At 39.9% G+C, this 115,343-nt stretch carries 94 protein-coding genes and 1 tRNA gene (2 of these 95 running past the window's edge); 48 read left to right on the top strand and 47 right to left on the bottom strand.

The genetic code is table 11. The features are described from left to right. The 17 genes from B155_RS0103760 to rpsT form a co-directional block, all read right to left on the bottom strand. Positions 1–146, bottom strand: partial view of a hypothetical protein gene (locus tag B155_RS0103760; protein WP_018126913.1) — the 5' portion only. The gene continues 76 nt to the left of window position 1, outside the view; only the first 146 of its 222 coding nucleotides appear in the window; its start codon is at positions 144–146; the stop codon falls past the left edge of the window. Positions 147–407: 261 nt separating this feature from the next. After that, positions 408–1,139, bottom strand: a complete 732-nt coding sequence (locus B155_RS12915) for a DUF6090 family protein (RefSeq protein WP_018126912.1) — start codon at positions 1,137–1,139, stop codon at positions 408–410. A gap of 90 nt (positions 1,140–1,229) precedes the next feature. Continuing rightward, a complete protein-coding gene (locus tag B155_RS13530) occupies positions 1,230–1,982 on the bottom strand; it encodes a DUF6090 family protein (RefSeq protein WP_018126911.1) in 753 nt (250 codons plus the stop codon). An 80-nt stretch (positions 1,983–2,062) separates the two neighbouring features. Next, a complete protein-coding gene (locus tag B155_RS0103745; RefSeq protein WP_026167182.1) occupies positions 2,063–5,314 on the bottom strand; it encodes a S41 family peptidase in 3,252 nt (1,083 codons plus the stop codon). A 194-nt stretch (positions 5,315–5,508) separates the two neighbouring features. After that, positions 5,509–6,036, bottom strand: a complete 528-nt coding sequence (locus B155_RS0103740; RefSeq protein WP_018126909.1) for an ester cyclase — start codon at positions 6,034–6,036, stop codon at positions 5,509–5,511. A 1,133-nt stretch (positions 6,037–7,169) separates the two neighbouring features. After that, entirely contained in the window at positions 7,170–7,634 is a 465-nt protein-coding gene (locus tag B155_RS0103730) for a hypothetical protein (RefSeq protein WP_018126907.1), read from the bottom strand. 287 nt (positions 7,635–7,921) lie between these two features. Beyond that, positions 7,922–9,286, bottom strand: coding sequence for a S41 family peptidase (locus tag B155_RS12905; protein WP_018126906.1), 1,365 nt, complete (start codon positions 9,284–9,286; stop codon positions 7,922–7,924). A 128-nt stretch (positions 9,287–9,414) separates the two neighbouring features. Continuing rightward, positions 9,415–10,137 (bottom strand): LytR/AlgR family response regulator transcription factor, encoded by a 723-nt coding sequence (locus B155_RS0103720; RefSeq protein WP_026167181.1) that lies wholly within the window; start codon positions 10,135–10,137, stop codon positions 9,415–9,417. After that, positions 10,137–10,991 carry a sensor histidine kinase gene (locus tag B155_RS0103715; RefSeq protein ID WP_169331270.1) on the bottom strand — a complete coding sequence of 285 codons (855 nt, stop codon included), beginning with the start codon at positions 10,989–10,991 and terminating at the stop codon, positions 10,137–10,139. The genes B155_RS0103720 and B155_RS0103715 overlap by 1 nt, the downstream gene beginning before the upstream one ends. Positions 10,992–11,388: 397 nt before the next feature. Further along, positions 11,389–11,727 (bottom strand): GIY-YIG nuclease family protein, encoded by a 339-nt coding sequence (locus tag B155_RS0103710; RefSeq protein ID WP_018126903.1) that lies wholly within the window; start codon positions 11,725–11,727, stop codon positions 11,389–11,391. 1 nt (position 11,728) lies between these two features. Then, the gene (locus B155_RS0103705; RefSeq protein ID WP_169331269.1) at positions 11,729–12,112 is read right to left on the bottom strand and encodes an ester cyclase; all 384 of its coding nucleotides are present in this window, start codon (positions 12,110–12,112) and stop codon (positions 11,729–11,731) included. Positions 12,113–12,333: 221 nt separating this feature from the next. Next, positions 12,334–13,074 carry a uracil-DNA glycosylase family protein gene (locus B155_RS0103700; RefSeq protein ID WP_018126901.1) on the bottom strand — a complete coding sequence of 247 codons (741 nt, stop codon included), beginning with the start codon at positions 13,072–13,074 and terminating at the stop codon, positions 12,334–12,336. Between the two features lie 15 nt (positions 13,075–13,089). After that, on the bottom strand, positions 13,090–14,022 hold the full coding sequence (gene cap12, locus B155_RS0103695; RefSeq protein ID WP_018126900.1) for a CBASS system CD-NTase-associated NAD(+) hydrolase Cap12: 933 nt from the start codon (positions 14,020–14,022) through the stop codon (positions 13,090–13,092). Between the two features lie 2 nt (positions 14,023–14,024). After that, a complete protein-coding gene (locus B155_RS0103690) occupies positions 14,025–15,053 on the bottom strand; it encodes a nucleotidyltransferase-like protein (RefSeq protein WP_018126899.1) in 1,029 nt (342 codons plus the stop codon). Between the two features lie 243 nt (positions 15,054–15,296). Continuing rightward, positions 15,297–17,873 carry an ATP-dependent Clp protease ATP-binding subunit gene (locus tag B155_RS0103685; protein WP_018126898.1) on the bottom strand — a complete coding sequence of 859 codons (2,577 nt, stop codon included), beginning with the start codon at positions 17,871–17,873 and terminating at the stop codon, positions 15,297–15,299. Between the two features lie 145 nt (positions 17,874–18,018). Next, on the bottom strand, positions 18,019–19,539 hold the full coding sequence (gpmI, locus tag B155_RS0103680; protein ID WP_018126897.1) for a 2,3-bisphosphoglycerate-independent phosphoglycerate mutase: 1,521 nt from the start codon (positions 19,537–19,539) through the stop codon (positions 18,019–18,021). Positions 19,540–19,550: 11 nt separating this feature from the next. Further along, positions 19,551–19,802 (bottom strand): 30S ribosomal protein S20, encoded by a 252-nt coding sequence (gene rpsT, locus B155_RS0103675; RefSeq protein ID WP_018126896.1) that lies wholly within the window; start codon positions 19,800–19,802, stop codon positions 19,551–19,553. Positions 19,803–19,919: 117 nt separating this feature from the next. Between rpsT and cmk the strand changes: the two genes are divergently transcribed. Both cmk and rpsA read left to right on the top strand, forming a co-directional pair. Further along, complete coding sequence (cmk, locus tag B155_RS0103670) at positions 19,920–20,582, top strand: (d)CMP kinase (RefSeq protein ID WP_018126895.1); 663 nt, start codon at positions 19,920–19,922, stop codon at positions 20,580–20,582. A gap of 62 nt (positions 20,583–20,644) precedes the next feature. Next, positions 20,645–22,522 carry a 30S ribosomal protein S1 gene (gene rpsA, locus B155_RS0103665; protein WP_018126894.1) on the top strand — a complete coding sequence of 626 codons (1,878 nt, stop codon included), beginning with the start codon at positions 20,645–20,647 and terminating at the stop codon, positions 22,520–22,522. Positions 22,523–23,929: 1,407 nt separating this feature from the next. On the opposite strand, the gene B155_RS0103650 is transcribed toward rpsA, so the two are convergent. Further along, positions 23,930–24,931, bottom strand: coding sequence for an AAA family ATPase (locus B155_RS0103650; protein ID WP_018126891.1), 1,002 nt, complete (start codon positions 24,929–24,931; stop codon positions 23,930–23,932). 76 nt (positions 24,932–25,007) lie between these two features. On the opposite strand from B155_RS0103650, the gene B155_RS0103645 reads away from it, so the two are divergent. The 4 genes from B155_RS0103645 to B155_RS0103630 all read left to right on the top strand — a co-directional run bounded on the left by B155_RS0103645 (position 25,008) and on the right by B155_RS0103630 (position 27,738). After that, positions 25,008–25,814: an undecaprenyl-diphosphate phosphatase gene (locus B155_RS0103645; protein WP_018126890.1), complete on the top strand. Its 807-nt coding sequence runs from the start codon at positions 25,008–25,010 to the stop codon at positions 25,812–25,814. Positions 25,815–25,888: 74 nt separating this feature from the next. After that, complete coding sequence (locus tag B155_RS0103640; protein WP_026167178.1) at positions 25,889–26,398, top strand: NADH-quinone oxidoreductase subunit J family protein; 510 nt, start codon at positions 25,889–25,891, stop codon at positions 26,396–26,398. 2 nt (positions 26,399–26,400) lie between these two features. Continuing rightward, entirely contained in the window at positions 26,401–26,703 is a 303-nt protein-coding gene (gene nuoK, locus B155_RS0103635) for an NADH-quinone oxidoreductase subunit NuoK (protein WP_018126888.1), read from the top strand. 69 nt (positions 26,704–26,772) lie between these two features. Then, complete coding sequence (locus tag B155_RS0103630; protein ID WP_018126887.1) at positions 26,773–27,738, top strand: fatty acid desaturase; 966 nt, start codon at positions 26,773–26,775, stop codon at positions 27,736–27,738. On the opposite strand, the gene B155_RS0103625 is transcribed toward B155_RS0103630, so the two are convergent. The 4 genes from B155_RS0103625 to B155_RS0103610 form a co-directional block, all read right to left on the bottom strand. After that, positions 27,735–28,808, bottom strand: coding sequence for a glycosyltransferase (locus B155_RS0103625; protein WP_018126886.1), 1,074 nt, complete (start codon positions 28,806–28,808; stop codon positions 27,735–27,737). The two genes, B155_RS0103630 and B155_RS0103625, sit on opposite strands and share 4 nt — an antisense overlap. Before the next feature lie 175 nt (positions 28,809–28,983). Then, positions 28,984–30,132: a BamA/TamA family outer membrane protein gene (locus tag B155_RS0103620; protein ID WP_018126885.1), complete on the bottom strand. Its 1,149-nt coding sequence runs from the start codon at positions 30,130–30,132 to the stop codon at positions 28,984–28,986. A gap of 101 nt (positions 30,133–30,233) precedes the next feature. Then, the gene (locus B155_RS0103615; RefSeq protein ID WP_018126884.1) at positions 30,234–31,325 is read right to left on the bottom strand and encodes an NHL repeat-containing protein; all 1,092 of its coding nucleotides are present in this window, start codon (positions 31,323–31,325) and stop codon (positions 30,234–30,236) included. Between the two features lie 208 nt (positions 31,326–31,533). Next, complete coding sequence (locus tag B155_RS0103610; protein ID WP_018126883.1) at positions 31,534–32,973, bottom strand: sodium:proton antiporter; 1,440 nt, start codon at positions 32,971–32,973, stop codon at positions 31,534–31,536. A 235-nt stretch (positions 32,974–33,208) separates the two neighbouring features. Here B155_RS0103610 and nuoL point away from each other — a divergent pair, with 235 nt between their 5' ends. The 19 genes from nuoL (at position 33,209) to folE2 (ending at position 56,624) form a co-directional block, all read left to right on the top strand. After that, a complete protein-coding gene (gene nuoL / locus B155_RS0103605) occupies positions 33,209–35,230 on the top strand; it encodes an NADH-quinone oxidoreductase subunit L (protein ID WP_018126882.1) in 2,022 nt (673 codons plus the stop codon). Positions 35,231–35,245: 15 nt separating this feature from the next. After that, positions 35,246–36,856 carry a complex I subunit 4 family protein gene (locus tag B155_RS0103600; protein ID WP_018126881.1) on the top strand — a complete coding sequence of 537 codons (1,611 nt, stop codon included), beginning with the start codon at positions 35,246–35,248 and terminating at the stop codon, positions 36,854–36,856. Beyond that, the gene (locus B155_RS0103595) at positions 36,856–37,137 is read left to right on the top strand and encodes a 4a-hydroxytetrahydrobiopterin dehydratase (RefSeq protein WP_018126880.1); all 282 of its coding nucleotides are present in this window, start codon (positions 36,856–36,858) and stop codon (positions 37,135–37,137) included. The genes B155_RS0103600 and B155_RS0103595 overlap by 1 nt, the downstream gene beginning before the upstream one ends. A 10-nt stretch (positions 37,138–37,147) precedes the next feature. After that, positions 37,148–38,578: an NADH-quinone oxidoreductase subunit N gene (locus B155_RS12900; RefSeq protein ID WP_018126879.1), complete on the top strand. Its 1,431-nt coding sequence runs from the start codon at positions 37,148–37,150 to the stop codon at positions 38,576–38,578. A 181-nt stretch (positions 38,579–38,759) separates the two neighbouring features. After that, a complete protein-coding gene (gene rpsF, locus B155_RS0103585; protein ID WP_018126878.1) occupies positions 38,760–39,146 on the top strand; it encodes a 30S ribosomal protein S6 in 387 nt (128 codons plus the stop codon). A gap of 27 nt (positions 39,147–39,173) precedes the next feature. Next, positions 39,174–39,425 carry a 30S ribosomal protein S18 gene (gene rpsR / locus B155_RS0103580; protein ID WP_018126877.1) on the top strand — a complete coding sequence of 84 codons (252 nt, stop codon included), beginning with the start codon at positions 39,174–39,176 and terminating at the stop codon, positions 39,423–39,425. Positions 39,426–39,440: 15 nt separating this feature from the next. Further along, the gene (gene rplI, locus B155_RS0103575; RefSeq protein WP_018126876.1) at positions 39,441–39,887 is read left to right on the top strand and encodes a 50S ribosomal protein L9; all 447 of its coding nucleotides are present in this window, start codon (positions 39,441–39,443) and stop codon (positions 39,885–39,887) included. Between the two features lie 24 nt (positions 39,888–39,911). Then, on the top strand, positions 39,912–41,810 hold the full coding sequence (locus tag B155_RS0103570; protein WP_018126875.1) for a protein-disulfide reductase DsbD family protein: 1,899 nt from the start codon (positions 39,912–39,914) through the stop codon (positions 41,808–41,810). A 178-nt stretch (positions 41,811–41,988) separates the two neighbouring features. Then, positions 41,989–45,375, top strand: coding sequence for a hypothetical protein (locus B155_RS0103565; protein ID WP_018126874.1), 3,387 nt, complete (start codon positions 41,989–41,991; stop codon positions 45,373–45,375). Between the two features lie 169 nt (positions 45,376–45,544). Further along, positions 45,545–46,261 (top strand): MotA/TolQ/ExbB proton channel family protein, encoded by a 717-nt coding sequence (locus tag B155_RS12895; protein WP_018126873.1) that lies wholly within the window; start codon positions 45,545–45,547, stop codon positions 46,259–46,261. 36 nt (positions 46,262–46,297) lie between these two features. Next, entirely contained in the window at positions 46,298–46,573 is a 276-nt protein-coding gene (locus B155_RS0103555; RefSeq protein WP_018126872.1) for a hypothetical protein, read from the top strand. Between the two features lie 10 nt (positions 46,574–46,583). Further along, on the top strand, positions 46,584–47,123 hold the full coding sequence (locus tag B155_RS0103550) for an ExbD/TolR family protein (RefSeq protein WP_018126871.1): 540 nt from the start codon (positions 46,584–46,586) through the stop codon (positions 47,121–47,123). A gap of 2 nt (positions 47,124–47,125) precedes the next feature. Further along, the gene (locus B155_RS0103545; protein ID WP_018126870.1) at positions 47,126–47,572 is read left to right on the top strand and encodes an ExbD/TolR family protein; all 447 of its coding nucleotides are present in this window, start codon (positions 47,126–47,128) and stop codon (positions 47,570–47,572) included. Between the two features lie 75 nt (positions 47,573–47,647). Next, positions 47,648–48,676 carry a thiamine-phosphate kinase gene (gene thiL / locus B155_RS0103540; RefSeq protein ID WP_018126869.1) on the top strand — a complete coding sequence of 343 codons (1,029 nt, stop codon included), beginning with the start codon at positions 47,648–47,650 and terminating at the stop codon, positions 48,674–48,676. Between the two features lie 117 nt (positions 48,677–48,793). Further along, positions 48,794–50,872, top strand: a complete 2,079-nt coding sequence (ftsH, locus tag B155_RS0103535) for an ATP-dependent zinc metalloprotease FtsH (RefSeq protein ID WP_018126868.1) — start codon at positions 48,794–48,796, stop codon at positions 50,870–50,872. Positions 50,873–51,006: 134 nt separating this feature from the next. After that, a complete protein-coding gene (locus B155_RS0103530) occupies positions 51,007–53,703 on the top strand; it encodes a TonB-dependent receptor (protein ID WP_169331268.1) in 2,697 nt (898 codons plus the stop codon). 36 nt (positions 53,704–53,739) lie between these two features. Beyond that, positions 53,740–55,041, top strand: a complete 1,302-nt coding sequence (locus tag B155_RS12890; protein WP_018126866.1) for a hypothetical protein — start codon at positions 53,740–53,742, stop codon at positions 55,039–55,041. A 230-nt stretch (positions 55,042–55,271) separates the two neighbouring features. Continuing rightward, a complete protein-coding gene (locus B155_RS0103520; protein ID WP_018126865.1) occupies positions 55,272–55,703 on the top strand; it encodes a 6-pyruvoyl trahydropterin synthase family protein in 432 nt (143 codons plus the stop codon). A 21-nt stretch (positions 55,704–55,724) separates the two neighbouring features. Continuing rightward, positions 55,725–56,624, top strand: coding sequence for a GTP cyclohydrolase FolE2 (folE2, locus tag B155_RS0103515; protein ID WP_018126864.1), 900 nt, complete (start codon positions 55,725–55,727; stop codon positions 56,622–56,624). A 65-nt stretch (positions 56,625–56,689) separates the two neighbouring features. On the opposite strand, the gene B155_RS0103510 is transcribed toward folE2, so the two are convergent. The 12 genes from B155_RS0103510 to B155_RS0103455 form a co-directional block, all read right to left on the bottom strand. Then, the gene (locus B155_RS0103510) at positions 56,690–58,420 is read right to left on the bottom strand and encodes a M28 family peptidase (protein WP_018126863.1); all 1,731 of its coding nucleotides are present in this window, start codon (positions 58,418–58,420) and stop codon (positions 56,690–56,692) included. Between the two features lie 137 nt (positions 58,421–58,557). Beyond that, positions 58,558–59,877 (bottom strand): amidohydrolase family protein, encoded by a 1,320-nt coding sequence (locus B155_RS0103505; RefSeq protein ID WP_018126862.1) that lies wholly within the window; start codon positions 59,875–59,877, stop codon positions 58,558–58,560. Between the two features lie 8 nt (positions 59,878–59,885). Then, positions 59,886–61,250 carry an amidohydrolase gene (locus tag B155_RS0103500; protein WP_026167177.1) on the bottom strand — a complete coding sequence of 455 codons (1,365 nt, stop codon included), beginning with the start codon at positions 61,248–61,250 and terminating at the stop codon, positions 59,886–59,888. 16 nt (positions 61,251–61,266) lie between these two features. Further along, positions 61,267–62,949, bottom strand: coding sequence for an amidohydrolase family protein (locus B155_RS0103495; RefSeq protein WP_018126860.1), 1,683 nt, complete (start codon positions 62,947–62,949; stop codon positions 61,267–61,269). A gap of 190 nt (positions 62,950–63,139) precedes the next feature. After that, positions 63,140–64,018 (bottom strand): TolB family protein, encoded by an 879-nt coding sequence (locus tag B155_RS12885; protein WP_018126859.1) that lies wholly within the window; start codon positions 64,016–64,018, stop codon positions 63,140–63,142. After that, positions 64,015–64,395, bottom strand: coding sequence for a hypothetical protein (locus tag B155_RS0103485; protein WP_169331267.1), 381 nt, complete (start codon positions 64,393–64,395; stop codon positions 64,015–64,017). Before B155_RS0103485 ends, B155_RS12885 begins: the two co-directional genes overlap by 4 nt. A 164-nt stretch (positions 64,396–64,559) precedes the next feature. Next, complete coding sequence (locus tag B155_RS0103480) at positions 64,560–65,087, bottom strand: GNAT family N-acetyltransferase (protein ID WP_018126857.1); 528 nt, start codon at positions 65,085–65,087, stop codon at positions 64,560–64,562. A 43-nt stretch (positions 65,088–65,130) separates the two neighbouring features. Beyond that, positions 65,131–65,409 carry a Trm112 family protein gene (locus B155_RS0103475; protein ID WP_018126856.1) on the bottom strand — a complete coding sequence of 93 codons (279 nt, stop codon included), beginning with the start codon at positions 65,407–65,409 and terminating at the stop codon, positions 65,131–65,133. 5 nt (positions 65,410–65,414) lie between these two features. Continuing rightward, on the bottom strand, positions 65,415–66,050 hold the full coding sequence (locus tag B155_RS0103470) for a thiamine phosphate synthase (RefSeq protein ID WP_018126855.1): 636 nt from the start codon (positions 66,048–66,050) through the stop codon (positions 65,415–65,417). A 1-nt stretch (position 66,051) separates the two neighbouring features. Beyond that, positions 66,052–67,116, bottom strand: a complete 1,065-nt coding sequence (locus B155_RS0103465) for an AIR synthase-related protein (RefSeq protein WP_018126854.1) — start codon at positions 67,114–67,116, stop codon at positions 66,052–66,054. After that, positions 67,116–67,841, bottom strand: a complete 726-nt coding sequence (locus B155_RS0103460) for a class I SAM-dependent methyltransferase (protein WP_018126853.1) — start codon at positions 67,839–67,841, stop codon at positions 67,116–67,118. Before B155_RS0103460 ends, B155_RS0103465 begins: the two co-directional genes overlap by 1 nt. Before the next feature lie 240 nt (positions 67,842–68,081). Beyond that, entirely contained in the window at positions 68,082–71,219 is a 3,138-nt protein-coding gene (locus tag B155_RS0103455; RefSeq protein WP_026167176.1) for a WD40/YVTN/BNR-like repeat-containing protein, read from the bottom strand. A gap of 339 nt (positions 71,220–71,558) precedes the next feature. Here B155_RS0103455 and B155_RS0103450 point away from each other — a divergent pair, with 339 nt between their 5' ends. The 3 genes from B155_RS0103450 (at position 71,559) to B155_RS0103440 (ending at position 76,889) form a co-directional block, all read left to right on the top strand. Then, the gene (locus tag B155_RS0103450) at positions 71,559–74,396 is read left to right on the top strand and encodes a M16 family metallopeptidase (RefSeq protein WP_018126851.1); all 2,838 of its coding nucleotides are present in this window, start codon (positions 71,559–71,561) and stop codon (positions 74,394–74,396) included. 127 nt (positions 74,397–74,523) lie between these two features. Beyond that, positions 74,524–76,260, top strand: coding sequence for a phospho-sugar mutase (locus tag B155_RS0103445; protein WP_018126850.1), 1,737 nt, complete (start codon positions 74,524–74,526; stop codon positions 76,258–76,260). Between the two features lie 68 nt (positions 76,261–76,328). Further along, entirely contained in the window at positions 76,329–76,889 is a 561-nt protein-coding gene (locus B155_RS0103440; RefSeq protein WP_026167174.1) for an iron transporter, read from the top strand. Positions 76,890–76,977: 88 nt separating this feature from the next. Here B155_RS0103440 and B155_RS0103435 read toward each other — a convergent pair whose 3' ends face one another. Continuing rightward, complete coding sequence (locus B155_RS0103435) at positions 76,978–79,335, bottom strand: S9 family peptidase (RefSeq protein WP_018126848.1); 2,358 nt, start codon at positions 79,333–79,335, stop codon at positions 76,978–76,980. Between the two features lie 69 nt (positions 79,336–79,404). Next, positions 79,405–79,923, bottom strand: a complete 519-nt coding sequence (locus B155_RS12880; RefSeq protein WP_018126847.1) for a hypothetical protein — start codon at positions 79,921–79,923, stop codon at positions 79,405–79,407. Between the two features lie 96 nt (positions 79,924–80,019). On the opposite strand from B155_RS12880, the gene B155_RS0103425 reads away from it, so the two are divergent. Genes B155_RS0103425 through B155_RS0103405 form a run of 5 tightly spaced genes read left to right on the top strand, consistent with a single transcriptional unit; the run spans position 80,020 to position 84,523 of the window. Next, positions 80,020–80,676: a cytochrome c biogenesis protein gene (locus B155_RS0103425; RefSeq protein WP_240386240.1), complete on the top strand. Its 657-nt coding sequence runs from the start codon at positions 80,020–80,022 to the stop codon at positions 80,674–80,676. A gap of 9 nt (positions 80,677–80,685) precedes the next feature. Then, positions 80,686–80,946, top strand: coding sequence for a CcmD family protein (locus B155_RS0103420; RefSeq protein WP_018126845.1), 261 nt, complete (start codon positions 80,686–80,688; stop codon positions 80,944–80,946). Next, on the top strand, positions 80,936–81,331 hold the full coding sequence (locus B155_RS0103415) for a cytochrome c maturation protein CcmE domain-containing protein (protein WP_018126844.1): 396 nt from the start codon (positions 80,936–80,938) through the stop codon (positions 81,329–81,331). The genes B155_RS0103420 and B155_RS0103415 overlap by 11 nt, the downstream gene beginning before the upstream one ends. 3 nt (positions 81,332–81,334) lie before the next feature. Further along, on the top strand, positions 81,335–83,821 hold the full coding sequence (ccsA, locus tag B155_RS0103410; protein WP_018126843.1) for a cytochrome c biogenesis protein CcsA: 2,487 nt from the start codon (positions 81,335–81,337) through the stop codon (positions 83,819–83,821). Positions 83,822–83,830: 9 nt separating this feature from the next. Then, positions 83,831–84,523, top strand: a complete 693-nt coding sequence (locus B155_RS0103405; protein ID WP_157464715.1) for a hypothetical protein — start codon at positions 83,831–83,833, stop codon at positions 84,521–84,523. Positions 84,524–84,534: 11 nt separating this feature from the next. On the opposite strand, the gene B155_RS12875 is transcribed toward B155_RS0103405, so the two are convergent. Beyond that, a complete protein-coding gene (locus B155_RS12875) occupies positions 84,535–84,966 on the bottom strand; it encodes a DUF1761 domain-containing protein (protein WP_169331266.1) in 432 nt (143 codons plus the stop codon). Positions 84,967–85,080: 114 nt separating this feature from the next. On the opposite strand from B155_RS12875, the gene B155_RS0103395 reads away from it, so the two are divergent. Next, a complete protein-coding gene (locus tag B155_RS0103395; protein WP_205617751.1) occupies positions 85,081–85,632 on the top strand; it encodes a DsrE family protein in 552 nt (183 codons plus the stop codon). A gap of 17 nt (positions 85,633–85,649) precedes the next feature. Here B155_RS0103395 and B155_RS0103390 read toward each other — a convergent pair whose 3' ends face one another. The 3 genes from B155_RS0103390 to sucD all read right to left on the bottom strand — a co-directional run bounded on the left by B155_RS0103390 (position 85,650) and on the right by sucD (position 88,847). Next, on the bottom strand, positions 85,650–86,141 hold the full coding sequence (locus B155_RS0103390) for a VOC family protein (RefSeq protein WP_018126839.1): 492 nt from the start codon (positions 86,139–86,141) through the stop codon (positions 85,650–85,652). A gap of 115 nt (positions 86,142–86,256) precedes the next feature. Continuing rightward, complete coding sequence (locus B155_RS0103385; protein WP_018126838.1) at positions 86,257–87,774, bottom strand: M20/M25/M40 family metallo-hydrolase; 1,518 nt, start codon at positions 87,772–87,774, stop codon at positions 86,257–86,259. 197 nt (positions 87,775–87,971) lie between these two features. Then, complete coding sequence (gene sucD, locus B155_RS0103380) at positions 87,972–88,847, bottom strand: succinate--CoA ligase subunit alpha (RefSeq protein ID WP_018126837.1); 876 nt, start codon at positions 88,845–88,847, stop codon at positions 87,972–87,974. Positions 88,848–89,031: 184 nt separating this feature from the next. Between sucD and dnaG the strand changes: the two genes are divergently transcribed. Continuing rightward, complete coding sequence (gene dnaG, locus B155_RS0103375; RefSeq protein WP_018126836.1) at positions 89,032–91,050, top strand: DNA primase; 2,019 nt, start codon at positions 89,032–89,034, stop codon at positions 91,048–91,050. Between the two features lie 64 nt (positions 91,051–91,114). Here dnaG and B155_RS0103370 read toward each other — a convergent pair whose 3' ends face one another. Further along, positions 91,115–92,425, bottom strand: coding sequence for an ABC transporter permease (locus B155_RS0103370; protein WP_018126835.1), 1,311 nt, complete (start codon positions 92,423–92,425; stop codon positions 91,115–91,117). A 1-nt stretch (position 92,426) separates the two neighbouring features. Further along, a complete protein-coding gene (locus B155_RS0103365) occupies positions 92,427–93,347 on the bottom strand; it encodes an ABC transporter ATP-binding protein (protein WP_018126834.1) in 921 nt (306 codons plus the stop codon). Between the two features lie 163 nt (positions 93,348–93,510). Here B155_RS0103365 and truA point away from each other — a divergent pair, with 163 nt between their 5' ends. The 3 genes from truA to B155_RS0103350 all read left to right on the top strand — a co-directional run bounded on the left by truA (position 93,511) and on the right by B155_RS0103350 (position 94,765). After that, entirely contained in the window at positions 93,511–94,248 is a 738-nt protein-coding gene (truA, locus tag B155_RS0103360; RefSeq protein WP_018126833.1) for a tRNA pseudouridine(38-40) synthase TruA, read from the top strand. Between the two features lie 124 nt (positions 94,249–94,372). Then, positions 94,373–94,444: transfer RNA gene (locus tag B155_RS0103355), tRNA-Asn, on the top strand. Between the two features lie 51 nt (positions 94,445–94,495). Further along, positions 94,496–94,765 (top strand): GIY-YIG nuclease family protein, encoded by a 270-nt coding sequence (locus B155_RS0103350; RefSeq protein WP_018126832.1) that lies wholly within the window; start codon positions 94,496–94,498, stop codon positions 94,763–94,765. Between the two features lie 218 nt (positions 94,766–94,983). Here B155_RS0103350 and B155_RS0103345 read toward each other — a convergent pair whose 3' ends face one another. Together B155_RS0103345 and B155_RS12870 are read right to left on the bottom strand one after the other, a co-directional pair. Beyond that, positions 94,984–95,370: a GxxExxY protein gene (locus B155_RS0103345; RefSeq protein WP_018126831.1), complete on the bottom strand. Its 387-nt coding sequence runs from the start codon at positions 95,368–95,370 to the stop codon at positions 94,984–94,986. A gap of 173 nt (positions 95,371–95,543) precedes the next feature. Next, a complete protein-coding gene (locus B155_RS12870) occupies positions 95,544–95,732 on the bottom strand; it encodes a hypothetical protein (RefSeq protein ID WP_018126830.1) in 189 nt (62 codons plus the stop codon). 148 nt (positions 95,733–95,880) lie between these two features. Between B155_RS12870 and B155_RS0103335 the strand changes: the two genes are divergently transcribed. Beyond that, on the top strand, positions 95,881–96,438 hold the full coding sequence (locus B155_RS0103335; protein ID WP_026167171.1) for a helix-turn-helix domain-containing protein: 558 nt from the start codon (positions 95,881–95,883) through the stop codon (positions 96,436–96,438). 57 nt (positions 96,439–96,495) lie between these two features. On the opposite strand, the gene B155_RS0103330 is transcribed toward B155_RS0103335, so the two are convergent. Then, positions 96,496–100,113, bottom strand: coding sequence for a multifunctional oxoglutarate decarboxylase/oxoglutarate dehydrogenase thiamine pyrophosphate-binding subunit/dihydrolipoyllysine-residue succinyltransferase subunit (locus B155_RS0103330; protein ID WP_018126828.1), 3,618 nt, complete (start codon positions 100,111–100,113; stop codon positions 96,496–96,498). Positions 100,114–100,546: 433 nt separating this feature from the next. On the opposite strand from B155_RS0103330, the gene B155_RS0103320 reads away from it, so the two are divergent. From B155_RS0103320 to B155_RS0103310, 3 genes are all read left to right on the top strand, one after another. Next, entirely contained in the window at positions 100,547–102,346 is a 1,800-nt protein-coding gene (locus B155_RS0103320; protein ID WP_018126827.1) for a M3 family oligoendopeptidase, read from the top strand. 80 nt (positions 102,347–102,426) lie between these two features. Beyond that, complete coding sequence (locus B155_RS0103315) at positions 102,427–103,890, top strand: GAF domain-containing protein (protein ID WP_018126826.1); 1,464 nt, start codon at positions 102,427–102,429, stop codon at positions 103,888–103,890. Beyond that, positions 103,887–105,056 carry a phosphopentomutase gene (locus B155_RS0103310; RefSeq protein ID WP_420834716.1) on the top strand — a complete coding sequence of 390 codons (1,170 nt, stop codon included), beginning with the start codon at positions 103,887–103,889 and terminating at the stop codon, positions 105,054–105,056. Before B155_RS0103315 ends, B155_RS0103310 begins: the two co-directional genes overlap by 4 nt. 7 nt (positions 105,057–105,063) lie before the next feature. Here B155_RS0103310 and B155_RS0103305 read toward each other — a convergent pair whose 3' ends face one another. Further along, the gene (locus tag B155_RS0103305; protein ID WP_018126824.1) at positions 105,064–106,119 is read right to left on the bottom strand and encodes a BF3164 family lipoprotein; all 1,056 of its coding nucleotides are present in this window, start codon (positions 106,117–106,119) and stop codon (positions 105,064–105,066) included. Positions 106,120–106,344: 225 nt separating this feature from the next. On the opposite strand from B155_RS0103305, the gene B155_RS13715 reads away from it, so the two are divergent. Together B155_RS13715 and B155_RS0103300 are read left to right on the top strand one after the other, a co-directional pair. Then, a complete protein-coding gene (locus B155_RS13715) occupies positions 106,345–106,551 on the top strand; it encodes a hypothetical protein (RefSeq protein WP_083902117.1) in 207 nt (68 codons plus the stop codon). Between the two features lie 179 nt (positions 106,552–106,730). Then, positions 106,731–107,585 carry a sigma-70 family RNA polymerase sigma factor gene (locus tag B155_RS0103300; RefSeq protein ID WP_018126823.1) on the top strand — a complete coding sequence of 285 codons (855 nt, stop codon included), beginning with the start codon at positions 106,731–106,733 and terminating at the stop codon, positions 107,583–107,585. A gap of 51 nt (positions 107,586–107,636) precedes the next feature. On the opposite strand, the gene B155_RS0103295 is transcribed toward B155_RS0103300, so the two are convergent. Further along, the gene (locus B155_RS0103295) at positions 107,637–108,716 is read right to left on the bottom strand and encodes a hypothetical protein (protein ID WP_018126822.1); all 1,080 of its coding nucleotides are present in this window, start codon (positions 108,714–108,716) and stop codon (positions 107,637–107,639) included. Between the two features lie 63 nt (positions 108,717–108,779). On the opposite strand from B155_RS0103295, the gene B155_RS0103290 reads away from it, so the two are divergent. From B155_RS0103290 to B155_RS0103275, 4 genes are all read left to right on the top strand, one after another. Further along, positions 108,780–111,656 carry a sensor histidine kinase gene (locus B155_RS0103290; protein ID WP_157464714.1) on the top strand — a complete coding sequence of 959 codons (2,877 nt, stop codon included), beginning with the start codon at positions 108,780–108,782 and terminating at the stop codon, positions 111,654–111,656. A gap of 15 nt (positions 111,657–111,671) precedes the next feature. After that, positions 111,672–112,304, top strand: a complete 633-nt coding sequence (locus tag B155_RS0103285) for a response regulator transcription factor (RefSeq protein WP_018126820.1) — start codon at positions 111,672–111,674, stop codon at positions 112,302–112,304. A gap of 82 nt (positions 112,305–112,386) precedes the next feature. Further along, positions 112,387–113,781, top strand: coding sequence for a hypothetical protein (locus tag B155_RS0103280; protein WP_026167170.1), 1,395 nt, complete (start codon positions 112,387–112,389; stop codon positions 113,779–113,781). Between the two features lie 36 nt (positions 113,782–113,817). Further along, a protein-coding gene (locus B155_RS0103275) for a hypothetical protein (RefSeq protein WP_026167169.1) crosses the window boundary here: on the top strand, positions 113,818–115,343 show its 5' portion. Its footprint extends 10 nt past the window's final position; only the first 1,526 of its 1,536 coding nucleotides appear in the window; it begins with the start codon at positions 113,818–113,820; its stop codon lies beyond the right edge, outside the window.

Raw genomic sequence — 115,343 nt, 5'->3', positions numbered from 1 at the left:
GCTTCCGTAGAAATAAAGCCAGCCGCAAATGGTATAGGTTCTGAAACCGCTGTTGTTGAGTAGTCAATTTCTGGGATGGTGGGTTCTGTATTACAACTAACCAAGCCAAAAATTATAATTCCGAAAATGATGTCTGATTTATTCACTGCATGCTTTTTTATATGTGGCCTAACGGTTAACTAATAGGAACGCATCTAGTTCAAATAAACTATTGATTGAATAAGAACCAGTTTTGATATAGTACCATTTCCGAAATCTATTATCAGCAGCAGATGTGTTAGACTCGCCTTTTATTTTACCCGCTTCATTGGAAAAGACTGAGTGCGTTCTTGTCCGTTTCTAGTCCCCGAAATTTCAGCCAATAATATTCCTGACAATATCACCTGCGTAGGAATACAGCACTTAACTTACTTATTTAATGACTTTAAATGCCGGTCGATTTGCTTTTCCAATGAAAGAACTAGTCTATGGTTGAGTTCATACTGATTTTGCATATAGTAACGCCACGTAAGGTTCAGTTTAATAACTTCATAAAATTCCTCATCCTGTATCCAGTTCTCATAATTGCGTGGCACACCTGAAACCCAAAATTCTTCTATATTAATATGCTTCAGAATTTGTGGATAAAAGTATTCCCACTGATATCTATCGTCCAATCCTTTTTCTAAGTTTTCTAAATACTCGTATTTATTTGAGTAAAGATTTGAAATACTATATCGAAGTGAATCATTAGAGATTAAATCTAGACCCACAGATTTTAAATTTTCCCACGTAGAGGTGTTTTCTGAAAGTTGGAAATTCCCGAAAATATTTCCGAAATAGGGCTTTAATGTGTCACTATAAGGTATCTTTTCTTCTATAACCGTTTTTATAACCTCATTATATTCTATGCGTAGCTGATTGTTATGAATGTTGTATTCTAAGTCTTTTCGATCTTCATTTAAGTTACTTTTCATTTCGGTCAGTAATAAAGCTTCTTTCTCTCTGTTCTTATTTGCTTCATTCCAGTTATTAATCTGAAGTGCAATCAAAATCCCAATCACAACCAGAACAATTTCCCCAATGGCATAAACCAGATATTTACTGAACTTGTTATCAGAAAGTAGTTTTTGTCGAATTTTTCTAAAGAATTTTATCATCTATTAACGGTGTCTGATCATGAAGCCCAACGATGTCGTAAAGCATTCAGTTACGGGTTAAAATGCGGTTAAACATTCTTGCACATTTATTCAATACAAATATTCATCAATCATTTCTATGAGTCGGTTTGCCTTTAGGATTGCTTCTCTTGATAACGAAATTTCACCACCAGCTCGAAATCTTCTTCCTATAAGTGCATTTTCAAAAACAGAACTCTCTCTTAGTATGTTGGTATTATTTAGTGATGGATTCCTTGTTTTTGCATAGGGATTTGAGTTTGGTAAAAATGAACCGAATTCCATTCTATTATAAGTAAAGGCCTCCATATGATTTTTTACGAATTGGTTATTCTCATATGTAAGACTCGAAATTTTGTCGACTAAAGCATAATAATTGTAGATGGCTTGTATTAATTCCTGATTATTAATCCATTGGAAATGGGAACCTGTTTCCATCGAATTAAACGTTGTGGTTGTTGGAAAGAAAGTTCTTTCTGTGGCTACATCAAATATGCTATCCGCAAAGCTCGATAAAGGCAAGTCCTCATATTCAGGTAATGAGATAATTCGAAATGAAAAATCAACAGCCTCTAAAACGGACTGGTTATAATCTACTTGGTTATTTAGGTTTTCTACATCTTCTTGAAGGTTCAATTTCACAGAGTTTAGTGATGCATGTAAAATATATTGTTCCTTCTTGGATTCATTCCAGTTATTAATCTGAAGTGCAATCAATATCCCAATTACAACCAGTACTATCTCCCCAATGGCATAAACCAGATATTTACTGAACTTGTTATCAGAAAGTAGTTTTTGTCGAATTTTTCGAAAGAATTTTATCATCTGTTAGCGGTGTTTGAGAATGAAGCCCAAGGCTTTGATAAAGTGCGTTTCTACGCACTTTATCTTTTATTCGTAGCCTGTTAATTGTTTTTTGCTGGAGTAGGAAAAGGAGGTTGTTTAATGTTGAGCATGTTTTCATTTATTTGCTTCATTAGTTCCTCTACAGCTCTTTCCAATTGTGGATCTCTTCCATTTGCAATCGACTTTGCATCCATTCGTACTTCAATGTCGGGAGCAACTCCTTTGTTTTCAGCAATCCATTCATTTTTTGCGGGATCAAAAATGGCATTGTCAGGAGAAGTCAGAAATCCTCCATCAATCATACGATAGTGAGTTGAACTTTTGACTAGTCCTCCCCAAGTGGTGGTACCGATTAAAAGTCCGGCTTTTTGTTGCCTAAATACCCAAGGGAAGAAGTCGCCACCTGAGCCTGCCATTTCGTTGATGAGGAGTACCTTAGGACCAAGAATTCCTGCTGGCATCACCTTAGGAGCCGCTCCGGGAACTTCGTTTGTATAGGCCGCACGCACCTCTCGAGTCATCAAATCCACCATATAGTCATCTAGTAAACCACCGCCATTGTATCGTTCATCGATTACAGCGCCTAATTTATCCTGCTGTGCAAAAAAGTATCTGTTAAAGGATATCAATCCTTGACTAGACGTATTAGGCACCCAAACGTAGGCAAGTTTACCACCCGACAAACTATCAACTAGCTTGCGGTTATCTTCTACCCAGGCTCTTTGGCGTAGATTGTTTTCACTGCGGATGGGTTTTACAGTGATCTTCCATGATCCTGTGAAGGTTGCCTTATCATTGATGTGTAGAATGGTTTGTTTGTTAAGCGTACCATCAAGGGCTTCAAATAGATTGTCGGTAGCTGACAGCTCTTCTCCATTGATACCCACCAGAAAATTTCCTTCTTCTACTTTTAAACCGGGTTGGTCTAATGGACTGGTGAGTTCAGGGTTCCAGTTTTCCGTGGTATAGATTCTTCCGATTTTCCAACGTCCATTAACCGGGATAAAATCGGCACCTAATAGACCTACTTTGTTTGATGCTACTTCTGGGAAATCCCCACCACCCACAAAACTGTGGCCTACAGAAAGTTCGCCATTCATCTGATCTAAGATATAATTCAAATCACTTCTGTGCTTCACATATTCAACTAAAGGAGCATATCGATGATATACCTCATCCCAGTCTCTGCCGTGAAGGTCTGGATCATAAAAATAGTCTTTTTCATATCGCCAGGCTTCTTCAAAAATTTGCTTCCATTCTGCTGTACGGTCGAGTTTTAATTCAAGACTAACCCGCACGGGTTTAGAGGAGGCTTTATCTCCTTGAGTACCCGAGATGCCCCAGCTACCATTAGATTGAATCAATACTTTCTCTTTGTCAGAAGCCATGATAAATCGACTAACATTTGTGGAGAATTCTTGTAACTCTCTATCCGAAAGCTTGAATTTATCAATGCTTAATCCTCGCTGATTAGGTACACGTTCTGCAATGAAAACGGACCCTTTCGGCCCAGCAGTTAGATAAGCATAGCTTCTGGTGGGAACAGGAAGAGGTATGATTCTTCTGTCGATGTTGTCAAAATCGATGGAAACTTCCATGCTATTGGTATCGCTAGGCTTTTCTTTTTTCTTAGAAGTGGATGCTTCTTCAGATTTTTCTTTTTCTACTTCTTCCTCATCGCTTTCTAGCTCAAAAGGAGATGGGTCCGAAGCTCTCAGGTTGATGACGTAAGCTGCATATTCTGGACGAGAGGTCATGGCACTCGTATTGGCCCAGCCTGACCCCAAAGCTATATTTGTACTGGCAAGAAAGTATAGATGCCTTCCATCTTGATCCCAAGCAGGCGAAGAGGCATTCGCAAATTCATTGGTAATGGCTTTGGTTGAATTGGTAGCCATCGACCAGACCATCACTTGGGTAAAATTGTTGCTACCAGCACGTGTATAAGCCAGCCATTTTGAGTCGGGTGCCCAACTCAATCCCATATTCCCTCTTTCAATGTTGATACCGCCCATTCCTATGGTTTTGATAGTTTCGTTTGAAAAGTCAATCAATCGAACTCTTAAGTCATCGTCAACGAATGCTAGGTATTTTCCATCTGGCGACCATACTGGCTCCCATGCGTATTTAGATTCTCCAATAGAGATATCCGGATAGGTCGTCATGCCGTCCTGCGAAATACGTTTCAGCTTATAATTGCTATGGCCTTCATCAGAAAACCATGCGATAATGTCCCCATTGGGCGACCATATAGGCTTTCTATCGGCAACTAGTGCCGAATTGGTAAGATTTCTTGTATCACCTTTCTCTGCTGGAACGGTGAACACTTCACCCCTAGATTCAAAAATCACCCGCTTACCTTTGGCAGAAAGCGATACATGTTGAACATCATTTGTAATGTTTTCCCATTGAGTCTCGGCCCACTGAAAATCACCAATAATCGTAATCCCTAAGGTGGAAATATTCCCAGATGTAAGGTCATATAGATGCAGCAACCCTTCACGCTCAAAAACCAATTGTTTTTCATTTCCAGAGAACCACTTCACATCGGCTCCATCAAAGGTGGTGATTTGCGACAGTTCTTTAGTATCTAGATCATAAGCCCAAATATTGGCGACCCCTTTGTTGCGATCAGATAAAAAATAAATGGTATCACCTATCCACCTGGGTAGGATGTCTATGGTTTTCTCATTCGGAATAAGTACTTCGGAATTATCCGATAAATCAAGAATAACCAATGGGGTGTTTTGACCACCTCTATAACCTCTAAATTCTGATTCCCATCGGGAAACAACATCCAAAACGATTCTCGATCCATCGGGTGCGTAAGAACCTGCTGCTCCGCGTTGTGGGCTAACTAATTCACTCACGCCTCCATTCTTTGGGATCGTCCACAGCCGATTAGAAGGGCTAGGAGCATAATCTCGAGTGGATGCATACAAAACTTTATCTCCGTCAGGTGTCCAGCCAGCAACTACAGCACCACTAGGATGCCAGGTCAGTCTTTTAGGGGTGCCACCGGCAATAGATACGGTATATACCGAGTTCACACCAGATCTGTTTGATGTAAAGGCTATGGTAGTTCCATCAGGGGAAATCATTGGATTTCGTTCTACAGCATTGGTACTGGTTATCCGTCTTACATTTTCACCGTTGAGATCACTCACCCATACATCACTTCCATAAGTAAAGGCGATATTGGATTCGCTAATAGACGGTTGACGTAACAGTTTTGTAGGCTGAGCACTAACTAGAGTAGCGGCTAACATTCCACATACTAAAATCGGGATCACTCTATATTTTAATTTCATTTCGTTTTGATCTGTTGACTTTGAAGAGCAGGATAAAGTGAATAAAACTGTTTTAATTTCAAAATTGAGCTCCTGAATCTTAGAGTTTTATCCAAAAAAAAAGCCCGACTCTTAAAGCCGGGCTTGTGTATTTTCTGCAATGGCATCAGGTAAAAACCATATAAGTAATAGCCTCAATGGAGACTATCATTTACCTAATTAGTACTAGGAGGCTCGATCATACCCATTTGTATGCTGCGATTGTACATGTCGTGCATATCAAAGCCTTTAACGATTTTGCCATTATCTACGGTGTACTTAAACACGGTTTTGTAGGCAATCTCTTTGTTTGTGGGAGCGGCCATGCCTAGTCGAGTAAATGTGGGATTGGTATGCGTAAACTTGCCAGTGGCGAATAGTACCACATCATTTCCCTCCGCTATCACTTCATCGATTTCAAACCTTAAGTCAGGCATCATTTGTGCAAACATTTTGCGACCCTCACGCATGCTTTCGGGCGTATAGGCTTTGCCTTTAAAGTTAGTAGATGGTGCGTAGTCAATGTAGGTGGGATCAAGTAATTGATCCAATGCATCTAAGTCTTCCATGTTCCACATGGCATTTAAGAAGGTCAAAACAATTTCCTTGTTTTCATCTTCTTGGGTACGAGTGGGTTCGTTGGTGTTGCTGCATGCCGACAAAACCAGCATTACAAGAACCATAGTTAGTGAGTTTTTTATCATAAGTGGATTAATTATTTAAAGCGTTAATCTAATTCTTTTTTCATCCTAAAATTTGTCAGTTCTACTTTATGTCGAACAACGGACTGTTTTTTTACTATTTGAAATCCCTGCATTTCAAAAAAAGGCATGGCTAAAATGAATAATTCACATTTAACATCAAAGCCTTACGCTAGTGCACTTAAAGGACTAATCACATAACCATTTTCACGGTCATCCTGAACTTGATTCAGGATCTGTAAAGAAATTAACGATGAACTGGATGGGCGTTTATCAAAGCCTCGTGTTCATCTTGAACTAAAGGAACGCCTTAGATGGCATGCGTTCCCAACGTGGACGTTGGGAACGAGGGAGGGCATGATCTTACAAAAAAAGCTGTCACCCTGAGCCGATGAGTACTTCTAAGGCCACTTTATCGATTGCGAAGGGTCTCAAACCCTGAACTAGCTATGAGTAGTGCGTTCACTTAAGATCCTTCGATGTAACAGAGCTTATTTCAAGACTCGACTTAAAATTATTTGGTCATCCTGAACTTGATTCAGGATCTGTAAGGGAATTCTCTTTGCAATGCAAGAATCTTAAGCAAAGCTTCATTCAACAACCCTATCGCACATTCATAGCCAACTTAAGATCCTGAATCACGCATCACTTCGTTCTGCTGTTCAGGATGACGTCGTTTTGGTTGTTTGGATGTTAGTTAAGTGAGTAGTAACACTAGCAGGGTAAACCAAAAAACTTCCAAACATCTCCGGCGTTGGAATTGCATGTTGTGCCTGGCGTGGCTAAGGAAGGCCCGGACCCCGACAGCTGTCGGGGCGGTGCTGCTCCCCTTTTGTCCACACAAAAGGGGAAGGGAAAAAGTGATTGTGGCTCACTAAAAGTGACAATAATTAAATCATAATTCAGCTTTAAATTATAAGTCATCCTGAACTTGCCAGCCGGTAGGCGGGCAAAATTGATTCAGGATCTGTAGAGAAACTAACGATGAACTGGATGGGCGTTTATCAAAGCCCTGGGTTCATCTTGAACTAAAGGCAAGCCTTATACAACACGCGTTCCTAACATGGACATTGGGAAGGAGGGAGGGCATAATCTTTAATCATTGAAGTACCCAGTTTATTAATTCCTGCGATTCTTTATAGAACTCTTCCTAGTCTTTTGGCTTCAGCATCTTTTCTTGCTCCATACACCATTCCGAGCACAATTCCAACACCTGTTCCAATAGATAACCCAATACTTAATCCAAAAGTTGGATTAAAAGCAGATCCTATAGATACTCCAATTCCCGTTCCTAAAACCATTCCATAGATTATTCCTAATTCTGTATAATGTTTTTCAGAGGTGAAAGAAAACTCATTTTTCAGGAATGCCTTAAATTCAGAAAGTTTTTGTTGGTAGTATTTTTTTCTGTTTTCCTTTACCGAATTTAGATTTAATGAAGAGAGTTTTTCTTGTATTAGTATCGATTGATTTTCAGTCAAATCCCTCTTTTTTAAAGAAGAAATTGTTCGGATAAAACAGTTGTAAATTTTTATTTCTGATTTTTTATCCGTCTGAGATATTAAATTGTATAATAATTCGGAAGTGTCGTTTACATTCATTTTTTCTCTCGTATATTTTATAAGTGGCTTAATAATATGAGTTACCCATTTTGTTCAATCCTCTTTTTCTAATTGGCTACAACACAGGATGAACACTCACGGAGTTCCTGATATCCCTAATATTTACAGGGCTAAAATGAATAATTCACATTTAACATCAAAGCCTTATACAACATGTGTTCCCAACGTGGACATTGGGAACGAGGGTATAAGGGAGTGACGGTATGTATAGCTGCAGATGGAGTTATCAATTAGCAAACATTAGTTATATTTTTTGTTGGCAACATTTATTTTTTTGGAGACTTTAAATCTCTATCAGTTCTCCCATCATCATAGTACCCTTCCAGAGCTATAACTGTGTTATTTTCTAATATAAACCGAATTCTGAAATCAGGTAATCCTTTTAATTTAAACTCATCTTCGCTTAAGGGTGTAAGTTCATATTTTCCCCTATCACCTCTTTGATAGTATAACTTTCCATTTTCAAAAGTAACAACTCGTTCGTTATACCTTCCAGTGTAAGATTTAAGAATGTCTGGCTCAATTTTTATAGGATTGAGTAATGCTTTTTGTGTTTTTAAATGCCATTCATAATAATGTTTCATTTGAAGGTCTTGAGTTTTTTTCGATAAAGAATCAAGTGCAGTAATTTGAGCAATCTCTAAAGCTTGTTCTGCTTTAACTTTAATATGCGGTACAACCCCAGTACCTTCCCAATTGGTATTCGATATTGGGTTAATTGCATTACCTGCTGGTATCCACATGGCGAATCTATCTGTCAGAAACTCCATTCCACCTGCATGTGCGCCACCACCAGTTGTTTCTCCAATTAAAGTGGCACGTTTTAGTTGCTTTAAATTATAACTAAACTCTTCGGCAGCCGAAAATGTGCGGCTACTTGTTAGTATATATATATCAGCAAAAGGATTTCGTTTTCCACTAACATGTGGTAGGGTATAAGTATGTGTGTAAGTATCCGTCGGCTTCCAATAGATAGTATTTAGATGCACCATATTTTCTGCTCCATAAAGATAACTAGTAATCAATTGAATTATGCCCGGCGTTCCCCCTCCATTTTGGCGAAGATCTATAATTAGTGCATCTGTGTTACTTAAAAAATTCATTGCTGCCACAGCAGTTTCCCCTGCATATTGAGCTTTAAAAAATCCTTTAAGATTCAAGTAGCCTATATTACCATCTAATATTTTTACCTCTTTGAAACCAAAATTTTCCCGTTTCATTCTATCTATTTGCTTATTAATAAATTTGAGGCTGTCTGCAGCGGTTACAACTTTTTGTTCTTCTGCAATCATTTCGGGGGCATAAATAACACGAAGGTGAATGTCGTTACTTACAGACTGTAAATCTTGCGTGAGTTTATTTGCAAATTCCATTGGATCATCAATCGACTTATAAAACCCTTTACTTAAGTTGTTTTCTAACTTTGATAGCATTTTTTCTGCAATTTCAGGAAATATATAGTTCGTTCTTAATTTGTTTCCAATTGAATCGATTATAATCTCGGTTTGTATAGCTGTTAAACCAGAATCATGTAGTGTGGGGGGTAAATCAGTATTACGGTTCTGCGCATTTATATTGTCTGTTGGTGTTAAGATGAAAAAAAGTAAAGCAATTATTAAAGTCTTGATCATTTTCTTAAAGCTTGAGTTATTAAAGTTTTGACTTAGTTTTTGATATGTCAAAACTGCTGAAAACGAATTGCTTTATAAAAAGAAATAGATAAACGGAAGGCTTTTATATACGTTTGATGGGATTGTGTCTATTTTGAAAAATTAGAATCAATAAACATCTGAAAGTTCTCTTTATATTTTTCCGAAACAGGGATGTTTTTTTTGCCAAAGATGATATGATTACGCTCAATGGTTGTAACTTTTTTTAAGTTCACTATAAAAGACCGATGCACACGCATAAAGTATTTATTAGGCAACTCTTCTTCTAAAGACTTCATACTTTTTAAGGAGAGTATTGGTTTTTCAGAATTGACCGTATAGAATTTTAAATAGTCTTTTAACCCTTCTACATACATTAAATCTTTTAATTCTATTTTAATCAATTTGTAATCAGATTTTACGAATATATAATCATCATTATAATTTGCAGTATGTCCTTGTATTGGAGTATTCCGAATTTGTTTTTTTGCTTTATTTAATGCTGAAAAAAACTCTGAATAACTAATAGGTTTTACTAAGTAATCTATGGCATTTACCTTATAACTTTCTAAAGCAAACTCTTCAAAGGCAGTAGTAAAAATAATTTTTGCTTTATCATTTACGATCGTTTTTGAAAACTCCATACCTGATAAATTTGGCATTTGTATATCACAAAAAATCAAATCGATATCATTTTCTTCAAGTATTTCTAAAGCTGTAATAGCGTTATTACATTTTGCAACTAATTCTAAATAAGGTGTAGATTTCACATAACCTTCTAAAAGATTAAGTGCTAGCGGTTCATCATCAATCAATATACATTTAATCATTATTATTGAACGGTTAGTATCAATTTAGCTGTGTATATATTATTACTATCTTCTTGGGTCAATTCAAATCTGTTTGGATATGTCAATTCTAGCCTCTTTTTAAGATTTTTAAGACCAATTCCAGAATCTGTTATATACTCTGTTTTAGGAAATGAAGAATTTATAATGCTATAGTGTATGGTATCCTTTCGTATACCCAAGTTGATCTTTATAAAACTAGGTTGCACAGTATCTACACCATGTTTAAATGCGTTTTCGACAAAGGAGATTAATAAGAGTGGAGCAACTTGGATGGGTTGATTAATCATAGGAAAATTTTTTGTTAAGGTTAAATTAGAGGAAGTTCGTAATTGCATTAAGTCTATGTAGCGATCCAAAAAATCAATTTCTTTTGCCAAAGGAACATGGTTTTTTGCAGATTCATGTAGCAAATAACGCATCATTTTACTCAAACTATGAATAGAGGTTTTGGCTGTATTAGGAGAACTATCAATTAATGAATAAATATTATTTAAAGTATTGAATAGGAAGTGAGGTTGAATTTGGTATTTCAAGTATTTGATTTCCGCATCTAATTGGGTCTGTTTTATTTGTTGTAAAATCAATTCATTTTTAGTCCAATTATTGTTCATTTTTAAACCAATACACATCCCAATACCTAAAATCATTGGTAATAAAAGTTGAATAGATGTATAGGCTCCACTTTTAACCTCTCTAAGTCTGACACCATCTATTGAAGGGTTAAAAACAATTAATTTTAAGAAGTACTGAATTAGGAAATATATTCCAATAATGAGTAAGAGGTTTACGATATAAAAACGGGCTTTTCTATTTTTAAAAAAGTACTGATCTACCAATACAAAATAATTGAAGTAGAAAACTACAAAAAGGCTACTGGTTGATAACCAATTTCTATTGATTATATATTGTGTTTGTGAAATATCCTCCAATGATAAAAGAGGCCATAAAAACACGATGAACCAAAAACTAATATGCATGAAAAATGCAAGGATGTTCTTAGTATCTATCTGAATTTTTGTCGTCGTTTTTTTGGTCAAATGAGTTTAGTTAGTACCAAATAATTATTGGAATTATTGCCTTTTTGTAATTGTAAACGACATAAGAATAACACTCACAGGGTTTATTATTCCCTATTATTTACAGGGCTAAAATGAATAATTCACATTTAACATCAAAGCCTTATACAACATACATGCCCAACGTGGACATTGGGAACGAGGGTAAATCCTAATTTTATTTGTAGATACTATCAATATTCAACTCTTCGATAACTATATCCTGTAGAGTTTCCAATTCCTTATTGTAGTTTATATTTTCTTCATCTCTACTTTTTAATTCCGATAAAACATTAAACACAAAACTTTCTTCTCCATACTCATTCCAATCTTTTTGGAAGCTCCGATTCCTATGGTTTCCGAACTTAAGTTCCATTTTATGTCTATTCCATTTTGAATCCATATCAATACTATGGTCAATCAAGACTTTATTGTTTTTAATGTTTCGTATTTGAAAAACTCCCATAGGGAATTTCACTTGTTTGTAAGCTTCTTTAAGCTCTTTTCTTGTTCTCATATTACATAAACCCTAATTGTTTCATAACAGTTACTCTGTCAAAAATTTGAGTGTGTCCATTAATCAAATGGTCCTTAAAATGATAAATAGTTATCCCTTTGGTATTAATAGACTTTTTAGTTGCCGGGTATTCTCCGATCATTCCAAGATTTGTACCTGTTAAAATCCAAGTTATAGCAACGTGATTTTCTTCTGGTATTGCGGATGTAATTTCAAAATTCATATCAGGAAATGAGTTGAATGAAAAATTCAACCGTTCTATGAATTCAGAATGAGATAAGGTTTTACCTTCCCAAGGATCATTTGTGTCGAGATGAATGGTATACTCAGGATGAACATATTGCTCAATTTTGTCAAAATCCTTCTTATTCCAAATTTCAGTCATGAATTCCCTAAGGAAAGATTCTTTATTCATTTCGCCTTCGTCTATTTAAGTTGAGTTCCTGATATCCCTAATATTTACAGGGCTAAAATGAATAATTCACATATAACATCAAAGCCTTACATAGGTGTTGTCAGCTGATAGGAAAAGTTTGAAGCAGGAGCTTCTAGCATGCGTTCCCAACGTGGACGTTGGGAACGAGGGAAAATGGACTATAACCTTTATTAGCTTTTGTACTCATTTGTTTTTTGGATTAGATCTATAATAACATTTCGATGAGTCAGTTCTTTTTTTCCTTGTGGATGATGTGTAACGATAAAATAAGTTCCATTAATATCAATCATCTTGGTTTGGTATTTCCCCCATTGCGTTTTTCCAACTTCCATCATTTTATCAAATCCATTTAATTTTTTGATAAAGGGATCTTCCCAGCCGGACGTTAGAAACACAACGTATTTCGGATTAAATATTTCGATCTCTTTATTCAGAATTTCAATGCAGTATTCCCTTTGAAAAGTTTGAAGTTTCACATTCGGATTCCCTCCATTATAAGGAGCGATCTTATACAAATTTGACCATGCAACATTCGAATACCAATCGTCTGGATAATACCTTTCAGAAATCATTTTTATTAATCTCCAAAACGCTGATTTACGGGTGTTGTAACCGTGTTTGTTTCCATATAAATTGTGTACCCATTCCATCTGATCTTTTCTTGCAAAAATTCTATTAGGGTTTGAATCATTAAAGAGCTCGAAAACATCCGTGTCTGATGTCACCCATCCATTTACTGCCTTACCTACGAATAAAAAACCTGATTTTTCTTCAAAAGGGTAGTTTTTGCCCCATTGACAACAGAATGTACAGATGTTTTTAAAAGAATTCTTTTCCAAGAGTCGTTGGTAAAGTGTCATTAATAGCGACTTTTGTTCATCTGTTATTGTTAACGTGGTTTGTATACCCATTGTTGGTGGCAGTGTTTATTCTTTTATTATTTCAATAAGTTCTTTTGTGTATGCGTCACTTTCAATTAAATGCGATAATGTTGATTCGAAATTTCTTAGTTCCCTTTCTTCCAAAAGTTTCTGCTGGCTAGTTTTCCCAATGTGTCCTTTCCGTAAAAGGATTTCAATCGCCTTATCTATGCCGTCAAGAGTGGTTGGTATGTCATAAATATTTACGCATCCATTAGTTGGTTCACTTTTCACAACAAAGACAGGATAATTTCTACTTCTTGTTTGAATGCTTGTCTGACTGAGCGAATTCTTCTTGAAGTATACTTGGGCGTATTTCTTTATGTCAGAATCAAGGTTTTTAGGAAGAACAATTTTTACCTTAAAATCAGAACAATTAGAACCATTTATATCTATTTCTTCGTTTGTATAAAGCTCTTCGCATAAAGGCTTGAGAAAATTGTTATAATATCCAATTGCCAAAGCGGTTGAGGGTAGAAGGCTTAATGTGCCTAATTCTGAATTTTCATTTATGGTTTCTGTAATTCTTGAAACGAAAGAATCTAACTCTTCACTCGTATTTAAATCGGCTACCCGTTCAAAGGAGGGAATTGTTATTCCCAATAAATCTGAAGGTAATTTACTGCCCTTCTCTTGAATCAAAAAGGCTCTATTTGTTCCCATAGCACCTAGGAAAAGACCAAATTCGAAAACCACATTATCGCGAGGTGTTTCAAATGAGTTATCGCGTGATTTTGTAAAGTCGTCTTTTGTTGCGATTAAAATTCCGTAGTCAAACAGACTTGCTTCTCTGATCAATGTTTCGAAGAAACTGTCATTGTATTTAAAAACATCGTCTGTCCAAATTGAACATTCGAATTCGGTATTCAATTCAGATTTTATAAACTCTGCAACTTCAAGACCTTCTTTTGAGCTACCAATAAAAATTCTTTGTTTCATGTTTAGTAGTTAATTGATTCATTAATTGACAAATACTTGGTTTCGAGGTCGCTTTTTATGTCAGTCATTAGGTCATCAACTTCTCTCTTTAATTTTTTTAGTTCAATGACTTTAGTGTCACTTGGAAAAGCACTTTCTTTTCCATTGGGAGACTTTAGAGAATGTCTGTATGCATCATTTATTATGAGCTTATTCAGTTGCTCACTTGCAACTGGCAGAAGCAGAAGTTGATTAACTTCAGGCAAATTTAGCTTTTCGTTACGTATGTCATAAAGTGCACAAGTGATTTCAAAACTGTTTAGCTTAATTTTAACATCCGCATCAACTTTTAGCGTCTTTAATAATCTGACGAGTTTTTTAAATCCCCCATTGGTCATTGGTTCCTTATTGTTTACTCTTTCAATATGAAGAAATGGAAAGTCTCTACTTCTTGAGTGTTCATCCTTGTTGTAAATATTGATTCCCCTATATAGCTCGTTTCTCCCATTTGTGGCATATTCATTTGAGTTGAACCAATTAGCAGAAACTACGTCAACCATTCTTTTTGGATTGGTCGGAAATACTTTTATTGCTTTAGCATTAGAATTGTCAACTGTATCGTACACTGAGTCAAGTACTCGGTAAGTTTCACTCCGCAACTGTTTCAGGTCTTGAAGTGGGTCTCCTTGATAAGGACTCGAAGGTTCTTGTGGTCTTTCTAATGTTTCGAAAGTCTTTAGTATTACAAGTAGGTCAATATCACTGTGCAATTTTATGTGAGTATTAGTTTCTACTGAACCCTGGTTTCTGAACTCTATATCGATTGGAACTTTTTCAAGTCCTTTTCTAATGTTTTCAGATACCTTCTCACTAGCTACATATGTGTTCTTTGTGTAATCAGGGTCAATTTCCTTCATAGATTCCAAAGCATACTTGATACTTTCCCCTAATTCAGATTTCCTGAAGGATTCGCTAAGAATTGATTTTTCAATCCTCTCATCAGTTCTTCTTCTTCGAAGCTGTTCTAGTCTTTTTGAGTAATCATTTATCATCTGAGTGTTGTTTTACATTGCCATCAACATGGGAATATGCTGAACTGAGTTCATGTTATCCCAGATTCATATTTAAGTTTTGCATTCTCTATAAATCATAGAGAAAGGGCTAAAGTGAATAAAATTGAATCAATATCAAAGTAAAAAACAGCAAAGGGTGTGAAGGTTTTTCATTTTCACACACAAAAAAAGCCCGACTCTATGAGCCGGGCTTTTGTAGTTTCTACCTAAGTAAAGGGGGGATTAAGCTTCTTTAGCTTCTTCAGAAGTGTCTTCTTCTTTAGAGGCCTCGCTACTTACTTCTTTGGGATCAGGTTTGGTCCAATCAAACTTCAACCCATCTCTGGATTTATTCATTTTGATCTTAACCGTAGAACCTTCCTCTTTTTTACTCTCCAGCAATTCTTCCGCAAGGGGGTCTTCCACATACTTCTGAATGGCTCTTTTTAGAGGTCGAGCTCCGTATTTAGGATCATAGCCTTTATCGGTTATGAACTCCTTAGCTCCTTTAGTGATCTCAATGTTAAAGCCAATGTTCTTGATACGTGTAAAGAGCTCATCACAAATGATATCGATAATCTGATAGATGTCTTTTTTGTCAAGAGGCTTGAAGGTGATTACATCGTCAATTCTATTTAAGAATTCTGGATTGAATACTTTCTTCAACGCATCCTGAATGGTCGATTTCATTTTTGCGTAATCGAAGCTACCATCTTCAGGTCCTGCAAAGCCAATGCCTTTACCAAGATTTCGGATATCACGGGCCCCAATATTCGAGGTCATAATAATGATGGTATTACGGAAATCCACCTTACGGCCAAGGCTGTCGGTGAGGATACCGTCGTCTAATACTTGTAATAGAATGTTGAATACATCTGGGTGTGCTTTCTCGATTTCATCCAGAAGTACAACACTGTAAGGCTTGCGACGAACTTTTTCAGTTAAGATGCCACCTTCTTCATATCCAACATACCCCGGAGGCGCTCCCACTAAACGAGATACAGAGAATTTCTCCATGTACTCACTCATATCAACACGGATGAGGGCGTCATCTTTGTCGAATAGATATTTAGCTAGCACTTTCGCCATTTCCGTTTTACCCACTCCTGTAGGTCCTAGGAAAATGAACGAACCAATTGGGCGTGATGGATCTTTTAATCCAGCACGAGTACGTTGTATGGCTTTGGTTAACTTCACTATGGCTTCGTCTTGGCCAATTACTTTACCGGCTAGGCTTTCCTTCATTTTCAGAAGTTTCTGCCCTTCATTCTGGCTGATTTTGTTCACCGGAACACCGCTCATCATAGCGATTACAGAGGCTACATCGTCTTCTTCAACATCGAATAAGATATTAGCAGCTTCTTTTTCCCACTCTTTTTGAGCGATTTCTAAATCTTCTATTAAACGCTTTTCAGTGTCACGCAGGCGAGCGGCTTCTTCAAAGCGTTGTTTCTTCACCATGGTGTTCTTTTCAACACTGGTCTTTTCAATATTCTCTTCCAATTCAATGATATGCTTTGGAACGGTGATATTAGAAAGGTGAACGCGAGCACCGGCTTCATCTAAAGCATCAATGGCTTTATCTGGTAGAAAGTGATCGGTTACATAGCGGTCGGTAAGAGATACACAGGCGTCAAGCGCTTCATCGGTATAGCGTACTCCGTGATGCTTCTCATACTTTGGTTTAATTTGTTTTAGGATCTCCACCGTTTCTTCAGGCGAGGTAGGATCTACCATGATCTTCTGGAAACGACGCTCTAAAGCACCGTCTTTTTCGATGAACTGCCTGTACTCGTTCAGTGTAGTAGCACCGATGGCTTGGATATCGCCACGTGCAAGAGCCGGCTTCAACATATTTGATGCATCTAGGGAACCACTGGCTCCACCTGCACCCACAATGGTGTGAAGCTCATCAATAAACAGAATCACATTGTCTGTTTTCTCCAGCTCAGTCATCACGGCTTTCATACGTTCTTCGAACTGTCCCCGGTACTTAGTACCCGCAACCAGTGCGGCTAGATCGAGCGCGATCACACGCTTATCATAGAGTACTCGCGATACCTTGCGCTGAACAATACGATCGGCAAGGCCTTCGGCGATAGCCGTTTTACCCACTCCTGGCTCTCCAATAAGAACTGGATTGTTCTTCTTTCGGCGACTCAATACCTGAGCCACTCGTTCAATTTCTTTATCTCTTCCGATAATAGGATCTAGTTTCCCTTCCTCGGCCATGGAGGTTAAATCACGACCGAAGTTATCTAAAACAGGTGTTTTTGATTTTTCCATTTTCTTCTCCCTCGCGCTTCCTGATCCTGAACCAGAGGCGCCTTTTGGTGATGCACTTGCAGATAGAGAGGAGGAATCATCGGATTCCTCGCGGGTACGACCTGAAATAATCAAGTCTAGTTCTTCACGCACAGAGTCGTACGATACATTAAACTGTTGAAGAATCTGGGCGGCAATATTCTCGTCGTCTCGAAGTAAAGAGAGTAGGAGATGTTCGGTGCCAATGGTATCACTTTTATAAAGCTTGGCTTCTAAATAGGTGATGCGTAAAACTTTTTCAGCTTGTTTTGTGAGAGGGATATTACCTACGGTAACCGAGCCGCCCGTGCCACGCACTGTGTCTTCAATCGTCTTTTTGAGCTTAAAGAGGTCGCAGTCTAAATTTTTTAAAATTCGGATAGCCACACCATCGCCTAAGCGAACAATGCCTAGTATTAAATGTTCAGTTCCGATGTAATCGTGTCCTAATCGCAGCGCTTCTTCTCTACTGAATTGGATTACATCTCTTACTTTACTTGAAAAATTACCCTCCATGATGGTAAGTCCTTTCTATGATAATTAGCTTTCATTTCGTCGTTCAGTGCATTGCAAAAAACGAGCCTGACATGACTTTAGTTCATTCTTTTTCGAATGTAGTAGCCGGCACTCCTAATTGCAAACAAAATGCCCTTGGAAAAAATTAATATAGAGAGTTACCGGTCATTTCGGCAGGTTTCTGAAGTCCCATTATTTTTAAAAGGGTAGGGGCTACATCGGCTAAGATGCCTGTTTGTAGTGGTACGTCTTCAGAATGGTTCACTAAAATGGATGGAACCAGAGCGGTGGTGTGCGCGGTATGGGGGCTGCCGTCTTTCTTAATCATTTGATCGGCATTGCCGTGATCTGCGATTATTAAGCTGGTGTACCCGTGTTCATTGGCCGTGGTAATCACACGCTTTAGTTGGGCGTCAACGGCTTCTACCGCTTTGATGGCGGCTTGCATATCGCCCGTGTGGCCCACCATATCGGGATTGGCAAAGTTTAAAATGGCTAAATCGTAAGCTTCGGATGCCAGTCGCTTACATAATTCGGTGGCTACTTCCTCCGCGCTCATTTCAGGTTGCATATCGTAAGTAGCAACTTTGGGGCTTGGTATCACCAATCGATCTTCGCCTTCATTCGGCACTTCAATGCCGCCGTTAAAGAAATAGGTAACGTGTGGATACTTTTCGGTTTCAGCTATGCGAAACTGCTTTTTCCCTTGTTTACTTACCCATTCACCCAAAGTATTTTCCAACTCAAGGGGAGGGAAGGCTACCGGAATGTGCGTGAAAGTCTCATCGTAAGAGGTGAATGAAACATAATTCAAATCCAGAGCTTTGGTCTCAAATTCCGAGAATTCTGAATCGGTGAGCGCACGTGATATCTCTCGAGCTCGGTCCCCACGTATGTTGTAGAAGATTACGGTATCACCGGCTTCAATGCGAGACGCTGGAGAATCGTCTAAAAGAATAGGTTCTATAAACTCGTCTGTTTTCCCATCCTTGTAACTGGCTTGGAATGCTTCTTCAGCGCTATCGAATGCAGCGCCTTTGCCATGCACCAACAGGTTGTATGCTTTTTCGATGCGCTCCCAACGGTTGTCACGATCCATAGCGAAGTAGCGACCGATCACAGAAGCGAGCGTTCCACACCCAATGTTTTGTGCTTCTTGTTCGAAGTCGCGCGCATAATGAATGCCACCTTTTGGGGAAGTATCGCGCCCATCTGTGAAGGCATGTACATATACCTGTGGAAGCTTATGCTGTTTGCATAGCTTGAGTAATGCGAAGAGGTGCTCGTTGTGGCTATGAACGCCACCATCCGAGAAAAGACCCATGATATGGATCTTACCTTTGGCCTTCGCACTCTGAATTGCTTGAACGAGGGTTTCGTTTTGGTTGAAGTCGCCTTCCTCAATAGAATGGTTAATGCGAGAGAGTGCTTGGCGCACAATTCTCCCAGCACCAATATTAAGGTGACCTACTTCTGAGTTTCCAAACTGACCGTCGGGTAATCCAACATGATCTCCACTAGCCGAAAGGTGTGCGTTCGGATAGCTTGCAAAGAGGTGGTCGATGAAAGGGGTGTTAGCGTGATGAATCGCGCTAACGGATGGATCTTCGGCCAACCCAAACCCATCTAAAATTACAAGAAGTGCTTTAGATTGAGAGTTGGCCATTCAAAAAGATCTTATAAGTTGTTTACGTGCTTTGTAAGACGAGCTTTTTTACGAGCAGCGTTGTTTGGGTGAACAATACCCTTTACACTCATTCTATCAATGTAAGAAATAGCATCTTTTAAGAGTTTTTCAGCCTGAGTTTTATCCGTAGACTCAAAAACGCTTTTGATTAAAGTTCTCATTTTTGACTTACGAGTACGGTTGTGAAGCTTTCTCTTCTCTGCTTGTCGAACACGTTTGATCGCTTGTTTAGTTTGTGGCATGACTTATAGTCGTGTTTAATGGAAAAATTTTTAGTTGCCAAAATTAAGGGTTCGCCAAACATTATTCAACAATAGATTGAATATTTAAGCAAATAACTTTAATTTAGCCCTTCTGTTATGATAGTAGTTATAGATGGACCCGCAGGGTCAGGAAAAAGTTCAACAGCCCGGGCGGTAGCCGAGCGTCTTAAGATCCAATTTTTGGACTCTGGAGCGCTGTATAGGGTGGCAACACTCATCTATCTTAACTCTCAGAATAACGGAGACTCGTTCTTTGATGCGCTGAAAGAAAGTGATATCTCGTTTTACTTCAAAGAGAAAAAATTTCATGTGTTGTTAAATCACTCAGATGTATCTGATGAAATAAGAGCCATGCATGTTGCAAATGCTGTTAGTACAGTAGCTGCAATGCCAGAAGTGAGAGCTTTTGTGAATGCCTTAATGCGCCAAGCGGTGCAAAGTGGAATTTACATTGCCGATGGTCGCGACCTAGGCACGGCTGTTTTCCCTGATGCGGAGTTAAAGTTCTTCATGATCGCAGATCTTGATGAGCGTGCTCGCCGTCGGTTATCTGAATTAGAAGCCAAAGGTGAACAAACTACGTTTGATGAAGTAAGAAAAAATATTGAAGACAGAGATTTGAAAGATTCCTCTAGAGCATCTGATCCGCTGAAACAAGCCGATGATGCAATATTAGTGAATACTTCTGGACTCACTTTCGAAGATCAAGTTCAAATGATCTCAGAACATGTTCAACAGCTTATTGCTAAGAACGCTTAAACCATAACTCTATCCCACAATTGAAAGCCAGTTGTGAGGTATAACATTAACAATTACTTATAATGACCGACGAAAACAAAAATCAAGAAACCGAACAAGAAGAAACTACTGCTACAGTGGTAGAAGACACTACACAGGTATCTGAAGAGACAAAAAAAGAAGCTTTAACGCACGTATTCACAGGCGATGTTGAAGGCGAAGTTTATACTTACGACCAACTAGCAAGCCCTTCTGACGAATATACTACAGAAGAATACAACGATATGATGGGGATGTATGAAAACACCCTAAATCAAATCGAAGAAAAAGAAATTATTACCGGCCGTGTAGTATCTATCGATGAGAAATATGTTGTTATCGATATCGGTTTCAAGTCGGAAGGTATCATCGCTGTAAACGAATTCCCTTCTGCTATCCTTGAGAATATGGGAGCGGGCGATGAAGTAGACGTATTCCTTGATCGTGTTGAAGATAAAGAAGGTCAGTTAATCCTTTCTCGTCGTAAAGCCGACATCCTACAAGCTTGGGAAAAAATTGAAGCATCACACGGTTCTGGTGAGATCATTGAAGGTCTTATCAAGCGTCGTATTAAAGGTGGTATGGTTGTGGATGTATTTGGCATCGACGCTTTCTTACCTGGTTCTCAAATCGATGTTCGCCCAGTTCGCGACTTCGACGCATACGTTGGAAGAACAATGGAATTCCAAGTTGTGAAATTAAACATGGCTGCTGAAAACGTTGTTGTTTCTCACAGAGCGCTTATCGAGTCTGATCTTGAAGAGCAAAGAGAGCAAATTCTTGATACGATTGAAGCAGGTCAAGTACTTGAAGGTGCTGTTAAAAATATCACAGACTTCGGTGTATTCATCGATCTTGGTGGTGTTGACGGTCTTCTTCACATTACTGACCTATCTTGGGGACGTGTTGACGATCCAAACGAAATCGTTCAATTGGATCAGCGCTTAAACGTTGCTGTTATCGACTTTGATGAGAAGAGCAAGAGAGTGTCTCTTGGCTTGAAGCAACTACAGCCGCATCCATGGGAAGAAATCCACGCTAAGTACCCAGAAGAAAATAAAGTACAAGGTCGTGTTGTTTCTATCGCTGATTACGGTGCATTTATTGAGCTTGAAAAAGGTGTTGAAGGTCTTATCCACATCTCTGAGATGTCTTGGACGCAGCACATCAAGCACCCATCGCAATTGGTACAGAAAGATGACATCGTTGAGTGTATCGTTCTTAACATCAACGAAGATGAGAAGAAAATCTCTCTTGGCGTTAAGCAACTAGCTAACGATCCATGGGCTGATATCCTTGATAGATTCCCAGTTGGTTCTAAGCACAATGGTGTGATTCGTAACCTAACGAACTTTGGTGTATTTGTTGAGCTAGAGCCAGGTATCGATGGTCTAATCCACGTTTCTGACTTAAGCTGGACTGAAAAAGTTGAGCACCCGAACGAAATCGTTAAGAAAGACCAAGAAATCGAAGTAGTGATCTTAGGCATCGACTTCGAAAACAGAAGAATCACTCTTGGACACAAGCAAGTACAAGACAACCCTTGGGAGCAGTATGCGAAAGAATACACTCCAGGAACTTCTGTTGAAGGTGAAGTTGTAAAAGCTACCGATAAAGGTGCTTTTGTGAAGCTATCTCTTGGTGCTGAAGCATTCTTAAGCTACGGTAAAGCTACCGAAGCTGAATTCAAAGAAGGTGATAAAGTAGAAGCGTTCGTATTAGACTTCAACGAAGAAGCTAAGAACATCTCTTTAAGCCAGCTTGATAAAGATCAAAAGAAAGCTAAAGAAGCGAAGAAAAAAGTTGACGCTGCTAACGTTGAAACTGGAGCTCCAACTCTAGGTGAGATGTCTGGCCTTGCTGAACTTAAGAAAAGCATGGAAGAAGCAGAGAAAAAAGACTCTGACGATTCAGCTGAATAAGCTTTTACTTTAATAGCTTAGATATTCGAAAGGCATCCAATTCTGTTGGATGCCTTTTTTTATGGGATATAGCCACGAATGCACAAAATCAAAGAAGAATACAAAACATATCTAATGTTAAAATCCGACAGGCGGAGAATGAGCGATCCATCATTTCGCTGAAAGCGGGGTGATGGAGTTCATGGAAAGAGAAACCACTGAGCTTCTTCAGCACAGGCTTCAGTACCAAAAGCTCCTGACAAGAATTAAGGGCATGAACTCCGAGGTTTGGTTCCTATCTCAGCAACTAAATCCGTCAGCCGTGCAAAGCCCGACAGCCGGAGAATGAGCGACCCATCATTTCGCTGAAAGCGGGGTGATGGAGTTCATGGAAAGGGAAACCACTGAGCTTCCTCAGCACAGGTTCCAGTACCCAAAGTTCCCGACAAGAATTAAGGCCATGAACTCCGAGGTTTGGTTCCAATTTCAGTCACTAAAACCCGTCAGCCGTGCAAAGCCCGACAGACGGAGAATGGGCGACCCATCATTTCGCTGAAAGCGGGGTGATGGAGTTCTTGGAAAGGGAAACCACTGAGCTTCCTCAGCACAGGTTCCAGTACCCAAAGTTCCCGACAAGAATTAAGGCCATGAACTCCGAGGTTTGGTTCCAATTTCAGTCACTAAAACCCGTCAGCCGTGCAAAGCCCGACAGACGGAGAATGGGCGACCCATCATTTCGCTGAAAGCGGGGTGATGGAGTTCTTGGAAAGGGAAACCACTGAGCTTCCTCAGCACAGGTTCCAGTACCCAAAGTTCCCGGCAAGAATTAAGGGCATGAACTTTGAGGTCTGGCTCCTATTTCAGCAACTAAATCCGTCAGCCGTGCAAAGCCCGACAGACGGAGAATGAGCGATCCATCATTTCGCTGAAAGCGGGGTGATGGAGTTCTTGGAAAGGGAAACCACTGAGCTTCTTCAGCACAGGCTCCAGTACCAAAAGCTCCTGACAAAAATTAAGGGCATGAACTCCAAGGACTTGTTCCTATTTCAGCAACTAAAATCCGTCAGCCGTGCAAAGCCCGACAGCCGGAGAATGAGCGATCCATCATTTCGCTGAAAGCGGGGTGATGGAGTTCTTGGAAAGGGAACCCACGGAGCTTCCTCAGCACAGGCTCCAGTACCCAAAGTTCCCGACAAGAATTAAGGCCATGAACTTCGAGGTCTGGTTCCTATTTCAGCAACTAAATCCGTCAGCCGTGCAAAGCCCGACAGACGGAGAATGAGCGATCCATCATTTCGCTGAAAGCGGGGTGATGGAGTTCATGGAAATATCCCTTTTGCTTTATTAAGATTTCACGCTCAAGCACAAAAAAAGGGAAACCATGTAGCATGGCTTCCCTTATGGGTATTAGCGGTGTAGCTAAAAGGTCTATGGTACTTGAACAGCGCCCATAATTTTTTCCACGATATCTTCAGAGCTGATGTCCTCGGCTTCTGCTTCGAAAGTAGGAATAATTCTGTGGCGCAGTACATCCATCGCGATGGTGCGTACATCTTCAGGAGTAACGTACGCTCTGTGCTCCATAAAGGCCTGTGCACGCGCTGCAAGGTTCAAGTTGATAGTAGCACGTGGAGAGCCACCGAAGCCAATCAGATCCTCCAAATCGCTCAATCCATAGTTTGCTGGTTTACGCGTGGCAAACACAAGGTCAACGATGTACTTCTCAACTTTCTCATCCATGTAGATTTCGTTGATTACACGACGAGCATCCATGATCTTATCCGTAGTTACAACGGTATTCAATGTTGGCTTCTCACCAGTGCGAGCCATACGGCGCATAATTTCCATTTCTTCCACTTCGGTAGGGTAACCAATCTTGAGCTTCAGCATGAAACGGTCAACCTGTGCTTCTGGAAGAGGGTAGGTACCTTCTTGCTCAACCGGGTTCTGCGTAGCTAGTACTAAGAACGGCTCTTCAAGTTTGAAGGTGTTTTCACCAATGGTAACCTGCTTTTCCTGCATCGCTTCCAGAAGTGCACTTTGCACCTTAGCGGGAGAACGGTTGATCTCATCAGCCAAAATAATGTTCGCGAAGATGGGTCCTTTTTTCACTAAGAACTCGGCTTCCTTTTGGTTGTAGATCAACGTACCAATTAAATCGGCGGGTAGTAAATCAGGGGTAAACTGAATACGCTGAAAATCTGTGTTGAGCACCGTTGCCAACGAAGAAACGGTTAATGTCTTTGCCAAACCAGGAACCCCTTCTAAGAGAACGTGGCCATTGGTAAGTAAGCCTACTAATAATCGGTCGATCATATACTGTTGACCAATAATCACTTTGTCGAGCTCTTTTCTTATATCCTCAATAAATGCACTGCTTTTTTCAATCTTCTCGCCAAGTGCGGCCATGTCTACTGCCATTTCGCTCATATTTCTAATATTCCTTATAGTTTTTCCAGATGATATGGTTAATTTCTCGCCTTCAAAAAGCCATTAAATATAATACATGGACATTTTACAATCTTTTTTATTAGGACTGCTTCAAGGACTCACTGAATTTCTCCCTATTAGCAGTTCAGGTCACCTTGCATTAGGGAAATATTTTCTAGGTGAAAGTAACGAAGCTGGACTTACTTTCGAAATCGTAGTTCACTTTGGTACACTTTGTAGTATCCTTATTTATTATCGTGCTCTGTTGATGGATATTACCAAAGCTGGATTTAGTTTTATTGCCGCTCCTAAGAAAGAGATGGAGAACCCTAAAGTAAAAATGATTGGCTTTGTTCTTCTGAGTATGATTCCCGCTTTTATCGTGGGCTTTACGTTAAAAGATAAAGTAGAGACTATTTTTGATAGCCCTTTTTTAGTGTCGGTGATGCTAGTGGTAACCGGCTTTATTTTATTCTTAACCAAGTTTGCGAAAGAGAAAGAAGGACGGGTTACTGTTGGGCGTAGTATCGTAATTGGGATTGCTCAAGCTTTTGCGATGATTCCAGGTATTAGTAGATCGGGCTCCACCATTTCTACAGCTTTATATTTTGGAGTGAGTAGAGAAGAGGCTGCAAATTTTTCATTTTTAATGGTAATACCGGTAATTGGTGGCGCGATGTTGCTCCAAGTTTTAGACTTGATGGAACAGGGGATGGATACCGTTTACATTCAAGGGCTTTTGGTGGGTTTTTTGACTGCTTTTGTGTCGGGTTATTACGCCCTTAAATATTTAATAGTCATCCTAAAAAAGAAAGGTTTTCACTATTTTGCCTACTACTGTTGGGCTGTGGGTGGAGCCGGGCTCATTTATTTCACTTTTTGATGAATAATCGCGCTTTTAATCTTGAAGGCCGAATCAAATAGTGCTACATTTGCACTCCAAAATTACAGGATCCTATGATTGTCTATCTATTTATAATGTTAGCTGTTTTGGCGATTGCTTCGGCACTGGCAATGGTCATAAACAAGAACGTAGTTAATAGTGCTCTATTTCTAGTTATAAACATGGTTTCATTGGCGGGCATCTACCTGCTGTTGAATGCTCAATTTCTTGCAGTGATTCAAATCCTAGTTTATGCTGGTGCCATAATGGTACTCTTCTTATTCGTAATCATGTTATTGAACGTGGAAGATGAGAAGAAGCTGTTCAATAAATTCAGAATTAAGTACTTCCTTGCATTCCTTCTTGGAGTGGCTGTGATTGGCCAAATATTCTACAGCCTTGTAGGTGTAGGCGATATGCTACCTGAGATATCTAGCAATATGGCAACAATTGGTACAGTTGAAGCAGTAGGTGATGTGCTATTCACGAAGTACCTACTTCCATTTGAAATGACGGCGATCTTACTTACAGCGGCTGTTGTAGGTGCTTTAATGGTTGCTCAATACAAAATTAAGAAGGGCTAAATATGTTAGAGATTGATTGGCTTTTAGCTGTTAGTGCAATAATGTTCACCATTGGTATGATTGGTGTACTTATTAGAAGAAATGCTATTGTTGTGTTCATGTGTGTTGAGCTGATGCTGAATGCCGTAAACTTATCATTAGTATCGTTTAGTAGTTATCATGGCAACATCGACGGGCAGATTCTTGTGTTCTTTGCTCTAGCCGTTGCCGCCGCTGAAGCCGTTGTAGGCTTGGCGATTATCATTGCTATATTCAGGAATAATCTTACTGTTGATGTTCGTGAAATTAATTTGTTACGTTGGTAACATAGATTTTAAAGCTCGGTTTTAAATTTAGAATCGAGCTTTTTTTTATAACTAGAGGGAAGAGACGCTATGGGATTTACACATTCTGACTCTGGAGATCCACATGTTCAACGACGTAGAGATATACTCCGAGATCATCCAGATGTAAAGGAGCTTTTTGGAAGAGAGCCTAAAACAGCTCTTTATATTCTACTGCTAGTAGCCGTTCAGATTTCGGCTGCTGTTATGTTAAACCAAGCCTCTTGGTGGGTAATTTTATTGGCAGCTTATACCATAGGTGCTTTTTCTACCCATGCTCTTTTTACCTTAAAACATGAGTGTACTCACAATCTTGTTCTTAAGAATAAGAAGCTTAATTATATGCTTGGTTTGATAGGGAACTTACCTTCATGTACTCCTACTTTTGCAAGTTTCACCACTTTCCATCTTAAACATCACGCGCATCAAGGGGAGTATGAGATGGACGCTGATTTACCTCATAAATGGGAAGCAAAACTTATTGAATACACTCCCTTCGGTAAAATACTTTGGCTGCTATTACATCCTATTGTGATCAGCTTGAGACCTCTTCGTTTTGACCGTATACCTTATGTTGATGCTCGGTTTTACCTCAATATTTTATTAGCTGTGGCATTTGACGTAGCCATCATATATTGGGTAGGCATACCAGCGTTTATCTATTTATTACTTTCTACCTTTTTTGCTCTAGGTCTACATCCTTTGGGTGCACGATGGATTCAAGAGCATTATGTAGTTGCACCGCCTCAAGAAACCTATTCGTACTATGGTCCATTGAACGCTCTTACATTTAATATTGGCTACCATAACGAGCATCATGATTTCCCAGGTATTCCTTGGAGCAGGTTGCCCAAGTTAAAAGAGAAGGCATCAGAGTATTATGATTCTCTGTACTACCACACCTCGTGGACCAAGCTCTTATACCTATTCTTTACTAGAGCTGATTTAACCTTATTCTCACGAATAGAACGAGATCCGAAGCGATCTAAGCATAAAAGTAAAAGCCAAGCTGCTTAATCGGTTTCTGATTTGTCAGTATAGGTGATTACGTAATCATCTCCCATCCAATGTATGGTGGAGTTAATGAGCAGGCTTATCGGTAACCATAACAGAGTGGTTATTAAATGGAACTCCATGAAGAATAAGTAACGAAGTAACTTGGGTTCTTTGAGGAGTGTCTTCTCGGAGGCAAGAAGTAGAAAGTCAGCGCCTGTTTTGATGATCAGGGCAATCATGGTTGTTTTCAGGCTTACAAATAATCCCGTCACAAATAGTATTGAAAGTACATTGTGGAAACCAAAGGCAAGTACTAGGCCGATCCAGTATTTCCAGCTCCCTTCAAATCCCCCTTTTAACCAACGTCTTTGTTGACTGAGTAAGTGCTTTAATGAGGGCACAGGCTCAAGATCTACCTTGGTTTCTTTTGATACATGTGATTTTACACCATATTCGGATTCATCAACCATACGGAACAAAGCTAAATCTTCAGCTACATTGAATTCCGAAGCTTCTAACCCGCCGTACTCATCATAGATTTTTTTTCTAAGAGCCATATTAGGTCCTACACAGATAAACTCACCGCCATAGCCTGCCATACCAAAGGCAAAAGGCAGGGTAAAAGCCCAACTCATTCGTTCGAATATGGCTAGTAGAGATCGATCTTTTACGGCCACCATACCGCCAATCATTCCAATTGAATCATCAACTCCGGTGAGCATGTGTTCGATCCAGCTAGGTTGCACAGAGCCATCCGCATCTGTAATAAAAACCCACTCAGCATCGGTGTTCTTCATGCCCCATGCTACACCACGTGCTTTGGCTCTTAGACGTGTTTTAGGGGCGTCGACCGTACTTAATGCAGTAAAGTGTTCATTGCGTTCTGCGGCTTCTTTTATAAGCTGTGTGGTTTTATCGGTAGAGGCATCATCCACAAGAATAACTTCTAGGGCATCTTTAGGGTAGGTGAGGTTTTCAAGCGATTGAATACACCCTACAATATCACGCTCTTCATTTTTTGCCGATACAATTACTGCAACCGTAGGATAGTTCTCAACCAGTTTACCTTTAGATTTGGGGAGCCTAAACAAGCCGATACAAATAAAGAGTATCAAGCAGGTATAAATAAATGTGAATATGAGAATTGTTAGATCGAAGAATTCCACAAAAAGTCGATTAGCTTATAGAGTTTGATTGGTAATATAGTGAACCTAACTCAAGATTTTATTTAAAAGAGTGGCAGTTTTCAACAAAAGTTGAGGGTGTTTAAAACATATAACCAGCTGTAAAATAGATACCAACTCCTTCTTCCGAAAAACCAACATCAGTGCGTAGAATAAAATCCGGCGTAAAGAAAGAACTAGTGCCACTTAGCCCATAGGAATACTTCAGGTCTTCGGTTAATGCATTGAAGGGGGTGCCATTTGCGTAGGATTTACCTACATCAAAAAAGAGATTGCCGCCAAACTCAGCTCCCAAAAATGGGATATCAAACAGCCATGTACGTAATTCATTGTTTAGTATCAGGGAATGGTCGTCTCTAAATCGGCCAGAGGGATAACCACGGAGGGTCATTTCATCTCCTGCATAAGCTAACTTCCAAAAGGGCACATCTCCATAGGTGTTTTTTAGCTGAAGTTGCTGAGCAAATACAACGCCTTTAAACAATGGGATGTTTACATAATTTCGAGCTTTAAAACGGATAATGGCATTGCTATACGAACTCCCAACGTTTTTTAAACCACCTTCTACAGAAAGGTAGAAGTAAGTGCCTTTGGAGGGTCTGAACTCATGATTCCTATTGTCTGAAATGAAGCCAGTACCAAGATGTAAGTTAGAACCACCTTCAACTCCCAGTGGTCGCTCTTGCATAATGAGCTGATTGGGAGAGTTAGACCAAGGGGTTAGATAATCTAGGTTAAAGATGGCTAGAGCTTCGAATTGTTGAGAAACAGGGATGCGAAGTTCTGCATCTATACCGGTGGCAAAAGACTGATAGGAATAAAAGTCGGGATCTGAATTAAATGAGTCGTCGATTTTTTGGTAGGATTGAATACCGTAATAAGGATCATTTAAAAAGCGTGAGACGTAAACAGCACTTTTCAACCGATTCGCTGAGCCAAGAACACTGGGCTTATCTATTTCAATGATGGCAGATGCTAAGCCTTTGGTTGAAAAAATAGCCGCAATTTGAGTGTAAGAGTAAAACGGCTCATGGGTTTGATTGTAATGATACCTAGAAACGAGTCCGCCAGCCATAAAACCGAAATCACTATTAAATGAAAGAGCGGGCAGGAAAGCAGTTTCAATGGAATCGGTAACCATGCTTTGCTGCTGGCTCTGCACGGAAGGAGATAAAGAAAGGAGCAATACTACGATTAGTCCTAATGATAAAAATTGGCTCTGCTTGTTCATTAATGCATTTAGTGATGTAGGATAACAATCTAGCTAATATACCAATCACTACTTACAACAATTACCCTACCGGTCGATTTAATAAAAATATTACCTACGAATTAATAGGAATACAGATTGTAGTTCACAGTAGTATTTTTTTCTTGGGTTATTAGGTAGTTGTTACGAAGAGCCATGATCCTCGGATAGTCGTCCATTTTTAAGGTACTCCCATCTCTCGTGTCAATGAGATAGGTTGTTAATGGCTTAATTATTTCTTCTTCAGGATCTAAAGCGGCATGTAAGAATTGAACTATAAAAATACCATCACCAGCACTTTGAAGAGTCTTCAGATCGTGAAACTCCTCTTTATCTTCTGTAAAACGTCGATGGTTTCGAACACCACCGGGAGTGGGGTTTATAAATTCAGTCATTTGAAAGTGAACCATATCTCGAAATTTTTTCTGCCATTCCAATTCACCGTACTTATAAGCTGAAATAATAGGAGAATGATATTTCATTGATATCAAAAGGTCCGTTTCATGCACATACTCAATATTTCCTGCTGAAAGTCTACGAACCGCTACTCTATTGTCATCTATATAAGCACTGTCAAAACGTTTAGTAATGGTGTCTGCAGCATTATCATAATAGTCGATTGTTTTTAACTCTCCATCTGGGTTTGCTTGGGCAATCATTCCCTGAAGAATATAAACTCCACTGGGAGTAGCTTTAGCATCTCTCGCAGCGAAACGGTAAGGAAAGTCGTTATTTTCGTTGGAATCATGGATGTCTATTACAAGTACACCACGCATAAAATCACTCACATACAGTTTGTTATCATGGTAGTCTAGCGATATTGGGAAACCCATTTCGCCAGGACCTTGACCTTCGCGTCCTAGGGTATCTATCTGAGAGTCTTTGATTTTAAATATCTGTTTTTGATCCTGATCCAATACATAGGCATAGCCTTCATCATCAAGTTCAATATCTGCAATTGTACCTAGAAGTTGCTCATCAGCAAGGCTAGATCTAAATGTTTTGTTGAGTAGCTGGTCCCGAAGACTTAGTAGACGTTGATTCTGCTCTGAAGCCTTTAGGTCTAGATAACCATCTGCAGCCTCAAGGTTTATTTTTGTTGGATGTAATGTGGTGCCATCATCACAGGCAATAGACAGGGTGAGAATTAATCCGATTAATAAAACCTGTTTCATGTAACCCTAATTAGATAAATTGATATTTGTAGTAGCGTTCAACTAGATAGTAAATAGGGTGTTGTCTGTCAAACTCAATAATTGGGTTTTATTTTCAATCGTTGAATAGAAGAAAAGGAGCGATATTCTGTGTATCTGAAAAGTAATTGGCATAAAAAAAGGAGCAGTGCAAGCACTACTCCTTCTAATATGATTGCTTAACCTTAGTTTAAATAAACAAGAGGGTAACAAGCAGGTAGATCGGTAACAGAATACAAAACGACCATAAGATATAACCACCAAAGCTTGGCATTTTAACACCGCTTTGCTCAGCAATAGATTTCACCATAAAGTTTGGAGCGTTACCGATATAGGTAAGAGCACCAAAGAATACGGAACCAGCTGAGATCGCAATTAAGGTATTGGTCATCTCATTCATAAGAATTTCTGCATTACCACCTGCGGCATTAAAGAATACCAAATAAGTAGGAGCATTATCTAAGAATGCAGAAAGCATACCTGTTATCCAGAAGAACATCTCGTTGATTGGTTCGCCTGCTTCATTGAATACAGCATTGTTTACAAACTGTAGTGCACCTTCGCCGTTGTTTGCTGCTTTAAGCATAGCAATAGGCGCGATGATGGTAATAAAGATACCAGCAAAGAGTTTCCCAACTTCTTGGATAGGGAACCAGTTAAAGCCGTTTGCAGCTCTACTTTCTTTAGAAGTAAAGTGCCAACTAGCCCAAGCAAGTGCCAATAAGGTGAAGTCACGGATAAGGTTTTGAACGGTTACATGAACGTGATAAATCTCAAATTCGCCAATGTTTACAAGACCTGAGAATAATACCGCACCAACAACACCTAATAATAGGAATAAGTTGAAGCCACCTTCGATACCTAATGGCTCTGAGCCATCATCGATTGGTGGAGTGTTGGTTTCTTTCTTATAAAGGATAGAGTCCCAAATAAAGTAGAGTACAAGAAGTACTGCGGCTACGAATACCATTTCCCAGAATAGGTTGGTAGTTGTCCAGAAGAAGTCAACACCTTGTAAGAAACCTAAGAATAAGGGTGGATCACCAAGTGGAGTTAACGAACCACCAACGTTGGCAACTAAGAAAATGAAGAACACAACAAGGTGAACTTTCTTTTCACGCCAAGCATTTGCGCGTAGCATTGGGCGGATAAGTAGCATTGCTGCTCCCGTTGTACCCATCCAACTTGCTAGTATTGTTCCTAGTAAAAGTAAGCCCGTATTAACCATAGGTGTACCTTTGAGGTACCCTTTGATTCTAACACCGCCAGAAACAGTGAAGAGCGCTAATAACAGGATGATAAATGGGAAGTACTCTAATAAATAAGCATGTAGTACCTCATAAAAGGTAGCACTAATTCCAAATTCAATGGTCATTGGAATTAATAATGACACTGCCCAAATAGCTGAAATTTTCCCAAAATGATGATGCCAAAAATCTTCGGCGAATAATGGAAATAATGCAATAGAGAGGAGTATACCCGCAAATGGAATAACCCAGAATAAGCTTAAGTCACTTCCATCAATACCATGTCCTGACCCTTCGGCTGCAAACGAAATTGTAGTAAATAAGAGAACGAAGAGCGGGGCTAATATTAGTCGTGCCCCTTTTAATATATTTTTTAAGTTCACTTGATCGAATTTGTTAATGTTTTAATTGTGTGTCAAAATAATAGATGCGTGAACACTTCAAAAGCATATCCTTTACGCATTCTATATTTTCATGTTAAAATATTGTAAAGCCGGATAAAGGTGAAGGGAATTTTACAGGAAAATAGGCTTTACCTTCCTCTAGTTTTTTGTATCTTTGCCAACCGTTTTAAGCCGTACAGGCTACGGTTTGGGTGTTAATTCTAAAATTAGTTAAATGGAATCCGCTACGGCGCTGTTTTCTCTCATTATTGCTCTTCCTTTGGTGGGTTTTCTCATTAATGGACTTTCCGGTTTATTCGTCGAGAGCTATAGAAATAAAAAGCAATTAATAGGTATCATCGCAAATACTGCGGTGTTCATACCCTTCGTAATTGCGCTTTACTTCTTTATAAATATGAGTGCAGATTCAAATGCACTTGTGTATAAGCTTTTTACATGGATGGATACGGGAACCTTTAGTGTTGATGTAGCCTATCGTGTAGATCAATTATCAATCATGATGACCCTAGTTGTAACTGGGGTTGGTTTCCTTATCCATTTGTATTCGATGGGCTATATGTCTCACGACGAAGGGTATTGGAAATTCTTTGCGTATCTGAATTTATTCATCTTCGCGATGTTAAATCTGGTGCTAGCTAACAACTTATTACTTCTATTCTTAGGATGGGAAGGGGTAGGTGTTTGTTCGTACTTGCTAATCGGTTTTTGGTATACCGATATGGCAAAATCAGATGCTGCTAAAAAAGCTTTTATCTATAACCGAGTTGGTGACTTTGCGTTCTTAGTAGCCATGTTCATGACTTTCCAAAGTATTGGTAGTTTGAACTTTGATGCTATCCTAAGCAACCTTGATGCTATCCCTGATGGCTACAAGTTCACTATTGGCCTGCTGATGTTTGTAGGGGCTACCGGTAAAAGTGCTCAGATTCCATTGTTTGTATGGCTACCTGATGCCATGGCAGGCCCAACTCCAGTATCGGCATTAATCCACGCCGCTACGATGGTAACTTCAGGAATCTATCTGATTTCAAGAATGTCGCCAATGTTTGTAATGGTGCCAGAAGTGATGATTATCATTTCAGTAATTGGTGCACTCACAGCGATTATCGCAGCAACTATTGCGATTACACAAAATGACATTAAAGGGGTGTTAGCTTACTCTACAGTATCACAGTTAGGATATATGTTCCTAGCATTGGGAGCAGGTGGCTTTACAGCGGCTATGTTCCACGTAGTTACGCATGCATTCTTTAAAGCTTGTTTATTCTTAGGCTCAGGGTCTGTGATCCATGCCATGGAGCATGTAGAACATGGTCTTCATAAAGAAGGTAAACATGTGCACTACGATCCTCAGGATATGAGGTTTATGGGTGGCTTGAAGAAGTATATGCCACACACTTACAAGACTTTTTTAATTGCTACCGTAGCAATTGCAGGTATTCCACCATTAGCTGGTTTCTTCTCAAAAGATGAAGTGTTAGCAATGGCAATGAACGCTGGCTTTGTGGATGGCGGTAGTTGGTTATACATGGCGCTTTGGGGCGTAGGTATTATCACAGCTTTCTTGACGGCATTCTATATGTTCCGTTTAACGCTTACAACCTTCCACGGTTCGTTCAAGCTTCCACAAAAAATTAAAGAAGCAGCGGGTGCTGAAAAGCATTTACATGAAAACCCATGGAATATGACTACTCCTTTATGGGTGTTAGCTGTGCTAGCTATTTTCGGTGGTTTCCTCGGTGTTCCAAACTTTATTGTTGAAACCTTTACACACGAGCCTGCTCACATTAACCTCTTACATGATTGGTTATACACCATCAATGCAGACTACAAGATTGTGATGAGTCATGCACTTGAGTGGGTATTAATGGGTGTATCTATTGCTATAGCAATCTCTGGGGTTTGGTTGGCTTTCAAGATGTACAACAACGACCAACAAGAAGAATCGGATGCGCTTATCGCTTCTAAATTCGGTGGCCTTTACAGCCTTTGGAGAGATAAGTATAACTTCGATGATGTATACGAAGGTCTTATTGTACGCCCAGCCGTTAAGTTTTCAGATAAAGTACTTGCTGTATTTGATATGAAAGTAGTTGATGGCATTGTAAATGCTATTGCAGGTACCGTTCGACTATTTGGAAGTCTATTCAGATATCTACAAACAGGGGTTGTAACAAACTACGCCTTGGCTTTTGTAATTGGGGTGATTGTCATCCTATACCTAATGATTATGTAATTTTTCGATCAATTGATGGAAACACTATTAAATATCACCATTTATTTACCACTATTAGGAATTCCTCTTATTCTTATGTCTAAGAGCGATGCCGCTAAAAAGTGGATTGCGTTACTCGTTACTTCAGCTACTTTCCTTATCTCGCTTCCATTGATATTCGGATTTGATGTAGCAAACTCGGGAATGGCTCAATACCTCACAGAAGGTGGGCGTATCTCTTCTAACATTGATATCAAATACCTTGTTGGTTTAGACGGCTTAAGCTTGTTACTGTTTATGCTTACCACTTTTATGGGGCCGATTGTAATAATCTCTTCATGGAATTCTGTAAGCAAGCATCTAGCGGGATACCTTTCTATGCTTCTGTTATTGCAAACAGCATCACTAGGTGTATTTGCAGCATTAGACTTAATGGTATTCTATGTGTTCTTCGAGCTTTCTCTTATTCCTATGTATTTCCTTATCGGAATCTGGGGTGGAGCCGATCGTATTCGTGCAACGCTTAAGTTTTTCATCTATACCTTAGTGGGTTCACTAATCATGCTTGTTGGCCTTATCTATGTAGGCTATGATGCAGGTAGTGCATTAGCGGATGCTACTTTTAGCCTCGATTGGAGATTCCTTTCAAGCGAAGCTTACCAAATTGGACTAGTTGAGCAGACCTACTTATTCCTTTCGTTTGCCTTGGCATTCTGTATTAAAGTGCCACTTTTCCCTTTCCATACTTGGTTACCATACGCTCACACCGAGGCGCCTACTGCAGGTTCGGTTGTACTAGCAGCGATTATGCTTAAGATGGGTACTTACGGTCTTATTCGTGTGTGTCTTCCATTATTCCCAAATGCCTTTATGGAGTTTGCTCCTTACATGGCAACATTGGCAGTAATCGGCATTATATATGGTGCATTAGTAGCAATGGTTCAAAAGGATGTGAAGAAACTCGTTGCTTACTCATCTGTAAGTCACTTGGGATTTGTGGTGTTAGGTATCTTTGCCTTAAACACAGTAGCTATTCAAGGTTCAATCATTCAAATGATTAACCACGGTTTATCAACAGGTGCGTTATTCTTGATTGTTGGTATGATTTACGATCGTCGTCATACTCGTATGATTAAAGACTTCGGTGGAATTGCCAAGCAGATGCCGATCTTTACAGTGATGTTCATGATTGCAACTATGGCGTCTATCGGGCTTCCAGGCCTGAACGGTTTCGTAGGTGAATTTTTGATCCTTAACGGTTCATTCTTCTCTGAACTATACGACAACAAAGCATTCGCAGTATTTGCTGCAACAGGTGTTATTCTAGCTGCTGTTTATATGCTATGGATGTTCCAGCGTGTAATGTTTGGTCCATTAGATAATGAAGAGAACAAGAAGTTAGTTGATCTGAATGCTCGTGAAATCGGCCTTTTAGTACCGCTCGTAATTTTCATGTTCTGGTTAGGGGTACATCCGGTTGACTTCACCAAGTACTCTGAAGCACAAGTAACAGAGCTTATCATTACTTCTAAAGAGAAGAGCATTGCGGTACTTGAAACATCGCAAGACGACGATTTACCTGAATGGGCCGTTTCATTCTATGATATTGAAACAGCAAACAATTCATTAGTAGCAGTAGATAAGTAATGGAACCACTATCTGAAGAACAGATCAACCAATTACTAACCAACCTGGATGGGTGGGGCTACGAAGATGATACCATTGTTAAGGAGTATACCTTTAACAATTTTAAGGAAGCGCTAGGATTCATCGTGCGCATTGGTATGGAAGCAGAAGCTCATGCACATCATCCACAGATTTTTAATGTATACAACAATGTAACTATTGGCTTACAGACACATGATGCTGGAGACAAGGTTACTCAAAAAGACATAGATTTAGCTAAAGCCATCGACGGCATTCTTTAAATATACGAGAATGGATTATATAAGCGATTTACAAGCATTTTTACCGGGTATCATAACAGCTGTAGCCGGTTTGGTAGTAATTACTATCGAAGCCTTAAAAAGCGGATCTAAGTCCGTATTTGGCATTACAGCCGTTGCATTAGTTGCGGCATTATTTTTCGCAATCCTTGACCTCGGCAATCCTGTTACAGAAGCATTCTCTGGAATGTTAGTACATGGTGGAGCAGTAGCTTTTGGTAGCATAATCATATTGGTAGGTACTCTTTTCTGTGTATTCCTATCTAATGACTACCTAGAAGACATTGGGCATAATTACAGTGAAGTGTATGCTCTTGTATTATTTGCTACATCAGGGATGCTATGCCTAGCTGGAGCCAACGATTTAGTTTCTTTATTCCTAGGTCTTGAGACCATGAGTATTTGTTTATACGTACTTGCGGGATTAATGAAGAATGAAAAAGAAGGTGCTGAGGGTGCATTGAAGTACTTCTTATTAGGTGCTTTCTCAACAGGTTTCTTACTGTACGGTTCTGCGCTTCTATATGGTGCTACAGGAACTACTAGTTTAACAGGTATCGGCGCTGCTGCAAGTGGAGATTTATTATTCGTTGCGGGTGCTGCTTTACTACTCATCGGATTTTTATTTAAGGTATCAGCGGTTCCATTCCATATGTGGACACCAGATGTTTACCAAGCTACACCAACCACTTTAACGGCTTACTTTGCAACTTCATCGAAAGCGGCAACTTTTATCGCCATGATTCTTGTGTTATCAAGAGCATTACCAGCTGTTGAGGGCTTAGACTGGCAGGCAGTTCTATCTGTAGTTGCTATCATAACTATGATATTTGGTAACATCATTGCCCTAGTACAAGATAACATCAAGCGTATGCTTGCATACTCTAGTATTGCTCACGCTGGTTATGCATTAGTAGGTTTAGCTTCTGGAAGCATTGAAGGTTACAGTGCGGTAAGCTTTTACTTATTTGCTTACACCTTAATGAATGTAGGTGCTTTTGGAGTGATAGCTTACTACGAGCGTAACAAAGGCTTAGACTTTTCTGATGTAAACAACCTTGCTGGTCTTGGTTTCAAAAAGCCATTAATGGGAGTATTACTATCTTTATTCCTGTTCAGTTTAGCAGGTATTCCACCGTTCGTTGGATTTGTTGGGAAGTACTATGTATTTGCAGCAGCTATCAACGCCGGCATGATTCCATTGGCAATCATCGGGGTACTAGCGAGTGCGGCAAGTGTGTACTATTACCTACGAGTGATGGTGTACTTATACTTCCGTGAAGCACACCAAGAAGTAGAGTTATTTGATCCATCAATGCTCACAAAAGGGGCCTTGGTAATCCTAGCTATCTTAACCGTGTATTACGGTATAGAGCCAGTGCTGCCAACGGGTGGACTCATGGATATGCTTACTTCTTTTTAAGAATCTAAACCCCGAGCCTTCGGGGTTTTTTTATGGATATCAATCAGCGTGAATAAATAAAATAAGCTGTATTGTATTCGGCCTTATAAAAGCTTATTTTTGGGGCCTTCTGTTATTTCGGCAAAGTGCCGAGATGACTGTTTTCAATCACGAAAACATCCACAGAAACATATATATAAAAATGAGTAAGAATTACTACGAATTTACTTATATCATCAATCCTGTTTTAGACGAGGATAAGTTCGCTGCCGTTGTTGATAGAGTAAATAAACTGATCGAATCTAATGGCGGTGAAATTGAAGAAGTTGATGAATGGGGTTTGCGTAAGCTAGCCTATGAGATTGACAAGAAAGGTACTGGTTACTACGTGAACATGTACTTTAGCGCACCAGTAGAAGCAATTGCACCTATTGAGCGTAATCTCAGAATCGATGACGATGTACTACGTTACCTAACGTTAAAGTATGATGCTAAAATGCTTCGTCACCGTGAGCTTCAGAAGAAAAATGCTGTTCCTGATATCTTCGCTGTTGAAGAAGAGGAAAACGCAGAAAAAGAAGAAGCCTAACCCTCCATCATCTAAAGATTTTTTATTATGATTAAGAATCCTTCACACCCAAAGAAAAGTATCCGCAAGGTAAAGCAATGTAAGTTTACCCAAGCCGGAGTTGAGTACATCGACTACAAAGACGTAGAAACTCTACAGAGATTTACTAACGATCAAGGAAAGATCCTTCCACGTCGAGTTACTGGAACAAGCGCAAAACACCAGCGTCAGATTAACCGTGCAATCAAAAGAGCACGTTTTTTAAGCTTGATGCCATACGTAGCAGAAAATCTCAGATAAAAGACATACAGTACAATGAAAGTTATTCTTAAAGAAGACGTAGAAAAATTAGGCCAAGCTGGCGATTTAGTGGATGTTAAAGACGGATACGGTCGTAACTACCTTATCCCACAAGCTAAAGCTGTATTGGCAACAAAAAGCACCATCGCTGAACTCGAGTTACGTATGAGACAAGCTGCTGCAAGAGCTGAACTAACTGTTCAAGAAGCTAAAGAACTTGCACAACTTTTAGAGGCTACCTCTGTTACTATCTCTGTAACTACCGGGGAAGACGACAAAATTCACGGAACCGTAACTAACATCAATATCGCTGATGCTCTAGCTGAACGCGAAATCCTTGTTGATAGAAGAAACATTTCTTTAGACGAAGATGTTAAAACGCTAGGTGAGTACACTGCAACTGTGAATTTAGTTGGCGATTTGAATCCTAAAGTTAAATTCTGGGTAGTTAAAGCTGAATAAGGCCCTTAACATTAAAATTTCAGAATGAAGGTTCAACGAACACTTTTAATGGGGATCATCTTAGCGGTGTTATCCCCATTTTTTTTATACGCACAGCCCCCAAATCCTGTAAAATTCAGTTTATCTGAAGCCCCTGATACTGTAAAGGCTGGTGAAGTTTTTACTGTTAAAGTAGAAGCTTCAATTGAAGGTAAATGGCACTTATATTCGGTGCTAAACGACCCCGACGCAGGGCCCTATCCAACAGCGTTTTCAGCTAAATCTCCAAATTTTGTTATAGCTGGCGATGTAGCTGAATCCAAAGCAGATATTGAATTCGACCCCAACTTTGAAGCTGAATTAGGGTGGCATAGCACTTATGCTAATTTCGAAATTCCCGTAGCTGTAAAGTCTGAACTACAAGGCAAACAGAACTTAGATCTTGAAGTATTTTATCAAGTATGTGATGATAGAGTTTGCTTACCACCAACCCGTAAATCCGTAATTGTAGGGGTTGTAGTTGATGGAGTAGCCGACGACATTTATGAAGCAGCTTTAGGAGGAGCTGAGACGAATGATACCGCAAAGGTTAAGAAATCAGGTGGATTGAATAGCGAAGGCATCTTTTCTTTTCTATGGATTGCCATCGTAGCGGGTTTCGCAGCTCTTTTAACTCCTTGTGTATTCCCGATGATTCCTCTCACGGTTTCATACTTCTCTAAACAAGAAGATGCTAAAAAGGGAATAGGTTCAGCTCTCTTATTTGGAATAGCTATTGTAGCAACATTCACCATTCTAGGGGTTGTATTAGCTTCTTTATTAGGAGCATCCGGAGCACAGAATTTCGCAGCCAACCCAGTAGTTAACTTGATGATTGCAGCTGTTTTGGTTGCCTTTGCATTCAGTTTGCTAGGCATGTACGAACTGCAACTTCCACATCAGCTCACAAACTACTTAAATAGAAAAAGTACTGAGAGCTCGGGTATTGTTGGTATCCTGTTTATGGCCATGACCATTAGCGCTGTTTCTTTTTCATGTACCGCACCTTTTGTGGGTGCCGTATTCACGGCTACGGTAGGTGGAGAATGGTTTTACCCAATTCTAGGAATGATAGGCTTCTCTGCGGCTTTTGCAAGTCCGTTTGTGCTATTTGCGATGTTCCCAAAGTGGCTCGAATCGCTACCTAAAAGTGGTTCATGGATGAATATCGTAAAAGTCCTTTTAGGTTTTATCGAACTCGCTGCTGCTTTTAAGTTTCTATCCAATGCCGATCTTGTGTGGGAATGGGGATTAATTTCTCGTCCATTTACCATTGCATTTTGGATTGTGATTTTCCTACTAGCAGGCGTATATGTATTAGGCTTTTTAACCTTGAAGCATGAACAGAAAGTTGAGAATATTTCAACTGGAAGAATGTTGTTAGCCATGCCATTGCTAGCTTTCAGTATTTACTTGATTCCTGGTTTATTAGGATCATCATTGGGGATTTGGGACGCCTTTTTGCCTCCAAAGCAACCAACCGATGTAAGTCTGATTTCCTCTTTAGGTGCCAGTGCAGGTTCCACCTCTGCCGATGAGGGCTGGAGTAAGGATTATGAAGGGTCCTTAGAGGAAGCAAAAGCTGAAGGAATTCCGGTCTTTATAGATTTCACAGGATACACATGTACCAACTGTAGGGCCATGGAAACGAATGTTTTCCCGCTTGAAGAAGTACAAGAGGTGTTCGCACAAATGAAGCTAGTTAAATTGTACACCGATGGGGGCAAGGATGCGAAGGCCAATCAAAAAATTCAGTTTGAGTTAACCGGTAATATCGCACTGCCAACCTATGTAATTTATGATCCTGTAAATGAAGTTGTAATCGATCAAGTATTAGGGTACACCAAGGAAGAGAATTTCATTGAATTCTTGAATGAAGGTTTAGCTGAGTTTAACAACAGGTAATAGTTGAACCTAATCGTGGAATGTTTTAGCCTCTAGCGAACAGTAATTCAATGATGCAGCCCTGAAGACTTCAGCTTACAAACAATTTTTAAAGCTATTACTCACAAGTTGGGTAATAGCTTTATTTGTTTCAGGGGAGGAAGCGTACGCTCAGTTCTTAACAGAACCGATAGAGAGAGTGATCTATGTATCTGATTCTGATAGTACTCATCAACTTGAGGATTGGATAGTAGAGGGAAGTCTTCAGCTATTTATACAAGAGATTGAAATTGGGGATGAATACTGGGTGTTTGAAGCGGAGTCGTCAAAGATCATCTTTAAAGAATCATTTAAACAAGAATACCTCACCAAACTATCATCGGGTGGCACGCTTTCCCTTACAATTCGATATAAACGAATACCACTGCAATTGCGCAGAAGCTATTCGAGTACCATCCCTATTTATGAGCAATCAGATAGTGTCGATTCAAGAATGATTCCCTTTGAAGGAGCCTCACGTTCAAGCAATTTGCCCAGTGGTTATGATATTCAACAAAGAGGAAGTATTAGTAGAGGGATTATCGTGGGAAGTAACCAAGACTTCGTGCTTGAAAGTGGACTCAATTTTGAACTAAGTGGTCAATTAACAGACAACGTATCGATTGAAGGGGTGCTCACAGATCGCAGTATCCCAATACAGCCTGATGGTACTACGCAAAATTTAAAGGAATTTGATCGGGTATTTATTCAAGTGAACGCACCTACTACTTCAATAGAAATGGGTGATGTGGATTTGGCATTGGATCAGTCGTATTTCGCTCAGATCGATCGTCGCCTTCAAGGAGCGGCTCTCTATAATAAAAGTAGTAAAGGGGACTACAGCGGGGCAGCATCCGTAGCTAGGGGGAATTACAAGAGGTTAAGTTTTAGTGGACTGGAAGGAGTTCAAGGGCCATATAGATTAACAGGGGATGACAATGATGAGTTCGTAATAGTACTTGCAGGAACTGAGCGATTATATATTGATGGGGAATTGGTTCAACGGGGTGAAACTGAAGAGTACATCATTGACTACGGTTTGGGTGAAATTTATTTCACCAGTAACCAATTGATTAAAGAAGAAACACGCATTGTTGTTGAGTACGAATATGTGAATCAGAATTTCAGTAGTACACTTGTTGCTGCGGAAGGACTGGCCACGTCAAAAGATAAACGTTTTACCATTGGTGCTACGGTAATTCGCCAAGCAGATAACAACAACTTGTTATCTCAACGCGTGTTGTCAGAATCAGACATTGAGGTGCTTAAAAGTGCAGGTGACAATAGAGAAGATGCCAGAGTGTCTGGAGCCACAACAGTTTCCGCAAACGATACCGATGTAAATGTATTCTATATTAGGAAGGACACCTTATATAATGGACAGATTTATACCATCTATGAGAATACCACCGATACCGACACCAACGAAGATTTATATAAAGTACGGTTTACTAAAGTTGGGGTAGGGGCGGGAGCTTATGATCGCATTGGGAGTAGTGTAAATGGTTTGTTATTTGAATGGGTAGGTCCTAATAACGGGAGTTATAGTTCTTCAAGAATACTGCCTTCACCAAAAGAGCAACAGATGGCAGCGATCAAAAGTGGTATTCAGTTTAACGAACATATACGCTTCAACACAGAATGGGCCATCAGTGATTTAGACAAGAACAGGTTTTCAAGCTTAGACGATGGTGATAACACTGATTTCGGTTTTCTAGGAGATATCAAAATCGATGAGTTGCCCTTATATAATGGATTAGCACGTATTGAAGTGGGAAGCCGAATAACAGGGTCAGAGTTCGCTTATTTTGACCGAGCAAAAGACATAGAGTTCGAACGTAAGTGGAATGCTCCTATCTCAGAAGATGAAAAGGAAACCCTTTTGGAATCTAAGATTGGGTTCACATCGGCATCTAAAGATAGCGTATCATTTTCTTTAGGTAGATTGAATAAATCCGGTTTTCAGTCGCTTAGGCAAGCTAGTAATCTGGACTGGTTAGCAAGAAAAAGAATCCATCTTCAGTATCGTCAAGATTGGGTGCAAAGTAGAAGTGATGATGTCGATTTAGAGACAAGCTGGATTCGGCAAGAAGGCAGTGCTCAGTTCACTGGTTCAGGATTGATACCCGGTCTAAGATTCGAACATGAACAGCGATTAGATAAAAATATTCGATTGGATAGCTTGGGGAGTCGATCATTTCAGTTTATTGAAGTGGGTCCAAATATCGAATATAGAAACTCGACATATAGTATAGGATATGGGTTCGAATGGAGAGTACAAGAGGAGTATAACCAAGTTAAAGATGCCTTAGAGCAGCATTCCATGGCTCATCAACATGTTGTAAAGGTAAATGTACAGGGCAGTGATAACTTTACCACTCGAAATAATTTCACCTATAGAGAGAAGCGATTTACAGACTTTGGTAAGCAACAAGGCAGAGCTAATAAAACAGGTTTATTGATGAGGTCGGTAACCAACTATGCTAGTACCTCTGACTTTATAGATGGTGAATTTCTGTATGACACCTTTACCCAACAGCAGGCATTGGTTCAAGAGACTTATATAGAAGTAGGGCCTGAGATAGGGCAATACACCTGGGATGATCTTAACGAAGATGGGATTGAGCAGGTTGATGAGTTTTTCCCTGAACTCACTCCGAATGAAGGGACCTACATTCGTCAACTATTGCCTGCGGATGACTTACGGCAAGTAATTAGCCTAAGGTTTAGAACACGGCATGTGATTAAGCCTCTGCTTTGGCTGGGCGACTCGAGTATATGGAAGGATGTAGAGCTCATATCTAGATTCGATGTACGTGAAAATAGTACCACTGAAAACCTCAGTGATGTTTATTTATTAAAATTGAGCACTTTCAGAGAAGAGGAAACCCTCAATGGAGTGTTGAGTTGGGAGAAATTTCTGAAGTTTCTACCCGATTATAGTCCACTTGATATAGACCTGCGCTATAACCAATTGAGAAATTTGAGTAGACGAAGTAGTGAAGTCTATGAGCAGTTCAATGATTCTTGGCTTTTGAGTACTTCCTATAGAATATCAGATCAGATAGAAGGGGGGACTCTGGTGGCTCTTAATACAAATAAGAATCTCAGCTCGAGCCTAACAAACAGAAATTTTAATATTCGGGAAAAGAAAATAGAGCAATCTATTGAATCCAAAATTAACGCTTCATGGCAAACAGGATTTGCAAGTAGTTACACATTTAAGGAAGATCGTAAGAATGACTCGCAAAATGTTTCAGCTAGAATTGTAAAAATTCGAAATACCCACAGATTTTTTCTCTGGCGCAAGCTTCAAGCAAATACTAGTGTAGAGTTTAGAAGCATTTTGGTGGATGGGAGTACGAATCCCCTTGGTATTTTTGAGCTTACAGAAGGTGCCGGAAAAGGAGAGAGCCTGTTATGGGCTTTAAATGCTAGCTATAGGGCTAGTAATCTGGTTAGGTTCAACTTTTCCTATGATGGAAGGACCTCAGCCAATAATAATAGTATACACATCGTTAAATTAGTTGTAAATGCTACTTTTTAGGCTTTATTTCGGTTTCAAAATGCATTACAATGTAGGGGCAAAACGAGTGGTTTAGTTGCAATTAATGTTGGCGAATCTATGGTTCGTTACTTTGACATTTACTTCAAAATGAACTATTCTTTCGCCTCAATAAACTTAGACAATAACTTAAAACATATTCGGAGTGAACATGACATCGTCGATTGCTCTATTTCTTTTACAAGCCGATGGGGGCTTCTTTAACATTATCGTTGAGAAATTCAACCAAGGAAACGACGGCGGTTGGATGTGGCCAGTATTAATCACACTGATCCTAGGTCTAGCAATTTTCCTAGAAAGAATTATCACACTCAACCTCGCAGATATTAACACACGTAAATTCATCGTTAACGTTCAAGAAGCCTTGCAAGAGGGCGGTATTGAAGCAGCAGAAGAACTTTGTGCAAGAACACGTGGTCCTGTGGCTTCAGTATTCCAAGCGGGTCTTATGCGTGCCGATGAAGGTATCGATGCCGCTGAAAAGGCAATTGCAGCATACGGCTCTATTGAAATGAGCTTCCTTGAAAGAGGTTTGGTATGGTTGTCGTTGTTCATCGCTATTGCACCGCTATTCGGATTCCTTGGAACCGTAGTAGGTATGATTGCAGCATTCGATGATATCGAAGCAGCCGCAGATATCTCACCTAGTATTGTAGCAGGTGGTATTAAAGTAGCACTTCTAACAACTGCTGGTGGTCTAATTGCAGGTATTATTCTGCAAATCGGTTACAACTACTGTGTTTCTAAAATTGACCGCTTAATCGCTGAAATGGAAGAAAGCTCAATTACATTAATCGATTCAATTATTCTTCTTAAGCAAGGAAAGCCAGTTGTAGCTCCTTCTTCTGACAGCACCGATTCAGAATAATAATCCTAACACTAAGTAGTTTAAAAGGAGACTATTATGAATCTAGTAAGTTTAAGTGTTGCTCTTGGCATCGGTCTTATCGTATTAGGGGTGTTATCTATGATCATCTCTGCGATTAAGAGCTTAGCTCAAGGCAAACAAGATTTTAAAAGAATTGCAATAATGATGGTACCATTCGTGGTATTCGGAATTAGTTACGCAGTTCTTGGACAAGACCTAGTTAAAGCCGCTGTGGCCACTGCTGGTATTATGATGGCAGGAATGGTTGGAACCATCGTGCTTACAGGTCTTCGCGGAACATTCAAGTTTTAATTAAGCGATTATGCTATTAAAGAAACGTAAAAGAGAAGGTGCAGAGATCAATGGATCTTCTATGGCCGATATCGCCTTTCTTTTGCTCATTTTCTTCTTGGTAACCACCACGATTAACGTGGATACGGGTATCGGGATGGTTCTTCCTCCGCCACTGAATCCAGAAGATCAACCACCACCCATTCGTGAGCGTAACCTCATGAAGATAGTGGTGAATGAGAATGGATTGGTTCTAATGGATGAAGAATTAACTCCAATGGAGCAAGTCCAGGAGAAGATTATTGAGTTTATTAAGAATCCAGAGAATCTCGAGACACTTTCAGTTAGCCCACAAGCCGCTATTGTTTCAATTAAAACGGTTAGGCAAACCCCTTATAGCATCTACATCGATATGTTGGATGAAGTAATTGGAGCCTATGCGATTTTAAGAAATGAAGCAGCTCTTGCAAACTATGGTGTAGAGTACTCTAGACTTAGTAAAGAGAATAGAGACATAGTTGAAGATATCTATCCTAAGAAAATATCAATCGCAGAACCTGACAAGGAGTAGACATGGCACACTTTAAGAAAAAGCAAGCCGGTACTAAGCAGGAAGTGCCAACATCAGCAATGCCTGATGTGGTATTCATGCTTCTATTCTTCTTCATGGTAACAACGGTACTTAGAGAGGTTACGTTGAAAGTTAGAGTTGATCTAACGAAAGCAACGAACATCGAAAAGATCGAAGAAAAGCGATTGGTTTCTTACATCTATATTGGACCTGAGCGCCTTCCTGGTAATAAACTAGGAAACGATAAAGTTCAAATTGATGATTCTATTCAAGATGATATCAATGCTATTCGTACTATCATGTATGATAAACTAATTGAAGAACCTAGAATGATTGTATCACTTCGTGTAGATAAAGATTCTGAGTTCGGTTTGTTAACAGATGTACAAGAAGAATTAAAGCAGGCACAAACATTTAAAGTTAATTATTCGACAAAGAGCGAAAATTAATCTAAAAGCCTCGTACCTTTAAGGCACCCACGGACTCCGTGGTTGCCTTTTTTTATTTATATACCTTAGAATATTATGTCAGAAGAATTCAAAACCATCCAAAGTGTAGGCCGAGAGGGTTTAATCAAGCAAATTAGTGAGTACGAATCTCACTCCAATCAAGATACCATCAAGGGTATTGGCGATGACGCAGCTGTATTAAAGAAAGATGGTAAAACAGCGACCCTTTTATCTTCCGATACTTATGTAGAAGGCGTTCACTTTGATATTACCTATACTCCATTGCACCATTTCGGGTATAAAATGATAAGTGCAGCGGTTAGTGACATCTATGCAATGAATGGAACACCCACTTCTGTGCTAGTTAATTTGGCATTGCCAAATCGCCAGTCGGCACAAATGGTAGATGATTTATACAAAGGTATTTACGCGGCAGGGTTTGAATACGAAGTAGAAGTGGTTGGAGGCGACATAACAGCAAATCATAACAATATGGTTATAACGATTTCGGTTTATGGCGAGGCAGATTTAAAAAGCATTACCTATCGAAATGGCGCTAAACAAGGCGATGCTATCTGTGTTACTGGTGATTTAGGTGCAGCCTTAGCCGGCCTCAGAGTGTTAATGCGTGAAAAGAAATTCTGGGAACAACATGGCAATGAAGGGATTCAACCAGATTTGTCAGAATACGAATTCGTAGTTAAAAGACAACTCGTTCCTAAAGCCCGAAAGAACTTAATTGAAGCTCTGAAGCAACATGGTATTAAACCTACTTCAATGATTGATTTAACCCAAGGGTTAGTGAATGAAGTAAGCCAAATTGCAACGGCTTCAGGTACAGGGGCCTACTTATATCAGGCTGCACTTCCTATTGCGGTTGAGACACGCCATGTAGCCGATGAAATGGAAGAAGATGTAGATCGATATGCCTTATTCGGTGGCGAAGACCTTGAAATGGTGTTTACACTTCCTGAAGAACAGGTAGAGAAATTTGTTAAAGAATTCAATGATTTCTCAGTTGTAGGGCGACTCGTTCCACAAGAAGATGGCATGAAAATGCAAACGGCAGAAGGGGATGTGATTTCCTTTGATGATTTGTCATAAGCCTATTTATGGCACGTTTTTTGACTAACACGCGTTACCGTAGCAAAGCTATTCTCGGATAGAGTTATTAATACGTATATTCACTCAATATTTTTTCTAAAAGTTCACAACAACTAAATGGCTAATAAAAAATCAGCTCCTAAGAAGAACATCAAGGCTCCTAATAATAAGCCTGATTCTAAAACTCCGAAGTTTCCTACCTGGGGTTTTCTAATCATTTTCTTAGTTCTTCTTATTGCTCAGTTCTTATATACAGGCGTACAAGTTACAAATAATCTTAAGTACAGTACTTTTTTAGAGTATGTTGAAAAGGGGTATGTACAAGAAATTGTTATTAAGAACGGAAGTTATATTGAGGGTACTTATACCGATAAAGCGATTCGAGATGGTATAATTGAGCCACCCGCTGAAGACGATGGGCAGAGCTTTAATTTAGGTAGCAATACAGAAGGCTTTAAGATTTTTAGAACCACGATGCTACGTGGTGATGATATTCGTCCAGTTTTGGATGCGAATGATGTAGAGTATGAAATCACCATCGAAGAAGATTGGTTTAGTGGTGTATTCATGTGGCTAGTGATGATTGGATTAGCTATTGGGTTCTGGGTACTCATTCTTCGAAGAATGAACCCTGGCCAGCAAGTACTGAATATTGGTAAAAACAAAGCTTCTCTATACGATCAACAGAAAGACACCAAAGTAACTTTTAAAGATGTTGCTGGTTTAGAAGAGGCAAAAGCTGAAGTGGAAGAGGTAGTTGAATTCCTTAAGAATCCACAGAAATTCACCAAATTAGGTGGTGTGCTACCAAAAGGGGTGTTATTAGTAGGCCCTCCAGGTACTGGTAAAACATTATTAGCGAAGGCAACTGCCGGCGAAGCTAATGTGCCTTTCTTTAGTTTAAGTGGTTCTGATTTCGTGGAGATGTTTGTTGGAGTTGGTGCGGCTCGTGTGCGTGACTTATTTAAGCAAGCCAAAGAAAAAGCTCCATGTATCGTATTTATTGATGAGATTGATTCTATTGGTAGAAGTCGTGGTAAAGGTATGATGATGGGCTCGAATGATGAGCGTGAGAATACTTTGAACCAGTTATTAAGTGAAATGGATGGTTTCAATTCGGATAAAGGGGTAATCCTAATGGCGGCAACTAACCGTCCGGATGTACTCGATTCCGCGTTACTACGTCCAGGTCGTTTTGATCGTCAGATCTTGATCGACAAACCAGATTTAAATGGTAGAATTGAAGTACTAAAAGTTCATGTAAAGAAGCTAATTCTTTCCGATGATATTGAATTGAAAGTGCTTGCTTCACAAACTCCTGGCTTTGCAGGAGCAGAGCTTGCCAACTTATGTAACGAGGCCGCCTTATTAGCTGCACGTAGAGGCAAGGAAGAAATCGAAATGATTGATTTCCAAGATTCTATCGAAAAAGTGATTGCAGGTTTAGAGCGTAAGAATAAGCTCATAAGTCCTGAAGAACGTAAGATTGTTGCTTACCATGAGGCTGGCCACGCTGTTGTAGGTTGGTTCTTAGAATACACCGACCCAGTGTTAAAAGTGAGTATTGTACCACGTGGATTAGCCGCCCTAGGATATACCTTACAAACGCCATTGGAAGATAGATTCCTCATGAATACGGAAGAGTTGAATGAGAAAATCTGTGCTCTATTAGGTGGACGTGTAGCTGAAGAGATTGTGTTTGGTAAAATCAGTACAGGTGCTCAAAACGACTTAGAGCGTATCACTAATATGGCTTATGCCATGGTTGCTGAATATGGAATGAGTGATGAGCTTGGATATATTTCACTTAGAGATTCTAACAATCCAGATAATAGCTACGGTTTCAACCGTAAATATTCGCCAGAAACAAGTAACAAAATTGATGTGGCTGTTCGCGATATCATTGCTAGAAACTATCAACGTACGATGGATCTATTAAACGAGCATCGTGAGCATTTAGAGTCTTTAGCTCAAACGTTACTTGAAAAAGAAGTACTGAATCACCACGATTTAAGAGACTTATTAGGCGACCGTCCATTGGGTAGATATCCTGAAGGAATGTTTGAGACTTCAAACAGTTCATCTAAAAAGAATGGACAGAAGAAAGCTGAATCTGCTACAGATGTTGAAATAGTGCAAGAAGAGAATTCGGACGACAAGTCTGAAGATAAAGAAGAGAAGTCCACTGACGCATAATTAGCAGGGTTTCTCAAGCTCTTAACATTGAGGTAATGTACTCGTAATTAAAGGGTAACCTAGCGGTAACAGTTTCACAAAAGTGTGTGGGTATACTTGGTCACAACCAAAATAGTGACCAAATCAGCACACTCGTGAAATACATAAAATTACTTCTAATCCAACTCCTGGTTACCCTACCAGTCCTTGTCTCAGCACAAGAAACAGGGCAGATTACTGGAACTATAGTCGATGCAGAAACTGGTGAAACAATCATCGGGGCAAGCGTTGCAATTACTGGCACTACAAGAGGTGCCATTTCTGATCTAGACGGTAAGTATGCCATTCGCAAATTAGATGCAGGTGTATACTCTCTAACCATTTCATATATCTCGTATACCAAGCAGGTTATCACGGATATTCAAGTTAGAGAAGGCGAGACCGTTGTAATCAATGTAGCTTTAGAAACGGAAGTCGCTAACTTAGATGAAGTAGTAGTTACGGCAGAAGCTGTTCAAAATGGAGAAGCTGGATTGCTTTCAATGCAGCGCAAAGCTGTTCCAGTACAAGATGGAATTTCAGCGGAAGAGCTATCAAAGTCTACAGATGGGAATGTAGGCTCTGCAATGAAAAGAGTATCTGGTGTTACCGTAGTAGGTGGTAACGATGTATATGTTCGTGGACTTGGAAACAGATACAGCAATGTTCAACTGAACGACTCACCCATCCCTTCAACCAACCCAAATAAGAAAGAAGCACCGGTTGATATTCTATCGAGTGGTATTGTAGATAATATTGTTGTTCAAAAGACATTCACACCGGATCAATATGGAGAGTTTTCAGGTGGTTCTGTTAAAATCACGACCAAAGAGTTTCCAGACCAAAAGAACTTGTCATTCTCGTATTCAACGAGTTTAAATTCAGTTTCTACTTTTAAAGATTACTTAGGTTACAACGGTAGTAAAACTGATTTCCTTGGATATGATGATGGACTTAGAAGTTTGCCTGCGGATGTAAAAGACGGAACGGTTTCCTCTCAACAAGAAGCTGCAGGTATTGTAAGCGACTTAAATGGTAATTGGTCATCAAAGAATATTGAGTCGATGCCAAGCCAGAAAATTAGTTTCAGTTACAGTGATCAACTGAATCAGGATAAGTTGCCAATTGGTATCGTTTCGAATTTCAGCTATAAGTACCAAACTGAATCGCGGAATGACGAAACGGTTCGCTATATCAATAACTACAACGAAACTTCTGATGTAGTACTCTTAGGTTCCGACTACTTACGAAATACGGGTGTTGAGTCGACGAATCTAAGTGCCATGATGAATGTATTCATCAAGCCATCCTCGGTTACTAAAATTGGCTTGAAGAATTTATACTCAAACTCTTCGAACAATACTTATTCGGTGATCAATGGAAGCTATTACAACTTCGATAATGATAACCGCCAAACAGTTGCTGAGTTTGACCGCCGTGCGATTTATTCTTCTTCTTTAAAGCTAGAAACGTACAAGCAGTCGCTTATGGAGTCGAAATTAGATCTTGATCTCTCGTATTCAAAAGCAGTACGTGATCTTCCAGATCGTAGAACAACGCAGTACGGTGAAACGGATGCTGGCGCTTACCAAGTTATTTTCCCATTCAGAGGAAACACGCATTTCTTTTCGCTTCAAGACGACAATAACTATTCAGCTAAGCTAGATTATGAGTTCAAGCCACTCAGCCCTTTCACAGTGAAATTTGGAGCATTTGGGCTGATTAAAGACCGTTCTTTTGAGTCATATAAATTGGTTTACCAAGATTTAGGTAACAATTTCCCAACTGATGAGAAGTCAATGTCGCCTGAGCAGATTTTTACGGCTCAAAATGTTGAAGATGGAAAACTAGATCTTATTGAAAGTTCGAGTTCTCGTGATTCTTATGAAGGCTACCAAGAGCTAGCTGCTGCTTATGCTTCTGTGAACTGGTCGCCAAGTGAAAAATGGAATATTGTGACAGGCCTAAGAGTGGAGAATTCGGCTCAGTTCATTAATGATGAAGTATTAATTGATGAAACGGATTTCTTACCAGCATTCAATGCAACCTACCGCTTAAACGACAATACCAACATCAGAGGTGCGGTTTCAATCACTCTTGCACGTCCTGAATTCCGTGAGCTGTCGAATTTTAACTTCCAAGATTTTGTGGGTGGACGTACGGTTTATGGTAATCCGGGTCTAGAGAGAACTAAAATCCAAAACTACGATCTACGTATCGAGACTTACCCGAATGTAGGCGAGCTATTAGCATTTAGTGTATTCTACAAGCAATTCGAAAATCCTATTGAGCTATTCTACCGCATCACGCAAAACAATGAAGTGAGATATGATAATGTTGATTCTGCTGAATTGTATGGTGTTGAGCTCGAAGGACGTAAGAACCTAACAGAGCGTTTAAGATTTAGCACCAACTTGTCTTATATCATCTCTGGCGTTAATTATGAAGATGGTGCTGCCACTGGTAGACAAGCTAACTCTGAACGTGCCATGTTTGGTCAGTCGCCATACACATTCAATGCAAACGCATACTACTTATTAAAGAATATTGACGGTGAGTTGACACTGTCGTACAACACATTTGGGAAGCGCATTTCAGCAGTAGGTAATAATGAGCAGCCTGATGATGAGTTTGAACAACCCTTCCACAAATTAGATCTCAATTTCACGAAGAACTTAGGAAAAGCATCTTTAAATGCGAGCATCGAAAATATTTTAGGTGATCACGTGGAGTATAAGCAGGGTGATGTGATTACCAATCGCTATGAAGTCGGAACTACTTTTTCAATCGGATTTAGCTATTCATTTAACTAATACATACAACTTAAATACATCAACAATAATATAACTATGAAATCCAACATCAAGCTTCTAGCACTATTCGCAGTTGCACTATCTATCACCTTTGCATCTTGTAAAGATAGCAGCACAGGTGGCGACGAGGGAAATGAAATTCCTGAACTATATGCTTCACTGCCGGGAACAGTGATTGCAAATGATACTACTTGGGCAGCAGATATGACGCTAACTGGGCAGTATTATGTATTACCAGGCGTTACACTAACTATTGAGCCAGGTGTTACGGTAAGTTTTACTTATCACAATAATAACATTGATGATGTTGGAGCTATTATTACTCTTCCTGCTGATGAGAGTAACTTCGAGACTCCTCGTGCAAGTGGTCGTTTAGTAGCTGAAGGTACAGCTTCAAATCCTATCGTATTCACTTCTGCAAGAGCGGAAAAACAACCAGGCGACTGGGGCGGTATCGTACTTGCTGGTGAAGGGATCAACAACATCGAAGGTGGACGTGGTGAAGTTGAAGGTCTTCCGGATGCAATTCAGTACGGTGGTTCTAACAATGCCGACGATAGCGGTATCCTTAAGTATGTTCGTATCGAGTACGTAGGATTCTCTTTTGTGGAAGGATCGGAGCTTAATGGACTATCACTATACTCGGTAGGTAGTGGCACTACTTTAGAGTACATCCAAGTGTACAAATGTACGGATGATGGATTCGAGTGGTTCGGTGGTTCTGTAAACGCGAAGTACTTAATCTCTGCATTCAACGATGATGATTCATTCGATATGGATGAAGGTTGGAATGGTAAAGGTCAGTACTGGTTAGCGGTTCAAACTGCAGGTGCTGATAATGGTTTTGAAAGTGATGGACGTAAGACGCTTGGTTCTGGAAATGCGACTTCACCAACACTATACAACGTAACCTTAGTTGGCTTAACGCAAGATGGTTCAACCAAAGATGCTGAAGATAAAAACTACGGCATGCGTTTAAGAGAAGAGTTTGAAGGTGAGCTAGAGAACTTCATCATTACTGACTTCGAATCGCTATCATTCAAAATCGAAGATGACACTCGTGCTGCGTTCCCAACTGCTCTTTCTATCGATAATACTATTGTGTGGAATAACGGCGGTTTCGCTAACTCTGCAGATTCTACCGACTTCGGTGCGGTAACTATGGAGCAAGACCCTGGATTCACAAGTGCATCAACTTTTGATTTCTCAGTTGCAAACCCAGTGACTGGTGCAACCCCACCAAGCGATGGTTTCTTCAACACTAGCGCTACTCATGTTGGTGCTTTCGGTTCAACTAACTGGGCTACTGGTGCTTGGGTTCGTTGGAACGACAACTAATCCAAAACAACGTTTTTTAAACATATTACGTCTCACAAGCTTCTTGTGAGGTGTGCTGATCACAGGAGAGTTATGAGGAATCGTAACTCTCTTTTTTTTGCTACTCAATACATTGGTACACAATGTATAACAGATATTGGAAATAGGATGTATAGCAGATGATAATTATTTTTGGAACCTAGTCACCAACAGATTGGTTTCTAAGATTCAATAATTAAAGACATACATCTGTGATATTTGTAACTCGGAAAGCACATTTTAACGCCGCACATCGTCTTCATAATCCTCAAAAAAGTGATGAATGGAATAAGGCTACATTTGGGAAGTGTAACTACCCTAACTGGCATGGTCACAATTATGTGATTAAAGTAACCGTAGCCGGCACACCTGATCCAGAAACGGGCTATGTAATCGACTTGGGAGAACTAAAAGAAATTATAAGAGTGAAGATTACGGAGCCGTGCGACCACAGGAACCTCAATCTTGATGTGCCTTTTCTTGAAGGAATTCTACCAACGTCAGAAAATTTGGTGAAAGCATTTTATGAGCAACTCAAAGAAGAAGTAGAAAAAGTAGCTGCCGATGGGGCTGTATTATATTCTGTGAAATTGTACGAGACAGAACGAAATATAGCAGAGTATTGTCCTTATAAAGCTTTTTAAAACTATTCATCTACACTACTTATGATTACCAAATCTGTTAAGCGATTTTACGATCCTACTTTTACTGTTTCCGATGACTACAAAAAGTCGTTACCTGATTTACAAAATGGACCTTCATCGTTGATTGAAGGGGCAAACGTGCCAATTCAACAGGTGGGTATTTCAAATTTTAAGTTACCCCTCCATATTAAGACGAGAGAAGGCGCTCCTTTAGTTTTAGAAGTGTCGGTAGATGGATATGTGAGTTTAGAGGCTGGGAAAAAAGGAATCAACATGAGTCGTATCATGCGAACCTTTTATGAGTTTAAAGACCGCGTATTTACCATAGATTTGTTGGAAGAGATTTTAAAGGCGTATAAAACTCAATTGGAAAGTCAGGAATCCTTTCTGCGCCTTAGTTTTAGCTATCCATTGCTCATGGAAAGTTTACGTTCTGGAATGGAAGGCTATCAGTATTATGATGTAGCTTGGGAAGGTCGACTCGATAATTATGATCGGTTTACGAAGCACATGCATCTCAATTTTGTATATAGCAGTGCATGTCCATGTTCATACGAATTAGCAGAGCATGCTCGTGAAACGAGGGGAGTGGCAGCAATTCCGCACAGTCAACGAAGTGTTGCAGAAATAACGGTAGCTCTACAAGATGCTTTTTTGGTAGAAGACTTAGTTCAGATTTGTAGAAACGCACTGAAGACGGAAACACAAGTGATGGTGAAGCGTGAAGATGAACAGGCTTTCGCGGAGTTGAATGGAGCATATCAGAAATTTGTAGAAGATGCCGCTCGATTACTCTATGAAGAATTGGATAGTTATAACAGCATCCGTGATTTCGTGGTACGTTGCGCACATTTAGAAAGCCTGCACAGCCATGATGCAGTAAGCCGAATCTGTAAAGGCCTGCCAAACGGCTTAAGATAATTTAGAAAAGCAGTTTTGTTGATGGAAAGTCCCGATAGATGTATTTCTTCGGGACTTTTTTATGTCTAATTCTCTAACGCATTGAGGAGTTGTTGTTCCTCGTTTTGAATTGCAGTTACCACTTCACTAATTTGTTGAATCTGCGCACTCGAAGGATTGCTAAGTATATCAATCGTTCTTTCAGCTGAATCTTGATACCAAGTGCTCCATGTAGATAGAATATCTTTTTCTTCAGCTATGCTACCATTATTCGAAAGCTCATCTTTGCTGAGTTCAAACTCTACATTCAAGCGATTTAATGCGGCTTCTTTAATCTCCGAAAGCACTAAGTTAAAGGCTTCTTCTTGGCTTCCCGTAAGGGTTAAGGCAGTAATTAATGCTCCTGTGCCAACATTTTTCAGTGTTTGAGGAGATACTTTATCAATTCTATCATTATCGGTGTGATAAAACTGATCGGTAAAGTGCCATAGTAGGAGGCCAGGTATATCATTTCGAAGGAATGGTACATGATCGCTACCACCTTCATATGGGTTTACATTTACAGTCCAATTTTTGGCTTGGCCTTGCTCAATAAATCGGTTTAACACAAAGTCATTGAAGTAATGCGGCATCATATCCTCTTTAGAAAGTATGCGACCACCCCATTCGGTGTGCTTTTCGTTTCCTCGAACCCAGATAGCGCCTGGATCAGGCATCTTTTCTATTAAAAATGAACCCCCTGTTTTCTCAGTGTCTTCGCCTACCATGTCTAAACTCATGCCCCATTTAATCGTTTCAGCACGAACACTATCTTCTTCAATAAAACGACGTGTGGATATGATTTCATCCCCAAACAAATAAGTGATAGTTCGTTCTGGGTTGATTTTTCCATCGGCAAAAAGACGAGCACTTGTGAGGGCTACTTCGGTTAAGGCTCCAACTCCAGAGGCATTATCATTTGCACCGGGTTCTTGCACATGAGCACTAAATACAAACCGATCATCTGGATGTGTACTTCCTTTGAGTTCTGCAACAACGGTTAATTCAGTAGAAGGATAAATGTTGGTGGTGATATCTACCGTGATCTGGTCATCGCCATTTTCTATACTTTTAAGTAGAGCTTCTTTAGCAGCATATGATAGTAGAATACCGAATGAACGAGATTGCTCATCTAAGGTTATTCCTGAGAATTGAATTGAAGTTTGGTTTACTTCAGGATTAGTATAGCTCGGCATTCTGTAGGCCAAAACACCAGCTGCACCACGTTTGAGAACAGCTTCGTTAAAGAGATAGCGTACCGAGGTTTCCCCAAAAACTACTTTGCCTTTTATGTCTTGATCGAAGTTGAGTTCACGTCCACTACCAACATTAACCACTTCATAAGTTTCGGGATTCCCTGTACTGTATGAGTTGATGGCAATCATATTTCGATTCGTTTCGAAATTGAGAATCTCAGTTCCATCTTCAAGGGATAATGAGGCACCTACGGGTTCCCACGTTTGGCGTTCTAGAGGGCGCTCTTCAATTCTATAAGTAAGGCGATCATCTTCTTCAGCAACATCTTCATTAACGAAACCCGCGCTTTGTAATTCTTTCTCTACATAAAAGATAGATTTGTTGAACCCTTCGTTTCCTACTACTCTGAAAAACTGCTCTACGTAAGCTACTGTTTGGAGTGCCTGACTTTCATCAAATTCCTGATCTATAATCGTGAAGTAAGGCTCAATGATAGGGTGGTGAGGGGAGGTGTTTTTTTTGCTACAAGTTGTGAGTAGAAATATTCCAAGTGGCAGTAAATACAGTAGGTTCTTGTTCATAGGATTATATGGATTAGAAATGTGCCAATGTTAAGATGCTTAAGTATATGGATATCCATTTAAAATATGATGAAATAAAAAAAGCGACTCCGAAGGGGAGTCGCTTTTGAAATCATTAGATAAAAATAGATCTAATACTATTGACCGTCGGTAATGGCTTTATGTTTGTTTAAGCCAGGAGTACGGTTTAAGAACTCTTCATATAGTTCAATGTGACGGCTCGTCATTGGAACTTGGTACCCATCAATGAATACATCAACGATTTGAGTAGCTGTTTCGAAAGGATCACCGGTTGCGATGAATAAGTTTGCTTTCTTACCTACTTCAATAGAACCAATTTGATCACCTACGCCCATAATTTCGGCAGCATTAATGGTGATTGCTTTAAGAGCTTCTTCACGGCCCATTCCATAAGCAGCGGCAAAACCAGCGTGGTATGGAAGGTTACGAGAATTCTCAGTGTCGTTTGAACGAATGGCTACTTTAACACCAGCTTTCTGCATAACACCAGGGTTACGGTATGCTGAATCGTAAGCATCAGATTGACGAGTTGGGATAGATTGCACAGGACCTGTGATAACAGGGATGCCTGCTTTTGCAATCTCATCAGCAACTCTCCAGCCTTCAGATACGCCAGTGAATACTACTTTTTCGTAGCCACGATCTTTAACCCAGTCGATAGCCGCAAGGATGTCTTTAGCTGCATCAACTTCGATATAAAGATTTAATTCGCCGTTAACTACTTTAGCAAGAGCTTCCATTTCTGGGTAGTAACGCGCTTCAGGAGTATTCTGAATTTTAGCATAAAGCTCAGCCTTATCCCAAGTGTCATTCAAGGTTTCGAGTGCCTTTTCCTGAGCTTTTTTAAGCTCTTCAGGCGAACGACGTCTCCATCCGCGATTAGCAGAAGAAGGGAAATTCATTACAATACCTTTTGAACCAGCAAACATTTGATCTGGAGTATACCCAAACAAATTAATGGTTGCTGCGGTACCAGGTAATAACCCACCTGATGGCATAGTTAGAGCTGTTGTAACACCACTTACACGCGTAACAGGAATTGCTACTGAATTAGGGTTTACAGCCGTTAATGCCTGCATTTGTGGAGTGATATTTCCAAATTCACGGAAATCTTTTGCTTCAGCAATACTGCCAATTTCACTTAAACCAAGTTGAGTACCCGAATCAATCATTCCTGGGTAAATCTCTTGGCCGTTGTAATTGATTACTTCGGCATCACTTGGAATGTTAATATTAGCTCCAACCGCTTCAATAATACCGTTGTTGATTACAATAGTACCATTTTCGATAACACCATTGGTAACGGTGTAAATCTTAGCATTGGTAAGGGCAAATTTAGCACCTCTTGCTTTCCTCACTACATCTTGTCCGATTTGCCCAAATGTGAGCAACGGAATAAAGGTGAGTACAAAAACTATGGATAAAAACTTTTTCATATCAGTTCCTATTTATTGTTAAAGAGGTCGTAGAAATTCACCACTTCAGCATCTTCCATGCATCTGTGTTGTGAGTGCGCATCAAAAATCTGAACCGTTTCAATAGTAGATTCAGGATCGATGTAGATACGTTGATCTTTCACGTCATTATCACGATCGAAATACTTCACACCGTCAACAAATGTCATTACTGGAATAGCGTAAGTTGATAGTGGGTGGCCTTCAAAGATTGCGATATCACCATCTTTGCCTTCTTCGATAGATCCAACACGATGGTCGATGCCTAACTGCTTAGCTGGGTTGATTGTGATAAGAGCAAGAGCTTCGTTATCGCTTAACTGACCATACTTTTGAGTTTTAGCAGCTTCGTGGAAAAGGTGACGAATAAGTTCACCAGAATCTGAGTTAATGGAAGTATTAACACCATTCTTAGTTAGAATAGCAGCGTTGTATGCAGTAGAGTAGTATACCTCAAGTTTGTATGCCCACCAATCAGCGAATACCGATGCACCTGCACCAAATTCAGCTAATTCAGGAGCTACTTTGTAAGCTTCGTTGGCATGCTGAAAAGTTAACTTCTCGATACCAAAATCACTAAATACTTTAAGTAGCATGTAGATTTCGTCGGCTCTATAAGAGTGACAGTGTACTAGAATTTCACCTTCAAGGATATCAACAAGTGTCTCCATTCTGAGGTTATATTCAGGAGCTACTTTCTTAGAGCTTTTATCCTTGCGGTAAGCATCCCACTTCTTTTTGTAAACAAGAGCTTCAGAGAATGAATTACGAAGCATTGCTTCAACACCCATTCTACTTTGAGGTTGTATTCCACGAGCTCTACCGCCACGCGTTGGGTTTTCACCTAGCGCAAACTTGATAGTTCTTGGAGCGCCTTCAAAACGTAGATCGTCGGGGTTGGTAGAACCGTAACGAAGTTTTAGCGTTTCATTTTGGCCGCCAATTACGTTGGCAGAACCATGCATTAGGTGAATCGAAGTTACACCACCTGCAAGTGCTCGGTAAATGGAAACATCCATTGGGTTCACTACATCTTCCATGGTTACTTCGGCAGTAACTTGGCTAGTTCCTTCGTTAATTGAAGTACCTGCAATGTGAGAGTGAGCATCAAGGATACCCGGCATTACAAACTTCCCAGTAGCATCTACTTCTTCAACGCCACGTGGAGTTTTAATACTCTTTCCAATTTTATCAATTTTTCCATCACGGATTAAAACGTCCGTGTTCTCTAAAGTACCGTTGGTGATTGTAATCACCGTAGCATTTTTAATAAGTACATCGCCTTTCTTAACCTGAGCTTGAACTACAGAAGTTACAAGCAGGACGAATGCGATCAATAATGTGCTTTTCTTCATGTTAAGTGCTTTCATCTTATTTAGCCTCATCTTTTGTAGCTCGGAGAGGGAAAGAAACGTTGAATTGCTCAACGGTTGCTTCGCCATCAAATTCGTTGCCAGTTACGGGGCCGCTTACTAATACTAATACTGATTGGCCACCAGCGTCGATGCTGAATTCAAAATTTAATTCACCATCTCTGAAGCTGATATTTTGCATATCATTATCAGGGCTTCCGTCGTTGCTGGTTAAAGTACCCGCTAAGAAGCCATCTTCCATACGGATAATCATCTTACCACCTTGCTCACCTTCTGGCGACATTACTGTGTACGACCATGTTCCAACAATCGCTTCAGCATTTGCAGGAGCTGCGTTTTCGCCATTCGCTTTCTTTTCTTTGACTTCGAAATCGAATTTATCGCCATCAACGAATACGTATTTCACTTGAGAGTCATCTGCGAAGTACGCCCCTTTTGTGATTACAGCATTACCAAGTTTTCCTTTCTCAAGACTACCAGTAATGGTGTTGATGCCCAATAGTTCAGCAGCGTCGATAGTAAGAGCCGCTAGAAGATCATCTTCGGTCATTCCGTAATCTAGAAGCGTTTTTAAGTTCTTTTTGATTTTACCTGCAGAAGCATCGATGGTTGAGAAACCAAATTTAACGCCTGCTTTTTTCATTTCAGCATATTGCGTTAGATATCTTTTGTAGAACTCCATGCGGCGCTCTTCAAGTTGCTTTACTTCTTCGGTTTGATCTTCTTCTTTAGCTTCTTTTGGCTCTTCAGGAAGCTCTAAAGACATGAACACTTGAGTTCCGCTATTCTTAATAGCATCCACTAAATCCCAACCTTGTTGAAGGTTACCAATTACTAAGTTGAAGCCTAATTCGTTTTTCAAGCGGATGGCTCTACGTGCTTCAAGAGCGGTGTTCGCGTTGTAGAAAATTGGCTTTTGCTTAGCAACAACAGGATAGAAAGCTTCAAGTGTACGATCGCGGGTTGGGCGTTCCATACCCGCTGGACCACTTGCATACATCTCTGAATGTTGTTTAGACAGCTCTGCATTACGGTACAAGTTTCTAAACTTCGCCATAATACCTAAGGTGTTACCTGGGTAAGCACCTGGAGCGCCTGCAAATTGAGTGTAAAGCGATACATCTTCTTGAAGAAGCATTAAATCTGCATGTTCTTTCTCAGTAAGAAGTAAAAGAGCACCAGATCCTGGTAACATTCTACCATAAGGTACAGTGTGAGAAACTGTGAATCCGAGTTTACGCATACTGCTGATGCTTGCATCATCGATTACGATTTGATCAACAACATGCTTCTCTGGAGTGATACCAGCATATTCATTTGGAGGATCTGGTGTAAATAAATTTCTTGGGCGTTCTGGCTGCTCAGGGCGTTTTGCTCCTGTATATGCCATGCCATCTATAAACCCTGGGTATACAAATAAATCCGTTCCATCTATAATTTCAGCATATGCTGGTATGTTTACATTTTTACCGACAGCGCTAATCAGTCCATTCTCTATTACGATTGTTCCACCTTCTATAACATTGCCCGGTGCTTGTACAATAGTTGCATTTTGAATTGCATAAGTTCGGGTTGCTGGAGACTCAGCTGTAGGATCGCTCTGCGCATTTACATTTGCAGAAAGAAACAGCATAGGAAGAATCAATAACAGAGGAAAAAAGGTTTTCCGTAGTTTTTTCATTCTATAATGTTTGAGTTAATTGTGAGTTGCAGGTCAATATATACTATTGGCTTAGGGTTTGCCAATATCTTATTAGTGATAATTAGTAAAAAGACGTTTCTAATTAGCTTAAAAAAGAAAAGCCTTTCACCACATTCACATAATTTTAGAATGCACTGAAAGACTTTCTTAAGTAATACAGGGTTGACGTTTATTTGCCCGAAACCACTACTGCTAGGTGTTTTCCGGTAGGGTGAACGGTTAAGCGAGTAATCTCTGAAAGACCCCATTGTTTTAAATCATGAAATTCCATCCAACCCGTCGACTCTTTAGTATGGTACATATAAAGCTTTGAGTCTTTACCCATAAGGATACGATCGCTATCTAACCAAGCCATATCTTGAGAGCCTTTGAGCGTTTCAGTAATCAATGTAGCATTTCCAGTAGAAGGGTTATAGGCTTTGATTAGCCATTCATCGCCTTTCGATTGATCCATAAAACTAAAATGGTCGGTATTTGGAATTTTATGGATTGATCGACCTGGGCGTTCAAATAAAACGGTGCTAATGCCAGAGCTGATGTCATTTTTTTGGAGGGTTGCTGGATCACCCAATACAAATGAAACTAGGACATCGGCATTATACCAAGCATAATATCCTATTTTAAGTTCGGGCACGATTACTTCAGGTTTCCCTCCTTTGATAGGGTATCGGTATAGGCGTTGTAAGCCATCAGGATCTAATCTTACCGCACTGATGTGTTTGCCTGATGGCATCAATACTGGTGAATACTCACCGCCTTCAGTGTCGGATAGCCAACGCTTTGTGGCCGTTGATAGGTCGTACCATAAAATATCGGTTTGGTCCCCACGAGTGGAAGCAAATAGAAGACCTTTGCCATCCGCGGTGAATGACGGTTGGTTATCATAGCCATCGTTGTCGGATACATTCCGGGGATTCATCAGTGTATATTCACCATCCATAAGCTCAATATCAAAAAGATACACTTCTGTACTTGTTTGAGCATAGCTAGGTTGTATCAGTAATACTGACGCGAATACAAGGGCAATAAAGAGGGGTGTTTTCTTCATGATTGTATGGGTTTCATTCTAGAAAATGGATATCCGTTACAGCCTGTTTTAGGAGCTTCACGGTTAATATTTTTAACACTCTTGATACTGTCGGGCGAGGATGCATTGTAAGCACTTATGCAAAAACCCCATTGGAATGGTTGCATATCCTCGAAGTTGACCCAATCGATGCGGGTATATAATTCAGGATCGTACTTATTGTTAGCGTCGTTTTGCGCTATCAGGAATTGTTGGTCATTATTTATCTCAACGATATGATATATGCTATTGGGCTGCATAGTAAAAGCATGATTCGTGATTTCATATCTAATTCCATAATCGTCTTCAAAGTTTCCAAGAATTTGATCAGGTAGAGATTGAGGTGTTGAACAACTCAAAAACAATAGAGCTAGGATAGTACATGATAGAGGCAATATTTTCATGCCTTAAAGTATAAAAATGGCGCTATAAAAAAAGTATAGTTGGGATAGATATTTGCGCCCTAATAAATTAAGCTAAATGGTAGGGTTCCGAATTGAAGTGTTTTGTGGTATGTGTATGATTAATCTATGTTTAATTTGAATCCATACACGTTCAGTTGGCCTTGTTGAAAATCAATATCTGGGAATCGGGAGAACCCCATTCGTTCGTACATGCCCCACGCTACTTTCATGAATTCAGTAGAGTGGATGATGAGTTGTTGGTTGCCATCCACTTTAGTTTGATCGATGCATTTTTGAATGAGAGCTTTTCCAACACCCATACCACGAGTTTCAGGTAAAACAGCGAGCAATCGAAAACCAGAGGCTTGAGGTATGGTGGTTACTAAACCTGGCGCTCCATAATCTTTTAAACGGCGCATGTAAACCACACCACCAAGTACTTTATCGGTACTAGAAAGGGCAACAAATATAGAGATGGACTCTTTCTGGGTTAATTCACCTACATTTTGGAGCATTTGATAATAACCCGGTTTCTCATCCGGTTGGGGAAACCCTTCTAAAGAGCTATATACATCCACCATGATGGCCCCAAGAGCTTGATGTTCTTCCGGCTGAGCTTCGCGAATGATAAAGGATGATTTAGACATCTTGTCTCAATATGAGTAAAAGGTATTCCCCAATATAAATCTTCTATTCTGTAGTAGAAGCTTCAGGTAAAAGTTGAGGAGTTTCTGATTTTTCATCTAAGATAAAACCCCAGCGTGTTAATACCTCACCTTCCATATCAAAATCACGATACTCATCTGGGATAAGAATAGGGAGGCCATATATAACAGGGAAAAAGCGATTGCACTCAGGGCATGTCATTAGCGCCTCAAGAATTTCGTCTTCTTGCTCAGTAAATATTTGAACTTCTAAATCCGATTTATCTATTGGGCAGCATAGTTTTTTAAGGAGTTGTTTTTGCATAATAATTATATGTGTTTTAGTGCTTTTTGATAAGCTTCAGCTGCTTTTTTAGGATTTTCTGCGTTTAAAATACCCGAAATTACCGCAATCCCATCCGCACCACATCCCATCAGGCTTGATGCGTTGTTTGGAGTGATACCACCAGAAACGAAAATGGGTAAGGATGAATAAAGTCGGGCAAAGGCCACATTATCTGGATTAACAATTTCACAAGTATCTACAGATGAAGAGGGGAACATGGAGCAGAACGATATATAATCGACTTCTAAATTTTGAACCGCTCTAATTTTTTTACGGTCGTTTCCACAGGTAATTCCTACATAAAATGTTCTGGGTATTTGAAGTCGTATAGATTTTATATCTGCTGGAATTTCATCAAAATGAACGCCAGCTAGCTCAGTTTCGCGCATGAGTTCCCATTCATTATTGATGAGAACAGGTACGTTATAGGAATTCGCTAATTCTAGAAGCTGATTGATAAATGCTACTTTGCTAGCTTGATCATAAGACTCAGGCCAGTTATTCCAAATCTGTAATACATTAACACCACCTTCTAAAGCTTGCCTAGTGTTTTCAAAGAGTACATCCGTTTCCATTTGAGGGTCTACAACCAAGTAGATGCCTTTCGGAAATTCAGTCATTTTAAGTGAGTTTGTTTGTTAATGCCTTGAAGAAAGCTTCCCAATAAGGATCTTTTCCATCAAATTGGAAAGGCACTTTCTCTTCGTTTTCAATGATATATTTCTCGGTAGGCGCGTTTTTGAAATAGCCAACACATTGAGCTGCTATACCAGCATCTGCTAAATTATGAATAAGAGCATCTTCACAACTAGGTGCTGTAGCGATGATCATCGATCCCGCACCTACACTAAAACGCGGGTCGATTTCAAAGACTTCACATACTTTTGCCGTAACCCCATGAATAGGGAGTAGTTCATTATCTACGATGAAGCCACAATTTGCCGCCGTCGCCATTTCATCAATAGCCCCTAGAATTCCACCTTCAGTAGCATCGTGCATTGCTCTTAGCTCCACCTTTGGCGCAAGGGTAGAGGCAGCAATTTGTGCTTCTTGCAATACCGATGTTCGAAAGAAATTGTCTTGAGCTTCATGAAGTAGTGCTTCACCGATGTGTTCTTTCACTGTATGGGGAAAGCTTTTAGCAAGTATGGAGGAGGCCGTCATAGCAGCTTGCTTAGTTACAATAATTGCGTCCCCACCTGAAACTCCAGCACTGCTAATGATTCGTTCAAGGGGTGCTTTTAGAAACATGGTTCCACCACCAGCAATGGTAGAGTTTTGCCCAGGAATCTGCCCCGTATGTCCACCCGTTATTGCTACACCAACGTCACTACAGAATTCGTGTATATAACCCCAGTAGGTTTTAAAATCATCTTTCGATAACTCCGGCGGTAGATTTAAAGTGAATTGAGCAAATTGAGGAGCATGGCCACTTGTAGCCATATCATTCACCAATAATTGCACAGATAACCATGCCGATTCTTTTAAGCCTAATGAGGGAATGAGGGATAGCGGATCACTAGATACTACCAAACCTTGTCCGCTACCTAAATCAATCACAGAAGTATCTACACCAAATTTTGGTCCTTGTAGTACCTCTTTGCGTTGCTTACCAAATTTACCTTCGAAGAGATCGTCGAAGATAGAAAGGGCAACTTTTCCAGATTGATCTACAAAAGCACTCATTAGTCTACATCGGTTAGTTTCACATAAAGAGAAAAGAAATCACCTACTGGGAGTCCCCATTGTTGAACAGGGAACCATTTTGGTAAGCCCGTTGAGGTCCATTCAATAGTGTAGTTGCGCCCTTCAAGAGCTTTGTGAATAGTGCTTATGAGGGTTTTAGGAGTGTAGAAATTGGCCGTTTCATAGTAAGCGTTTTTACCAAAAGCTTGCTGAACTCTGCGACGTACTAACTTGGGAGTATTTTTATTCATGATCCCAAACAACACTCCATATTTACCTACTCGAACAGCTTCTTGTATCACTTTAATAGGGTCTTTGTAGTAGGCAAAGGTGGCAACAAAAGCGAGTGCATCAAAACTATGATCTTTGAAGGGCATGTGATGTGAATCGGCCCAAACTAAGTCGCCATCAAAGAGTTTCACAGCATGTGAAAGCATAAAAGGGGAGATGTCGGCGCCCATGGCTTCAATTCCGATGTTATGCCACCATCGAGTGAAACGGGTGGTGCCACAACCATATTCCAATAAAGTTTTTACTCGTTCATCTTTGGTGAGTAACTCCCCAAGCACTTTCTTTTGCCAAACTTCGGCTCTTTTATAAGGTCCTTCATAATAATCTTCATACACATCGGTGTGCTCTCGATTAAAGAACCATTCGTCGCGTCCTTTCCATTTTTGAACCTTCTTGGTGGTTAACCCAAATTGCTTTTTCTCTAAGTTGCTCATTCGTGCAGATGAAATATTTTAAATTGAGCAAAAGGGTGGGCGAGATGTACAACTTCACAGAATAGAAGTGTTTTTTTAGCCTACGCTGGCATTATCCAGATCAGGTTATGGGTGTAATCTCAGCCTAACAAATGTTAAGCACCCCTTGCATGCCAAAGGTAGAAAAAAAGAATGGAAGGCGAAATAATGATCACCTTCCATTCCAGAATACACGTTAAGTTTTACATGTTAAATCATGCGTTAATCCATGATTATTGCAGGTAAGCCTAATTGTTTATACATGCGATTATATTCACTCATCTCATTGTTTATAATAGCATCACGTTCGCGTTCATACACTTTCCAATCAGCTTGTAAGTCAGCCAATCGTTCTTTTGCACCAAGAGTTACGGTAGGATCGGCAGCATCTACATATCCTTTTAGGTGAATAAACTTAGCATTGAGCTGATTGTGATAGTTAATCACATCTTGAAAAGTCTTTTGTTTAGGTTGAATGAGGTGCTGTTCCCAGCTATCAATTCGCTTAATTAAAGCTTCACCTTTGGCTAATAATTCTTCAGCGCCTGAGTGGTCTTTGAGCAACTTAGCATAGGTTTCAAGCTGTGCTTTTGCAGAACGCATTTGATTTACAGAAGTATGAATATCCGTAACCGCATCGGCGATTTCAGCTAGAACACGTTGTTGCTCTCTGTAATCCGCAGGATTGGTATCAATATTAGGGTTAGGAAGTACTGTAACCTTAGTTTCCGAGGTCTTTCCATCTTGAGTGAGTCGTAGGGTATACGTGCCCGGAGCTACGCGAGCACCGTTGTAATCACCTAAAACGAATACTCCTTCTACACCCGGTAATGATTCTCTATGGAAGTTCCATGTAAATCGGTTATACCCTTTTTTAGCAGGAAGTAGAGGGTCTTTCGAAGGACCACCCGTCCATGTTTTAGTTTCAGTATCCGCTTTATTGCTATATGAACGAATTACTGTACTTCCATCTAACACTTCCAAAGTAAGTTCAGTGCTGTCGGTTACTTCTGGAAGGTAATAGTCCATCGTTACCCCTTGAGGAGGATTATGACCAATAAGTGGACTTCGGCTAGCTCCATTAAAGAACAAATAAGTGTCTTTTGGTTTGAAGATAGCTAGCTCATCACTTTTAGCTTTAAAGTTTTGAAGGGCTGCCACATCATCTAAGATCCAGAAAGAACGTCCTGCAGTTGCAGCAACAAGGTCATTATCTTGGAATTTTAAATCGTTAATAGGCACAACAGGAAGGTTTAACTGAAAACGCTCCCATTTTTTGCCATCATTTAGCGATACATATAAACCTGTTTCGGTACCAGCGTACAGTAAACCTTTTCGCTTAGGATCTTCACGAACAACACGGGTGAATGTGTGCTCATCTTCAATTCCATCTACAATTTTCTTCCATGATTTACCATAGTTATCTGTTTTGTAGATGTAATTGCTCAGGTCCATAGCTTTGTAGTTCATCATCACCATGTAAGCCGTTGCAGGGTCATGTGGTGAAACTTCGATGCTATTCACAATGCCTTCAGGCATTCCTTTAGGGGTGATGTTCGTCCAGTTTGTCCCGCCATCTCTGGTGATATGCACCAAACCATCATCGGTACCTACATAGAGTACTCCTTCTTCATGGGGTGATTCCACCAAGTACATAATGGTGTTGTAATTTTCACCACCTGCACCTTCGTTCGTAAATGGTCCACCACCAGGTCCTTGCTTCGACTTGTCGTTTCGTGTTAAATCAGGGCTGATTACTTCCCAGCTATCGCCTTCGTTGGTAGTTTTGAATACTACATTACCTACATGGTAAATAGTACTAGGATCATGTGGAGAACTGATAATTGGAGCATTCCAGTTGTATCTGTACTTGAAGTCTTTAGGCACTATACCTAAACCCAATTCAGCATATTCTTTAATAGGCTTTTCTTGTTTAGAGGCTTCCATCCACTTGCCAATGATACCTTGGTAACATCCTCCATAAACAACAACAGGGTTATCAGGATCGAAGGCGGCATATGCACTTTCACAACCTGCTACCGATTCCCAATCTTTCCAGTCGATGCCACCATCTGTGGTACGGCTTGCAATGCGAATCGCTGAGTTATCTTGCTGCCCACCATATACATTGTATGGCACCAAGTTGTCGGTATTAACACGATAAAACTGTGCTGTTGGTTGATTTTGTTGGGTGCTCCACGAACGGGCACCATCCAAAGAAACATTGCCACCACCATCGTTGGCGTGAACCATTTTTTGGTTGTCGGTAGGATTGATCCACATGTCATGCGTATCACCATGTGGTACCGGTACATTTGTGAAGGTTACCCCACCATCTATAGATTTATTAGTCGGTGCATTAAGTACATACACTACATTTTCATCCTGTGGATCGGCAAAAATCTCCATGTAGTACCACGAACGAGTTACGTTATTGCGATCTTTGTTCACTAGTTTCCACGACATTCCAGCATTGTCTGAACGATACACACCCGCCTCATCATCTTTGGCTTCAATCACAGCATATACTCTGTTTGGATTAGCTCGAGATACAGAGATACCAGCCTTACCCATTACTTTTGGAAGTCCGTTTTTAAGCTGCTTCCAAGTATCACCACCGTCGGTTGATTTATAAAAGCCCGACTTTTCGCCACCTGATACCATCGTCCATGGATAGCGACGGTGTTCCCACATAGCTGCGTATAAAATAAGTGGGTTTGTCATATCCATAGACAGTGCTACAGCACCCGTATTCTCATCTACATAATGCACTTTCTCCCAAGTTTCTCCACCATCCATGGTTCTGAAAATACCTCGTTCTTCATTTGGGCCATATTGCGCTCCTTGGCCTGATACAAAAATGATATCCGGATTCGTAGGGTGGATGATTACATCCGAGATGTGGCGAGTTTTATCTAAACCAATATGCTTCCAAGTTTTGCCAGCGTCGGTAGATTTATAAACGCCGTCACCCATTGAAGTCATTACACCACGTGCAGCATGCTCACCCATTCCTACAACAACGATGTTAGGATTGCTTTCAGATACTCCGATAGCACCTACCGATCCAGTTTTGAAGTATCCATCTGATATGTTTTTCCAGGTATTACCCGCATTAACCGTCTTCCAAACTCCACCTCCAGTGGTTCCCATATAATAGGTGAGCGGCTGGTCTACAACGCCAGCAACGGCAACACTTCTACCTCCACGAAATGGACCGATATTCCGCCATTTCAATCCGTTAAAATGTTTCTCGTTCAGTACAATATCTGAACTATTCTTCTTATTGGTTTTCTTTTGAGCTTGGGCCACTAAAGGCACCATCAAGAAAACCAGTAATAGTAGTTTAGTAATCTTCATAGTAGTTGTTTTTGAATTATCCATTGCCCCGAGCAATGGTCCCTAATTTAGTTAGCTATATAAGTGCTTGGGAGAATAGCATTTAATGTATATGAAACGAATTGGATATGCTTGTAAGAAAATGTAATAGGCCTATCAGTAATTTATATTGTAAGCCATTGATTCATTTTCTTTTATCAAAATATAGACGCAAATAAATGGAAGCGATAGAGATCAAGTCTTTAAGAAATTTGTAAGAATACAGTGCTTCTTTATAGTGTAAAACTTTATTGATCTTTTAACTAAACTGTTTGGCTTACGTCCTATATTCGGATAACATTTTTAATTAAATAATGAGTAATGAATAATCAGATTAAAAAACTATTAGTCTTGATAGGGGTTGTAGGTCTTATAGGAGCCTGTTCACAAAATAAACAAGCAGATTTTACTGTGAACTATGAGAAGATGACCTTAGATAATGGGTTAGAAGTAATCTTTCATAAAGATGAATCAGATCCAGTAACAGCTGTAGCTTTAACATTTCATGTTGGTTCAGCAAGAGAAAAAGAGGGTAAAACGGGTTTCGCTCACTTATTTGAGCATTTACTATTCCTAGAATCGGAAAACCTTGGTAAAGGTGGCTTAGACAAAATGAGTAGCCGAATTGGTGGCTCCGGTGCCAACGGGTCTACCAGCCGAGATCGAACCAATTACTTCCAAACGGTGCCAAATGATGCCCTTGAGAAAATGATATGGGCGGAAGCCGACAAACTGGGTTACTTCATTAACACAGTAACCGAAGAAGTGGTTGCAAAAGAAAAGCAGGTAGTAAAAAATGAGAAGCGCCAAGGCGTAGATAACCAACCATACGGCCACGTAAATTACGTAGTGGGTAAAAATTTATACCCTGAAAGTCATCCGTATAATTGGCAAGTGATTGGATCTCTCGAAGATCTTCAGAATGCTACCCTTGCGGATGTAAAGGAGTTTTATAGAAAGTGGTATGTACCGAACAACGCTACCTTAGTTATAGCCGGTGACTTCGATGTTGCACAGGCAAAAGAATGGGTGCATAAGTACTTCGATGAAATCCCAAGAGGTGAAGAAATTACGCCACTTCCTAAGCAACCAGTAACACTTACTGAAACTAAAGAGCTGTATTACGAGGATAACTTTGCTCGATTACCAGAATTCAGAATGGTATGGCCAACGGTTGAACAATATCATCCTGATACATATGCCTTAGATGTGCTAACGCAGTTTTTAGTAGACGGTAAAACAGCACCGTTTAATCAGGTACTTGTTGAAGACAAACAGCTTACATCCAATGTGTTCATGTTTAGCCAGAATAGTGAAATTGCTGGCGAGACGGCTCTCATTGTGCGTGCATACCCAAACACAGATTTAGATGAGGTGAAAATAGCGGTTCAAGAAGCATTTAATAAGTTTGAAGAAGAAGGAATTTCCGATAAAGATCTTAAGCGAATTAAAGCGGGTATTGAAACGCAATTCTATAACGGATTATCAAGTGTACTAGGTAAAGCCTTCCAACTAGCACAGTATAATATTTTTGCAGGCGACCCAGGATACATTAACAAAGATATCGAATATGTATTAGCGGTAACTAAAGAAGATGTAATGACGGTGTATGAAAAATACATCAAAGGGAAAAATTATGTAGCCACTAGTTTCGTGCCTAAAGGCCAGAAGGAGTTGATAGTGGAAGGTTCTGTACCTGCTGAGGTTGTAGAAGAAAAGATTGTTCAAGGTGCAGCCAACGAACAGTTTACACTACCAGCAAGCAGTGAGTATGAAAAAACTCCTTCTAGCTTCGACCGTTCTGTTGAACCACCTTATGGTGACAATCCAGATGTGAAAGTACCAGATGTTTGGAATACTACTCTATCGAATGGCTTAGCCGTTCACGGTATCGAAAATAATGAGCTTCCAATCGTTCAATTTAGGCTAGAAATTGATGGTGGGCTAATGCTAGAAGACCCGTCAAAAACAGGTGTTTCCAACTTGATGGCGGAGTTAATGAATAAAGGAACGGCAAATAAAACTCCAGCTGAGTTAGAAGAAGCCATAAACTTATTAGGTGCAACTATTCGCGTTAGTGGAGGCAAAGAAGCTATCACAATTTCTGGAACTACTCTGACAAGAAATTATGATGCCACCATGCAACTAGTAGAAGAGATGCTTCTAGAGCCTCGTTGGGATGAAACAGAATTCGATCTCGCTAAACAAAGCGTATTAAGTAATATTGCTCAGCAAAGTGCGAATCCAAACAGTATTGCAGCGAGTGTATATAACAAGTTGTTATTCGGTGAAGGACATATCATGTCGTATGATGCCAATGGGACGACCGAGAGCGTGGAATCTATTACACTCGATGATTTAAAAGCATACTACAATAATTATATCTCCCCATCAGTGGCAGATTTCATGGTAGTGGGCGATGTTAATAAATCAGAAGCGGTAGCTCCATTATCATCAATTGAAGAAAAGTGGGCGAGTAAAGAAGTTGAAATCCCAACTTTTACAGCGATGAGCAAGCCTGATCAATCAAAGGTGTATTTTTACGATGTACCAAATGCTAAGCAGTCGGTAATTAGATTTGGTTACTTAGCGATGCCAGAAACGCACGATGATTACTACAAAGCTACCGTGATGAATTACATCTTAGGTGGTGGTGGTTTTGCATCACGCTTAACGCAAGAGCTTCGTGAGGGTAAAGGATACACGTACGGAATTGGTTCTGGATTCAACGGAAGCAAAAACGCAGGTGCATTTGTGATTTCAAGTGGGGTACGTACCAACGTAACTTATGAGTCGGCAGCCGCAGTTAAAGAAATCCTTGAAAACTATCCGAATACTTTCAGTGATAAAGACCTAGAGACCACGAAAAGCTTCTTGCTGAAAAGTAATGCACGCCGTTTCGAAACACTAGGTGCAAAGCTGAATATGTTAGATGACATCAGTGAGTACGGTTGGGAAGCAGATTATGTAAGTGAGCGTGAAGAAATAGTGAAGAACATCACTAAAGAAGAAATCAGTGAACTTGCTAAAAAGTATGCGAATCCAAACCAGATGATCTATGTGGTTGTAGGAGATGCGAAAACGCAATTTGATCGTTTAGAGCGATTAGGTTTTGGGGAACCCATACTCATAACCAATCAGTTTAAAGAAGGTAACTAAAGAACGAAGCCCCATTTTTATGGGGCTTTTTTTTGACCATTAATCTGCCAATATACTTCTTCAATTTACTATAGAATGCCTATCTTAGCGGCTTAAATAAACCCCAATAGTTAAGAAGAAAGCACGCATGGAGTCACTCGACAACTCGGTTCAACAAAAAATTAATGAATGGCTAACAGGTAGTTACGATGATGTGACAAAAGCCGAAATTAAAGAGCTTGTTGAAGCTGGAAAAGGTGAAGAGTTGACGGATGCATTTTATAAAGACCTGGAATTCGGTACAGGTGGCTTGAGAGGAATAATGGGAGTAGGCTCCAATCGCGTAAATAAATATACTTTTGGTATGGCTACGCAAGGGTTTAGTAATTTTTTGAAGAAGACCTACGCAGGCCAAAAGATTAAAGTAGCTATAGCTCACGATTGCCGGAATAACTCAGATACCTTAGCAAAAGTAGTAGCCGATGTATTCTCAGCAAATGGTATTGAAGTATATTTCTTTGAAGGACTTCGTCCAACCCCTGAGCTATCATATGCTGTTCGAAAATTAGAATGCCAGGGTGGGGTAGTACTTACGGCTTCACATAACCCAAAAGAATATAACGGTTTTAAAGCCTATGGTGCCGATGGTGGACAGTTAGTTGCACCCTTCGATGCCGCAGTTATGCAAGAAGTTCAGAAAATATCATCTATTGATGATGTAAACTTCGATGGCGATGAGAACCTTATTCATAGTATTGGTGAAGAAATTGATAATCAGTTCCTAGATGAGCTAGAAGCACTATCGGTTTCAAAAGAAGCTATTGCTCGCCAGAAAGATTTAGCGATTGTTTTCTCTCCTATACACGGAACAGCAAGTGTGTTAATGCCACCAGCTTTAAAACGCTATGGCTTCGAGAATGTGCATCTTGTGGAAGAACAAATGGTTGTTGATGGGAACTTCCCAACAGTGGTGTATCCAAACCCAGAAGAGCAGGATGCCCTATCTATGGCAATTGAGAAGGCAAAAGCATTGGATGCCGACCTTGTGATGGCTACAGATCCTGATGCCGACAGGGTAGGAATTGCTGTTAAAGATGATTCAGACGAATGGATTTTATTAAATGGTAATCAGACCGGTACGCTCATTATCAATTACATGCTTACGGCATGGAAAAATGCAGGGAAACTCAACGGGAATCAGTACATCGTAAAAACCATCGTAACGTCATATCTCATTGATCGCATCGCAAAATCATATGGGGTTGATTGCTACAATACACTCACGGGATTTAAATACATCGGTGAGTTGATGACTAATTTTGAAGGGGAGAAAGAGTTTATTGCCGGCGGTGAGGAAAGCTATGGCTATCTTATTGGTGAACATGTGAGAGATAAAGATGCCATCGTTTCAGGAGTCATTATTGCTGAAATGGCCGCATACTATAAAGATCAAGGAAGCTCCCTTTATGAAGCCCTTCTAGATATGTATGTAGAACACGGCTTGTTCCAAGAGAAACTGATTTCAATAATCAAAAAAGGAAAATCAGGGGCTGAAGAAATTCAGCAAATGATGGCAGCATTCAGAGCGGCTCCACCTAAAAAACTAGGTGGTTCTAGAGTGATAACCATTAAAGATTATAAGTCGGGTGAAGCTTTAAATACTAACAGTGGAGCGCATACTCGAATCGACCTGCCTTCATCTAATGTGCTTCAATTTATTACCGAAGACGGTGCTATCATCTCAGCACGTCCTTCTGGTACCGAGCCCAAAATTAAATTCTACTGTAGTGTAAACACTTCTATTGATCGAAGAGAAGACTACCAACAAGCAGCGCAAGCACTTAATGATAAGATTGATAGAATAATGAAAGAGCTTACAGAATAATGGCTTTTCTATTTAGAATTATTCTAAATAATGTTAGATTTGGAGCGAATTTAAAATTTACTCCAATCATGAAAAAATTATTCTATTCCTTATTTATTACACTTTCGCTATTTGGTACTACGCTCAATGCGCAGGAGCTCATCATTGGTGAAGAAACAGTACAACCGGGTATCGTATTCATTTTTGAAGGAGCCATCAAAGATGATGTGACTCCTCATGAGATGCATTTAGCCGAATCAGAAACGGACGTACATCTTGAGGCTCGTGTAAACTGGGCAAGTGATGAAAGTATCAGGGTGCCAAAAGGTACACCGAGAGGTGGGTTCATTCCCTATATCACAATTACCGCTGAAGTGATTAATGAAGCAACTGGCAAAAAGCGATCGAATATAGAAATAGTATCTCACATCAATCTGATAGATAACTTTCACTATGCTCGAAATATCAAACTACCTGGCGAAAGAGACCAAAGATATACGGTGATTTTTCATGTTGAACCACCTTTACCTGAGCTCTTAGGATTACACAGAGACTGGAGAGATCAATACGGGAACCAGCTGTTTCAAGCAACAAGCTTTAGGTATACAAACGTTGATTTCGAGGAGATTGCAAATGCGAGCCGACGTTAATTATTAGCATAAGTTTTAAAGCACAAAAAAAGGGCTCTGAATTCATCAGGGCCCTTTTGGATTAGAATATTTGAGTAGAGAGAGTCTTCTAATTATCGTCCTTCGGTAAATTGAAATTGATGTTCGAGCGGTAATCGCCGAGTAAATGCTCTGCAAAATAGTACCACATCATTCTATCGAAATACGGTTGGTATGGCCCAAAACCATGACGCCTACCTGGAAGTATCATCATATCAAATCGTTTACCAGCTTTGATTAGAGCATCGGCTAAACGAATGGTATTGGCTGGGTGTACATTGTTATCCATGTCGCCATGAACTAAGAGAAGGTTGCCCTGTAAATTACCAGCTAATGCTGCATTTGTTTCTACAGGAGCATCAAAAGTGATTTCTTCTTCTTCCACTTCATTGCCGTCTTCATCTTTTACTTTCTTAGTTTTTCTAACCTCTTTTACACCATTGTGAACTTCGCCCCACCAGATGTTATAGATGTTGTTATCATGGTTACCAGCTGATGAAACGGCAACGTCATAAAACTCAGGATAGGTAAGTAGTGCAGCAGTACTCATGAAACCACCACCTGAGTGACCATAGATACCAACTCTACTGATGTCGATAAAGGAATGACGACCTGCTAGTTGCTCCAAGCCATACTTGTTATCCGCTAAAGGATAATCACGCATATCGCCATAGCCATAGTTATGATAGTATTTCGAACGTATTGGACTACCACCTCGGTTACCCATTGCCACTACTACAAATCCAACTTGAGCAAGGGTGCTAGTTCTGGATCCCGAACCTCTAAGCGTGAATCCAATTGGGAATGGCTCCGTTTGTGGGCCTGGGTATACATACGATACAATTGGATAAGTTTTTGTAGAGTCGAAGTCGAAGGGCTTCCACATTACGCCATATATATCGGTTGCGCCATCTGCGGCTTTTACCTTAAAAACTTCCGGCGCTTTCCAACCCATTGCTTCCAGTGGACTCATATCCACTTCTTCTAATTTGGTTACAATTTTACCGGTACCATCTCGTACAACAGAAATAGTCGGTAAGTCTACACGCGAGTAGTTATCAACAAAGTAGTTCCCTTTCGGAGAAGTGCTAATGCTGTGGTTTGCATCTTCTGGGGTTAGGTGACGGAAGTTTGAACCATCAAATTTCACACTATATAGGTTCGAATAGTACACATGTTGGTCTTTCTCACGCCCAAAAGCGTTGAAGTAAATAGTAGAACGAGCCGTATCAATTTTGGCAATATCACCTACAACAAAGGAGCCAGAGGTGATTCTGTTTTTCAGGTTACCTTCACTGTCGTAGCGATATAGTTGTCCCCAACCAGTACGTTCACTCCACCAAATGTATTCTTCACCTTCGTTGATTATCGCTAAGCGAGAATAACGAGTATTGAAATAGGGCTTACTTTCTTCCGAGAATAATATTTTTACTTCTCCTGTGGTTGTATTCGCTTTCAGAACATCAATCTTACTCCACGTTCTATCACGCCTTAGGATATACAGATAGTCTGATTTCTCGGTTTGGTAAATACCGCCTTGATTGAAGTAAGCACCACCTAACGATTGATCTTCCCATTTGTCGGTATCCAGTACAACATGATCTTTAGTAGCTGGATTGAATACACGAATTTCATCTACATAAACATCTTCTTCACCCGGCATAGAATATTTATAAGTTTCTAGCTCAGGGCGTTTTTTGAGGGAGTTGATCACCCAAAGTTCATCTACTTTTCGCTTGTCTTGGCGCTTTACCCAAAACTTCTTTGAATCTTCAAACCACGTAATTCGAGGGCGCATTTTCTTAGTAGTGGAAGTGTCGCCATCGCTCCATTGGTAACTGAACCAACGTTCTCCATCATCAGTAAGTTGATGCTCTGTGCTATCAGGATCTTCTGGATCCATGAGATAGAGATTGTGATTTTTTGCAAATACGATGTATGAACTATCTGGAGAAAATGCTTTCCAGTTTTCGCGTTCATCTTTTTGAAGAGAGTCGCCTTTAATCAGCTTATTACCATTAAGGTTATAAGTGAAATTGATACTATCTACATGAAAGGTGAATAGATTTTTATCGGTATCAAACTTAAAGCTTTTTAAGTCCAGATCTTTTTCATTGAAAGTGCGGCTGAAAATTTCAGATAGTTGGCCCGCCATTTCATTTTGGTCAAATAGTAGTCGTTTTTGACCTTTAGCGGCATCAACGAAATACCAGTTTTTACCATTTGGACTATCATAAGTGTACCAAAAGGTATCTGTATCTTCAATCCAACGTGGTGAAACGGAAGTGCTACCAACCAGTTTTTGCATTTGTTGGCTGGTGAATCGCTCAGCCAATTCAAAGTTAGCTTTCTGTTGTGCTTGTGTGACTTGAGTAGCCCCGATTAATAACACCCCAACAAGACAAGGTGTAAGTAGTTTTTTAAACATTTTGCTCCGTAGTTAATTAACGGGGTCAATAAACGGGTTTTAATTGTAAAAAAATTTAAACCGTGCGTTCTAGCTTAATTTTTTTCGTTCGTTCTCATAGTCTTCATAACTAATTAAACCCTGTTGCCACATGCCAGTTAGCTGGTCAATTTTCTCCATGGTTCCAGGGCTGTGGGTTGGTTGGCGAACAGTAACTGGTTTCTTTTGTTGAAGCTTCTGCTTTTCGAATGCAATAGCAGCGTCAATTTTCTTAAGCAACTCAAAAGGAGTGTTCAATCCTTCAAGTACGAGCGTACTTACCTTTGCACTAAGTTCAATGTTGCCAATGCCTAATAATTTTTGGACTGCAGTTTGCGTAACCTGTGTTTGCTGAATGTCGACCAGCGAGAGTTGCTCAAGTACCCCTTGCTCTTCAATGCCAATACTAGTGTTACTTATATGGTAAATCTTTTCATTTTGGCGTTTGTAGGCCATCCATAGAAACACAAAACCGACCAATAGGGGCAGAGTTAAAATACCGAGGATGTAATAGCCTAAGTAGTTTTTTGGAGAAGGATGTAAGGTTACTTTTTGTTGTGCGTCAGACATAAATAAAAGTTTTGGAAAAAGTATTCATGAGTGAATACATATTAGTATATTTACGACCTCAAAAACGTAGCACTCTTTAATAAAATTCACATCGTTTTGAAGCCCTGGAAATATATAGTTGCAATCGGAATGACCCTAGTGATTGCAGGAGGTTTTTTGATCCAGGTTCCACAGATTCCTATTCTCGAACAAACCTCTAGAAATTTATTCTTTCATGTACCTATGTGGATGGCCATGTTTGCCATGTTCGGCCTTAGTTTTTGGTACAGTATTAAATATTTAAACAAGCCACAAATTGAATCAGATATCCGTGCTGAAAGTGCGGCCTCTGTTGGAGTGGTGTTCGGATTGTGTGGATTATTTACGGGCTCGCTATGGGCGCGATTTACGTGGGGTACTTGGTGGACTTTTGCGGAGCCTAAAATGAATTTAGCAGCCTTAGCCATTATGATTTATGTGGCTTATTTCGTGCTCCGTTCTGCATTTGACGATGAGGAGAAGCGAGCAAAGTTATCAGCGGTGTATAATATTTTCGCTGTAACTACTATTCCATTTCTTCTTTATATCGTGCCAAGGCAATTAGAGAGTTTACACCCCGGGGCAGATGGGAATCCTGCTTTTAGTGAGATTACGGCACCAGAATTGCGCTATATCTTATATCCTGCTTTTATCGGATTTATTGCTCTAGCAGGATGGTTATACAATGTGGTTCACCGCTATAAAACGGTTCAACATCACATCGAAAATGATTAAATTTAGCGCATGAAAAAATTCATACAAGATGTTCCTCACAACACCGTTGACACGCTGACAAATTCGTACTCTCAGAAGTGGGATGGTGTTGAACAACTAGATCAGACTAACGCATTTATAAATTTTATGTACTCGAACGACCTTATTTTTGTTGTCCTCGGAGTTACACTCATCATCTGGTTTGTGTTGCTCTTTTTCTTATTTAAAGTAGACCGTAAAGTAAGTGCGCTTGAATCAAAACTAAATTCAGTGGATCAAAATGAATCTTAAATTAATACTTGGTGTAGCGGCAATAATAGGGTTTACTTCCTTATTGATGTACAATTTTGGTGAATCGATCAGCACGTATACAAATTTTGAAGATGCGGCTGAAATGAATTCAGCTCACGTTGCAGGTGTTTGGGATGATACTCAAGACTATGGCTTTTCCATGGAGAACAAGTTGTTCACATTTTATATGAAAGATGAAGCGGGTGAAACTCGACGTGTTGTTTACCCAAAACCAAAGCCAAATAACTTTGAGCAAGCCGATCGATTAGTGGTAATCGGTGAGATGAGAGGGGAGACCTTCTACGCCTCAGATATGTTAATGAAATGTCCTTCAAAGTATAACGACGCTGACCCATCTAAATTTGTAAATGCATCTGAGAGTTAACATATGCTAGGCCTTATTGGTAAAGTTCTAATTACCCTTTCTTTTTTATCTGCTACCGCCTCACTTTTTTTGTACTACCAAGGAGCAAAAAACGACGATGATTCAAAACTAAAAATTGGGAATTGGCTCTTTGGCTTAAAAGGCCTTTTTCTCACAGCAGCTTCAGCAGTATTAGTATATCTGCTGTTTACTCATCAGTTTCAGTACTACTACGTATTCAACTACACCAGTTTAGACTTACAAGCTAAGTACCTTTGGTCGGCTTTTTATGGTGGGCAAGAAGGTAGTTTTATGCTATGGATCTTGTTTTCATGGTTATTCGGTTTTGGCTTAATGAGATGGACCCGAGCTCCGTATAAAGCGCCAGTTCTGTTCTTTCTAGCGCTTACACAAGTTTTCTTACTCTCTATGATTTTGGGATGGGACTTAGGAATCCTAAAACTCGGTGCTTCTCCATTTAGAACCATTGCTGAAGAAATGCCGAATGCTCCCTTCATTCAAGCTAACCCAGATTTTATACCTAATGATGGTACTGGTTTAAATGATTTATTGAAGAGCCCTTGGATGATGATTCATCCACCAATTCTTTTTGTAGGCTTCTCGATGATGACCATTCCTTACTGTTTTGCAATGGCCGCATTGTGGAAACGTAAATACAACGAATGGGTTGGGCCAGCACTGCCATGGACGTTAAGTGCGAATGTATCGTTGCTAACAGCCATTTTCTTAGGTGGATATTGGGCATATGTAACGCTTTCATTTGGTGGCTTTTGGGCATGGGATCCCGTTGAAAATGCTTCTTTAGTACCTTGGTTAATTGGTACGGCTGGTATTCATACCATGATTATTCAGCGCAAAAGTTCGGTAGCTCAAAAGTCGTCTATTCTATTCGCTATCCTTGCTTATGTAGCCATTGTATATGAAACGTTCTTAACCCGTTCAGGGATTCTTGCGGATGCTTCCGTTCACAGTTTTGTGGATCTCGGGCTGTATAACCAGCTATTAGCATTTATGCTTGTAATAACGGGTGTTGGTTTGGGTATGTTCTTTTGGAGATATAAAGAACTTCCATCTCAAGAAAAAGAGTCGCAGATTTTATCTAGAGAGTTTATGACTTTTACAGGAGCCATCATGCTTCTGATATTAGGTCTGGTAATTATTCTGGGGACAAGCTCACCTATTATAGGCCTCTTGTTTAACGACAACCCAACGCCACCAGAAATTAGTTTCTACAATCAATGGAGTATGCCAATTGCAATGATCATGGCTGTTCTTACGGTGATTGGTCAATATCTTTTTTGGAAGAAGTACAATTGGGAATCACTTTCTTCAGCGTTGGTATATCCTTTATTGGTGACATCGGCGTGTACCATTTTAACAATGATTGTTGGTGAAGTTCGTGATCCATACTACGTGCTTTACATCTTTACAGCTTTCTTTGCGGTAGTAGGGAATGCTTGGGTTATGGTTCGTTTGATTATTCAAAAACCTAAACTTATTGGTGGTTCAGTTACACACGTCGGTTTTGGTGTGCTATTGATAGGTATTTTAATATCATCGGCTTATAACAAGCCAATGATTGATCAAACTACTGAGGCTTATAACGAGCGTGTGAAAAATGGTGAAGTAAAAGATGAGATGGGCTTCACAATCACTGAACCTGTAACAATGCTTAATTTAGAGCTCAAAGAGCCTAAGATTGTAAATGGGAAGTATGTAGTGACTTATGTGGGTTATGATCTTGTAAATCAAAATAGACCGGGTCAGCAAACCTATAAAGTTTTATTCGAACCTATTGATGGCGGGAAACCATTCTATATGTATCCCGAATTGTACCCAATGTTAGCTACCTCAACTCAGGATAATGTTCAGTGGTCAGTAGATCCTGATGTAAGAACAGGCTTAATTTCTGATATCTATCTTTATGTTGCAGGAAGTAGCTATGTGAAACAACGAAATGATATCATTGCAAGAAGAGCGAATATCAATACTACAGCTACACCAGAAGGGGAAGTACCCGAAACGCAAACGATACGCTTTAGCAAGGGGGAAACTGTAGTAGTTGGTGGCTTTGAAATGCAATTCATCGATTATGCGATGGAAGACACAACCGCTCTACCTCCAAACACGAATATTGGTGTACGTGCTCAAGTGAAACTAGCGCATTTAGCAAGCGATCAGCAGTATATGCTGGAACCACTTTTTGCTTTGTATAACGAAGATGGAGATACTTATGTGTTTGCTCCAGAAGTGGAATTACCAAATCATGATATCACGTTTAGTTTCACAAAAGTATATCCTGAATCTGGCGAAATAGATCTAACGATTACGGGCTTAGATGAAGAATACCAAGACGAATGGATTTTAATAGTAGCCGAAGAAAAGCCACTTATATCAGTGGTATGGCTCGGCACCTTTCTACTTATGATTGGATTTAGCGTTTCGATTTTGCGACATTGGGATCGTGAACGCAAGAAAAACAAAGACTAGTCATTCATTATGAGAAACCTCAACATCACTTTATTTTTGTGTGTAGGGTTTCTCTGTTTGTTTTCAAGCCAACTCGTAGCGCAACATCAGAGTTATTCTTATGCTGAAGTGCAAGATCAAACAAGTTTAGAGTTATCTCCAAGGGGTGCATTACTGCGCTCTTTTGTGCTTCCAGGCTGGGGACACCATTATGTGGATCAATCCAATTGGACACGAGGGAAAATTCATTTAGCAACTGATGTTATTTTAATAGCTGGTTTAGTGGGCTTTAGTCAACGTGCGAATCGCTTAGAAGGCGACTTAGTAACATTAGCACGCTCGAAAGCAGGGGTTAACATCTCGAATAGAGATAGAAGGTTTGAGCTGGCCGTTTCTGATTTCAATAGCTTAGATGAATACAACGATTATCAGCTTCGAACTCGAAATTGGCAAAATATCTATTCCGATACTCCCGAAAACCGTTGGAGTTGGTCTACCACAAACGACCGTGAAGACTTTCGAGATACGCGTTCTAAAATATCAAAGGCTGAAAATCAGATACCTACTATGCTAACTCTTATGGTAGCAAATCGAATATTTAGCGGGATCAATGCATTTGTAAAGGCACGCAATATCATGGATAACCCACCAGTTGCATCAGTGAGTTATCTCAATGAATTCGGCACTACAGGCTTAACAGCACGAATTTCCTTCCAGTTTTAAGAAAAGACCTACTAATCGAGTACAGTTTCTTTTTTCGACCAGCCTCCTAAAACAATTCCTGTAATTGCTGCGCCTACTAAATTGTAGCCGCCTTCAACCCAAACGAGTGCATAAGGTTCAAAGCCAAACATATTATCTGCCATCATACTGATAAAGCTGAAGGCAAATTGAAGAAGCAGGGCATACCCAAGTCCACGAAGCCAAGAGTCGACATGTAGTTTAACAAATAGCCAAGCCAGTACATACACTGGTAATACGGCAGCAATGGTATTTGTAACCCAAACTCCAACACCAGGTGGATTTGCTTCCAACATTGCCATTGAAAGCCCTTCTAGTTCCATCCAGTAATCCCCAAGTAAAGGACCATACCATAAAAACCCCAAACCATGCAATAGAATTACGACAACCCAAACCGCAAAATGATTTATTTTCAAATTTTGCATATTTACCTCCATAATTATTAGTACCCTTCTTCAATTAAGCTAAAATCGTTCTCAAAATGAAATGATAGCTTTTTAGTTATACAGGAAGATTCAAATCTTAAAGCAGTAAAAAGAATGAAGACAATAATGAAGGTTAAAAAAGTAGCGTTTTTAATAGCATTTCTAATGGTAACAGGGAGTGTTTATGCACAGCAAGGCGCCAACCCAATCATCAAGAATTATGGCACTATTTACGAAATTGAGAACACAGTAAAGCCAGATCCATCTATCAATTATAAAATTGTTATCGACCTTAAGACTCTGCAACGAGATAAAGAGAGCTTGAATGGAGGCCTAAATAATGTTGCTCGAATGATCAACCTACATGGTTTGGGTGGGGTGTCAAACGACAATCTAAATGTTTCTGTGGTTATCCATGGTGGAGCAACAGACGTGGTATTAAACAATGACACCTATAAATTGAAGTATGAATTTGATAACCCAAATATCCCATTGATTAGAGAATTAAAGGAAGCAGGAGTAAAAATTTATGTGTGTGGACAGTCTTTATTGGCAAGAAATTATCCTATCGAAGAGGTAAACACAGAAGTGGAAATAGGCTTATCAATGTTAACGGTAGTTACCACTCATCTGCACAATGGTTACCATCAAATGGTATTCAATTAAATCGAAAGAAAAAGGAGTTATTCGTCTAGCTCCTTTAATAGGTCGGTAATTTTCAGTTCATTTGTGAGCATCTCTACGGAGCCATCTTCCAAATATTTCCATTGATTTTGCGGTCTATCCCAGTAGAGTTCGATACCATTTTCATCAGGGTCGTTTATGTAAATGGCCTCAGATACTCCATGATCGGCAGAGCCTGTGATGGGGTAGTTCGCATCAAGTATGCGTTTACAAATGATGGCTAGATCTTTTCGAGTTGGGTATAGCAGTGCCACATGAAATAATCCCGTTTTATAATTTTGTGGTGGTTCACTGTTTTTACTAAACCAAGTGTTTAACCCAATATGATGATGATATCCACCTGCTGAAATAAAAGCGGCTCTATCTCCATAAGTAGCCATTACCTCGAAGCCTAGAAGTTTGCAATAGAAATCCAGTGATTGCTGCAAGTCTGAAACCTTTAGGTGGACATGGCCAATAGTAGTACCACCTGGAACCCTATACTCTTGCATGATAGTTAGTTAATTTAATAGCTTTGCTATAGAGCAACGATATACAAACATCTGATATAAAAAAAACCTGTACATCAAAGATATACAGGCTTAACAAAAAGTCTATTAAAAAAACTTAATTACCACCGTTTCTATTCGCTTTGCGAGGAGTCGGCCAAGTCATTTGCTTACCAGTACGTGGACTGATAGGTAAAACGGCTTTTTCACGTGAAGTACGCTCTGGATCTTCACTTGCCATGTAGGTAAGAATAGCTGTTAAAATTGCGTTGTTACGAACATCGTCGAATACGATTTTGTCGTAAGTGTCGCGGTTAGTATGCCATGTGTACGAACCGTAATCCCAACTTAGAGAGCTAAGTGAGAAGGCAGGAGCACCTACAGCTACAAAAGACGCATAGTCAGAACCGCCGCCACCAGGTGTGCCTGGAAAACGAGTTTCGATATGGCGAGTGATATCACGAGGTACAGCAGCTAACCAACGGCCTAGGAAGTCATATGCATGAAGGAAACCTTGACCTGAAATGTTTACAACACGACCAGTACCATTATCTTGGTTGAATAGAGCTTGAAGGTTCTCAACGATCTCAGGATTGTCTTCTACGAATGCTCTAGAACCATTAAGGCCTTGCTCTTCGCTACCCCAAAGTCCAACAATGATAGTACGCTTAGGGTTAGGATACACCTTCTTAAGAATACGAGCAGCTTCCATCATGGTGATAGAACCTGTACCGTTATCGGTAGCACCTGTACCGCCATCCCAAGAATCGTAGTGAGCAGAAAGAATGATATACTCATTCGGTTTTTCAGTTCCTTTGATTTCAGCAATAGTGTTGAAGGTTTCAACTTTACCTAATTCTTTTGAAGTCGCATTCACTTTAATGCGAGGCTTGTCACCGTAATCCGCTAAGCGGTAAAGTAAGCCGTAGTCTTCTAAGGAAAGATCAACAGTAGGAATTTCTTTTGTTCTAGCACTGAAGATTTTGTTCACACCAAAACCACCCGACCATCTAGACTGAATGATTCCGATAGCACCAGCATCTTCAAGAGCTTCGATGATAGTACGGCTATTGAAGCCTGTAGCATTGATTCGCTCTCTCCATTCTTGAGAAGCTTTATTACGCTCTTCACGCATTTTCTTGATCGATTCTTCCGTTCCCCATTTTTCCCAGTTATAATCAGGGCGGCCTGTTGGTTGAGGCATAGATACTAATACATATTTACCTTTTACAGATTTCAACCAAGTTTTGAACTCAGCTTCGTTGCTTACGGAAGGAATGGTTACAACTTCGCCTTCTTTGCCACCTTTTTTAGTGCCAGGGCTCCAAGCCAATAGCATGCCTTCTAAAGTAACTGTTCGTGGGTAGGTTAAATCAACGTGTGTAATACCACGCTCCCAACCACGCCATTCGCCAAAATTCTGGCGCTCTGCATCAATACCCCATTCTTGGAAAGTCTCGATAGCCCAATCGCTAGCTTTAAGCATTTGTGGGGTACCCACTAAACGTGGCCCAATTACATCTAATAGTTCGTGAGCTAAGCGCTCAAGTTGTGAGTTTTCGGTGCCTTCTTTTACAATCCGGTCAACCATTGTTTCGGTGTCTTGTGCAGTAGCATAGCCACTGAACATCACCATCACAACTAGAAAAAGTTTAAGTGTTCTTTTCACTGTTACAACCCTCGTTAAATTAATAGTTAGCACAGAATATAGATAAGTACGAGCAAAAGGTGAGCCTGCGAATTATTTTTTAACATTTTAAGGAAGGCGGGCATAAAAAAAGCCTTACTCCAAAATGAAGTAAGGCTTTGAATAGAATAAAAAAGTGTACTTAATTATGCGTTTTCAAGCATTTTCTTAAGAGTCACACCAATTTCAGCTGGGCTATCAACAACCGTGATACCTGCAGCAGCTAATGCTTTTTTCTTCTCTTGAGCAGTTCCTTTACCACCAGAGATAATCGCACCAGCATGACCCATTCTACGGCCCGGAGGCGCTGTAGATCCTGCAATAAATGCTACCACAGGCTTGTCAACATTCTCAGCGATGTATTCAGCAGCTTCTTCTTCTGCAGAACCACCAATTTCACCGATTAATACAATAGCTTCAGTGTCTGGATCTTCTTGAAGTAGTTTAACAGCATCAAGGTGAGTAGTACCAATTACAGGGTCACCACCAATACCGATAGCGGTACTTTGGCCTAAACCTTCTTTCGTTAACTGATCAACCGCTTCGTACGTTAAAGTACCAGAGCGTGAAATCAAACCAACTTTACCTGGAGTGAAAATACTTCCTGGCATAATACCCACTTTAGCTTCACCTGGAGTGATAAGGCCTGGGCAGTTAGGTCCGATTAATGTAGCACCATGGCTCTTTACAACTTGCTTAGCCACAATCATATCCTTTACAGGGATACCCTCAGTGATACAAATAATTACTTTAATGCCTGCAAATGCTGCTTCAGTGATTGCATCGCCAGCAAACGCAGGAGGAACAAAAATGATTGAAGTATTTGCGTCTACTTGCTCCACGGCGTCAGCCACAGTGTTGAATACTGGACGATCTAAGTGAGTTTGGCCACCTTTACCAGGGGTAACTCCACCAACAACATTGGTGCCGTATTCAATCATTTGCTGTGCATGGAAACTTCCTTCGCTTCCTGTAAAGCCTTGCACGATCAGGCGGGTGTCTTTTCCAACTAATACACTCATTTTTGTTCTTTATGATTCAAAATTTTTATGGGTGGGGAATATACAATCCTTATCAGATAGTTGATAGTTCTGAATTTCACCAAATTTGAGTTTTCGTAAAAAGAATTTAAGCAGGATGCGTAATTCCAGATTTTTGCCCACTAATGACGCTTAAACAGAATAGAGAATTTCTTATACTCTATGTATGATCACTGAGGATAAAAAAGAGGAAGTAAGAGACGCTGCGGATATTGTAGAAGTAGTAGGCGACTATGTGAAGCTAAAGCGCTCTGGCAATGGTTTTACGGGGCTATGTCCATACCATGATGAGAAGACTCCATCTTTTCACGTTACCCCTCGCTTAGGCATCTATAAATGTTTTGGGTGTGGTGAATCCGGTGATGTGTTCAAGTTTATTATGGATCAAGATGGTATCGGTTTTACCGAGGCTGTGCGCCAATTGGCAGATCGATATGGTGTATTTATTCCCGAAGAAGTAGACGACGAACCTTCAGAAGGCAAGCAGCTCAAAGAAGGAATTTATCATGCACTCAAATTTGCAGGTGTATTCTACTACAGAAATTTAATTGAGAACCCTGAGGCAGCAAAAGCTCTTCAGTATCTGGACAAAAGAGGGTACAATCGCGAAGTATTTAAAAAATTCGGTTTAGGTTATGCTCCATCTGGAGGAGATGAACTCTACAAAGCAGCGGTAAATGCGGGCATCGATTTAAACTATTTGATTGAAGCCGATCTCATCAAACCAAGCCAAAGGGGAGAAGGATACTACGATACTTTCCGTGGGCGGCTGATGTTCCCCATTTTTGGGGCTACCGGTAAAGTGATTGCCTTTGCAGGACGTGTACTTGGGAATGAGAAAACAGCCAAATACATAAACTCAGCTCAAACCCCTGTATATAATAAGAGTGAAGTAGTGTATGGGGTGAATTTTGCGAAGAATGAAATTCGTAAGAATAAAGAAGTGATTTTGGTTGAAGGTTATACCGATGTGATAACCTTGAATGAACATGGTATCAAAAATGTGGTAGCAAGTTCGGGTACCGCATTAACCTCGGGGCAGATGAAGATTTTGCATCGTTATGGTGAAAAAATCATCATGATTTATGATGCCGATAATGCCGGCCAAGCTGCCATGAAAAGAGGTATTGATATTGCATTAGCTGAAGGAATGGAAGTGCAATTATTAGAGCTTCCAGATGGGGAAGATCCTGATTCTTTTGTGAAGCAATTCGGAAAAGAATCATTTGATGAGCTTAAAAAGGAAGAGGCTTCAGATTTTGTGGATTTCTTGATCTTGAAAGCCGATGAAGAAGGCCGTTTAGATAATCCAGTTCAGCGCGGAAAAGTGATTTCGGAAATCTTGGTGGCCATTTCGAACATCAAGGAATCACTACAGCGTCAGATTTATGTTCAATATCTGCATCAACGCACCCAACAGTATAGAAAGGGTAGCGATAGAGAGTTATTTGAGGAATTAGAGCGCATACTGAAGGAAAAGCAAAAGGAGGATCAACGTGCAGAACGCCGAGAACGCTTCAGAGAAGAACGTTCTAATAGACCTCCAGATATGGAAATGCCTCCAATTCCAGATCAAGAATTTGCTCCACTTGATCAATTCGAACATTTCGAACCACCTACGAAAGCGAAAAAGCCAGATTATGAAAAAGAGCTCATTCGCTTAATGATTACTTACGGGCGAGGAATGGTGGAATACATCTGTTCATTCACCAACCAAAAGCTTTTTGAAGACGATGAACTCAAAGATTTTTATCTAGATATCGTGGAGCGCTATAAGAAAGAAGAAGAAATTTCTATTCAGGTGTATTCAGGAAAACCAGACCCTTTCCCAAGACTGGTTGGAGATGTATTGTTAGAACAACATGCCGCAAGTGATCGACATCATGAAAAAGTTGGTATGAAATACGAAAAGGATAAAAATCCTCATCGAACAGCAAAAAGTACTATAAAAGCGCTGGAACTGAATTTCTACAAACGAAAGATGACGGAATTAGCTGATCGTTTTAAAACGGCTGAGACCGAAGATGAGAAAAAGAAGATCACTCGGAATCAGGTGAAAATACAATCTAAGATCAATGTATTAACCACTACCTATTCCGATGATTATTATCCTGATCCGGAAAGTACGGATACTTCATTTGTGAGCGAAAAGAAGTTTGAATACAAAATGAAGCCTCGCGATTAAGTTCATCGCATAAAAAAAGGGACGCTATGAACGTCCCTTTTAGTTTTTTATAAGTGGTGTGGTTCTAAGACTGTCGAATCCATTTAAGTAGATCGCCCCAACTTGCTTTCTTACCATACATCAAGATTCCAACACGGTAAATTTTCGCACTCATCCACATCACTCCAAAGAAAGTGGCGATTAGTGCAATCAAACTTGCCCCTATTTGCCAGAACGGTACATCCGTTACAGCTATACGCGTAATCATATTGATTGGCGAGGTAAGCGGGAAAATTGAAGCAACAACCGAAAGGGTAGAGTCGGGGTCAACCATCACTCGGGTGTTGATAAAGTAAGCCCCCATGATAGGCACCATAAGGATGGGCATAAACTGCTGGGTATCTTGCTCTGAATCTACCGCTGAACCAACCGCCGCAAATAGAGCCGCATACATAAAGAAACCAAAGATGAAGAACAGGAAGAAGTACACAAAGATCATTGGATCAATAGAAAGTACTTCAAGGGATGCTGGGTCGAAGCCAGCTTCGGCCGCAGCTTGGGTCATTTCTTCAGAGCTAGTCATTTCAGTAATCTGATCTTGCATTAAAGCACCCGCAATAGGTACGGCTGCAATACTCAAACCGATATACATCACTACCCAAATGGCGAATTGAGTGAATCCAAGTAAACAAACACCAATCACTTTACCGATCAGTAATTCCATGGGTTTGATAGATGAAGTGATGACTTCCACAATACGATTGGTTTTTTCTTCAATCACACTTCTCATAAGCATGGCTCCATAACCGAATAGGCCAATAAAGATGAGTAAGCCAAGTACGAACCCAACTCCACTCATGAAACCTGCTTTATCGTCTTCAGCTGTGCCATCCTCAGCCAGCTTTCTTGAGTCTAAGCCTGGTCGACGTTCGAATAACTCTCGTATTTCATCAGTTACATTCGCACGAACTAAACGCTCTTCTTGAATCACTTGGCGTAAGTCACCTCTCACACTACTAGTGAATGCTAATCCACCACTACCAGCATAAGTCAATTCGGCGTTTTCGTTAGTTTCGATGTGAACTTCATCTAACACAAGGTATGCATCAATTTCTTCACGCATAACCATGCTCTTTACACTGTCTATGGGGAGGTGTGATACATCGGTGTATCTATCCGCATCTAACTCGATGAGTTTTGGAGCTAAGATCTCGGTGTTGTCTACAAGCCCAACAACTTTTTCGGAGTCGGTATCTCCAGAAACAATCCAAACCATTAACGCACCAAAAGCAATAAGTACGAGTGGTGTTAAAATGGTTGAAAGGATAAAAGATTTTGAACGTGCGCGTGTTATGTATTCACGCTTTAATACTAAGGTAATTTTCTTGAAATCCATCTTAGGCCTCCTGCTGTGCTTTTAGGTTATCTTCGCCAACGGTTGAGATGAATATCTCATTTAGTGAAGGCTCGATACGTTCAAATTTGTGGATTTCAGCGTGTTCCATAGCCAGTTTTAAAATGTCTTGCATGCTTTGCCCGTTTAACACTCGAATCTCTGCAAAGTTTGTAGATCGGTTGTTAATGCGAACATCTTGGAGTTTATCGAGGAACGTGCCGTCGCCCTCGAACTCAAGATTTATGGTGTTTTTTCCGAAGGAAGCTTTGATCTCTCGAAGTCCACCTTGAAGTACGGCTTTACCATTGTTGAATAAGCAGATGTCGTCGCACATCTGTTCAACTTGTTCCATTCTGTGTGTAGAGAATAATATGGTTTTGCCATTATTCTTTAGCTCAATGATGATTTCCTTAAGCGTTTCTGAGTTAATAGGATCTAAACCACTGAAGGGCTCATCAAAAATATAGATATCAGGATCGTGAGCAATTGTGGCAATAAACTGAATTTTTTGCGACATCCCTTTTGAGAGCTCACCTACTTCTTTTTTAGTCCAATCGGCTGCGCCAAAACGCTCAAGCCAGTAGCGAATAGCTTTCTTAGCATCTTTGGCTTTCATTCCTTTCAATTGCGTAAGGTACATTAACTGTTCCTCAACTTTCATTTTCTTATACAGCCCACGCTCTTCGGGCATATAGCCAATCATCTTTTGTGTTTCTGGGCTAGCCGCCACACCATTTATGGTAATGTTCCCTTCATCAGGCATGATTATATTATTAATCATTCTGATGGTTGTTGTTTTACCTGCACCATTGGGACCCAATAACCCAAATATTCGCCCTCTTTCTGCTTTAAAACTGACATCGTTAACAGCAACGTTTTTCCCGAATGCTTTACGAATGCCATCCACTTCGATTATAGTCATCGTATCTATATTTAGTTAGTTGTGTTTGTGAGAATCTCTATTAATAATACAGCCCTAAGATTCTTTTTTTTGATATGGCAATCAAGTACGGCGCTAAGCAGTTTGTGTTTCATGAATGCTTCTAGTTTTTACGGCTGAATAATAAAATCCGTATCATACCTCGATGATAAAACGATATAAATTATTGATTGAATATCATGGTGCCTATTTCTCAGGTTGGCAAATTCAGCCAGATGCTACTACCGTAGAAGGGGAGCTTGAAAAGGCATTTAGTAAGATATTACAGCAGCCAATTGATTTAATCGGGCAGGGTCGAACCGATGCAGGAGTTCATGCGCGTGGGCAAGTTGCTCATGTTGATTTGGGTGATGATGTCGATGTGCAAAAACTGATATTTGGTGTTAATGGCGTGTCTTCAAATCATGTATTCATTCATGAAATTGAGGAAGTGAAAGCTGACTTCCATGCTCGCTTTGATGCAAGCTCTAGAGCCTACATCTACACCTTGTTAAAAAGACCTTCACCACTTCATCACGATATAGGTTGGGTGATTCCTAAAGATACCGATATTCGATTGCTGGAAGAATGCGCAACCTTACTTATAGGGGAGTTCGATTTTGATGGTTTTTCTAAGTTCAATGAAGAAAACTACACTACGTTGTGCACCATTTTTAATGCAGCTATCGAAGAAAAAGAAGACAGGGTCTTATTTCACATTCAAGCAAACCGATTTTTAAGGAATATGGTGAGGCGATTAATAGGTACGATGATTCAAGTAGGTATAGGTAAAATCAAGCTTAACGATTACCGTGAGTTGCTTTTCAATCCTAAGGCTGATGTGAAATCTTTTACAGCTCCAGCACATGGGTTAGTGTTGGAAAAAGTTTTTTACGAAAATTGAAAATAAGTATTGATACTCATTCAATATTCTTTTTATATTTGTCGCCCCTTCAACGGGATGCTTGTTTCGATAGCGATGACATAGCCGAAACAGCAGGTTTATTGAAAAGTCATCAAGAATATCTTCCTCGGTAGCTCAGTGGCAGAGCAATCGGCTGTTAACCGATCGGTCGTTGGTTCGAATCCAACCCGGGGAGCTTTACAAAAGGACATTTAGGCACTAGCTTGAATGTCCTTTTTTTATGTCTATGAGTTACTACCTCTACATATTAAAATCCGAAGTCAAAGACACCTATTACATAGGAAGTTCTGACGATCCCGTACGTAGGTTGAGCTATCATAACTCTGAACACAAAGGGCATACACAGAGATTCCGACCGTGGATACTTGTTTGTCAGTTGCAGTTTGAAACTCGAAGGGAAGCAATGCAAGCAGAGAGTAAAGTGAAGAGCTGGAAGAGTAAGAGAATGATCCGACGACTCATTGATAAGCAGATTGACATCAAGGATTATTTGTAAGGGCAATAGGCTGTTATCCGCCGGCTGGCGGTCGTGGTTCGAACCTGCCTAGCGGAGATACGTCAAATTTGGGGGGGGGAATTGAGATGGGTTCTAAAGTTGAATTAAAATAAGTAGTCTTTTGCATCAGGATTCTCTGGATTTTGGGATTCACAGGATTGTGTTAGTTTAATCTTGTACATCAAGCGAATCCTGTAAATCCTGATTCAAAACCTTTCCTAATTTCGATCAATTCTATTTCGTGAGTTGAATATTTTTTTGAATTGGAGACTCCTTGATCCAAAATTTATGAGTAAGCCAATAGGTAGATCATAAACAACTACATAATTTTTAGCTTGAGCAATGTGAACAGCTTCTAGGTCGATTACGGCTTTAATCTCAACCATTATTTTATTTTCTACAATGAAATCAGCTCTTCGTGTTCCAACATGTAAACCTTTATAAAAGAGATCCTGTTCTATTTCTCGACCGAAAATTAAACCATTTTTCTCCATTTCTATTGCAAGACATCTTTGGTAAACCACTTCTTGGAAACCATTTCCAAGTTCATTGTGCACTGTCATAGCGCAACCATTTATTCTATAAGTTATTTCATCGAGATTCATTCTACACTTGTAAGTATTTTCAGTAGGTTAGGAGTTTAAAGTAAAATTCTATTTTACAATTCCTATTGAAAATTAAATGGGGCAATTGAATCTACAGGTTAAAGGATATACATGACTATTTGAAAAACACAGTTTGATTAAAGCAATTTCTGGTTCAAATTAACAACTGTATTTCATTCAACCTCACCCAACTCCTTCTCTAAATCTAAAGCCTGAACGGCGCCAATAGCTACTTCCATGGCACCGTCGCTACAGAGTCCACTTAGAAGTGCTTCATGAAAGTGTGTCTTAAATGTCTGGACGCAAAGCGCTCTAATATTCTCGGCAATTTCGATAGTAGTATCCATAAAACGTTGATTCATTGTAATGAGAGTTCAATCATTTAAAGAGTATTGAATCATGCTGGAATACACAAATTTGTACGAATGAAATAGGATGCACATAATGTTATGAATCAGGTATTATATTCCCGAAGTTTGAAGTATTAAATGCCATTCAAGAATTAGTTAGATGCATTATTACGTTAAAAATATGGTGTGCAGCCACTGTGCTGAGGTATTAGAAGAGAAACTCACTCATGCAGGTTTTCAGGTGAAGTCTATAGACCTTGGGGAGCTCACCCTCGGAAGTACGCTTAATGAAAAAGATCAATTGAAGCTGGATGAAGTTATCAGAAATAACGGATTCGAGCTGATTAATGGTCAGGGTGCTCAAATTGTAGAAACCGTAAAACGACTCATCATTAAGCTGATACGAACGGATGAAAAGCTCGAGGGAAATCTCTCTGATTATTTATCAGAACACACCCACAAAGATTACCAACAACTGAGTCGCTTATTCTCGAATGTGGAAGGTAAATCCATTGAGCGCTATTACATCCTTCAAAAAATAGAGCGGGCGAAAGAACTAATTGTATATGGCGAACAAACTTTTGCGGAAATCGCATTGGAATTAGACTACAGCAGTCAACAGCATTTCTCGAGGCAGTTCAAAAAAGAGACAGGATTATCGCCTTCACATTTCAAAGATATTAAAGAGAATAAGCGCATCGCCATCGATAAAATTTAACGGCATAAAAAAAGCCCGCTAGTGTAATACTAACGGGCTTTAAATGTGTTGGCTAATTTAGCCTTTAAGAGCGTTCTCAACTAAACTAAGTTGCTCTGCTTCGTGAACTTTCTTTTGTCCAGCAGCAGGAGATGCTGAAGCCTGACGGCCCGCATAACGTAGTTTCTGGCCATCTTCTAGAATGTCCATAATACGAGGAGCTACAAATGTCCATCCACCCATGTTCTTAGGTTCTTCTTGACACCAAACGATGTCTTCTACATTCGAGAACTTCTTAAACTCTTCCGAGATATCTTTATCTGGGAATGGATAGAACTGCTCTAAACGAGTGATGGCCACATCATTTAGTTCATTTTCATTTCTGTATTTCAGTAAGTCGTAATACACCTTTCCAGAACAGATCACCAATCGCTTAGCTTCTTTAACATCCGCATCTGCGATGAATGGCTGGAACTTCCCTTGAGCAAGCTCTTCAGTATTCGAAGTAGCCATTGGGTGTCTCAACAGACTCTTTGGCGTCATGAGTACAACGGGCTTCTTTGCTTCTTGAAGCGTTTGCTTACGAAGCATATGGAAGTACTGTGCTGGGGTAGTGAGGTTCATTACCTGCATGTTATCTTCCGCACAAAGCTGTAGGAATCGTTCTAAGCGAGCCGATGAATGCTCAGGACCTTGTCCTTCATATCCATGTGGTAAGTTCAGTACAAGAGAAGTGGTTTGTCCCCATTTCGCTTCACTAGCTGACAAGAACTGATCGATAATGATTTGAGCACCATTCACGAAATCACCAAACTGAGCTTCCCAGATTACAAGTGCATTTTTCTCTTGAGCACTGTACCCAAACTCGAAGCCCATGGCAGCATACTCTGATAACAAACTGTTATGAATATGGAAGAATCCTTGATCTTCGGCTAGGTTATTGAGTGGGGTAAAAGTCTGGCTCGTTTCTGTTCCGTGTAGTACGGCATGTCTATGCGAGAAGGTCCCACGTTCCACATCTTGTCCTGTAAGACGAATTGTGCGTCCAGATTTAAGAAGTGAACCAAACGCGAGTGCTTCCGCAAAGCCCCAGTCGATTTTCTTTTCATTTTTATCTACTACTTCAGCACGCTTAGCTAGCTGACGAAGTAATTTAGGATTCGCATCGAAGTCTTTAGGAACCGTATTAATCTTAACAGCAATATCCTTTAACTCATCTACAGGGTAGGTGGTGTCAGGGAATTCAATTCGGTTCGTTTGCTTCGTTTCTGTGCGATCGATGAGGTCATCAGTGATGTCTACATTTGGTGACTTCTTAGCGTCTTCGAATGCTTCTTGAAGTAGTTTGTCGAACTCATCAAAGATTTGCTTCGTTTCTTCTTCAGTAAGCTCATTGTTCTTCACTAAGTGTTCAGTATAAAGGTCACGCACCGGTGGGTGGTCGTTAATTTCTTTATACATACCTGGCTGTGTGAACGCAGGCTCATCACCTTCGTTGTGACCGTGCTTACGGTATCCAATAAGATCGATGATTACATCTTTACCAAACTTCTGGCGGTAGTCTAATGCCATTTGAATAGCGTGAACAGCCGCTTCAGGCTTATCTCCATTCACGTGGAAGATAGGCGCTAGAATCATTTTCGATAAATCAGAAGCATATTCAGTAGAACGACCATCTTTTGGAAGAGTCGTAAAACCAATCTGGTTGTTGATGATGATATGAACGGTTCCACCTGTTTTGTAACCTTCCAACTGAGACATATTTAAAGTCTCGGCAACAACACCTTGTCCTGCGAAAGCAGCATCACCGTGCATAAGCACTGGTAAAATCTTTTTTTCAGCATCTTCACCATCAAAGTGATCTTGCATAGCACGTGCAGCCCCTTCAACTACAGGGTCAACCGCTTCTAAGTGACTTGGGTTTGGTAATAACTCAAGCTCAACTTCTTTGTTATCAGGAGCTTTGTGGATGCCTTTGGTACCTAAGTGATACTTAACATCACCTGATCCTTGAATTGAATCTGGATCGATGTTGCCTTCGAATTCAGCAAAAACTTTGTGGTAAGGCTTATTCATGATATTTACGAGAATATTCAATCTACCACGGTGAGCCATACCTAAGAATATTTTTTGAATATCATTCTTAGCAGCTCTGTTAAGCATAGCATGAATCATTGGGATTAAGGTATCAGCACCTTCCAATGAGAATCGTTTATGCCCGATATATTTTTTGTGCAGAAACTCTTCGAAAGCCATGGCTTGGTTGAGTTTATGCAAAATCTCTTTTTTGTCGTCTTTAGTAAGAGTTGCTTTGTTGGCGGTAGACTCCATGGCCTCACGCAACCAACGGCGTTCTTCTAAATCGAGCAGGTGCATGTAATCAGCACCAATGTCGTTACAATAAGTATCTCTCAGTAACTTGATGATATCGCGAAGAGGTGCTTTTTCCCATCCCCCAAAACCACCACAATAAAACTCGCGATCTAAATCCCAAAGCGATAAGCCGTAGTATTCAAGATCAAGTTCAGGTACATGCTTTGGATCTTTTCCTAGTGGATCTAAGTCGGCAAGAACATGTCCACGCATGCGGTACATGTTAATTAAGCGCCAAACACCAATAGCACGACGATCATATTCTAACGAATCAGACTTGCCACCAAATGGACCAGAGTAGGTATCCGCTGAATAAGGAATGGGTTCGTATGGGATTTCTAAATCGCTAAAGATATCAGCGTAGAAATTTTCTTGACCAGTTAGGAGGTCATTGATTTTCTTTAGGAATGAACCTGATTCAGCCCCTTGAATCACACGGTGATCATACGTACAAGTAACAGTCATTACTTTGCTGATACCTAGTTGGTTCAAAATCTCTTTAGACATCGACTGATATTCAGCTGGGTAATCGATAGCACCCGTTGCAATTATAGCGCCTTGGCCTTGCATTAGGCGAGGTACAGAAGAAACCGTACCAATAGTACCTGGATTGGTAATACTGATGGTGGTTCCTTGGTAATCATCAATGCCAAGTTTACCATTTCTAGCACGATCGATGAGATCTGCATAGGCGTGAAGGAATTCACGGAAATTCATTTTGTCTACGCCCTTGATGTTAGGAACAACAAGGTTACGAGAGCCATCTTTATTTGGTAAATCAACGGCAATACCTAAGTTCACTTGATCATGAACAACTTTGTAATGGTTGTTGCCATCAAAATGGTATGCATTGTTTACACCCGGATATTCTTTTAAGGCTTTAATAATAGCCCAAGCAATAAAGTGTGTGAATGATGCTTTTGGCTCATTGCGTTGAAGTAGGTGGGTGTTGATAACCGCTCTATCTTCAATCATCATTTTTACTGGAAGCACTCTCAAAGAGGTAGCTGTTGGTACTTCCAAGCTTTGGTCCATGTTTTCTACAATCTTTGTAGCAACACCTTTGATTTTCTCGAGCTCAGCACCCTTTGGTACATTCGCTGATTTTGGAGCATCTGATTTTTTTGCAGGAGCAGGTTTCGCCGCTTCCTGTGTAGATGATTTTGGTGCCGACGAGGATGAACCGTTACTAGTTTTTCCGTCTTGTTCATCAAAGAAGTTTCTCCAATGTACAGGCACTGATTCAGGGTTCTGCTGATATTGATTATATAGCTCTTCGACTAAAGCTGAATTAGGACCGAAAACGGCTTCAAGAGATTTCAATGGGTATTAACCTCATGTGGGTTTTTTACAACTGATTGTATCTGTTATGTTATTCGCTGATAATTTTACTGATCACTCAGATGAATTATTAAAGCAGGGGCAAAATTAAGCATTAGAATCTAAAAAAACGATAATACTTCTCACCAAGATTGTTAAATAGAATCAAGCGAACATCTTCTTCTGGATATGACTTAATACTTGCCTCACAATGCTTAATCAATGTAATTGGAGAGGGAAACATTCCGCATCCTAAAGAACAAGAAGGGCTTTTGAATGATAATGCAGAATAAATAGGGATTTATAAGCCGTTCAGTATCATTGATATTAATGCTTCGGTAGATAGAGAAAACCAATGTACTTTGAGATTTGAGCATTTTAATTAGCCTACAACAAGCCCTATATTCCAACAAAAATTTTAGAGTAAAAGAGACCTATGAGCGAAAAAGCTGTAAACGGAGCTGAAAAGATTAACTGGGACCTATCTGATTTATATAAATCGGCAGATGATCCTCAATTAATAGAAGACAAAAAAACAGTTTTAGAAGATGCCGAAGCATTTGCAACAAAGTATAAAGGATTGGTGGCTTCACTGGATGCCCCGGCTTTCAAAGAAATGTTGCAAGAATATGAAGCCATTCAAGATAAGGGTGGAAAGATTGGCTCATTCGCTTACCTACAGTGGTCAACCGATACTGGAAATTCAGCCTATGGTAAACTCGTACAAGACTCGAATGAGTTAGGCTCTGAACTAAGCCAAAAATTAGTATTCCTAGATGTAGAGTGGTTACAGGTTGACGACGAAAAAGCAGAAGCTTTAATTAATCACCCTGAGTTAGCCTTTTACAAGCATTACTTGGAATCATCTCGTCGCTACAAGGATCACGTTCTCGAGGAAAAGCAAGAGCAAATAATGTCGGCCAAATCAGTTACAGGACGTAGTGCATGGGTTCGCTTTTTTGATGAAACCTTAGGAGCCGCCAAGTTCACTATTGATGGCGAGACGATGACTGAACAAGAGGCCTTATCCAAGTTACATGAGAGTGATAGAACCCTAAGGCAAAAGGCACATGCAGCTCTTACTAACACCTTCAAAGAGCTTAGCCATACCCTAACTTTTGTATTCAATACCGTTCTTGCCGACAAATCTACAAACGATAAGTTTAGAAATTATAAAAGCTGGGTGTCTTCTCGGAATTTGGCGAATGAGACCGATGATGATACTGTGGAAGCATTGGTGCAATCAGTGACCTCAAATTATAATTTGGTGCAGAGGTATTACCGCTTGAAGGCCAAGCTTTTAGGTATTGATGATATGAAGGATTATGATCGTTATGCGCCTATCATCCAGAATGAAGAAACCATTACGTGGGACAGTGCTCAAGAAATGGTGCTAGATGCCTACACCAAGTTCCATCCAGAAATGGGGGAGATCACCAAGAAGTTTTTTGAAAAGAATTGGATTGATGCAGCCATTAAACCGGGAAAAAGAGGCGGAGCGTATTCAGCTAGTACCGTTCCTTCGGTTCACCCTTATGTATTCATGAACTTCGATGGTAAAATTCGTGATGTTCAAACATTAGCTCATGAGCTAGGGCATGGTGTTCACCAATATCTATCAAGGCAGCAGGGTCCATTGCAAGCAGGTACACCCCTAACTACAGCTGAGACCGCATCCGTATTTGGTGAGATGCTAGTATTCCAAAAGTTGCTGAAGGAAATCGAAGATCCTAAAGAACGATTAGCGCTTATTACAGGCAAAATTGATGATACTATCGCAACGGTATTCAGGCAGATTTCAATGAACCGTTTTGAAGATGCTATGCACACCGCACGTAGAGAAGAAGGTGAGTTAACCACTGAACGATTCTCTGAGCTCTGGATGGAACAGCAGAAAGCATTGTACGGCGATTCGGTAGAATTAACAGAAGAATATGGGTTATGGTGGAGTTACATCCCTCATTTCTTACACACTCCAGGCTATGTATATGCGTATGCTTTTGGTGAATTGTTAGTAATGGCGCTTTATGAAGAATTTGTTCAACGCCCAGATGGATTCGCAGATAAGTACATGGAATTATTAAGTGCGGGTGGCTCAGAATGGCCACACGACTTAGTAGCAAAAATGGGACTTGATATCACAGATCCAAACTTCTGGCAAAAAGGGCTTACTTCATTAGAGCGTATGATCGAAGAAGCAGAGCAACTCGCAGCGCAGATTTCCCAAGATAACTGATAAAGAAATTTCTACCTTCAGCTTCATTCATTACATTGAAGCTTAGGGTTTTATGAAATTTAATTTCCGAAAAATATAGCATGGCATTAGACAGACAGGATAAAGCACTTAGGGAGTTCAAGCAGATCATGGAGGATCTGGTGCATTTATTACGAACCTCATCACGTGTGCAATTGGCATATATGTGTTGGGTTAACCACTCCAGGCAACAATTCGTGTGGGAGACCAATAGCACTAATCTTCCTAATGTGATGTTTCAGGATAGAGTAAATTTTGAACATCATTTTTTAAACGACTACAAAGAAATTGATGATGTAGTTGTACTGAAAGTAGGAGAGGATGTATCAAAGGGGAAATTGATGCACTACTTCGATTTTGTACAAGCGGAACACATGATATTGATTCCTTTCATTAATAAAGGGGAAACGGTAGCTATAACCGTGTTGGAAAGTGAGTTTGAAGTAGACCCAGAAAGTATCCGAAATGAAATTGTGGCTTACAATAACGCCATGGTTAAGGTACTGGATACCTACCTTGAAGTGGTAGACTTACACGAGCAGCAAAAAGAGTGGGAAGACTACGAAGAGTCGTTGTCACGATTTAGTACACGCCAGCATAAAGTTGAAATCATGAAGACCTTACTTCATGAGATGCAACGGTGTATCCCTCGTGGAAATGTGTCGTTAATTTGCCATGGTATGGATACTTGGAATGTGGTGCTCAATTCAATGGATTCGCCAAAACCTCCGAAATTGGGACTCAAGGTAGAAGAGAAAAGTGTGGCATACGACGCGCTTGAGAAAGGGGAACCTGTGTTTACCATGCATTTCAATAACAACCCTAAACGTATTTCGAGTGGGGAAGGAATTACAGATGGTGCTAGCTATGCCATCCCCATTATAGTGCATGATCGCCGCCAAGCAGTGATCGTTGTTAGTGATGATGACCCTCTGACATTTAAAGATTCTACGAAGCACAAATTAGCCAACTTAGCACGTATAGCGGCGCTTACCATTCAAGCTTCCGTAAGTCGTGCTTCTATGGCCTCAGATTTACTTACTCAAAGTTTTGATGCGTATATGCCAGAACTGTGGGAGCTTACCTTGGAGCATGAGCTTAAAAGAAACCACGCTGATTCCAGAATTAAGACTTGGTTTGGATTGATTTCGCCCGATGACATCTCCTCGTTGCGCACTAAGTTTAGGTTAGATGAGCTTCAAAAAATCCAAGAAGATTTTGTGCGCTTTTTAAACCCAAGCGTGTATGGGGTGCCGGGTTATATCGGATTCAATTCAGACTATGTATACGCTTTTATTATTCAAAGTGAGAAGGAAGAAGTAGTGGAAGAGTGGATCGAGAAGTATAAATCGCGATTAACTCACGGAATTAAATTATCGAATGGGCACACACTTAATGTGAACTTTAAAATTGGGTATACACAACTCGCTGATGATTGTGCCAATGCCTACCAGCTTCTTACAAAAACAAAACGAGCTCACGCTGAAGCAATCAGTAATTCAGAAGCAGAATCAGTTGTAGCATAATGGGCAATACATATCTCATAATTATTGATGGCTTAGGGGTTGGGGCACAAGAAGACGCCCATCAATATGGCGATGAGAGCATGAACACCTTGGGTCATGTTTCTGAAGAGACGCAGTGTACGTTGCCTAACTTAGCTAAGCTTGGCCTTGGTAATATTATTCCTTTAGCATCTGTTCCTGAAACGGAGGCACCTTCAGCAGCCTACGGTAAAATGAGGGAAGTTTCAGCAGGTAAAGATTCTACAACAGGGCACTGGGAAATTGCTGGAATTCATTTAGAACAACCCTTTCCCACCTACCCAAATGGCTTTCCAGAAGAGGTTTTAGAAGCATTCTGTGATGGAATCGGCGTTGAAAAAGTACTGTGTAATAAACCCTATTCCGGTACGGATGTAATACGAGATTATGGCGAAGAACATATACGAACAGGATATCCTATCGTGTATACTTCGGCCGATTCCGTTTTCCAAGTAGCATGCCATGATGAGGTAGTGCCTGTGGAGAAGCTCAATGCTTGGTGTGAGTTTGCCCGTACAAAAATATGTGTAGGCGAACACGAAGTAGGACGAGTAATTGCACGTCCTTTTACTGGTTCTCATCCTTTCGAACGAATTTCCGACCAACGGAAAGATTTTTCAGCTATCCCTCCCGAACATAACCTTGTACAATTACTTCAAAAGAAGGGTGTGAATACCTATTCAATTGGGAAAGTGATTGATTTATTTGCTGGCGTTGGGTTCACTCAGTACCGAAAAACAAAAAGTAATGCTGAAGGAATCAGTCAACTACTTTCAGCGATGAGTGCGGTTAAAAACAGCTTAGTTTTTGTGAACTTGATTGATACCGATCAGTTGTATGGACATCGATTAGACCCGCAGGGATTTGCTCAAAGTTTGGAAGAATTCGATCGAGCGCTGCCTGCGATTTTATCCAAAATGACAGACGAGGATATCTTAATCATCACAGGGGATCATGGAAACGACCCTTGTTCGGATAGCACCGATCATTCCAGAGAGTTTGTTCCATTACTGCTTTATCCTCATAAATCAGCGAATAGCATTGATTTAGGCATTCGCGATACTTTTAGTGATATCGCTGTGAGTGTGGCGGAGTGTTTTAATGTGAAGAATAAATTTCCTGGGAAGTCTTTTCTAAAAAGTCAGTAATCTTAGCTTATTTATAGGAATAACTGACAATATTAAAATTCTCCTCATTTGGATCGTACCCATAGATTCTAGAATGAATTGGATCTACAGCGAAAGATTGAATATATCTGCGATCAGCTAAACTATATTCAACTACTTTATCTCCACTCCAGTTAAATACCTGAACCGTCATGTTATTTTCACGATCCTCAGTATAATATTTGGTGATAGCATTGTTATAGTTGAGTGTAAAAATACTATCACCAACGGCATTGATATCGGCAATGTTAGCTTGAATATTTTCCCAGAAATTCATGCCACTCTCTAGTTCTTTATGATGTTCGATTTCTGTTCGTAATTTTGTGGACCTGATGTAATTACCCTCGAAATCAAAGAAATCTAATTGAGGTAATAAAAGGGGAGCAGCAGCAATTAGTTTTTTTTCTTCATTAACCAGTACCGCTGATTTATAAACTGAACTTAAGTCAGGTTTCTTTATTTCAAAATCAGGTTTAGGTGTATAGGGAACAGCAACAGTTTTGGAATTATCCGCTTGTACCATCACTAATCTGGCATTGGCTTCGGGAGTAGCGATAAAGAATTCATTATTGTAATAATGAAAAAACACTAAAAAATTGTTGTTGCCATACAATGGAAGTTGTGAAATGGCTTGTTTATTATTTTTAAGTGCTTCAAAAATATTTATGTGGTGGGCGGTCTGTTTTCGAAAATCAAATGCTAAAGCAATTGGAGATTGAGTTTCTTCATCGATAGTGATCTGTTTTTTCAAGGAAGGACCTAAAAACTCATTTGGACCTCTACCTTCAGTTCCAAATTCAGTGAGCAGTTTATGAGTATTTGTGCTGTAAATTTGGAAGTACTTTTCTGTATTCGACTGTATAACTAAAAAAGTATCGATGACAGCTAAGTAAACATTCCCACTGGAATAAATTGATATGTCATCGACTACTTCTCCGATGATATTTTTTTGAATGGGAAACTCAGTAAAGCTATCGCTAGTGTTCTTACAATTAATCAAAATTGATGACACTATCAGAATGGTTAATAAGAAATGAAGCTTCATTCTATAACAAATTATTTTTGCTAAGATGACACATTAAATCTATTAATTCAATCACTTACTAATTGTCTAATTACTAAATGTGCCTAATCGAAAGGTCAATCAAAATAAGGGTTTTAAAATCATTGAAAGCAGATAGAATACGTGTGATTTAAACTCACCATCAAGCACTAAATTGATTTTATTTACGGATTTATTCTAGAGGTTTCTGCCTAATAAGAAGTACCAATCATCACAGGAGATCATGGAAACGACCCTTGTTCGGATTGCACCGACCACTCAAGAGAGTTTGTTCCACTACAACTTTTTCCTCATAAATCAGCGAATAGCATTGATTTAGGCATTCGCGATACTTTTAGTGATATCGCTGTTAGTGTAGCGGAGTATTTCAACCTATCGCATTCCATGCCGGGAAAATCGTTCTTAAGAACGTGAGAATATCTTATACAAGTTAACTGTACTAAAGAAACTAATTTTTCGTATATTGGGTATTGCTTTAATTAGGGCGTAGACACTCGAAGCTTCGATACAAGGTTGCAACCAATCAGCTTAATTATGTTATAGTCACGCCCATTGTAGCTTTCGTACTAACATTCATAAAACCAAAATTTACCGTGGCCAAAAGTTCCGGAATCTCAACTCGTGAGTCAGAATCCTTAGATCGTTATCTGCACGAGATTGGAAAAGAGAAACTGATCACTCCAGACGATGAAGTACGTCTAGCCAAAGAAATTCAGAAAGGAAGCCAACGAGCACTTGAAGACCTTACAAAAGCGAACCTTCGTTTTGTTGTTTCTGTAGCTAAACAGTATCAAAACCAAGGGTTATCTCTTGGTGACCTTATCAATGAAGGGAACCTCGGTTTGATCAAAGCTGCTAAGCGTTTTGATGAAACTCGTGGATTCAAGTTTATTTCCTACGCTGTATGGTGGATTCGTCAGTCGATTCTTCAAGCTCTTGCCGAGCAGAGTCGTATTGTACGTTTACCATTGAACCGTGTTGGTGCCCTTAACAAAATTGGTAAAGAGCTTTCTAAGTTAGAACAAGAATATGAGCGCGTACCATCTGCTCATGAGCTTGCTGAAAGTCTTGAAATGACCGTAGGAGAGGTAGCTGATACCCTCAAAATTTCTGGTCGCCACCTTTCAATGGATGCTCCATTTGCTCAAGGTGAAGACAACAGACTTCTCGACGTTCTTGAAAACGAAGAGATCCCTAACCCTGATTTCGAATTAATGGGTGAGTCTCTAAAAGTAGAGATCGAACGTGCCTTATCGAAATTAACGAAACGTGAAGCGGAAGTTATTCGCCTTTACTTTGGTATTGGACGTGAACATTCATTAACGCTTGAAGAGATTGGAGAACGCTTCGATCTAACAAGAGAGCGTGTTCGTCAGATTAAAGAAAAAGCACTGCGTAAACTTCGTCATCATAACCGAAGTGCAGCGTTAAGAGCTTACTTAGGATAATCACCGAGTATTCAAATTTACAAGCCCCTTTCATTTCGATAGGGGCTTTTTTTATGTCATATCTATTGCTGATACAAATACAGGCTTGTCAAAAGAAGCTTGTTGTGCGGAGCCTTTGCCTCTAATCATAAGGTATGCCGTAACGGCGCCATTGATGCGATTCAAGAATCCCAATGCCCCTTTTGATTGTAAATACGAGGTTGTTCCATCTTCACCATCTAGCCAAATCATTCCCATGTGATGGTTGTAATGTTTGCAGATATGAGAAAAAAGAGTTGGAAGCTCTTGTTCAAAGCCAGCCTGATACCAGATGTTATCAAATGCGATGAATTTTAATTTCTCAGCATTAAATAACCGTTTTAAATAGGGAATTTTAGGTAGCACTTTGGTGAGTAGAAAGCCTTTAAACCCTGCCAATTCTACAATCTCCCATTCAACAGGGAAGGCTCGGACTCCTGCCACCATAGCATTGTTATGATGCACAGCAAAACTTTGTCCCTTTAACTCTAAATCATCCTCAAAGAATAAGTCGTGTTCACTATAAAATGATTGTAACTGGGCTTTAAATTCAAAGAGGTTTTGTTCATCTATTCGATGAGCATTTTTTTTTACTTTGGGATTAAATCGACTAAATAAAAGTGTTTTAATCTGCCGTGTAGTCCTAAATCCAAATGACTCGCAAAGTGATTTAGAAAGGATGTTATCCTTTTCAACATATGCGTAATAGCATCCATCGGAACTAAGCTGTTCATCTAAATGATGATTGAATAGGCCAAATATTTCAGTTCTAAGGCTTGAACGTTTAGGCTTATTGTTGGCAGAGGGTTGGGCTTGTTTCTTTCGAGCACCAAGTACATTCATCACCGAAAGATATCGAACATATAAACCTGTGATGAACCCCGACTGATAGCTTAGGTTTCGACGTATAAAGCCTGCGGTTCCAATAGCACGTTTACCTTTCTTAATTTGAATGAATTCTAAATTCTGTAATCGTTGGAGGTTCTGTTGAGTTTCTAGCTGACGATACCTCAGCTTGTCCGGCGTGCCTAATACCGTGTTACTCAGTAAATTTGTGATTTCTTCATTAGCCCCTTTATGGGTTATTACATCAAAATTTATAGGCTTCGTCATTTTTTTAAATCAATTACCGAAAGTATTCTACTATTCTCTGAACAATTGCGTTACATTCTCATCATGAAAAATACGATAAGCTTTTTATTGCTATTAATCTGCTGCTCCAATGCACTACAGGCCCAGCTTTATCCATTTCGCACCTATTCTATTGAAGAGGGATTAAGTGAGTCGGTTGTGAATGATATCATCCAAGATAGGGAGGGTTACATATGGCTTGCAACTGGGTATGGGTTAAACCGTTTTGATGGTTTGCAGATGGACAACTTCTTTGAAGATCGTGGCCTCAATAACAGTAAAGTTCATGCATTATTTGAAGACACATCGGGTCGAATTTGGATAGGAACGGAATACGGGGTGAATTACTGGGAACAGGATAGTATTTACACACCCGTGGCTTTAGGAGCTCTAGCGAATCAACGAGTGATAAGTATCTTTGAGGACTCAAAAGGGGATATTTGGTTTGGAACCGATGGTGCAGGCGCCTGGGTAATGAACTTCGAAAGTGAGCTGATTCAGTACGGTACATCTCAAGGATTTCGAAATAACCGTATTAGAGATTTTGCCGAAAGTGAAGATGGAAGTATCTGGTTTGCAACTCGTGGTGGGTTAACTCAACTCAAAGACGGCAACATTCGCACATTTACTACTGCAGATGGACTGCCTGAAAATAGAATTCGGGAACTTAAATTTGATCAGGATGGCGCACTGTGGATTGCAACACGTGAAGGGGTGGTAAAATATGATCAGAATACTTTTGAGGTATACGATCAAAAGCAGGGCTTAAACAATAACAGGGTTCAAACACTCACCTTTGATGCAAATAATCGACTTTGGGTAGGTACTGAAGGCGGTGTTAGTGTATTAGATAACGGGACTTTCAAAAACTTCACTACACAAAATGGGCTCTCAAATAACATTATCTATTCCTCTACACTAGATAGAGAAGGAAACCTGTGGTTTGGGACTTTCGGTGGGGGAGCTAATCTCTTCTTAGGCGATTACTTCGAAAACTTTACCTCGTTGGAAGGTCTTTCAAATGATGTAGTGACTTCAATTGTGGAAGGCGATGATGGCAATATTTGGATTGCAACCTATGGGGGTGGGCTCAACAGATATGATGGCAATGAATTTCAGAATATCAGTTTAAATGAAGGGCTCTTAGACGATAAAGTGTTTTCAGTAGATAAGGACTCCAAGGGTCGCATCTGGATTGGGATGAGAAACGGACTCGCCTATCTTGAGAATGGTTCCTTGAATATCGTTCCAGCGGACGAGTTTCCTTATCGTAAGATTAGAGAAGTATATGAAGATTCGAACGGTATCTATTGGATTAGTACTGATGGGGAAGGCTTAATTCGATGGGATGGAGAAACCTTTAATCAAATTACCATTGAAGATGGTCTTGCTGATAACGCCGTGCTTTCGGCGGTGGAAGGGCCTGATGGAAGTATTTGGATAGCGACAAAAGGAGGCGTTAGTCGCTATTATCTAGGCGAAGTTGAGAATTTTACCATTCAGGAAGGATTGCCCAATAATGGGGTGATGATGATTATTCGTGACCGAAATGATACCATTTGGGCGTCAACTTTTGGAGGTATTGCTTGGTTTGATGGTCTTCGATTTCAGAGTATTACAACGGCTGATGGCCTCCCAAATAGAGTGTGCTATTTTATTCATCAATCAACAGATGGACAGTTTTGGATAGGGACCAATAATGGTATTACCCGTTTTGATGCTTCAAAATACTTTAGCGACATCCAAAGTGAAAAAGAACAAGCTTTTCAGCTCATTACCAGTGATCAAGGTTTAGTTTCGGATGAAATGAATTTAGGTGCCGTTTACGAAGACTCGGAAGGGCATTTATGGTTCGGTTCGGTGGAAGGAGTGAGTCATTTCCTAAAACGAAATTATTTAGGGAATCCGGTTCCACCAAAAGTAAAAGTGGATAGAGTGATAGCATCTGGGCGAATATTCAATAAATCTCAAAACTTTGAGCTGTCGTACGATCAAAATTATGTTGAAATAAATTTCTCAGGAATTAATTTCACGGCTCCGAATCAGGTGGTATATGAGTACAAAATGAATGGGGTAGATCCTGATTGGCAGCGTACGATGAACCGGAATGTGAAGTACCCTTCGTTACCTTCAGGCGAATACACCTTCATGATTCATGCCCGAAATACCAATGGTACTTGGAGCCGAGATTTCACAGAGATAGATTTTAAAGTAAGTACCCCATATTGGATGCAATGGTGGTTTTTACTACTCATAGTTCTAGTTCTGTCGGGAATCATCTTCCTATTTTATAACTATTACAGAGCCCGAAAACTCATTGATATAGAGCGAATAAGGGTACGTATTGCGAGTGATCTTCATGATGACGTTGGGGCAAGTTTAACAGAGGTAGCACTACAATCAGATTTTCTACAGGCCAGTAAAATTGATCCAGAGTTTAAGAAATCGCTAGAGCAAATTGGGAAGCAGTGCCGTAGAATTGTAACCAGTTTAGACGATATCGTTTGGAGTATTGATGCCCGAAACGATACCCTTGGTGATCTCACAGATAGAATGCAGGATTATATTCTAAATGTATTAGAGCCTAAGAATTTCGAAGTGGTGTACGATTTTGAAGACCTGAAAATGGAAAACAAACTAGCAGTGCCTCTTAAGGAGAACTTATATCTCATATTTAAAGAAGCCGTGAATAACATTTCGAAATATTCGAATGGAGATAAAGTGAATATCAGTATGAATACAGCGAATGGCTTGTTTACATTCAAAGTTCATGATAATGGAACTACGGGTAAAGGAACTAAGAAAACGGGCCACGGTTTGCGTAATATGGAAATGCGAGCTAAAAGAATCGGTGCACATATTGATGTTGCTACAGAAAATGGCTTTACTATTACTATAACTGGCAAACTTAACGCCAACTAACTACAGCATAGAATTATGGCTATCATCGGAATTGTAGAAGACAATGTGAAAATTAGAGATTTGATTCAACGATATTTAGATATGCAAGAGGATATGGACTGCCCCGTTGCGGTAGATAGCGTAGAAGAAATGCTGGAATACCTTGAAGAGCATACGAAGCCAGATGTAATGCTGATGGATATTCAACTGCCAGGGATGTCAGGAATCAAGGGAATGGAAGTAATCAAAAGTAAGTACCCTGAAATCGATATCATCATGTTAACAGTGTATCATGATTCACATAAGATTTTCGATTCACTGAAAGCGGGCGCATCGGGTTATTTGTTAAAGCATACTTCTTTACCAGAAATCAAAGAATCGATTGAAAATCTGATGAAAGGTGGGGCACCAATGTCGCCACAAATAGCTCGAAAAGTAATTACTCATTTCAATGATCAGGCACCTCAGAAAAATGAAGATAGTATGCTTACTTCCCGTGAGCAGGATATCGTAAATGGCCTTGTGGATGGATTAAGCTATAAGATGATCGCAGACCGGTTTGATATCTCTATAGATACGGTTCGAGCACATATCCGAAATATTTACAAGAAACTTCACGTTAACTCAAAAGCTGAAGTCATTGCTAAATCGCTTAGAGGTGAGATTTAATTTGCTCACATCATCATGTGATTGAGAGGAGGATGACGAATACTCATATTAAAGATAGAAATCTTAATAAGTAGGTACTCCTATGAAACGCTCTACACTATTCTCACTACTCACACTTTCCACTTTTTCACTATTCTCGATGGGTTGCTATACCCAACTCCAAAATTTGGATAGATATGATGATAGCAGAAACTCAAAATACTATTCTTGGAGCGATGAAGAGTTAGCAGAGGCAGGCTACTACTGGGACGAGGAAGAACAAACAGCCAAGCCTTTCGAGTACGAAACAGTTGAAGAGGAAGAGCCTGTTGCGGAAGAAGTAGGTCTACTTTATAAAGATTACGAAACCGAAAATTGGTATAAAGAAAACAACTTTGAAGGTGTTTACTGGGAAGGTTTCGACAGAGGGTATGAAGAAGGATATGACGATGGTGTAGACGATGCCTATGCAAATGCACATCACAACTTCAGAACAGGATATTATAGTAGCTGGTACTCACATTGGTCGCCAGCATATGTACACCATAGATTCCATTACAACCGATTTGCATACAGATATGGATATCCTGTATATAGAAATCCAAGCTTCGGGTTTGGCTTCTACTTTGGATATACCTGGGCCGATGCATTTATAGCACATTCATATGGTTATCCATATTACTACGATTATTATGGCTACCCATATTACGGTGGTGGATATTCAAACTTCTACCATGCAGGGTACTATAACAACTATTATTACTTCGAGAGTAGAAATAGACGTTCATCGAATTATAACTATGGACCTAGAAGTTCTGGTTTAACTCAGAAATATGATTCTAGATCAAATAGAACGCAGAGAAGTAGAACGGTTAACTCATCGGCTGTTTCTAAGCGTAATCAAAATTCAGGACTTTCGCCTTCAGTAAGAAACCGTGTACGTAGTACAGATGTAAGAAAAGCGAGCAGCCGAGGATCATCCTCGAAGAGCAGAGTTACTCGTACTAGATCTAATAACGATTCAAGTAAACGAAGTAGATCAAGGTCTGGAAATAATATCAACCAGAGTTCAAAACGCAGCTCTGCAAGTAGTGTGAACCGTTCGAATACTTCTAGCCGAAGTCGTTCTTCGTCTACCGTACGTAAGTCAAGCTCGAGTAAGAGATCATCTTCTGTATCAAGAACATCAAGCAGTTCTAGCAGAAGCCGTTCTAACGTAAGTAGAACAAGTAGCACAAAAAGAAGTAGTGCGAACGTTTCGAGCCGTAAGAGTTCTTCGTCGTCGAGAAGTAGAGTAAGTAAAAGCTCTACGCCTTCTAGATCACGTTCTACAACTGTTAAAAGGTCATCGCCTACAAAACGATCAAGCTCTGTAAAGAGATCATCGCCAACGCGACGTTCTTCATCTGTGAAAAGATCGAATAGTAGCTCTTCAAGAAGTTCGAAGAGTTCATCTAAACGTTCGTCGAGTTCAAAAAAGAAAAGAACTCGTAACTAAGCGTAAGCACACCTCAAACATATTTAAAGTTTTATCATGAAGAGAATACTAACCCTCTTAGTGGGAATGTTGTTTTTATCATTGAGCGCAAGTGCTCAAAATGGGGAATCACCAATTTCGTATAAAAGTCTGGCACAACAATTTAGCACCTTTAATGTAAATGGTGATGCCGAACATGGATACTTAACATCAGTGTCTTCATTTAATGGATATGGAAGTTATATGGATAATCCAGCTGCAATGGCATTGGCAGAATCTAGCTTTTATTCTATTAGCCTGTTTAGCAACACCATGTCGATTGATAATACCTATCAAGGGAACGCCAATACTGAAGACAATTCAAATCTATATTTCGGAAATATTGGACTCGTTTATAAAGTGCCTACTGCTCAAGGGAGCTTAGTTTTTGGGGGTGGATACTCACTAGTATCTCATACCAGTGATGAAATGTTTTTGGATGCGTATAACAACGACAACACCATCACGGATATGTTTAAAGCAGAGAATAGTAATTACAATGGCATCGCATTTGATGCATTCGCTATTGATTATGGGGATAATTCGGAAACCTATTTTGAATCCATTTTTCGCATTGGCTTAAGCCCAGATGAGTACAGAGGAATTCAGCAATACGCTACTATCACAAATACTCGAAATATGGGTGAGATCACTTTTTTCGGTGCTACCGAATTTCAAAAGAACCTATATGCGGGACTAAACCTATCCATTTACACTGGTACACATAGATTTGATAGAAATTTCCAGGAAGTAGACTCTCAAAACCAATACGATGATGGGATCCTATTTGCCGATGACCAAGGCAATAACGGAACAGATATCCACTCTATAGAACTTGTAGATGATATTGATTCAGAAATGTATGGTTTCGGACTAAGCGGTGGAATCATTTTTAAGATGCTTCCCAGTTTCCATATAGGAAGTAGTTTAACATTGCCTACAAAGTTTTTTATCAGTGAATCTTATTACTCAAACATTGATACGGAGTTCGACGATAACTCAGTGAGTACCGATAACAATTACGCAGGTTCATTCGATTACTCAATCACAAAACCTGCCAAGCTTAATCTTGGTGCTACCGTAAATGCGGATAAACCATTGAATTTCTCTGTGTCGGCTGAATACATCGATTATAGTACCACGAAGGTAAAGTTGGTAGAAGATGAGGAAAATTTGACGCCGGAAGATATAGCCGCTTTAAAAGCGAATGAAACAGAGTTTAATAATCAAATCAGAGATGAATACGCAGCGGTAGTGAATTTCAAAAGTCATGCAGTCTACACCTTTAAAAGTGGTACAAACATGAAGGCTGGATATGCTTACTTGCCTTCGAAAAAGCATGATGAAGATTTTAGTGAACGTATCTATACCCTTGGAATTACCTTTCCTGTAAGTCCAAGTATGAGTTTAAACTTCCTTACACAATATTCGGCAAGAAACGACCGTTCAGTAGTATATGATTACGAAGATATAAACGGCAACCGAATAGAAGTAGGTAACGATCAATCTATCGAATCATTAAAGATCTTAGGTGGCATTAAAGT

The organism is Balneola vulgaris DSM 17893 (genome assembly GCF_000375465.1).
Taxonomy (GTDB): Bacteria; Bacteroidota; Rhodothermia; order Balneolales; family Balneolaceae; genus Balneola; species Balneola vulgaris.
Note: the sequence above shows the minus strand (reverse complement) of the source record. Positions and strands in the feature narration are given on the sequence as shown.

Coding starts and splice junctions, on each gene's coding strand:
- B155_RS12915 (WP_018126912.1), bottom strand. CDS start 1,139: ATGATAAAATTCTTTAGAAAAATTCGACAAAAACTACTTTCTGATAAC.
- B155_RS13530 (WP_018126911.1), bottom strand. CDS start 1,982: ATGATAAAATTCTTTCGAAAAATTCGACAAAAACTACTTTCTGATAAC.
- B155_RS0103745 (WP_026167182.1), bottom strand. CDS start 5,314: ATGAAATTAAAATATAGAGTGATCCCGATTTTAGTATGTGGAATGTTA.
- B155_RS0103740 (WP_018126909.1), bottom strand. CDS start 6,036: ATGATAAAAAACTCACTAACTATGGTTCTTGTAATGCTGGTTTTGTCG.
- B155_RS0103730 (WP_018126907.1), bottom strand. CDS start 7,634: ATGAATGTAAACGACACTTCCGAATTATTATACAATTTAATATCTCAG.
- B155_RS12905 (WP_018126906.1), bottom strand. CDS start 9,286: ATGATCAAGACTTTAATAATTGCTTTACTTTTTTTCATCTTAACACCA.
- B155_RS0103710 (WP_018126903.1), bottom strand. CDS start 11,727: ATGAGAACAAGAAAAGAGCTTAAAGAAGCTTACAAACAAGTGAAATTC.
- B155_RS0103705 (WP_169331269.1), bottom strand. CDS start 12,112: ATGACTGAAATTTGGAATAAGAAGGATTTTGACAAAATTGAGCAATAT.
- B155_RS0103700 (WP_018126901.1), bottom strand. CDS start 13,074: ATGGGTATACAAACCACGTTAACAATAACAGATGAACAAAAGTCGCTA.
- cap12 (WP_018126900.1), bottom strand. CDS start 14,022: ATGAAACAAAGAATTTTTATTGGTAGCTCAAAAGAAGGTCTTGAAGTT.
- B155_RS0103690 (WP_018126899.1), bottom strand. CDS start 15,053: ATGATAAATGATTACTCAAAAAGACTAGAACAGCTTCGAAGAAGAAGA.
- B155_RS0103685 (WP_018126898.1), bottom strand. CDS start 17,873: ATGGAGGGTAATTTTTCAAGTAAAGTAAGAGATGTAATCCAATTCAGT.
- gpmI (WP_018126897.1), bottom strand. CDS start 19,539: ATGGCCAACTCTCAATCTAAAGCACTTCTTGTAATTTTAGATGGGTTT.
- rpsT (WP_018126896.1), bottom strand. CDS start 19,802: ATGCCACAAACTAAACAAGCGATCAAACGTGTTCGACAAGCAGAGAAG.
- cmk (WP_018126895.1), top strand. CDS start 19,920: ATGATAGTAGTTATAGATGGACCCGCAGGGTCAGGAAAAAGTTCAACA.
- rpsA (WP_018126894.1), top strand. CDS start 20,645: ATGACCGACGAAAACAAAAATCAAGAAACCGAACAAGAAGAAACTACT.
- B155_RS0103650 (WP_018126891.1), bottom strand. CDS start 24,931: ATGAGCGAAATGGCAGTAGACATGGCCGCACTTGGCGAGAAGATTGAA.
- B155_RS0103645 (WP_018126890.1), top strand. CDS start 25,008: ATGGACATTTTACAATCTTTTTTATTAGGACTGCTTCAAGGACTCACT.
- B155_RS0103640 (WP_026167178.1), top strand. CDS start 25,889: ATGATTGTCTATCTATTTATAATGTTAGCTGTTTTGGCGATTGCTTCG.
- nuoK (WP_018126888.1), top strand. CDS start 26,401: ATGTTAGAGATTGATTGGCTTTTAGCTGTTAGTGCAATAATGTTCACC.
- B155_RS0103630 (WP_018126887.1), top strand. CDS start 26,773: ATGGGATTTACACATTCTGACTCTGGAGATCCACATGTTCAACGACGT.
- B155_RS0103620 (WP_018126885.1), bottom strand. CDS start 30,132: ATGAACAAGCAGAGCCAATTTTTATCATTAGGACTAATCGTAGTATTG.
- B155_RS0103615 (WP_018126884.1), bottom strand. CDS start 31,325: ATGAAACAGGTTTTATTAATCGGATTAATTCTCACCCTGTCTATTGCC.
- nuoL (WP_018126882.1), top strand. CDS start 33,209: ATGGAATCCGCTACGGCGCTGTTTTCTCTCATTATTGCTCTTCCTTTG.
- B155_RS0103600 (WP_018126881.1), top strand. CDS start 35,246: ATGGAAACACTATTAAATATCACCATTTATTTACCACTATTAGGAATT.
- B155_RS0103595 (WP_018126880.1), top strand. CDS start 36,856: ATGGAACCACTATCTGAAGAACAGATCAACCAATTACTAACCAACCTG.
- B155_RS12900 (WP_018126879.1), top strand. CDS start 37,148: ATGGATTATATAAGCGATTTACAAGCATTTTTACCGGGTATCATAACA.
- rpsF (WP_018126878.1), top strand. CDS start 38,760: ATGAGTAAGAATTACTACGAATTTACTTATATCATCAATCCTGTTTTA.
- rpsR (WP_018126877.1), top strand. CDS start 39,174: ATGATTAAGAATCCTTCACACCCAAAGAAAAGTATCCGCAAGGTAAAG.
- rplI (WP_018126876.1), top strand. CDS start 39,441: ATGAAAGTTATTCTTAAAGAAGACGTAGAAAAATTAGGCCAAGCTGGC.
- B155_RS0103570 (WP_018126875.1), top strand. CDS start 39,912: ATGAAGGTTCAACGAACACTTTTAATGGGGATCATCTTAGCGGTGTTA.
- B155_RS12895 (WP_018126873.1), top strand. CDS start 45,545: ATGACATCGTCGATTGCTCTATTTCTTTTACAAGCCGATGGGGGCTTC.
- B155_RS0103555 (WP_018126872.1), top strand. CDS start 46,298: ATGAATCTAGTAAGTTTAAGTGTTGCTCTTGGCATCGGTCTTATCGTA.
- B155_RS0103550 (WP_018126871.1), top strand. CDS start 46,584: ATGCTATTAAAGAAACGTAAAAGAGAAGGTGCAGAGATCAATGGATCT.
- B155_RS0103545 (WP_018126870.1), top strand. CDS start 47,126: ATGGCACACTTTAAGAAAAAGCAAGCCGGTACTAAGCAGGAAGTGCCA.
- thiL (WP_018126869.1), top strand. CDS start 47,648: ATGTCAGAAGAATTCAAAACCATCCAAAGTGTAGGCCGAGAGGGTTTA.
- ftsH (WP_018126868.1), top strand. CDS start 48,794: ATGGCTAATAAAAAATCAGCTCCTAAGAAGAACATCAAGGCTCCTAAT.
- B155_RS12890 (WP_018126866.1), top strand. CDS start 53,740: ATGAAATCCAACATCAAGCTTCTAGCACTATTCGCAGTTGCACTATCT.
- folE2 (WP_018126864.1), top strand. CDS start 55,725: ATGATTACCAAATCTGTTAAGCGATTTTACGATCCTACTTTTACTGTT.
- B155_RS0103510 (WP_018126863.1), bottom strand. CDS start 58,420: ATGAACAAGAACCTACTGTATTTACTGCCACTTGGAATATTTCTACTC.
- B155_RS0103505 (WP_018126862.1), bottom strand. CDS start 59,877: ATGAAAAAGTTTTTATCCATAGTTTTTGTACTCACCTTTATTCCGTTG.
- B155_RS0103500 (WP_026167177.1), bottom strand. CDS start 61,250: ATGAAGAAAAGCACATTATTGATCGCATTCGTCCTGCTTGTAACTTCT.
- B155_RS0103495 (WP_018126860.1), bottom strand. CDS start 62,949: ATGAAAAAACTACGGAAAACCTTTTTTCCTCTGTTATTGATTCTTCCT.
- B155_RS12885 (WP_018126859.1), bottom strand. CDS start 64,018: ATGAAGAAAACACCCCTCTTTATTGCCCTTGTATTCGCGTCAGTATTA.
- B155_RS0103480 (WP_018126857.1), bottom strand. CDS start 65,087: ATGTCTAAATCATCCTTTATCATTCGCGAAGCTCAGCCGGAAGAACAT.
- B155_RS0103475 (WP_018126856.1), bottom strand. CDS start 65,409: ATGCAAAAACAACTCCTTAAAAAACTATGCTGCCCAATAGATAAATCG.
- B155_RS0103470 (WP_018126855.1), bottom strand. CDS start 66,050: ATGACTGAATTTCCGAAAGGCATCTACTTGGTTGTAGACCCTCAAATG.
- B155_RS0103465 (WP_018126854.1), bottom strand. CDS start 67,116: ATGAGTGCTTTTGTAGATCAATCTGGAAAAGTTGCCCTTTCTATCTTC.
- B155_RS0103460 (WP_018126853.1), bottom strand. CDS start 67,841: ATGAGCAACTTAGAGAAAAAGCAATTTGGGTTAACCACCAAGAAGGTT.
- B155_RS0103455 (WP_026167176.1), bottom strand. CDS start 71,219: ATGAAGATTACTAAACTACTATTACTGGTTTTCTTGATGGTGCCTTTA.
- B155_RS0103450 (WP_018126851.1), top strand. CDS start 71,559: ATGAATAATCAGATTAAAAAACTATTAGTCTTGATAGGGGTTGTAGGT.
- B155_RS0103445 (WP_018126850.1), top strand. CDS start 74,524: ATGGAGTCACTCGACAACTCGGTTCAACAAAAAATTAATGAATGGCTA.
- B155_RS0103440 (WP_026167174.1), top strand. CDS start 76,329: ATGAAAAAATTATTCTATTCCTTATTTATTACACTTTCGCTATTTGGT.
- B155_RS0103435 (WP_018126848.1), bottom strand. CDS start 79,335: ATGTTTAAAAAACTACTTACACCTTGTCTTGTTGGGGTGTTATTAATC.
- B155_RS12880 (WP_018126847.1), bottom strand. CDS start 79,923: ATGTCTGACGCACAACAAAAAGTAACCTTACATCCTTCTCCAAAAAAC.
- B155_RS0103420 (WP_018126845.1), top strand. CDS start 80,686: ATGAAAAAATTCATACAAGATGTTCCTCACAACACCGTTGACACGCTG.
- B155_RS0103415 (WP_018126844.1), top strand. CDS start 80,936: ATGAATCTTAAATTAATACTTGGTGTAGCGGCAATAATAGGGTTTACT.
- ccsA (WP_018126843.1), top strand. CDS start 81,335: ATGCTAGGCCTTATTGGTAAAGTTCTAATTACCCTTTCTTTTTTATCT.
- B155_RS0103405 (WP_157464715.1), top strand. CDS start 83,831: ATGAGAAACCTCAACATCACTTTATTTTTGTGTGTAGGGTTTCTCTGT.
- B155_RS12875 (WP_169331266.1), bottom strand. CDS start 84,966: ATGCAAAATTTGAAAATAAATCATTTTGCGGTTTGGGTTGTCGTAATT.
- B155_RS0103395 (WP_205617751.1), top strand. CDS start 85,081: ATGAAGACAATAATGAAGGTTAAAAAAGTAGCGTTTTTAATAGCATTT.
- B155_RS0103390 (WP_018126839.1), bottom strand. CDS start 86,141: ATGCAAGAGTATAGGGTTCCAGGTGGTACTACTATTGGCCATGTCCAC.
- B155_RS0103385 (WP_018126838.1), bottom strand. CDS start 87,774: ATGGTGATGTTCAGTGGCTATGCTACTGCACAAGACACCGAAACAATG.
- sucD (WP_018126837.1), bottom strand. CDS start 88,847: ATGAGTGTATTAGTTGGAAAAGACACCCGCCTGATCGTGCAAGGCTTT.
- dnaG (WP_018126836.1), top strand. CDS start 89,032: ATGATCACTGAGGATAAAAAAGAGGAAGTAAGAGACGCTGCGGATATT.
- B155_RS0103370 (WP_018126835.1), bottom strand. CDS start 92,425: ATGGATTTCAAGAAAATTACCTTAGTATTAAAGCGTGAATACATAACA.
- B155_RS0103365 (WP_018126834.1), bottom strand. CDS start 93,347: ATGACTATAATCGAAGTGGATGGCATTCGTAAAGCATTCGGGAAAAAC.
- truA (WP_018126833.1), top strand. CDS start 93,511: ATGATAAAACGATATAAATTATTGATTGAATATCATGGTGCCTATTTC.
- B155_RS0103350 (WP_018126832.1), top strand. CDS start 94,496: ATGAGTTACTACCTCTACATATTAAAATCCGAAGTCAAAGACACCTAT.
- B155_RS0103345 (WP_018126831.1), bottom strand. CDS start 95,370: ATGAATCTCGATGAAATAACTTATAGAATAAATGGTTGCGCTATGACA.
- B155_RS12870 (WP_018126830.1), bottom strand. CDS start 95,732: ATGAATCAACGTTTTATGGATACTACTATCGAAATTGCCGAGAATATT.
- B155_RS0103335 (WP_026167171.1), top strand. CDS start 95,881: ATGCATTATTACGTTAAAAATATGGTGTGCAGCCACTGTGCTGAGGTA.
- B155_RS0103320 (WP_018126827.1), top strand. CDS start 100,547: ATGAGCGAAAAAGCTGTAAACGGAGCTGAAAAGATTAACTGGGACCTA.
- B155_RS0103315 (WP_018126826.1), top strand. CDS start 102,427: ATGGCATTAGACAGACAGGATAAAGCACTTAGGGAGTTCAAGCAGATC.
- B155_RS0103305 (WP_018126824.1), bottom strand. CDS start 106,119: ATGAAGCTTCATTTCTTATTAACCATTCTGATAGTGTCATCAATTTTG.
- B155_RS0103295 (WP_018126822.1), bottom strand. CDS start 108,716: ATGACGAAGCCTATAAATTTTGATGTAATAACCCATAAAGGGGCTAAT.
- B155_RS0103290 (WP_157464714.1), top strand. CDS start 108,780: ATGAAAAATACGATAAGCTTTTTATTGCTATTAATCTGCTGCTCCAAT.
- B155_RS0103285 (WP_018126820.1), top strand. CDS start 111,672: ATGGCTATCATCGGAATTGTAGAAGACAATGTGAAAATTAGAGATTTG.
- B155_RS0103280 (WP_026167170.1), top strand. CDS start 112,387: ATGAAACGCTCTACACTATTCTCACTACTCACACTTTCCACTTTTTCA.